The organism is Paraliobacillus salinarum, assembly GCF_014083865.1.
Classification (GTDB): domain Bacteria; phylum Bacillota; class Bacilli; order Bacillales; family Amphibacillaceae; genus Paraliobacillus; species Paraliobacillus salinarum.
The window spans coordinates 288,358-403,700 of record NZ_JACEFA010000001.1 but is presented as its reverse complement, the minus strand read 5'-3'; the positions used below and the strand labels follow the sequence as shown (position 1 = coordinate 403,700).

Annotated in this window: 118 protein-coding genes, 1 other RNA gene, 1 pseudogene and 1 riboswitch (2 of these 121 only partly in view); of the genes and pseudogenes, 94 read left to right on the top strand and 26 right to left on the bottom strand. The window is 34.4% G+C overall.

Translation table 11 applies throughout. The features are described from left to right. The 8 genes from hisC to HP569_RS02005 form a co-directional block, all read left to right on the top strand. On the top strand, nt 1-360 hold the 3' end of the coding sequence (hisC, locus tag HP569_RS02040; RefSeq protein WP_182199407.1) for a histidinol-phosphate transaminase. Its footprint begins 747 nt before the window's first position; the window shows 360 of its 1,107 coding nt (coding positions 748-1,107); its start codon lies beyond the left edge, outside the window; its stop codon occupies nt 358-360. Then, nucleotides 357-1,457: a prephenate dehydrogenase gene (locus tag HP569_RS02035; RefSeq protein ID WP_182199406.1), complete on the top strand. Its 1,101-nt coding sequence runs from the start codon at nt 357-359 to the stop codon at nt 1,455-1,457. Before hisC ends, HP569_RS02035 begins: the two co-directional genes overlap by 4 nt. Nucleotides 1,458-1,470: 13 nt before the next feature. Next, nucleotides 1,471-2,763, top strand: coding sequence for a 3-phosphoshikimate 1-carboxyvinyltransferase (gene aroA / locus HP569_RS02030; protein WP_246366870.1), 1,293 nt, complete (start codon nt 1,471-1,473; stop codon nt 2,761-2,763). A gap of 144 nt (nt 2,764-2,907) precedes the next feature. After that, nucleotides 2,908-4,170, top strand: a complete 1,263-nt coding sequence (locus HP569_RS02025; RefSeq protein ID WP_182199404.1) for a tetratricopeptide repeat protein — start codon at nt 2,908-2,910, stop codon at nt 4,168-4,170. Nucleotides 4,171-4,253: 83 nt separating this feature from the next. Beyond that, on the top strand, nt 4,254-4,808 hold the full coding sequence (locus HP569_RS02020) for a ReoY family proteolytic degradation factor (RefSeq protein WP_182199403.1): 555 nt from the start codon (nt 4,254-4,256) through the stop codon (nt 4,806-4,808). Between the two features lie 104 nt (nt 4,809-4,912). Beyond that, on the top strand, nt 4,913-5,512 hold the full coding sequence (gene lhaT, locus HP569_RS02015; RefSeq protein WP_182199402.1) for a lipoprotein heptaprenylglyceryl N-acetyltransferase LhaT: 600 nt from the start codon (nt 4,913-4,915) through the stop codon (nt 5,510-5,512). Between the two features lie 61 nt (nt 5,513-5,573). Further along, nucleotides 5,574-6,323, top strand: a complete 750-nt coding sequence (locus HP569_RS02010) for a sporulation protein YpjB (protein ID WP_182199401.1) — start codon at nt 5,574-5,576, stop codon at nt 6,321-6,323. A gap of 72 nt (nt 6,324-6,395) precedes the next feature. Continuing rightward, a complete protein-coding gene (locus tag HP569_RS02005; RefSeq protein ID WP_182199400.1) occupies nt 6,396-7,076 on the top strand; it encodes a zinc metallopeptidase in 681 nt (226 codons plus the stop codon). 304 nt (nt 7,077-7,380) lie between these two features. Here HP569_RS02005 and HP569_RS02000 read toward each other — a convergent pair whose 3' ends face one another. After that, nucleotides 7,381-8,256: a YitT family protein gene (locus HP569_RS02000; RefSeq protein ID WP_182199399.1), complete on the bottom strand. Its 876-nt coding sequence runs from the start codon at nt 8,254-8,256 to the stop codon at nt 7,381-7,383. 187 nt (nt 8,257-8,443) lie between these two features. On the opposite strand from HP569_RS02000, the gene HP569_RS01995 reads away from it, so the two are divergent. The 18 genes from HP569_RS01995 (at nt 8,444) to HP569_RS01910 (ending at nt 24,515) form a co-directional block, all read left to right on the top strand. Continuing rightward, nucleotides 8,444-8,809 carry a nucleotide pyrophosphohydrolase gene (locus tag HP569_RS01995; protein WP_246366868.1) on the top strand — a complete coding sequence of 122 codons (366 nt, stop codon included), beginning with the start codon at nt 8,444-8,446 and terminating at the stop codon, nt 8,807-8,809. Next, on the top strand, nt 8,802-9,602 hold the full coding sequence (gene dapB, locus HP569_RS01990; RefSeq protein WP_182199398.1) for a 4-hydroxy-tetrahydrodipicolinate reductase: 801 nt from the start codon (nt 8,802-8,804) through the stop codon (nt 9,600-9,602). Before HP569_RS01995 ends, dapB begins: the two co-directional genes overlap by 8 nt. Before the next feature lie 54 nt (nt 9,603-9,656). Next, the gene (gene mgsA, locus HP569_RS01985; protein ID WP_182199397.1) at nt 9,657-10,070 is read left to right on the top strand and encodes a methylglyoxal synthase; all 414 of its coding nucleotides are present in this window, start codon (nt 9,657-9,659) and stop codon (nt 10,068-10,070) included. A 7-nt stretch (nt 10,071-10,077) separates the two neighbouring features. Further along, nucleotides 10,078-11,196 (top strand): N-acetyl-alpha-D-glucosaminyl L-malate synthase BshA, encoded by a 1,119-nt coding sequence (gene bshA, locus HP569_RS01980; protein ID WP_182199625.1) that lies wholly within the window; start codon nt 10,078-10,080, stop codon nt 11,194-11,196. A gap of 9 nt (nt 11,197-11,205) precedes the next feature. Continuing rightward, on the top strand, nt 11,206-12,408 hold the full coding sequence (locus HP569_RS01975; protein ID WP_182199396.1) for a CCA tRNA nucleotidyltransferase: 1,203 nt from the start codon (nt 11,206-11,208) through the stop codon (nt 12,406-12,408). After that, the gene (locus HP569_RS01970) at nt 12,384-13,358 is read left to right on the top strand and encodes a biotin--[acetyl-CoA-carboxylase] ligase (protein WP_182199395.1); all 975 of its coding nucleotides are present in this window, start codon (nt 12,384-12,386) and stop codon (nt 13,356-13,358) included. Before HP569_RS01975 ends, HP569_RS01970 begins: the two co-directional genes overlap by 25 nt. A 15-nt stretch (nt 13,359-13,373) precedes the next feature. After that, nucleotides 13,374-14,213 carry a 3-methyl-2-oxobutanoate hydroxymethyltransferase gene (panB, locus tag HP569_RS01965; protein ID WP_182199394.1) on the top strand — a complete coding sequence of 280 codons (840 nt, stop codon included), beginning with the start codon at nt 13,374-13,376 and terminating at the stop codon, nt 14,211-14,213. Then, nucleotides 14,213-15,082 (top strand): pantoate--beta-alanine ligase, encoded by an 870-nt coding sequence (gene panC / locus HP569_RS01960; protein ID WP_182199393.1) that lies wholly within the window; start codon nt 14,213-14,215, stop codon nt 15,080-15,082. The genes panB and panC overlap by 1 nt, the downstream gene beginning before the upstream one ends. A 14-nt stretch (nt 15,083-15,096) precedes the next feature. Then, nucleotides 15,097-15,480, top strand: a complete 384-nt coding sequence (gene panD, locus HP569_RS01955; protein ID WP_182199392.1) for an aspartate 1-decarboxylase — start codon at nt 15,097-15,099, stop codon at nt 15,478-15,480. Nucleotides 15,481-15,602: 122 nt separating this feature from the next. Then, a complete protein-coding gene (gene dinG / locus HP569_RS01950; protein WP_182199391.1) occupies nt 15,603-18,392 on the top strand; it encodes an ATP-dependent DNA helicase DinG in 2,790 nt (929 codons plus the stop codon). A 59-nt stretch (nt 18,393-18,451) separates the two neighbouring features. Beyond that, on the top strand, nt 18,452-19,249 hold the full coding sequence (locus tag HP569_RS01945) for a ComEC/Rec2 family competence protein (RefSeq protein WP_182199390.1): 798 nt from the start codon (nt 18,452-18,454) through the stop codon (nt 19,247-19,249). Between the two features lie 229 nt (nt 19,250-19,478). Further along, nucleotides 19,479-19,649 (top strand): YpmA family protein, encoded by a 171-nt coding sequence (locus tag HP569_RS01940; RefSeq protein ID WP_182199389.1) that lies wholly within the window; start codon nt 19,479-19,481, stop codon nt 19,647-19,649. Continuing rightward, nucleotides 19,615-20,148, top strand: a complete 534-nt coding sequence (locus tag HP569_RS01935) for a cell wall elongation regulator TseB-like domain-containing protein (RefSeq protein ID WP_182199388.1) — start codon at nt 19,615-19,617, stop codon at nt 20,146-20,148. The genes HP569_RS01940 and HP569_RS01935 overlap by 35 nt, the downstream gene beginning before the upstream one ends. 12 nt (nt 20,149-20,160) lie before the next feature. After that, nucleotides 20,161-21,342, top strand: a complete 1,182-nt coding sequence (locus tag HP569_RS01930) for a pyridoxal phosphate-dependent aminotransferase (RefSeq protein WP_182199387.1) — start codon at nt 20,161-20,163, stop codon at nt 21,340-21,342. 27 nt (nt 21,343-21,369) lie between these two features. Continuing rightward, nucleotides 21,370-22,662 carry an asparagine--tRNA ligase gene (gene asnS / locus HP569_RS01925; RefSeq protein WP_182199386.1) on the top strand — a complete coding sequence of 431 codons (1,293 nt, stop codon included), beginning with the start codon at nt 21,370-21,372 and terminating at the stop codon, nt 22,660-22,662. A gap of 125 nt (nt 22,663-22,787) precedes the next feature. Then, a complete protein-coding gene (locus HP569_RS01920; protein ID WP_182199385.1) occupies nt 22,788-23,480 on the top strand; it encodes a DnaD domain-containing protein in 693 nt (230 codons plus the stop codon). 17 nt (nt 23,481-23,497) lie between these two features. Continuing rightward, nucleotides 23,498-24,169 carry an endonuclease III gene (gene nth / locus HP569_RS01915; protein ID WP_182199384.1) on the top strand — a complete coding sequence of 224 codons (672 nt, stop codon included), beginning with the start codon at nt 23,498-23,500 and terminating at the stop codon, nt 24,167-24,169. Then, nucleotides 24,147-24,515, top strand: a complete 369-nt coding sequence (locus HP569_RS01910) for a YpoC family protein (RefSeq protein WP_182199383.1) — start codon at nt 24,147-24,149, stop codon at nt 24,513-24,515. Before nth ends, HP569_RS01910 begins: the two co-directional genes overlap by 23 nt. Before the next feature lie 23 nt (nt 24,516-24,538). On the opposite strand, the gene HP569_RS01905 is transcribed toward HP569_RS01910, so the two are convergent. Together HP569_RS01905 and recU are read right to left on the bottom strand one after the other, a co-directional pair. Beyond that, entirely contained in the window at nt 24,539-27,079 is a 2,541-nt protein-coding gene (locus HP569_RS01905) for a penicillin-binding protein 1A (RefSeq protein WP_182199382.1), read from the bottom strand. A gap of 18 nt (nt 27,080-27,097) precedes the next feature. Beyond that, on the bottom strand, nt 27,098-27,688 hold the full coding sequence (gene recU, locus HP569_RS01900; protein ID WP_182199381.1) for a Holliday junction resolvase RecU: 591 nt from the start codon (nt 27,686-27,688) through the stop codon (nt 27,098-27,100). A gap of 342 nt (nt 27,689-28,030) precedes the next feature. Between recU and HP569_RS01895 the strand changes: the two genes are divergently transcribed. From HP569_RS01895 to HP569_RS01860, 8 genes are all read left to right on the top strand, one after another. Continuing rightward, nucleotides 28,031-28,321: a hypothetical protein gene (locus HP569_RS01895; RefSeq protein ID WP_182199380.1), complete on the top strand. Its 291-nt coding sequence runs from the start codon at nt 28,031-28,033 to the stop codon at nt 28,319-28,321. A 29-nt stretch (nt 28,322-28,350) separates the two neighbouring features. Further along, a complete protein-coding gene (locus HP569_RS01890; RefSeq protein ID WP_182199379.1) occupies nt 28,351-28,701 on the top strand; it encodes a DUF1798 family protein in 351 nt (116 codons plus the stop codon). 111 nt (nt 28,702-28,812) lie between these two features. Next, nucleotides 28,813-29,073, top strand: coding sequence for a CotD family spore coat protein (locus HP569_RS01885; protein ID WP_182199378.1), 261 nt, complete (start codon nt 28,813-28,815; stop codon nt 29,071-29,073). A gap of 72 nt (nt 29,074-29,145) precedes the next feature. Next, nucleotides 29,146-29,712 carry an SLOG family protein gene (locus HP569_RS01880; protein WP_182199377.1) on the top strand — a complete coding sequence of 189 codons (567 nt, stop codon included), beginning with the start codon at nt 29,146-29,148 and terminating at the stop codon, nt 29,710-29,712. A 58-nt stretch (nt 29,713-29,770) separates the two neighbouring features. Next, nucleotides 29,771-30,067 (top strand): cell division regulator GpsB, encoded by a 297-nt coding sequence (gene gpsB / locus HP569_RS01875; RefSeq protein ID WP_182199376.1) that lies wholly within the window; start codon nt 29,771-29,773, stop codon nt 30,065-30,067. 99 nt (nt 30,068-30,166) lie between these two features. Further along, nucleotides 30,167-30,549: RNase P RNA component class B (rnpB, locus tag HP569_RS01870), an RNA gene on the top strand. A 94-nt stretch (nt 30,550-30,643) separates the two neighbouring features. Beyond that, nucleotides 30,644-31,777: a THUMP domain-containing class I SAM-dependent RNA methyltransferase gene (locus HP569_RS01865; protein WP_182199375.1), complete on the top strand. Its 1,134-nt coding sequence runs from the start codon at nt 30,644-30,646 to the stop codon at nt 31,775-31,777. Between the two features lie 15 nt (nt 31,778-31,792). Continuing rightward, complete coding sequence (locus HP569_RS01860) at nt 31,793-33,292, top strand: carboxypeptidase M32 (protein ID WP_182199374.1); 1,500 nt, start codon at nt 31,793-31,795, stop codon at nt 33,290-33,292. Between the two features lie 586 nt (nt 33,293-33,878). Here the strand turns inward: HP569_RS01860 and HP569_RS01855 are convergent. After that, nucleotides 33,879-34,412: a hypothetical protein gene (locus HP569_RS01855; protein ID WP_182199373.1), complete on the bottom strand. Its 534-nt coding sequence runs from the start codon at nt 34,410-34,412 to the stop codon at nt 33,879-33,881. Between the two features lie 210 nt (nt 34,413-34,622). On the opposite strand from HP569_RS01855, the gene HP569_RS01850 reads away from it, so the two are divergent. Continuing rightward, nucleotides 34,623-34,895, top strand: a complete 273-nt coding sequence (locus HP569_RS01850; protein WP_182199372.1) for a DUF6123 family protein — start codon at nt 34,623-34,625, stop codon at nt 34,893-34,895. Here the strand turns inward: HP569_RS01850 and HP569_RS01845 are convergent. After that, nucleotides 34,892-35,296 (bottom strand): ribonuclease HI family protein, encoded by a 405-nt coding sequence (locus tag HP569_RS01845; RefSeq protein ID WP_182199371.1) that lies wholly within the window; start codon nt 35,294-35,296, stop codon nt 34,892-34,894. The genes HP569_RS01850 and HP569_RS01845 overlap by 4 nt on opposite strands. Before the next feature lie 132 nt (nt 35,297-35,428). Between HP569_RS01845 and HP569_RS01840 the strand changes: the two genes are divergently transcribed. Together HP569_RS01840 and HP569_RS01835 are read left to right on the top strand one after the other, a co-directional pair. Continuing rightward, the gene (locus tag HP569_RS01840) at nt 35,429-36,283 is read left to right on the top strand and encodes a DUF72 domain-containing protein (RefSeq protein ID WP_182199370.1); all 855 of its coding nucleotides are present in this window, start codon (nt 35,429-35,431) and stop codon (nt 36,281-36,283) included. Nucleotides 36,284-36,324: 41 nt separating this feature from the next. After that, nucleotides 36,325-36,939 (top strand): HD domain-containing protein, encoded by a 615-nt coding sequence (locus HP569_RS01835; RefSeq protein ID WP_246366866.1) that lies wholly within the window; start codon nt 36,325-36,327, stop codon nt 36,937-36,939. Between the two features lie 68 nt (nt 36,940-37,007). Here the strand turns inward: HP569_RS01835 and HP569_RS01830 are convergent, their stop codons facing one another. After that, the gene (locus tag HP569_RS01830) at nt 37,008-38,030 is read right to left on the bottom strand and encodes a C40 family peptidase (RefSeq protein ID WP_182199369.1); all 1,023 of its coding nucleotides are present in this window, start codon (nt 38,028-38,030) and stop codon (nt 37,008-37,010) included. Nucleotides 38,031-38,172: 142 nt separating this feature from the next. Between HP569_RS01830 and HP569_RS01825 the strand changes: the two genes are divergently transcribed. The 11 genes from HP569_RS01825 to HP569_RS01775 all read left to right on the top strand — a co-directional run bounded on the left by HP569_RS01825 (nt 38,173) and on the right by HP569_RS01775 (nt 48,308). After that, nucleotides 38,173-39,129 carry a thymidylate synthase gene (locus tag HP569_RS01825; protein WP_182199368.1) on the top strand — a complete coding sequence of 319 codons (957 nt, stop codon included), beginning with the start codon at nt 38,173-38,175 and terminating at the stop codon, nt 39,127-39,129. 18 nt (nt 39,130-39,147) lie between these two features. Continuing rightward, nucleotides 39,148-39,642 (top strand): dihydrofolate reductase, encoded by a 495-nt coding sequence (locus HP569_RS01820; RefSeq protein WP_182199367.1) that lies wholly within the window; start codon nt 39,148-39,150, stop codon nt 39,640-39,642. Nucleotides 39,643-39,660: 18 nt separating this feature from the next. Further along, a complete protein-coding gene (locus tag HP569_RS01815; protein WP_182199366.1) occupies nt 39,661-39,879 on the top strand; it encodes a YozE family protein in 219 nt (72 codons plus the stop codon). Nucleotides 39,880-39,967: 88 nt separating this feature from the next. Continuing rightward, on the top strand, nt 39,968-41,119 hold the full coding sequence (locus tag HP569_RS01810; protein ID WP_182199365.1) for an exonuclease SbcCD subunit D: 1,152 nt from the start codon (nt 39,968-39,970) through the stop codon (nt 41,117-41,119). 2 nt (nt 41,120-41,121) lie between these two features. Beyond that, nucleotides 41,122-44,229: an AAA family ATPase gene (locus HP569_RS01805; RefSeq protein WP_182199364.1), complete on the top strand. Its 3,108-nt coding sequence runs from the start codon at nt 41,122-41,124 to the stop codon at nt 44,227-44,229. 35 nt (nt 44,230-44,264) lie between these two features. Continuing rightward, nucleotides 44,265-44,513 (top strand): DUF2584 family protein, encoded by a 249-nt coding sequence (locus HP569_RS01800; protein ID WP_182199363.1) that lies wholly within the window; start codon nt 44,265-44,267, stop codon nt 44,511-44,513. A 640-nt stretch (nt 44,514-45,153) separates the two neighbouring features. Beyond that, on the top strand, nt 45,154-45,699 hold the full coding sequence (gene vrrA, locus HP569_RS01795) for a VrrA/YqfQ family protein (RefSeq protein ID WP_182199362.1): 546 nt from the start codon (nt 45,154-45,156) through the stop codon (nt 45,697-45,699). Between the two features lie 70 nt (nt 45,700-45,769). Further along, on the top strand, nt 45,770-46,729 hold the full coding sequence (msrA, locus tag HP569_RS01790; RefSeq protein ID WP_281366357.1) for a peptide-methionine (S)-S-oxide reductase MsrA: 960 nt from the start codon (nt 45,770-45,772) through the stop codon (nt 46,727-46,729). Between the two features lie 434 nt (nt 46,730-47,163). Continuing rightward, nucleotides 47,164-47,367 (top strand): DUF6501 family protein, encoded by a 204-nt coding sequence (locus HP569_RS01785; RefSeq protein ID WP_182199622.1) that lies wholly within the window; start codon nt 47,164-47,166, stop codon nt 47,365-47,367. Nucleotides 47,368-47,430: 63 nt separating this feature from the next. Next, nucleotides 47,431-47,976: a histidine phosphatase family protein gene (locus tag HP569_RS01780; RefSeq protein ID WP_182199361.1), complete on the top strand. Its 546-nt coding sequence runs from the start codon at nt 47,431-47,433 to the stop codon at nt 47,974-47,976. Nucleotides 47,977-48,068: 92 nt separating this feature from the next. Next, the gene (locus HP569_RS01775; protein ID WP_182199360.1) at nt 48,069-48,308 is read left to right on the top strand and encodes a ferredoxin family protein; all 240 of its coding nucleotides are present in this window, start codon (nt 48,069-48,071) and stop codon (nt 48,306-48,308) included. Between the two features lie 57 nt (nt 48,309-48,365). Here HP569_RS01775 and HP569_RS01770 read toward each other — a convergent pair. Both HP569_RS01770 and HP569_RS01765 read right to left on the bottom strand, forming a co-directional pair. Further along, nucleotides 48,366-48,524 (bottom strand): annotated as a pseudogene (locus tag HP569_RS01770) (transposase); the annotation flags it as partial. Beyond that, nucleotides 48,523-48,801: an acylphosphatase gene (locus HP569_RS01765; RefSeq protein WP_182199359.1), complete on the bottom strand. Its 279-nt coding sequence runs from the start codon at nt 48,799-48,801 to the stop codon at nt 48,523-48,525. The pseudogene HP569_RS01770 and the gene HP569_RS01765, both read right to left, overlap by 2 nt. A gap of 139 nt (nt 48,802-48,940) precedes the next feature. Between HP569_RS01765 and HP569_RS01760 the strand changes: the two genes are divergently transcribed. From HP569_RS01760 to uppS, 39 genes are all read left to right on the top strand, one after another. Then, on the top strand, nt 48,941-49,918 hold the full coding sequence (locus tag HP569_RS01760) for a P1 family peptidase (protein ID WP_182199358.1): 978 nt from the start codon (nt 48,941-48,943) through the stop codon (nt 49,916-49,918). Nucleotides 49,919-50,006: 88 nt separating this feature from the next. After that, the gene (locus HP569_RS01755; RefSeq protein WP_182199357.1) at nt 50,007-50,933 is read left to right on the top strand and encodes a peptidase U32 family protein; all 927 of its coding nucleotides are present in this window, start codon (nt 50,007-50,009) and stop codon (nt 50,931-50,933) included. Between the two features lie 16 nt (nt 50,934-50,949). Next, nucleotides 50,950-52,182: a peptidase U32 family protein gene (locus HP569_RS01750; RefSeq protein WP_182199356.1), complete on the top strand. Its 1,233-nt coding sequence runs from the start codon at nt 50,950-50,952 to the stop codon at nt 52,180-52,182. A gap of 105 nt (nt 52,183-52,287) precedes the next feature. Beyond that, a complete protein-coding gene (locus HP569_RS01745; protein WP_246366865.1) occupies nt 52,288-53,820 on the top strand; it encodes an FAD-dependent oxidoreductase in 1,533 nt (510 codons plus the stop codon). A 1-nt stretch (nt 53,821) separates the two neighbouring features. Next, on the top strand, nt 53,822-54,586 hold the full coding sequence (locus HP569_RS01740) for an alpha/beta fold hydrolase (RefSeq protein ID WP_182199354.1): 765 nt from the start codon (nt 53,822-53,824) through the stop codon (nt 54,584-54,586). Between the two features lie 72 nt (nt 54,587-54,658). After that, nucleotides 54,659-55,009 carry a DUF2200 domain-containing protein gene (locus HP569_RS01735; protein WP_182199353.1) on the top strand — a complete coding sequence of 117 codons (351 nt, stop codon included), beginning with the start codon at nt 54,659-54,661 and terminating at the stop codon, nt 55,007-55,009. Nucleotides 55,010-55,161: 152 nt separating this feature from the next. Further along, entirely contained in the window at nt 55,162-55,395 is a 234-nt protein-coding gene (locus HP569_RS01730) for a DUF2316 family protein (protein WP_182199352.1), read from the top strand. A 715-nt stretch (nt 55,396-56,110) separates the two neighbouring features. After that, the gene (locus HP569_RS01725) at nt 56,111-56,728 is read left to right on the top strand and encodes an HAD family hydrolase (RefSeq protein WP_182199351.1); all 618 of its coding nucleotides are present in this window, start codon (nt 56,111-56,113) and stop codon (nt 56,726-56,728) included. Between the two features lie 159 nt (nt 56,729-56,887). Further along, entirely contained in the window at nt 56,888-58,516 is a 1,629-nt protein-coding gene (locus tag HP569_RS01720; RefSeq protein WP_182199350.1) for a diguanylate cyclase, read from the top strand. A gap of 111 nt (nt 58,517-58,627) precedes the next feature. After that, the gene (locus HP569_RS01715) at nt 58,628-59,566 is read left to right on the top strand and encodes a HEAT repeat domain-containing protein (RefSeq protein WP_182199349.1); all 939 of its coding nucleotides are present in this window, start codon (nt 58,628-58,630) and stop codon (nt 59,564-59,566) included. Then, complete coding sequence (locus HP569_RS01710) at nt 59,566-60,969, top strand: glycosyltransferase family 2 protein (protein ID WP_182199348.1); 1,404 nt, start codon at nt 59,566-59,568, stop codon at nt 60,967-60,969. The genes HP569_RS01715 and HP569_RS01710 overlap by 1 nt, the downstream gene beginning before the upstream one ends. Continuing rightward, nucleotides 60,966-64,178 (top strand): hypothetical protein, encoded by a 3,213-nt coding sequence (locus HP569_RS01705; protein ID WP_182199347.1) that lies wholly within the window; start codon nt 60,966-60,968, stop codon nt 64,176-64,178. Before HP569_RS01710 ends, HP569_RS01705 begins: the two co-directional genes overlap by 4 nt. Nucleotides 64,179-64,180: 2 nt before the next feature. After that, entirely contained in the window at nt 64,181-64,549 is a 369-nt protein-coding gene (locus HP569_RS01700; protein ID WP_182199346.1) for a response regulator transcription factor, read from the top strand. After that, nucleotides 64,539-67,418, top strand: coding sequence for an ATP-binding protein (locus tag HP569_RS01695; RefSeq protein ID WP_182199345.1), 2,880 nt, complete (start codon nt 64,539-64,541; stop codon nt 67,416-67,418). The genes HP569_RS01700 and HP569_RS01695 overlap by 11 nt, the downstream gene beginning before the upstream one ends. A gap of 298 nt (nt 67,419-67,716) precedes the next feature. Then, nucleotides 67,717-69,768 carry a RecQ family ATP-dependent DNA helicase gene (locus tag HP569_RS01690; protein ID WP_182199344.1) on the top strand — a complete coding sequence of 684 codons (2,052 nt, stop codon included), beginning with the start codon at nt 67,717-67,719 and terminating at the stop codon, nt 69,766-69,768. Between the two features lie 15 nt (nt 69,769-69,783). Then, the gene (locus HP569_RS01685) at nt 69,784-70,929 is read left to right on the top strand and encodes a DNA-processing protein DprA (protein ID WP_182199343.1); all 1,146 of its coding nucleotides are present in this window, start codon (nt 69,784-69,786) and stop codon (nt 70,927-70,929) included. Between the two features lie 288 nt (nt 70,930-71,217). Beyond that, a complete protein-coding gene (locus HP569_RS01680) occupies nt 71,218-71,415 on the top strand; it encodes a helix-turn-helix domain-containing protein (RefSeq protein WP_182199342.1) in 198 nt (65 codons plus the stop codon). A gap of 2 nt (nt 71,416-71,417) precedes the next feature. Then, nucleotides 71,418-72,197, top strand: coding sequence for a DnaD domain-containing protein (locus HP569_RS01675; RefSeq protein ID WP_182199341.1), 780 nt, complete (start codon nt 71,418-71,420; stop codon nt 72,195-72,197). Next, entirely contained in the window at nt 72,194-72,517 is a 324-nt protein-coding gene (locus HP569_RS01670; protein WP_182199340.1) for a hypothetical protein, read from the top strand. Before HP569_RS01675 ends, HP569_RS01670 begins: the two co-directional genes overlap by 4 nt. After that, on the top strand, nt 72,514-73,809 hold the full coding sequence (dnaB, locus tag HP569_RS01665) for a replicative DNA helicase (RefSeq protein WP_182199339.1): 1,296 nt from the start codon (nt 72,514-72,516) through the stop codon (nt 73,807-73,809). Before HP569_RS01670 ends, dnaB begins: the two co-directional genes overlap by 4 nt. A gap of 49 nt (nt 73,810-73,858) precedes the next feature. Next, complete coding sequence (locus HP569_RS01660) at nt 73,859-74,092, top strand: thermonuclease family protein (RefSeq protein WP_182199338.1); 234 nt, start codon at nt 73,859-73,861, stop codon at nt 74,090-74,092. Beyond that, nucleotides 74,073-74,357, top strand: a complete 285-nt coding sequence (locus tag HP569_RS01655) for a thermonuclease family protein (RefSeq protein WP_246366887.1) — start codon at nt 74,073-74,075, stop codon at nt 74,355-74,357. Before HP569_RS01660 ends, HP569_RS01655 begins: the two co-directional genes overlap by 20 nt. An 88-nt stretch (nt 74,358-74,445) precedes the next feature. Next, nucleotides 74,446-74,733, top strand: a complete 288-nt coding sequence (locus HP569_RS01650) for a hypothetical protein (protein ID WP_182199336.1) — start codon at nt 74,446-74,448, stop codon at nt 74,731-74,733. 318 nt (nt 74,734-75,051) lie between these two features. Further along, on the top strand, nt 75,052-75,855 hold the full coding sequence (locus HP569_RS01645) for a hypothetical protein (protein ID WP_182199335.1): 804 nt from the start codon (nt 75,052-75,054) through the stop codon (nt 75,853-75,855). Nucleotides 75,856-76,221: 366 nt separating this feature from the next. Beyond that, entirely contained in the window at nt 76,222-77,913 is a 1,692-nt protein-coding gene (locus HP569_RS01640; protein WP_182199334.1) for a class I SAM-dependent DNA methyltransferase, read from the top strand. After that, nucleotides 77,906-79,093: a restriction endonuclease subunit S gene (locus HP569_RS01635; RefSeq protein ID WP_182199333.1), complete on the top strand. Its 1,188-nt coding sequence runs from the start codon at nt 77,906-77,908 to the stop codon at nt 79,091-79,093. The genes HP569_RS01640 and HP569_RS01635 overlap by 8 nt, the downstream gene beginning before the upstream one ends. Nucleotides 79,094-79,105: 12 nt before the next feature. Further along, nucleotides 79,106-82,324: a type I restriction endonuclease subunit R gene (locus tag HP569_RS01630; protein ID WP_182199332.1), complete on the top strand. Its 3,219-nt coding sequence runs from the start codon at nt 79,106-79,108 to the stop codon at nt 82,322-82,324. 111 nt (nt 82,325-82,435) lie between these two features. Further along, nucleotides 82,436-83,440, top strand: coding sequence for an SIR2 family protein (locus tag HP569_RS01625; RefSeq protein ID WP_182199331.1), 1,005 nt, complete (start codon nt 82,436-82,438; stop codon nt 83,438-83,440). After that, the gene (locus HP569_RS01620) at nt 83,427-85,283 is read left to right on the top strand and encodes an ATP-binding protein (RefSeq protein ID WP_182199330.1); all 1,857 of its coding nucleotides are present in this window, start codon (nt 83,427-83,429) and stop codon (nt 85,281-85,283) included. The genes HP569_RS01625 and HP569_RS01620 overlap by 14 nt, the downstream gene beginning before the upstream one ends. Nucleotides 85,284-85,470: 187 nt before the next feature. Then, entirely contained in the window at nt 85,471-86,073 is a 603-nt protein-coding gene (locus tag HP569_RS01615) for an HNH endonuclease domain-containing protein (RefSeq protein ID WP_182199329.1), read from the top strand. Between the two features lie 180 nt (nt 86,074-86,253). Next, a complete protein-coding gene (locus tag HP569_RS01610; protein WP_182199328.1) occupies nt 86,254-88,728 on the top strand; it encodes an AAA family ATPase in 2,475 nt (824 codons plus the stop codon). Further along, the gene (locus HP569_RS01605; protein WP_182199327.1) at nt 88,703-89,755 is read left to right on the top strand and encodes a 5-methylcytosine restriction system specificity protein McrC; all 1,053 of its coding nucleotides are present in this window, start codon (nt 88,703-88,705) and stop codon (nt 89,753-89,755) included. Before HP569_RS01610 ends, HP569_RS01605 begins: the two co-directional genes overlap by 26 nt. 100 nt (nt 89,756-89,855) lie before the next feature. Then, nucleotides 89,856-89,954: riboswitch (purine riboswitch) on the top strand. A 62-nt stretch (nt 89,955-90,016) separates the two neighbouring features. Further along, nucleotides 90,017-91,009, top strand: a complete 993-nt coding sequence (gene add, locus HP569_RS01600) for an adenosine deaminase (protein WP_182199326.1) — start codon at nt 90,017-90,019, stop codon at nt 91,007-91,009. Between the two features lie 144 nt (nt 91,010-91,153). Continuing rightward, nucleotides 91,154-92,761 (top strand): aspartate 4-decarboxylase, encoded by a 1,608-nt coding sequence (gene aspD / locus HP569_RS01595; protein WP_182199325.1) that lies wholly within the window; start codon nt 91,154-91,156, stop codon nt 92,759-92,761. Between the two features lie 177 nt (nt 92,762-92,938). Continuing rightward, on the top strand, nt 92,939-93,364 hold the full coding sequence (locus tag HP569_RS01590; protein WP_182199324.1) for a PH domain-containing protein: 426 nt from the start codon (nt 92,939-92,941) through the stop codon (nt 93,362-93,364). A gap of 125 nt (nt 93,365-93,489) precedes the next feature. Further along, nucleotides 93,490-94,485: a tetratricopeptide repeat protein gene (locus HP569_RS01585; protein WP_182199323.1), complete on the top strand. Its 996-nt coding sequence runs from the start codon at nt 93,490-93,492 to the stop codon at nt 94,483-94,485. Between the two features lie 300 nt (nt 94,486-94,785). Beyond that, on the top strand, nt 94,786-95,277 hold the full coding sequence (locus HP569_RS01580) for a DUF2975 domain-containing protein (RefSeq protein WP_182199322.1): 492 nt from the start codon (nt 94,786-94,788) through the stop codon (nt 95,275-95,277). Between the two features lie 34 nt (nt 95,278-95,311). Further along, nucleotides 95,312-95,500: a helix-turn-helix domain-containing protein gene (locus tag HP569_RS01575; RefSeq protein ID WP_182199621.1), complete on the top strand. Its 189-nt coding sequence runs from the start codon at nt 95,312-95,314 to the stop codon at nt 95,498-95,500. Between the two features lie 99 nt (nt 95,501-95,599). Continuing rightward, nucleotides 95,600-96,364, top strand: coding sequence for an undecaprenyl pyrophosphate synthase (gene uppS, locus HP569_RS01570; RefSeq protein ID WP_182199620.1), 765 nt, complete (start codon nt 95,600-95,602; stop codon nt 96,362-96,364). A gap of 184 nt (nt 96,365-96,548) precedes the next feature. Here the strand turns inward: uppS and HP569_RS01565 are convergent, their stop codons facing one another. Continuing rightward, nucleotides 96,549-97,055 carry a CotY/CotZ family spore coat protein gene (locus HP569_RS01565; protein WP_182199321.1) on the bottom strand — a complete coding sequence of 169 codons (507 nt, stop codon included), beginning with the start codon at nt 97,053-97,055 and terminating at the stop codon, nt 96,549-96,551. Nucleotides 97,056-97,237: 182 nt separating this feature from the next. Here HP569_RS01565 and HP569_RS01560 point away from each other — a divergent pair, with 182 nt between their 5' ends. Then, the gene (locus HP569_RS01560) at nt 97,238-97,990 is read left to right on the top strand and encodes a collagen-like protein (protein WP_182199320.1); all 753 of its coding nucleotides are present in this window, start codon (nt 97,238-97,240) and stop codon (nt 97,988-97,990) included. Between the two features lie 188 nt (nt 97,991-98,178). On the opposite strand, the gene HP569_RS01555 is transcribed toward HP569_RS01560, so the two are convergent. After that, nucleotides 98,179-99,462 carry a glycosyltransferase gene (locus HP569_RS01555; RefSeq protein WP_182199319.1) on the bottom strand — a complete coding sequence of 428 codons (1,284 nt, stop codon included), beginning with the start codon at nt 99,460-99,462 and terminating at the stop codon, nt 98,179-98,181. A 340-nt stretch (nt 99,463-99,802) separates the two neighbouring features. Between HP569_RS01555 and HP569_RS01550 the strand changes: the two genes are divergently transcribed. Together HP569_RS01550 and HP569_RS01545 are read left to right on the top strand one after the other, a co-directional pair. Then, nucleotides 99,803-100,648 (top strand): DUF7164 domain-containing protein, encoded by an 846-nt coding sequence (locus HP569_RS01550; RefSeq protein ID WP_182199318.1) that lies wholly within the window; start codon nt 99,803-99,805, stop codon nt 100,646-100,648. A gap of 86 nt (nt 100,649-100,734) precedes the next feature. Beyond that, on the top strand, nt 100,735-101,817 hold the full coding sequence (locus HP569_RS01545; protein ID WP_182199317.1) for a hypothetical protein: 1,083 nt from the start codon (nt 100,735-100,737) through the stop codon (nt 101,815-101,817). Nucleotides 101,818-101,912: 95 nt separating this feature from the next. Here the strand turns inward: HP569_RS01545 and HP569_RS01540 are convergent, their stop codons facing one another. Continuing rightward, on the bottom strand, nt 101,913-102,068 hold the full coding sequence (locus tag HP569_RS01540) for a hypothetical protein (protein ID WP_182199316.1): 156 nt from the start codon (nt 102,066-102,068) through the stop codon (nt 101,913-101,915). A 159-nt stretch (nt 102,069-102,227) separates the two neighbouring features. On the opposite strand from HP569_RS01540, the gene HP569_RS01535 reads away from it, so the two are divergent. After that, complete coding sequence (locus tag HP569_RS01535) at nt 102,228-103,364, top strand: glycosyltransferase family 4 protein (RefSeq protein WP_182199315.1); 1,137 nt, start codon at nt 102,228-102,230, stop codon at nt 103,362-103,364. Nucleotides 103,365-103,436: 72 nt separating this feature from the next. Further along, on the top strand, nt 103,437-103,946 hold the full coding sequence (locus HP569_RS01530) for a hypothetical protein (protein WP_182199314.1): 510 nt from the start codon (nt 103,437-103,439) through the stop codon (nt 103,944-103,946). A gap of 143 nt (nt 103,947-104,089) precedes the next feature. Here the strand turns inward: HP569_RS01530 and HP569_RS01525 are convergent, their stop codons facing one another. The 14 genes from HP569_RS01525 to HP569_RS01465 all read right to left on the bottom strand — a co-directional run bounded on the left by HP569_RS01525 (nt 104,090) and on the right by HP569_RS01465 (nt 112,890). After that, a complete protein-coding gene (locus tag HP569_RS01525) occupies nt 104,090-104,287 on the bottom strand; it encodes a hypothetical protein (protein ID WP_182199313.1) in 198 nt (65 codons plus the stop codon). Nucleotides 104,288-104,635: 348 nt separating this feature from the next. Beyond that, nucleotides 104,636-105,211 (bottom strand): biotin transporter BioY, encoded by a 576-nt coding sequence (locus HP569_RS01520; RefSeq protein ID WP_182199312.1) that lies wholly within the window; start codon nt 105,209-105,211, stop codon nt 104,636-104,638. Nucleotides 105,212-105,417: 206 nt separating this feature from the next. Further along, nucleotides 105,418-105,792, bottom strand: a complete 375-nt coding sequence (locus HP569_RS01515) for a YkvA family protein (RefSeq protein ID WP_246366886.1) — start codon at nt 105,790-105,792, stop codon at nt 105,418-105,420. A 269-nt stretch (nt 105,793-106,061) separates the two neighbouring features. Further along, nucleotides 106,062-106,418 carry a hypothetical protein gene (locus HP569_RS01510; protein WP_182199310.1) on the bottom strand — a complete coding sequence of 119 codons (357 nt, stop codon included), beginning with the start codon at nt 106,416-106,418 and terminating at the stop codon, nt 106,062-106,064. Between the two features lie 127 nt (nt 106,419-106,545). After that, nucleotides 106,546-107,139 (bottom strand): DUF5044 domain-containing protein, encoded by a 594-nt coding sequence (locus HP569_RS01505; protein ID WP_182199309.1) that lies wholly within the window; start codon nt 107,137-107,139, stop codon nt 106,546-106,548. Next, nucleotides 107,136-107,501 (bottom strand): hypothetical protein, encoded by a 366-nt coding sequence (locus HP569_RS01500; RefSeq protein ID WP_182199308.1) that lies wholly within the window; start codon nt 107,499-107,501, stop codon nt 107,136-107,138. The genes HP569_RS01505 and HP569_RS01500 overlap by 4 nt, the downstream gene beginning before the upstream one ends. Before the next feature lie 183 nt (nt 107,502-107,684). Continuing rightward, nucleotides 107,685-108,137, bottom strand: a complete 453-nt coding sequence (locus HP569_RS01495) for a GNAT family N-acetyltransferase (RefSeq protein WP_182199307.1) — start codon at nt 108,135-108,137, stop codon at nt 107,685-107,687. 20 nt (nt 108,138-108,157) lie between these two features. Beyond that, entirely contained in the window at nt 108,158-108,346 is a 189-nt protein-coding gene (locus tag HP569_RS01490) for a hypothetical protein (protein ID WP_182199306.1), read from the bottom strand. A 275-nt stretch (nt 108,347-108,621) separates the two neighbouring features. Then, complete coding sequence (locus HP569_RS01485) at nt 108,622-109,182, bottom strand: class I SAM-dependent methyltransferase (RefSeq protein WP_425501794.1); 561 nt, start codon at nt 109,180-109,182, stop codon at nt 108,622-108,624. A 37-nt stretch (nt 109,183-109,219) separates the two neighbouring features. Then, nucleotides 109,220-109,525 carry a hypothetical protein gene (locus HP569_RS01480; RefSeq protein WP_343051076.1) on the bottom strand — a complete coding sequence of 102 codons (306 nt, stop codon included), beginning with the start codon at nt 109,523-109,525 and terminating at the stop codon, nt 109,220-109,222. Nucleotides 109,526-109,598: 73 nt separating this feature from the next. Continuing rightward, nucleotides 109,599-110,051, bottom strand: coding sequence for an RDD family protein (locus tag HP569_RS01475; RefSeq protein WP_182199304.1), 453 nt, complete (start codon nt 110,049-110,051; stop codon nt 109,599-109,601). Beyond that, nucleotides 110,048-110,170: a hypothetical protein gene (locus HP569_RS14490; RefSeq protein WP_281366356.1), complete on the bottom strand. Its 123-nt coding sequence runs from the start codon at nt 110,168-110,170 to the stop codon at nt 110,048-110,050. The genes HP569_RS01475 and HP569_RS14490 overlap by 4 nt, the downstream gene beginning before the upstream one ends. Before the next feature lie 71 nt (nt 110,171-110,241). Beyond that, nucleotides 110,242-110,577 (bottom strand): hypothetical protein, encoded by a 336-nt coding sequence (locus HP569_RS01470; protein WP_182199303.1) that lies wholly within the window; start codon nt 110,575-110,577, stop codon nt 110,242-110,244. 237 nt (nt 110,578-110,814) lie between these two features. Next, complete coding sequence (locus tag HP569_RS01465) at nt 110,815-112,890, bottom strand: heavy metal translocating P-type ATPase (RefSeq protein ID WP_182199302.1); 2,076 nt, start codon at nt 112,888-112,890, stop codon at nt 110,815-110,817. Nucleotides 112,891-113,078: 188 nt separating this feature from the next. Here HP569_RS01465 and brnQ point away from each other — a divergent pair, with 188 nt between their 5' ends. Continuing rightward, nucleotides 113,079-114,431, top strand: coding sequence for a branched-chain amino acid transport system II carrier protein (gene brnQ, locus HP569_RS01460; protein ID WP_182199301.1), 1,353 nt, complete (start codon nt 113,079-113,081; stop codon nt 114,429-114,431). 61 nt (nt 114,432-114,492) lie between these two features. Here brnQ and HP569_RS01455 read toward each other — a convergent pair whose 3' ends face one another. Next, on the bottom strand, nt 114,493-114,825 hold the full coding sequence (locus tag HP569_RS01455) for a hypothetical protein (RefSeq protein ID WP_182199300.1): 333 nt from the start codon (nt 114,823-114,825) through the stop codon (nt 114,493-114,495). 193 nt (nt 114,826-115,018) lie between these two features. Between HP569_RS01455 and HP569_RS01450 the strand changes: the two genes are divergently transcribed. Further along, on the top strand, nt 115,019-115,343 hold the beginning of the coding sequence (locus tag HP569_RS01450) for a hydroxymethylglutaryl-CoA reductase, degradative (RefSeq protein ID WP_182199299.1). 965 nt of this gene lie beyond the right edge of the window; the window shows 325 of its 1,290 coding nt (coding positions 1-325); its start codon is at nt 115,019-115,021; its stop codon lies beyond the right edge, outside the window.

Here is a 115,343-nt window from a genome sequence, read left to right as displayed (position 1 = left end):
CCTTTTAATACAACAAGAGTTGCACAACAAGCGGCATTAATAGCTCTAGAGGATACTGAATTTTTACAAAATTCAGTTGATACAACTAATAAGAATAAACAACAATTTTTTAGCTATTTAGACGACTTGGGCTTGAAATATTATGATTCAGAAGCCAATTTTGTTTTTGTTAAATTACCTACTACCGGTGACGCTTTATTTGAGCATTTGCTGAAAAAAGGATTTATCGTGCGTTCAGGAGAAGCATTAGGACATCCAAAAGGCGTTCGTATTACAATTGGTGAGCAAGAAGATATGAATGAATTACGAGACCTATTGGCCGCGTATCTTTCTTCTTTATCTAAAGAGGAACAAATATGAGTAAAACAGTCGTTGTAGCTGGACTAGGTTTAATTGGTGGCTCTTTAGCTATTAATATTAAGAAACAAACAAACTATAAACTAATCGGTTATGATACGAATACAAAAACACTTGATTATGCTTTATTGCACGGAATAGTTGATGAGGTATCAACGAACTTTTCTGAAGCAGTATTTAACGCAGACTATTGCATTTTAGCAGCTCCTGTTTCTAAAACGGTTGAGCTTATTCATCACTTAAAGAATATTGATGTAGCTAAACCGTTATTAGTTACCGATGTTTCTTCTGTTAAACAACCAATTATGGATGCAGCTAAAGAAATAACACAATCAAATGTTACATTTATTGGTGGACATCCAATGGCTGGGTCACACAAAAAGGGAATCCATGCTGCGAAAGAGCATTTATTTGAGAACGCAATTTATATTCTTACTACGGATACACAGGTAAGCCAAGAAAAAGTGGAAGAATTAAAACGATTGTTGGCTGGAACCAAATGTTCTTTTTTAGAATTACATCCAACAGAACATGATGAAATGACAAGTGTAATCTCTCATTTTCCACATCTGATCGCATCTTCTTTGGTTCATCAAGCCAAAAAATGGCAGAGAAAACATGATCGAATACCAAACTTAGCAGCGGGTGGCTTTCGAGATATTACACGCATTGCATCTAGTAATCCATCGATGTGGCAGGATATATTCTTTCAAAATAAAACAATTATTAACCGCTTATTGAAAGATTGGATTAATGAAATGAAGGAATTGCAAAACCTTCTTCAAACTGATGATAAAGTATCCATGTATCATTATTTAGAGCAGGCAAGAGAATATCGTGATGGATTAGATGCAAAGAAAAAAGGGGCTATTCCATCTTTTTACGATGTATATGTTGATATTTTTGACCAAACAGGCGCTTTATTAAAAGTTGTCTCCTTATTAGCCGAAAACGATATAAGTATAAAAAATATTGAAATTCTAGAAATTCGTGAAGGAATCACCGGTGTTCTTCGATTAAGTTTAATGACGCAAGAACAACAATTAGAAGCGCATCGTCTATTAATTAAAAATGGTTATGAAACAATGCTTCAAGAGTAAGGGGGTTAATGTATTGACTAAAAAAACATTACATGCGATTCAATCACCAATAGAAGGTAATTTGACTGTACCAGGCGACAAATCAATTTCACACCGATCCATTATATTTGGTTCATTATCAAAAGGGAGAACAGTAGTGTCAAACTTTTTGGATGGTGAAGATTGCTTGCGAACGATTGATGCATTTAGAGCGATGGGTGTATCTATTCAAAAAAATGGCGCACATGTAATCATTGATAGTAAAGGTGTAAATGGTTTCGTGGAGCCGAAACAGCCAATCGATTTAGGGAATTCTGGTACAACTGCTCGATTATTATTGGGTGTATTAGCAGGTTTACCATTCCACGTCACCTTATTTGGTGATGATTCTCTCACAAATCGTCCAATGGATCGGGTCGTTCGACCATTAAGGCAAATGGGAGCAAAAATAGATGGTCGTGAAAACGGAAAGTATTTACCTATTTCTATTAGGGGAGGTGCACTTGAATCGATTAGTTTCATTCCACCTGTCAAAAGTGCGCAAGTAAAATCTGCCGTTCTTTTAGCTGGGCTTTTTGGAGATAGTAATACAACAGTTATTGAATCTACGAAAACTCGAGATCATACGGAAAACATGTTACAAGCATTTGGTGGAGAAATAAACGTAGATCAAACAACAATCACCATCCCTGCAAATCAATCATTAGAAGGAACAACGATTGATGTTCCTGGAGATATATCATCAGCTGCCTTTTTCTTAGTTGCAGCTGCGATCGTGCCGAACAGTAAACTGACCATAAATGACGTCGGTTTAAATCATACGCGGACTGGAATCATTGATGTGTTAAAGAAAATGGGTGCATCGATTGAAGTGAAAGAAGAACGTCATATAGGTGGGGAAATCATTGGTTCGATTACTATTGAATCGTCTAAGTTAAACGGTATAGAAATAGATGGTGACTTGATACCGCGAATGATTGATGAAATACCAATAGTAGCGCTATTAGCTACACAAGCGAATGGAAAAACAGTTATCCGTGATGCAGAGGAGTTACGATATAAAGAATCAGATCGTATTCAATCGGTTGTGGATACATTACAAGGCTTAGGAGCTACTATTCAAGCAACTGAAGATGGAATGATTATTGATGGTGATACTTCACTATCAGGTGGGGTTGGTAACTCATATGGTGATCATCGGATTGGAATGATGATTGCAATTGCTTCTTTAATTACTAAAGAGGACACGCAATTGATTGATCCGGAATGTATTAACATCTCTTATCCATCCTTCTTTTCAGATTTAGCGAATATACAACAAAAATAAACAAAAAACACTTTTCTATAAATTTTTTGCGAATGATTAGAAAGGTGTTTTTTGTTTGTTAAAATTGAACTATCAAAAAAAGTTAGATATGATAGAAACGATATATTAATTAATGGAACGTATCTTGAAAGGATGTTTGAGTAGATGGAAGAACTGTCTCGTGCTGTTGATCTTATGGAGCAACAGAAAACAGAAGAAGCTATGGAAGTGTTGGAAGAATATTTACCAGTTGCGAATGAAGAAGAAAGATATACCATTGCGCAATTATATCAACAATGGGGAATGTTAGAAGAAGCAAAAATGATACTTTTAGGTTTAATACAGCAGTATCCAGAGGAATCAGAATTGAAATTAATGCTTGCTGATATTCATATAGATTTAGAGGAAGACCAAGAAGCAATTGAGTTATTAAATCGTTTTAATCCCACAGATGAAGATTATTTGGCAGTTCTTATACAGCTGGCCGATTTATATCAAACACAAGGGTTGTTTGAAGTGTCTGAACAAAAATTATTAGAAGCAAAACAATTAGATCCATCTGAGATACTAATTGATTTTGCCCTAGGTGAACTATCGTTGTCTAATGGCGAATATCAAAAAGCGATCCCTTATTATGAAAAAGTTTACCAACAACAAGAGGTTTTTGCAGAAGTTGAAATCCCTGTTCGCTTAGGAGAGTGCTTAGCAGCAGTTGGTGAATTTGAAAAAGCATTAACATACTATGAAAAAGTGGAAACAGATAATGTGGAAGTATTGTTCCGTTATGGTTTTATTGCTAAAAAAGCGAATCGCTCTGATATTTCTATTCAATCATGGGAACAAGTAATTGAAATTGATCCTGATTATCAATCTGTTTATTTCTATTTAGCAGAAACATATGAGGAAGAAGGAAGATTGAAGGAAGCTTATGAAACAGCTAAAACTGGCTTAGCAGTTGATGAATTAAACAAAGAATTATATCTATTAGCTGGTTCCTTAGCCAGAAAGCTTGGACATATGGAAGAAGGCTATCAATTAGCGAAGGAAGCGGTTAGTATTGATCCAGGATTTAAAGAAGCCGTTTTATTCTTAATTGAAAATTATAAGCAAGATCAAAATTTTGAGTCAATAATTGATTTACTAACACATATTATAGAACTAGGTGAGGAAGATGGATATTATCTTTGGGAACTAGCTAAAGCATATGAAGAAGAAGAATCTTTTGCAAAAGCATTAGAATCTTACCAAGAAGCATATAATACATTTAAGGACGATTTAGACTTCTTAAAAGCATACGGTTATTTCCTTGTAGAAGAAGGGAGGCAACGAGAAGCAATTAATGTATTGGATCGATATTTAAAGATAGACCCAAGTGATATTGAAATAGAAGAATATGTTGGACGATTAAAAGAAACTATCGACTATTAAAGCATTTAATGGGATACTTAAAGTAAAGTTGAATGGTGCATCTTGTGTATTGCTTTCCTATCGTTCGTTTAGGAGGGATCAATTTGAATACGTCTATTTCAGTGCAAGATAAAAAAACGTTTATCAAATGGTTTTTGCAACATTATCAATTGAAAAAAAGAGAAAGTGTTTGGATTTTAAATTATTTAACGAATCATGAAGCATTACTTGCTCAGGTTCATTTTATTCGTGAAGCTAGATATTGCCCACGAGGGATTGTTATCTCTACCCATTGTTCTAACGATGTACCATTTCGATTCTATAAAAATCATATCGTTACAACAGATGCAGAAAAATCCTTTCATGATATACGATTAAACCGTACGGAGCCAATCTATATTCAGTTAAGTTTTGAAAATGCGCATCAAAATGCTAATTATGTAGCTGTTTTAGAAGATAATCCATATTTACCTGATGATTTTTTCATTACAAAGCATGAGAGAAAATTAGCGAAAGACGTGTTAGAATATACATTGTATGAAGCACAAAAGAAGTATCTAAATCAAAAAATAAATCAGGCTTTAGACCAGAAAGATGAAGACTTATTTAAGCAGTACGCGACTCAATTAGAGAAATTAACATATCCTACAGAAGATTAATTGTAATGGTTTATTTTGAAAACAAATGTACTTTTAAATACAGATGATAGAGGATCCCTGCGATGTCATGATCAGGGATCCTTGTTGTAAGTGGGGAGAATAAAATGATTGTAAATATCAAACAACTGCTGCAAGATAAAACTTTTTTAATCCTATTATTTATTGTAAATTTAGCTGGAACGATATATGGATACATATGGTATGAAGGGCAGTTATCTGTCACACCAACGAAATTTTTGCTGTTTGTTCCTGATAGTCCAACAGCTAGTCTGTTTTTCACTATCTTTTTAGCCTGCTTTATTATTGGTCGTCATATCCCTTATATTGAAGCGCTTGCCATAGTAACGTTATTTAAATATGGTACATGGGCAGTGGTAATGAACGTTTTATTGTTAATGGTTGAAGGAACGCTTTCTTGGCAAGGTTATATGTTAATTGCTTCACACGGTGCGATGGCAATCCAAGGCTTATTGTATGCACCTTTTTATCGAATTAAAATGCGACACTTAGTTGTTGCAGCAATTTGGACATTACATAATGATGTGATTGACTATGTATTTGACATGATGCCACATTATGGATCATTGAGCGTCTATATGGATCAAATTGGATATTTCACTTTTTGGCTTAGCATCTTTTCAATTGGTTTAACTTATTTTCTAACTGTACGAAAAAATACTTCCATAACATATTTGAATTATTAGTTATAAGCTTGTCCCCTTTCTCATACATTTAATAGAGAACTGATGAGAGAAGGGGAGCTCTATGAATAGAAATATAATTAGTAAGCTGTATATTATCACGATGATTGTTGTAATTGGATGGGGTTTTGTTTATCTTTCTGTATCAAATGCGATAGAGAGTTCTTCTGTTTCTTATTCCTACGAACGTTATGTATCTGAAAAAAGGTATGATCATGCAATGCGTTGGCTACAAGATCATGCTAATGAGATGGAAGAACTGGTACAAACACTAGACACTGAAAAACAGTCACCAATAAATGAATTAATTCGGCATAACTTAGAAATTGTTAACCGTGATGATATTACACATCAATATAAAGTAAATCATGCACGTTCATTAGTTATTACTGTTGATGCAATAGAGCAGAGTGAATCTCCTTTATGGATAAAAAGTAAACAAGCATTAGATAAAAAACTTGAAACGACTATACAATCAGATGATTTCTCACAACAAGCAATAGAAGATCTATTGATTCATTGGCAAATGCTTAGACCAGCACTACAAATTACTTTGGATGAGGATGATTTTGTAGAGTTGGATCGTTTGTTCTCGAATTTGGGGAAAGAATCCTTAAATATAAAAGAGGATACTGAAACTGTTTTTAAATATTCACAATTAATTGATATTCATTCACCTGCATCTGAAGCTGATCCGCTAACCTTTTATTGGATAATTTTAATGGTGGGTGGAATAATAATTATTACATTGTCATACGTTGCTTGGAAGAAATATAAAGCGGAAAAAAAGCGAAAACAAAAACAACCTTATTAGTTGACGAAGTTGTCTTTTTTGACTAAAATTGACCTTATATAAAGAAAGTAAGTTACGCATGGAGGTATGAAAATGGGATTAGGTTCTTACCTAATTTATATTGCGATATTAATGATTATTCCATTATGGGCGCAATCTAAAGTCAAAAGCACGTATAGCAAGTATTCAAAAAAACCAACATCATCATTTATGACTGGTGCACAAGTTGCCAGACAGATTTTAGATGATAATGGTCTGTATCATGTGTCGATAGAAGAAACGAGAGGGATGCTTTCTGATCACTATGATCCTCGTAAGAAAGTTGTTCGACTATCTCGTGACAATTATCATGGTCACTCCATGGCAGCTTCAGCTATTGCAGCACACGAAGTAGGACATGCCATTCAAGATGAACAAGCGTATGCATTTTTACGTTTCCGACACTCACTGTTTCCGCTAGCAAATTTAGGAGATAAAATGTCGTTTATTCTCATTTTTGCAGGTTTTATTCTTAGTATGCCTGGATTAGCTATGGCAGGTGTTATCTTTATGTCCTTTGCGGTGTTATTCCAATTAGTTACTTTACCTGTAGAATTTGATGCATCTAATCGTGCAATGACACAATTAGTATCATCTGGTGTGATTAACAATAATGAAGAACGCGATACGAAGAAAGTTCTAAATGCAGCAGCATTAACTTATGTTGCAGCAGCAATGGTAGCTTTAGCGGAATTAATTCGCTTTGCATTAATGTTTCTTGGAAATGATGATTAATTAAAAGGTGACAGAATGCGACAAAACTAAATAAAGAGTGGTAGAAAACGGATAATACCTTGTTTGAGGATCATTATCCGTTTTTTTTAGCAAATAAATTAGCTGTGGAAATATACGATACTCCTGCAGGAACAGCGCGAGCTGAAGATCCACTCATTAAAGCGTTTTTTGCTTTAATGAGTTAGCTGAAGCCGTGCCTGCGGAAAGAGAGTATATTTCCACAGCGGTGTTTGTTCTTCTTAATTAAAATAAAAGTTCTAATTTTCTACTAAAAAATGTAGTTTTATCACGTTTTCTTTCTATTTTAATCTGGATATGGTTTTTTATTTTCGTCTAATGTAAATCCTTCTCCTAGTACATCGTGAACTGTTGACACAGCAACAAATGCATGTGGATCAATCTGATGAATAATTGCCTTTAAGCGAACAATTTCGTTTCGACCTACCACACAATATAGTACTTCTTTATTTTCTCCAGAAAAGCGTCCTTTCCCTTGCAATACTGTTACTCCACGACCCATTTCTTTTAAAATCTTCTCTGATATCTCGTGGCTAGCATTTGATATAATCGTCGTACCTCTTGCTGAATAAGCGCCTTCTTGCATAAAGTCAATTACTCGAGCGGCTAAATAAACTGCAACTAATGTATACATTCCTTCCACTAACTCTAGATAGGTAAAAATAGATGTCGCTATAACAACGGCATCAAATAGAAACATTGTTTTTCCCATACTCCAGCCAGCATATTTGAATGCAAGTCGTGCGATGATATCAACACCACCAGTAGTGCCGCCATATCTAAATATTATTCCTAATCCAACACCAATAGTAGCACCTGCATATAACGCTACTAATGTCATGTCCTGCTCTAGATGTAATTGATATGGGTTAATTTGAAACAAATACAAAAATACAGATACAGCAACAGTTCCGATAATTGTATATACAAATGTATTTCGCCCTAGAAACTTCCATCCTAAAACAAATGTAGGGATATTTAAGATAATATTTAAGATTGCAGGATCCCATTCCCATAGAAAGTAAAATAGCAGTGTGATTCCGGTAAACCCACCTTCACCTAAATTGTGCTGCATATTAAAATGAACAATACCAAAAGAGAAAATGGCTGATCCAAATAAAATAAAAATAATATTTTTGATTTTAATATCAAATTTACGCATTAAACTACCCTCCAATAAAAAACTATCCATACTATTATAGTTAATTGAATACTTAGAAACAATACAATTTAAGCTTAAAAAGCTATTTTTGAAATAAATTAACTAAAAAATTTGTCAAAAGCAGTAGTTTTCGCTAACATAAAAGTACGTTAATTATTCATTACTGTTTGATAGAAGGTGTAAATATATGCTCAAAGATGATAAAAATATGTATAATGATGTACAAGCAATGCAACAAAGAGTAGATAATTATATTTCTCAATTTGAAGAGGGTTACTTTAGCCCGCTTAGTATGCTTGCTCGATTTACTGAAGAGATTGGCGAGCTTGCTAGAGAAATTAATCATACATACGGTGAAAAACCAAAGAAATCAAATGAAGAAGAAAATTCGATTGAAGCAGAGCTAGGAGATTTATTTTTTGTTATGCTTTCATTCGCAAATTCATTAAATATTGATTTAGCTGATGCATTTGACCAATCTATGACAAAGATCGAAACAAGAGATAAAGACAGGTGGACGAAAAAAGAACAGGAGTGTGAAAAGAATGACTAATATAAAAGTAATTGTGGCTGGACCACGAGGGAAAATGGGTAGTGAAGCACTAAGAATGATAAAAAAGCATGATGATCTTACATTAGTTGCGTGCTTAGATATGGAAAATGACGGATTAAAGGTAAACGAAGTCCCTGGATTGCCTGACTTTAATGCAACAATATACACAGATATTGACACATGCTTCCAAGCAGTTGAAGCTGATGTATTAATTGATTTAACAGCACCAGAAGTAGGATATCAGCATACTAAAGCTGCCATTGAATATGGGATTCGTCCAGTTGTTGGTACAACAGGTTTTACAAAAGAACAATTACAAGAATTAACTGATCTTGCTGAAGAAAAGCAGATTGGTGCAGTGATTGCACCAAACTTTGCAATTGGCGCAGTATTGATGATGGAATTTTCAAAGTGGGCAGCTAAGTATTTTCCAGATGTTGAAATTATTGAAAAACACCATGACCAAAAGTTAGATGCTCCATCAGGAACAGCTGTGAAAACAGCAGAGCTTATTCGACAAGAAAGAACAAGCAAAGTACAAGGACATCCAAATGAAAAAGAAACGATTGAAGGAGCAAGAGGCGCAGATTATGATGGCATGCGGATACATAGCCTTCGCTTACCTGGATTAGTTGCACATCAAGAAGTTATTTTTGGTGGGCCAGGCGAAAACCTAACCATCAAACATGATTCATTTCATAGAGAGTCATTTATGTCAGGAATTAAATTCTCCATTGATCACGTGATGAAGTTAGATGTTTTAGTATATGGACTTGAAAATCTATTAGAATAATTTATTCTCTTTTAAAACATTTTAAAAATTTATTAGTGAAGGAGAACAATTGTTATGAATATTGCACTTATTGCTCATGATAAAAAGAAAGAATCAATTATAGAATTTGCTATGTCATATAAACATATTTTGGATAAACATCAATTGTTTGCTACAGGAACAACTGGTGAGAAAATTAGTGATGCGACTGGATTAGATATTTTCCGCTTTCAATCCGGCCCATTAGGTGGGGACCAGCAAATCGGTGCGAGAATTGCTGAGAATAAAATGGATCTAGTTATATTCTTTAGGGATCCATTAACAGCTCAGCCACATGAACCAGATATCAGTGCGTTGATGCGGCTGTGTGATGTTTACAAAATCCCATTAGTAACAAACCTTGCGGGTGCGGAAATTGTGATTAGAGGACTGGAAGCAGGATTCTTTGAGTGGCGCACATTGATTAATCGTGATAACAATGAAAAATGAATTTAAAATGAAAAAAATTGGTATTACTTGCTACCCATCTGTTGGTGGTTCCGGTATTGTTGCTACTGAATTAGGTAAATTCTTAGCCAAACAAGGTCATAAAGTATATTTCATTACATCAAGCATGCCTTTTCGATTGGATAACATTTATCCGAACATTTATTTTCATGAAGTGGAAGTAAACCATTATCCTGTATTTCAGTATCCACCGTATGATTTAGCGTTAGCAAATAAAATGGCTGAAGTGATTGATACAGAAGAGTTAGATATATTACATGTACATTATGCAGTTCCTCATGCGATTTGTGCTATTCTAGCAAAAGAGATGGCTAATAGGGAAGTTAAGATTGTTACGACATTACACGGTACAGATATCACGGTATTAGGCATCGATAATAGTTTGAAAAAGATGATTAAATACGGTATTGAAAAGTCAGATGCAGTAACTGCGGTGTCAAACAGTCTGATTAACCAAACAAAAGAAATGTTAGCAGTTGAAAAGGAAATGAATGTTGTCTATAATTTTGTCGATACAGATGAATACTATCGTCGAGAGAACAGTAATTTGCGTAATCAGTATGCTATTCAGCCAGATGAGAAAGTAATCATACACATTTCTAACTTTAGAAAGGTAAAACGTATTCAAGACGTTATTTATTCATTTGAGCTTATCAATAAAGAAGTTCCTAGTAAGCTCTTATTAATTGGTGATGGACCGGAGTATTCTGAAATGCATCATCTTGTCAAAAAGCTTGGATTAGAAGATGATGTGTTGTTTTTAGGTAAACAAAATAATATTGCAGAATTAATGTCTATTTCTGATTTAAAATTACTTTTATCTGAAAAAGAAAGTTTTGGACTCGTCATGATTGAAGCAATGGCTTGTGGTGTACCTTGTATTGGTACGAATGTTGGTGGGATACCAGAAGTAATTGAAGATGGGGAAAATGGATACATTGTAGAACTTGGTGATATACAGACCCTTGCAAACAAAGCGATTCCATTATTAACTGATCAGAAAAAATGGGAACGTTTTTCAAGAAATGCTGTCGCACATGTAAACGAACGTTTTACTGCATCAGAAATTGTTAATCAATACGAGACGATTTACCAAGACTTATTGTAGGTGGAAAAAATGTTAGATTCTAAATTTGAAGCTGCTCTCCCAATATTAGAAAAAATCGAAACAGCTGGTTATCAAGCTTTTTTTGTTGGGGGCTCTGTTCGCAACCATATCTTAAATATACCAATTACCGATGTAGACATAGCTACTTCAGCGCAGCCATCCGCTATACAGGAAATTTTTCCTAAAGTAATTCCGGTTGGTATAGAACACGGAACAGTCATTGTTAGACACAATCACGAATCATTTGAAGTGACAACTTTTCGCTCAGAAGGTTCGTATTCAGATAACAGACATCCAGATCAGGTCATATTCATAACAGATTTAAACCTTGATTTGAGTAGACGAGACTTTACGATGAATGCAATAGCAATGGATCGATCGGGTGATCTGTTCGATCCTTTTAATGGAAAGAATGACATTCGCAATAAAAAAATTCGAACAGTTGGAAATCCTAATGATCGATTTATGGAGGATGCATTGCGCATTATTCGAGCGTTTCGTTTTGTAAGTCAATTAGGTTTTTCTATTGAGAGAGATACGTTAGCGGCAATGGGGACATCTATGGAATTGATTGAGACACTTGCCGTTGAGCGATTAGCGAATGAGATAGAGAAATTATTTAAAGGTGATTATTTAACAGATGCTATTTTTTTATGTTCGAAATTGAACTTGTGGAGCAACCTCCCTGTTTTTAGCAAAATTGATGATGTTTCTTCGTTATTATTAAACGTTCATACACCATTAAACGGTTTGCATGAAGTATTTGCCTACATAAATATAAAGATTCCAGCGATCGAAATAAAGGATATAGTTAAAGAGTGGAAACAGTCAAACCAAACGTTTCATGCAACAAAACATTTAGTTGAAAGCGTGGAATTGTTTACAACATACGGTTTAACACCATGGCTGATTTATCAATTACCGGATGAATTGTATGATTCTTTTATTCGTTTAGTAAAGATTGATTCTGGTGAAGAAATAAACAAAAATCAACTTCAAAAAATGGCAAAAGAATTGCCGATTCAAAATAAAAAAATGATCGCATTTTCTGGAAATGATTTGATAAAAATTTATCCTGATCGATTGAAAGGTCCTTGGCTAAAAGAATATTTAGATGAGATAGAGTATGCCATAGTAACTAAAAAATTAACTAATAATTATAACGATATAAAGGAGTGGGTTCAAACGTGTCATCCACCCGAGAACGCATAATGGCTCTGCTAGCTGCGAACAGTGATTCTTATATCTCAGGACAATCTATCTCAGATCAGTTAAAAATATCAAGAACCGCAGTTTGGAAACAAATGAAAGTGCTAAAAGAAGATGGGTATTTAATAGAAGCGATCCCTAATAAAGGGTATCGTATTATTTCTACACCAACTAAATTAAGTGAGAACACGCTGCAATGGGGTTTAAATACGAACTGGTTAGGTAAATCAATTGAATTTTTCGAGGAGATTGACTCAACACAGACGAAAGCCAATATATTAGCGCAACAAGGTTGTAATCACGGAACGGTTGTCATAGCGAATAAGCAAGAAGCAGGAAGAGGTCGAATGAACCGTACGTGGTACTCAAACAATGAGGACGGTATTTGGATGAGTATTGTTTTGCGTCCAAAGGTATTGCCTGCACATGCACCGCAGTTTACATTGTTAACAGGGACCGTATTAGCTGATGTTTTGTCCAAAAAAACAGAGTTAGATATAAGAATAAAATGGCCAAATGATCTATTTATTGGTGATAAAAAAGTAGCTGGCATTTTAACAGAGATGCAAGCGGAGCAAGATCAAATTCAACATCTTGTTATAGGAATTGGAATTAATGTGAATCAACTCACAAGTGAATTACCAGATGAAATAATAAATAAAGCGACCTCTTTAAGAGAAGAGACGAGTCATGTCTATTCGATAAGAGAATTAATTCAAGCCGTACTACACGCATTTGAAAAAGCATATGACCGATATCTAGATACAGGCTTTTCAGAAATAAAAACAAACTGGGAAAACCGCGGATATAAAATGAACGAAAATGTTACTTATCATAGTGGAAATGTGCAAAGTCAGGGCATAATAAAAGGAATAAATGAAGATGGTGCGTTATTAGTTCAGAATAGCCATAATCAAATAATTACTTTGTACTCTGCCGAAATCGATTGGTAGCTAGGAGGAAATAAAATGAAAAATAGAATAACGTTACAAGAAATGAAAGAAAATAATGATAAAATTACGATGATCACAGCCTATGATTATCCTTCAGCAAAAGCAGCTGAGCAAGCTGAAGTTGATATGATATTAGTAGGGGATTCATTAGGGATGGTCGTACTTGGTTATGATTCAACTGTGCAAGTTACAATGAATGATATGATTCATCATGGAAAAGCAGTTACTAGAGGAGCTTCAAATACTTTTGTAGTCGTTGACATGCCTTTTATGTCTTACCATATATCAATAGAAGAATCGATGAAAAATGCTAGAAGCCTATTTCAATCCACAAATGCTCAAGCATTAAAAGTAGAAGGCGCAACACCTGAAATATTAACATTAATTTCTAAATTGACTCAAGCTGGCATACCCGTAGTCGGACATATTGGTCTAACACCTCAATCTGTTAATGTATTAGGCGGATTTCGCGTACAAGGAAAAGATAAGGAAAGCGTAGCGCGTCTAATTAAAGATGCGAAAGCGTTAGAAGCTAGTGGAGCAATTAGTGTTGTATTAGAGTGCATACCAGAAGAAGTAGCAAGCCATATTACCAACCAATTAACTATTCCAACGATTGGTATTGGCGCTGGACCAAACTGTGATGGACAAGTACTAGTGTATCATGACATTTTACAATACGGTGTTCAACGCTTACCTAAATTCGTCAAGACGTATGAAGATTTAAATAGTTCTATTCCAAAAGCGATTTCTGAATATATTTCAGACGTAAAGCAAGTATCATTTCCTAATGAAAGCCAAAGTTACTTCCTTTCAGAAGATCTGAAACAGTCATTAAAAATGGGGGATCTTTAATGAAAGTCATTCGAGCGATTCAAGAAATGCAAAATGAAGTAAAAAAAATGAAACAAAGTCCTAAGACAATTGGATTTGTACCAACCATGGGTTATTTGCATGAAGGGCATACGACATTGGTGGATGAAGCGAGAAAGAATAATGATGTAGTTATTATGAGTATTTTTGTTAATCCGCTACAATTTGGTCCTACGGAAGATTTTGAGAAATATCCTAGAGATGAAGAACGCGATAAGCAAATCGCAGAAGATCATGGTGTTGATTATTTATTTCTACCTACAGTAGATGAGATGTATCCGGAGCAAATGGGAATAGAGGTGTCAGTAACAGATCGAGTAGATGTTCTTTGCGGTAAATCTAGACCTGGGCATTTTTCAGGTGTTGTTACTGTCTTAACGAAACTATTTCATATTACGCAAGCAGATCATGTATATTTTGGTAAAAAAGATGCACAACAAGTAGCTGTAGTAGACCAAATGATTAAGAATTTAAACTTCCCGATAACACTACATCCCGTTTCAACTGTACGTGAAAACGATGGATTAGCTAAAAGTAGTAGAAATGTTTATTTATCGAAAAAAGAGAGAGATGAAGCTGTTCATCTTTATCAAAGTTTATGTTTAGCACAAAAGAAAATATTTGACGGTGAAAAAAATCCTGCTATCATAGTGAATGAAGTAAAAAAATATATTCAATCAAATACAAGTGGTACAATAGATTATGTAGAAATCCTTGCTTTTCCAACATTACAGCCATTAAAAGTAATAAATCAACCATTTATTATTGCAGTTGCTGTGCAGTTTGATAAAGCAAGATTAATTGATAATTTTATTATGTCCGCTGATGGTAAGATTGATCATATAGCATGATAGGGGGTTTTATGATGTATCGTACTATGATGCATGCAAAGATACATCGTGCCAAGGTAACAGAAGCGAATCTTAATTATGTAGGTAGTATTACAATTGATCAAGACATTATTGATCAAGTAGGAATTCTACCACATGAAAAAGTGCAAATTGTTAATAACAATAATGGCGCAAGGTTGGAGACATATGTTATTCCAGGAGAACGAGGAAGTAAGGTAGTTTGTCTGAATGGTGCTGCCGCAAGACTTGTTCAGCCTGATGATATCATTATCATTGTTGCATATGCTTCACTAGCTGACGAAGAATTAGAAAATTTCAAACCAAAAGTTGCTATTATGAATGAAGATAATGAAGTCGTACAAGTGATAGAACAGGAAGCCCCATTATCAGTGATGTAATTGTAAAACTCTTATCAAGAATTTATTTGGTAGGAGTTTTATTTTTAGCGTCAGCATTTAAGTAATATATCTGTTAATTAAGTCTCACGCAACAAGAGAGCCAGATATTAAGGATGAGTAAATTGAACAAATATATCATTGTTGATTTAGAAACGACTGGACATAAACCTAGAAACGGTGACAGAATGATTGAAATTGGTATAGTTGTACTAGAAGAAGGTAGTATTGTAAATCAATATACAACATTAATTAATCCCAATGTCGAAATCACACCGTTTATTGAGAATTTAACAGGGATTAGTAATTCACATGTTCAACAGGCTCCTTCATTTGAAGAAGTAGCATTAGAGATAAGAGCTTATTTTCAAGAAGGTTATTTTGTTGCACACAATGTTCCTTTTGATTTAGGTTTTTTAAATGCTGAATTTGAACGTGTGGGAATTGAAACGATACAACTTCCAATCCTAGATACCGTTGAGCTATCACGAATTTTATTACCTCAAGCACCTAGTTACAAATTAGAACATCTAGGGAAACAATTATCTCTTACACATGACGCACCTCATCGTGCTCTATCTGATGCACTTGTTACTGCACATTTGCTGAATTTTTTATTGGAAAAATTAGCTCGGAAACCATACGAATTAATTAATCATTTAACAAAATTGGCGCCAAAACTTAAAAGTGATTTATCATCGATACTGGACCAGTTAACGCATCAATCTGTTTTAGAAACGTTTGATGAAGATGAAATTGAAATTTTTCGTGGATTTGCATTAAAAAAACAACCACAAACAAATATAGATTTACAACAACAGGTTCCATCATTTGGAGAACTGATTGATCACTTATTTGATGATGCATCAGGCTTTAAGCAGCAAATCAATCATTATGAAAAACGTGCAGGGCAATATGAAATGTCAACGTTCATCCATGACGCATTTCAATCAAGACAACATGCAGTAATTGAAGCTGGAACTGGAACCGGTAAAACATTGGCTTATTTAATCCCGGCAATTTATCAAGCAGTTAAGTATGATGAAAGAATTGTAATTAGCACACACTTAACCCAGCTACAAACACAATTAATAGAAAAAGAAATGCCATTATTAGAACAAATATTGCCTTTTCAATTTCGAGCTACTGTCATGAAGGGAAAACAACATTATGTAAGCTTAGTTAAATTTGAACAGTCCATGCAGTTTAATGAGATAGACAACTATGATATTACATTAACAAAAGCGATCATGTTAATTTGGCTTACCGAAACAACAACAGGCGACTTTGATGAACTTAGCTTACCTTCTAGTGGCGAACTTTTTGCGAAATCGGTCTCTGCTGAAGCTGAAGGGAAATTAGATGTAAATTCACCATGGTTTACGCGCTCGTTTTTAGAAAGAGCGAAGAATAAAGCGACACAAGCAAATTTAATTATTACAAACCATGCTTTCGTCTGTGCAAATCTTACAAGCGATATCGATTTATTACCTCATTTTAATAAATTAATTATTGATGAGGCACATCATTTTGAAACTACTGCTTCAAAACAATTTGGTTATCGATTAAACTATTTATCGATACAACAGCTATTAAAAACGGTGGGTTCTATGAATGATGGCGTGACATATGCATTAGCTAGTAAAGATGACAGGATCAAGAAACTGCTAATGGATTTACAGTGGGAAGATACATGGCGAGATGCTAAAGAAGAATTAGATCTATTATTCAGAAGTTTATTTCAATATGTACAAAGAAAGCATACAAATCAAATTGGAATAAGTGATATTGGAAGATATCAATATACACTAAAACATGATACAGATAAACAATGGGAAGCTATATTAAATATAACAGAACGTGTGCGATTTTATTTTATTGATCTAATTCATATCTTATCACAAGTGAAATTAATTACATCCCAACAAAATTTCCTAGTCGATTTAACGGATACTTTAGTACGTTATATGGAAGAAATGCAACATGTTATTGACCAATTAAATTCATATTTTTTGGTACCTTTGTCAGATTTAGAAGTAAGATGGGTAGAGATAGAAAGCAACGGAGCAAAAAATGCTGTCTATCTATATCAAGAGCCAACAGAAATTGGACACTTACTACAAGAACAACTATTTAACCGTTTAGAAAGTGTTGTTTTAACTAGTGCAACACTTACCATGAAAAATGATTTCGGTATTTTCAAGGAACGATTAGGCTTTAATTACAATGCTTTATTAGAAAAACAAATTAGTTCACCATATGATTATCAAGATCAGGTACAGTTATTCGTCCCAAATGACTTTCCGGCCATGCAATACAACCAAACAGATGATTTTATTTACGCAATGTGTGAAGCAATTCTATCTCTTGCACAAGTTACTAAGGGTAGAATGTTGGTATTATTTACATCCTACGACATGTTAAAGAAATCATATCAATTATTGTATGAATGGATGGATCAGGAAGAATATATTCTTATTGCACAAGGTATTTCTAGTGGAAGTCGTTCACGATTAAAGAAAAATTTTCAATCATTTAATCAAGCCATATTACTTGGTACAAACTCTTTTTGGGAAGGGATTGATATTCCAGGTAGCGACTTATCCTGTGTGGTTATCGCACGTTTACCATTCCAACCACCCAAACATCCGATCTATCAAGCGAAAGCATTACTTTCTGAAAGGGAAGGGAAGAATGCATTTAAGTCTGTTGCATTGCCAAATGCCGTCTTAAGATTTAAACAGGGATTTGGGCGATTAATTCGATCTAGTACCGACCGCGGCATTGTTTTTGTATGTGATGAACGATTAATGACTGCCTCATATGGTAAATATTTTATTGATTCGATTCCGCCAGTAGATATACATTATCGTGCCACAAAAGAATTATTGGAAACAGCAGAAAAATGGTTATGATTGATGCAATCTGACGTATCCTAACGTTATGTACTAATATAAAGTAGGTGACGTAAGTAATGGATATGATTAAAAAGTTGATTATTCGTATTGTTTGTGTTGCTTTCTTTATTCCGATATTGTTAGCACCTCAAGATAATTCACATGTTTCAACTCAGGAACAGTTGGTTATTTCATTTTTGAACATACCTGATGGTGAAGCCACATTAATTCAAACTAGTGAAGGTGAAAACTTTTTAATTAATACAGGGTCTGACTATAGTTTAAAAAGCTTGATGAAACAATTACAGCAATTACATGTAGAAGATATCGATCAGATCATTCTGACAAACCAATCTGCTGCTTATCAAGGAAATTTAAAACATATTGTTGAAGCTTTTCATGTGAAGAATGTAATCACGGCACAGAAAAATAAAGATTTAACACAATTAGTTGATCAAGCAAAAATAGTAAAATGGGACGCGAATAATAGCTATTCGCTATCAGAATATTTAACATTCTATGTACACGAATCGTCTAGAAGTGGAGAAATGACACTGTCTATTTCTTATGGAGAAAACAGTATTTTATATATGGGATATTCTGAGCAACCAACATTAAAAGAATTAAAGCAACAACTTCATCACAAACCGGATATTATTAAAATCCCTGACTTTGCTCAAGGAAACTCGCCGAGTGAAAAACTGTTGAAGGAAATAGATCCGCATATTAGCATTATATTTAATGTGAAATCAGGAAAATTAAATTACGCATTACTCCAAAGACTAAATGAATCATGGATTGAAGTGTATCAGTTAAAAAAGGTGGGTACAACGGTTATTCGGATGAATTTAAAGGATTATCAAATTATTTCATAGCGAATATTGCCATAATAAAAAGCTGTGTACAGTTCTGTACACAGCGAAAAAATGGGTAAGGATTAAATTTTGTTGAAAAAAATTCAAATGTCCATCAAAATTAATCGTGAAAACTGTTATAATGGATACATATTTGTTTTTCAACTCCTTAGTAGTATATATGTAAAGAACAAATTTATAAGTAGTAATAAATGCAAATAAGCAAAAACCAATAGTAGGGGTATAAAAAATGAACAATAAAATTGAAACACTTTCAACCGTTCGGCTGGCATACACAAGTGAATTATACAAAATTGTAGATAGCTTAAATCGCACATTAAAGGAAGATGATTTAATGTTTGGTTTAGCGCTAGATGAGGAAGATGATGAGACAGCAATCTTTACTATCTATCGTACCTAGTTGGTTAAAGTGGATGCTCGTCGTTGTATTTCTTTCCTTTATCGTAATAACTGTTTATTTTGTGAATATATACCAAGATGTTCAAGATAGTAAAAAGGAAGGATTTTCTGAATCAAGAGAACGTGTTTTAAGTGAAACAGATATAGAAGAAATCGACCGTGTCACTCGTTTTCATGGACAAATGTATTACCATGTTGTGAGCGGAACAACGGCTAGCAATGAACAAATGCTTGCTTATGTAAATCAATCGAAGCCAGAACAAGAAGTGCTTACTTTTTTAACAAGTGAATTAGTGCAAAAGAGCAATATAGAGAATCAATGGAAATCAGAATGCAGAAATTGTCAATTATTACAATCTAACTATGGGATTCGGTCAAATGTTCCGCTGTTAGAATTGTCTTATTTTGATACAAATGATCGATTAACCTATCGTTATTATCGATTAGACAATGGGGAATTAGAAAGTGGTGTTTCTTTTTCTAAAAAATATAAACAATAGAAAGGTGATTATATGGATTTAGCAGCTCGCGTACAAGCATTAACACCATCAACGACTTTAGCTATAACAGCAAAAGCAAAAGCTTTAAAGCAATCTGGTCATGATGTGATAGGTTTAGGAGCAGGAGAACCAGATTTCAATACACCTTCATACATATTAGATGCTGCTGCAAAAGCGATGCAAGAAGGTTTTACTAAATATACACCTTCTGGCGGTATTGTTGAGTTAAAAGATGCAATAATTAAGAAAATGAAAGTAGATCAAGAACTGGATTACACAAGAGAAGAAGTGATTGTTACAACGGGAGCTAAACACGCATTGTACACACTCTTTCAAGTGCTTCTTAATCCAGATGATGAAGTAATTATCCCTACACCATACTGGGTTAGTTATCCTGAACAAATAAAACTAGCTGAAGGAAAACCTGTTTATGTACAGGCTAGTGAATCTAATCAATTTAAATTAACACCCGAACAATTGGAAAGTTCTATCACAGCTAAAACGAAGGCAGTTATTATTAATTCTCCTAGTAATCCAACTGGAATGATGTATTCAAAGCAAGAACTACAAGCATTAGGCGAAGTATGTTTGAAGCACAATATATTTATTATTTCGGATGAAATATACGAGAAATTAATATATACAGGTGACAAACATGTTTCTATTGCAGAAATATCTCCTGAATTAAAGGAAAATACAATTATTATCAATGGCGTATCAAAATCACACGCTATGACAGGTTGGAGAATTGGCTACGCATTAGGAAAAAAAGAAATTATTAAAGCAATGACAAACCTAGCTTCACATTCTACATCAAACCCAACTTCTATTGCGCAAATAGCCGCTATGGAAGCTTATAATCAAACAGATCAAAAGCTAGAGGAAATGAAGCAAGCATTCTCAGAAAGATTAGAAAAATCATATCAATGGCTAATTGATATTCCAGGCATAACTTGTGTTAAACCTAATGGTGCATTTTATTTGTTTCCGAATGTAAAGGAAGCAGTTAGAATGAACGGATTCGATTCCGTAGAGTCATGGGTAGATGCAATTCTGGAAGAAGAGAAAGTAGCGCTTGTACCTGGGAGTGGCTTTGGAGCACCTGATAACGCAAGACTTTCTTATGCAATTAGTTTAGACCAGTTAGAAGAAGCGATGAAACGTATCCATCGTTTTGTGAAGAACCATCAATGACATTTATCGTTTTATGGAGGAATAAAATTGAAAACAACAATTAATCAAGTCAATCATTATGTAGGAAAAGAAGTAACAATCGGAACATGGTTAGCTAATAAACGCTCTAGTGGAAAAATCGCCTTCTTGCAGTTAAGAGATGGTACAGGTTTTATTCAAGGTGTCGTTGTGAAAGCAGACGTTAGTGAAGAAATATTTCAATTAGCAAAAAATTTAACACAAGAAACGTCACTATATGTAACTGGAACGGTAGTAGAAGATACACGTTCTCCTTTTGGTTATGAATTACAAGTTTCATCCCTAGAAGTTATTCATGAATCAGCAGATTATCCAATCACACCTAAAGAGCACGGCACTGAGTTTTTAATGGATCATCGTCATTTATGGCTACGTTCTAAGAAACAGCATGCAATTATGAAGATAAGAAATGAAATTATTCGAGCGACATATACGTTCTTTAATGATAATGGATATATTAAGGTAGATCCTCCGATCTTAACTGGATCAGCTGCAGAAGGAACAACAGAATTATTTCACACACAATATTTTGATCAAGAGGCATATTTATCACAAAGTGGCCAACTTTATATGGAAGCAGCAGCAATGGCGTTAGGAAAAGTATTCTCTTTTGGACCAACATTCCGTGCTGAAAAGTCTAAAACACGTAGACACTTAATAGAGTTTTGGATGATTGAACCTGAAATGGCCTTTATGGATCATGAAGACAGCTTAGAAGTGCAAGAGCAATATGTATCTTATTTAGCTCAATCCGTACTAACAAATTGCGCGCTAGAACTGCAAACACTTGATCGTGATGTAGAAAAGTTGAAACAAATTCAAGCACCGTTCCCACGCATTACTTATGATGATGCAATAACATTATTAAAAGAAAAAGGATTTGACGATATAGAGTGGGGAGAAGACTTTGGATCACCTCACGAAACAGCAATAGCAGAGAGCTTTGAGAAGCCTGTTTTTATTACACATTATCCGACAGAAATCAAAGCATTTTACATGAAGCCTGATCCAAATCGTCCAGAGGTCGTTCTTTGTGCAGACTTAATTGCACCTGAAGGATACGGAGAAATTATTGGTGGTTCACAACGAATTGATGATTTAGACTTAATGAAACAACGTTATGAAGAGCATCAATTATCTGGAGATGCATATCAATGGTATCTGGAATTACGTCAATACGGTAGTGTACCACATGCTGGCTTTGGTCTTGGCTTAGAACGGACTGTTGCATGGCTTTCAGGTGTTGAGCATGTAAGAGAGACTATTCCATTTCCACGTTTATTAAATCGTCTATATCCATAATAGAAGAAACCTTTGACAAAACTGTCAAGGGTTTTTCTTACACAGAAAAGACTACAAATGACTCAATGGAACGAATGCAATTTTTGCACAAAAATTACAATGTAAATTATTACTGAGGTGTACGAATGAAAAACAATAACAAGATTCAAGAAATTTTGCAGGACCAATTAAGTATACCGTCGAAACTTTTAACTAATTATCAACGGTTAGGTCTTGATGAAAAAGAGTTAGTTATTATTTTGAAGATTTTTCATTATCAATCTATGGGTGTATCATTTCCTACACCAGAAGAGCTTGCTTTAGAAACTACATTTGATCAACAAGCATGTGCTGGTTTATTAAGGCAGCTACTTCAAAAAGGCTTTTTAACGATTGAAGAATCTGATGTAGAGAATTCACCAATAAATGAATATTATTCTCTTGAATCGTTATGGGACAAGCTATATTATCCAAGGGTCCAGGCGAATGATCAGACTCTAGATCAAAATCAAATGAATATTTTTGTATTGTTTGAACAAGAATTTGGAAGAGCGTTGTCTCCAATCGAAATAGAAACAATGAATATTTGGATTGATGACGATGACCAGCAACCTGCGCTTATTAAAGCAGCATTAAGAGAAGCGGTCTTAATGAGCAAACTGAATTTTAAATATATTGATCGAATTTTAAGAGAATGGAAACGTAAGGGAATTCAAACAGTCGATCAAGCAAGAGAGCACAGTAAGGCATTTCATACAGATCAAACAAAGTTAGAGAGAAATACACAGGTTAATAAACGAGATACATCGTTATATTATAATTGGCTTGAAGAGGAATAAAAAAGAGGAGCTTACTTATGCTTACTAAAAAAGAGATTCGTTTTATTCTAGATACAATGGCATCAATGTATCCAAACGCCGCTTGTGAGTTAAGACATAAAAATCCTTTTGAATTACTCATAGCTGTAGTCTTGTCTGCTCAATGTACAGATGCACTAGTTAATAAAGTAACAGTAGACTTATTTGAAAAATATAAAACACCTGCTGATTTTTTAGCTGTTTCTATTGAAGAACTACAGAATGATATTCGTTCGATTGGATTATATCGTAATAAATCTAAAAACATTCAGAAATTATCTCAATCATTATTAGATAACTATGATGGGGAAGTTCCTCAAACACAAGCAGAATTAGAAACGTTAGCTGGAGTGGGAAGAAAAACAGCAAATGTTGTTGCATCTGTAGCTTTTTCAGAACCTGCCATTGCTGTGGACACACATGTAGAGAGAGTATCAAAGCGTTTAGGGATATGCCGTTGGAAGGATTCTGTAATAGAAGTAGAGAAAACATTAATGCGAAAAATTCCAAGAGAAGAGTGGAGTGACACGCACCATAGAATGATCTTCTTTGGTCGCTACCATTGTAAAGCTAGGAATCCTCAATGTGATTCTTGCCCGTTATTGTCCATCTGTCGTGAAGGGAAGAAACGAATGAGGAAGAGGGAGCGTGAATCAAGTGAAGCAGAATGATGTGTCTAAATTAATTAGTGATTGGAAAGAAAATCAACAAGTGATCGCAGCGTTTTTTCGTGAGCGACGTTTTCAAGAGGCAAAAAAGCCAATGATTCATTTTTCAAAACAACTAGTTAAAGCATTATATGAATTAAATAATAAAAGTTATCAGGATGATGAAGATTTAAATACGGTACTGGCTTCATTTACTTATGCACCATTTAACAGTCAAGAACGAATTCCTTTTATTCTTGAACAACCACATCAATATCATAGCTATATTCAATTAAATGAATTGTATAAAGAGACAGAGAAGATATATGCAAAGGCAGTTATACTGCAAAAAAAACAAGAAGTCGATTAAAAGACTTCTTGTTTTTATATTTATTATTCACTAGTTTGTGGTTCTTCAGGTTTTGGTTTAGGCTTATCAGGTTTAGGTTTTTCGGGATCTGTAGTAGTTTCATCATCTCCACCTTCAGAACTACCATCTTCACTATTGCCATTACCTGAGTTTCCTTCTGTTTGTCCATTATCATCAGTTCCATCCCCATTTTCGTTAGGGTTTTCAGGATCAGATTCTTCTTCTTCCGGTTCTTCTTCTTTTTCTTCTTCTGGCACTTTCACTTGCACCGATTTAGCTTCACTAATATTTCCTTCGTTACTAGAATCAACTGCTGTAACACTTATGGTGTAAGTTTTACCTTTTTCTACGTTAGAGATATCAATTTTTGTGTCATCTGTAGTGGTATTATTATCGCCACCTGCATTTACGATAAAGCTAACATCTTGATCACCATCGTAATCCCAGGAAACAGATATAATATTTTCTTCCTCGTCATATTCAGCTTTCAGTCCACTTACTGGATCTAGCTGATCATATTTTTCAGATGTTTTACTTGGCTCATGGCCTTTCTTAAATAATTCTGTGACAATCTGACTCTCTGGTGTATATTCACTTGGAAGTTTAGCGGGATTCGATCCTTTTTCAACTGCAACTTCCACCACAGAGCTTGGCTTCTTAAAGTTTGGTGTATCTTTTCCTTCAGAAATATGACTCATCAGTTCTTTAAAAATTTGTTGTGATATATTTGTATTTGGTAGTGCTTTTTGATTTGTGCCACCATATCCAGACCATACAGCAATGGAATAATTGCGAGTATATCCAGCAAACCATGCATCTGGACTACCAGGCCCATCTTCTAAGTTTGTTGTTCCAGTTTTACCTGCCATTGGTAAACCAGATACTTTTGCTCTTGTACCTGTTCCGCTATTAACAACATCTTTAAGCATGTCGGTAATCATATACGCTGTCGCATCAGACATCGCTGCTTTAGGTTCTGACTTGAACTTTTCACTTTGTCCATCACTATAAACAATTTCTGTTACTGAATAAGGCTCATTATAAACACCTTCATTTCCAAATGCGCTATATGCTCCAGCCATTTGAAGTGGGGTAGCGCTAGAATCGCCACCACCAATACCTTCTGTAATTGTAGGATTGTCCTTTAATTTAATTCCAATCCCTTCAGCAAATTCGGCAGCTTTTGATATTCCTACTTCCTCAAGTGTCTTTAAAGCAGGGACGTTTAGTGACCATTGTAAGGCATAGCGTGCACTCATCCAGCCTTGATACTTATTGTTCCAGTTTTTAACTGACTTTCCACCAGTTCCTTTCAGTTCATACGGTGCATCATCATTAATTTGATGATAGGTAGACCAGTTAAGGTATTCAATTGCTGGACCATAATCTAATATTGGCTTAATCACAGAACCTGCTTGTCTACCATCACCTTGGAAAGCATAGTTCCAACCGTTGTTATTTTCTCTATTTCGTCCGCCACCAATGGCACGGATTGCACCTGATGTAGTATCTAAAACAGCAACTCCAGATTGTATCTCTTCATCACTATATTTAATCGGATTCTCTTCAGCGTCGGACAATAAAAATTCAACTTGTTTTTGAGCTTTTGGATCAAGCGTAGTGTATACTTCTAATCCATCTGTATAAATATTTGCTCCAGTTTCTCTTTCTACTTCTTCAGCGACCTTTTGTATAAAAGCTTGGTACTTAACATCTTGTTTCGATGTAGGATTCAACATATCTTCTATTTCGACTTGTTTAGCTTCTTCCGCTTCCGCTTCTGTGATCTTTCCGTGTCGTACCATTAAGCTAAGTACTGTGTTCATTCTTTCTTTAGCTAAATCAGGATTGACTGTTGGATCGTATGCAGATGGTCGTTGTGGAAGACCAGCTAACAATGCCGCTTCTGGAAGAGTTAATTCACTTAAATCTGTTTTACCGAAATAAGTTTCCGATGCTGTAGCAACACCATATGCTCCAGAGCCGTAATAAATCTTATTTAAGTACATTTCTAAAATTTCTTCTTTTGAATATTTTCGGTCTAATTGAATGGCTAACCATTGTTCTTGAACTTTACGTTTAATTGTCTTATCTGTAGATAAGAAAGAATCCTTAACTACTTGTTGTGTAATGGTACTTGCTCCTTCAGAACCAAAACCATCTGTAAAGTTAGCAATGATCGCACCACCAATACGGCGAAGATCAATACCAGAATGATCAAAAAAACGAACATCTTCTGTTGCTAAAACAGCGTTTCTTAAAACTTCTGGTATATCATTGTATGAGATCTTTGTCCTTTTTTCTGCTCCTAAATCTGCGTACAGATCTTTATTCATATCATAGACTTTCGTTGATGCTGGATCTGACAGAAGAGAACTGTCCAAATCTGGTGCCGTAGCAACATAATATCCGAATAGCCCACCAACGCTAATTGTAGCAATTAAAAAGATAACCCCAATTGTAAGGAGAATCTTTTTCCAAATAGACCTATTTTTCTTTTTTGATTGTTTACTTTGTTGTTGTTGTTTTCTTCTAGCAGTTCGAGATTGGCTTTCGTTTGCCATAACTCATCTTCCTCCGTTCTAAAAATATAACTGATCAATTACTTTTAAGTAATCTACTTGTGCAGGATAATTCATTGGAACCTCTACACTAATTTTTTTTATCTCCTGATAGGGGATAGATTTTTTTCCTCCATTAAATTGACTGTCCCAATATGAGAAAAGTTTCATCGCTGGAAGGAAATATGTTTCGTTGTGCATAGTAAAACGAATTAACAGAAAACAAATTCCATTATGTTCAATGATAGAACGCATATGTTCAATCTGATGTTCGTGAACATTATTTAATGGAAAAGAAGTTTTGTTTTTCGTTTCTTTCGCTTCGAAATCTACATAAGAGCCACGGTAAACACCATTATAATCCGTTGTAGATGCTTGTTTAAAATAACCTTCAGTAATTACAGCAGCACTTCGTTTAGGGTAATTTACATTCACAATTTGTATAGGTGTAGGTTTTTTGTGTATAATCGCTAAATTTGCAGTTCGGTAATAAATATTTGTATTGTTTATATCCTCTTCTAGTGTCATCCCTCTATTACTAAATGTAGTTGTCGGTTTGCCTTTACGGCGTTGCACAGGTGCAAGTGCTTTTTTTCCATTAGGGTAATTCATTGTTTTACCTCCCACTTGATACTATCATATCAAAAAACGGGTTAACTTGAGAACTTCTATCGTTTATTTTATAAGATATAACAGTCAATGGGTATGCTATTAGTAAACTAATAGAAAACTTATGTCATAGTATACGATGATTAATGGATTATTACAAAAATAAAGCTCTTATAATTAGTCAGTACAACACTATTCGCAAATCATTTTTATTTTAGGTGTGTTTGTAAGAAAATTGTCCATTTCCACTTTTATTGTTGGATTACTTCTAGTTTTGTCAGACGTGAAGGGATTTAACCATTATTACAGAATAAACAGGTAATACTTAATTAAGGAGTGATTTTTATGACTAACAATCAATCAATATCTATGGATCAAATGAATGCAAAAATCAACCAATTATATAGAAAGCTTTATACAATTGAACAAAAAATCGAAACAAAAGCAGATGATATCGTATTAACAATGTTATTGAATCAACGAAACGATTTAGAACAATTACAAAGCGACATTGTACAAATAAAAAAAGAGATTAGTCGATCGCCAGAAACAGATTCTCATCATATTATTCATGCAAAAGCTAATAATAACACAAAAAAAAGAATAAAAGTGATGCCATTCCCTCAAAAAACATGATACAGTTAGTAGTGCAGGAGGTATGAATCATGACAGTACAAGACATAACTCTAGAATTAAAAGAAACATTAAAACGATTAAAAAATAACTTCTATGAGCAGGACAAACCTAAGAATTTAAGAGACACTACTTTTTTTTCTTATGTAAAAGAAGAAACTAACCCTGTGTTTCAATTAGTTGAGCAATGGGAGACTGAGGCTGCTGAAGCGGTTAAGCGGCGTGAATTAAGTATACACCCACAGCAAGTTGTTTCTACGAGAGAAAATGTAGAACTGATACTTTTACATAGCTATTATATTGATGTAAAAGAAGAACGCTATATGAACTTATATAATTCTGTTTTGTATGTATTGGATATTATATTAGATGAAACAAAATAAAAATGATTAAAATATTATATATATGGGACGAATGCCAAAGCAACTTATTCTTTCTAAACATAGGTTATAGTGTAGCAAACCAAAATGTTGATAAAGAAAGGAGAATGTACGATGCGGCCTCGTCGTCATTGTTGTAAGCAAGGACCTACAAATACAGTTATTTGTCCAACGAAATGTAATGAAATGCACACATGTAGTCAATCTAACGTAAATTATATCCATCCATCACATACCAATGTGGTCAATCATCATCTTGTGAAAAACACGCATTTCTACCCACATACAACATCGTATCAAAATACAGTGGATACGGTGAATGTATATGGGGGTTCATCCCAAGTCCCAAATCAGCAAGCACCTTTTTTCCGTTAAGCACACTTAATAAATTAGTCGTGTAAAAAGCTGGTTCACTCCAGCTTTTTTTACATATAAAGGATGGCAGGTATGAAAGTATTAGCAGTAACAGGATATAAACCACATGAAATGAATATTAGTTCAATCAATGACCAAAGAATTCAATTTATAAAAGCGACAATAAAGAAAAAACTTCTTCATTTGATTGATGATGGCATTGAATGGATATTAGTATCTGGACAAATCGGTGTCGAGCTATGGACGTGTGAGGTGGTCTTAGAATTAAAAAAAGATTATCCGATAAAGTTAGCTATTATTCCACCTTTCCAAGAACAAGAGAGTAGATGGCCTGAAGCTCTACAAGCTCAATACCAAAGCATATTAATGGAGGCTGATTTTGTTCAATTATTGTATGAATCAACCTATCAAGGTGTTTATCAGTTTCAGGCAAAAAATAAATTTATAGTCAATAAGAGTGACGCATGTTTATTGTTAATTGATGAAGAATTTCATGGTTCCAACCAATACTTTCTCGAAGAAGCAACAATAAAGCATAATTCCAGTAATTATCCAATATATTATATTACACCATTTGATTTAGACGATACGATGCAAGAAATATTAGAAGAGGAAAGAAATAATTCTATCAATGATTGACAATTCCTCATAAGTTTGAAAAAATAAGTACAAGTATGTGAAACTTGAGGTGAAAGTAATGAATGAAGAATTAAGCCAATTAAGCGCAAAAGAGATTCTTGACAAAAATTTCAAAACAGCAATGCGAGGCTACAATCAAGAAGAAGTAGATGCTTATTTAGACATTATTATTCAAGATTATGAAAGATTTATAAACAAAATTGAACAGTTAGAACAAGAGAATAATCGTTTGAGGAAGCAATCAGAAACAACAAGAACACGACCGACAACTTCGAATCATCAAGTCAATTATGATATACTAAAACGTTTATCTAATTTAGAGAAGGCTGTGTTTGGAAAAAAATATACTGATTAATCGTTTATTCTGTTGTTAAATATCGCCATTGTTAAGTGTCTAGTTAGTGTGATACAATAACAAAGCAATCATTTAATTAACAAAATAAATGAGAAATGAATGTTTGAGTAATCGCTACATATGGTTTCATATGTAGAGGAAAGTCCATGCTCACACAAACTGAGATGTTTGTAGTGTTCGTGCTTGATGAATTCATAAATCAAGGTAGTCTCATTGACTAACGGCAGAGTACACACCTACGTCGTCAGATATGGTGTAATGCTCTTGAAAGTGCCACAGTGACGTAGTCAAATTGGAAACAATTTGAGTGGAACGCGGTAAACCCCACGAGTGAGCAACCCAAATTTAGGTAGGGGCATCTTGGATTAGGGAATTCAACCGAAACAAGGACAGGCTTTTTGCTTGTAGATAGATGATTACAACTTACGTACAAGGCTGACCACCGTTTGTAGTGCAACAGTAACAGAACATGGCTTACTAAACATTCATTGGTCCATTACATTAGTAAAACAACACCCTTCTAATAACATTGTGTTATCAGAAGGGTGTATTTTTTATAAGAGAGGATTAGCAAAAATGACCAAAAAAATAACATTGTTGGCAACTGCGGCAATGGGGCTAGAATCAGTTGTAGCAAATGAAATAAAAGCACTAGGCTATACAGATGTGCAAGTGGAGAATGGAAAGGTTATATTTGAAGAAGATGTACAAGCTATACCTCGTTGTAACTTATGGCTTCGTACGGCAGATCGTGTAAAAGTAATTGTTGGAGAATTTAATGCAACTACTTTTGATGAATTGTTTGAACAAACAAAAGCACTACCGTGGGAGCAGTTCATTACAGAAGATGGCGTTTTTCCGGTTAACGGAAAATCGGTTAAGTCTAAGTTATTTAGTGTATCTGATTGTCAAGCAATTGTGAAAAAAGCAATAGTAGAACGTTTGAAGAAAAAGTATGGCATCGCAAGTCGAATGCCTGAGTCTGGAGCATTATATCGTGTGGAAGTTTCTTTGCTCAAAGATAAAGCTACCTTAACAATTGATACATCAGGTTCCGGCTTACATAAACGTGGTTACCGTACTGCACAAGGAGAGGCACCACTTAAAGAAACCCTTGCTGCTGCACTCGTCCAGCTTACAAATTGGAAGCCAGACTACCCATTAGTCGATTTATTTTGTGGATCGGGTACGATATTAATCGAAGCAGCATTAATCGGTCAAAATATTGCTCCTGGTTTCAATCGTTCTTTCGCATCAGAAGAGTGGGATTGGATTAGTCAAGATAAATGGACAGAAGCTTTTGACGAGGCAGAAGGTTTAGCTAATTACGATCAGCCGCTATCTATTACAGGTTCTGATCTTGATCCTAAAATGATTGAAATAGCTAAAAACAATGCAATGGAAGCAGGATTAGCAGATTTGATTGAATGGAAGCAAATGCAAGCAACAGACTTTTATCCAAGAGAAACGAATGGTTATTTAATTAGTAATCCACCGTATGGCGAGCGATTAGGAGATAAAAAAGAAGTAGAAGCAATTTATCAAGCAATCGGAAAGATAATGAAAAACCATCCTTCTTGGAGTTCATATATATTAACTTCTAATGAGAAATTTGAAGCACTGTATGGGGAGAAAGCTACAAAAAGACGTAAACTATTCAATGGTTTTATTAAAGTAGATTATTATCAATACTTTGGAAAGCGTGTATAGAAGGAGGGCGTTTCATTGACAACTTTAACAAAGATTGAACAACAATTTAAAGACCTACTTAAAGAGCAGGCAAGTTATCATGAGGCTTTAGCGCTTTTGCAGTGGGATTTACGCACTAAAGCACCAAAAAAAGGTGCGGAACAACGTGCGGAAGTGATCGGTTTATTGTCACAAAAGTTACATCAACTAACGACTTCTACTGAAATGAAAAACTATATTGATACTTTGAAAAATAAAACAGACGATCCGATTATACAACGTGCAGTTGAAGAGTGTGAAGAGGAGTATTTACGTAGTAGTAAAATTCCAGATGATGAATACAAAGCATTTATCACTATTCGATCTAAGTCTGAATCTGTATGGGAACAAGCAAGAGAAGAAGATAACTTTGAATTGCTGCAACCTTACCTAGAGGAACTAGTTGCATATAATAAAAAGTTTGCAACGTATTGGGGAGCAACAACAAATAAATATGATGCATTATTAAATTTGTATGAGCCTGGAATTACCACAAAAGAGTTAGATCAAGTGTTTGGGCAAGTGAGAGAACATTTAACTTGTCTCGTAAAGCAAATTAACGCATCAACTATACGTCCGGACGCTAATGCATTAGCACATCATTTTCCAAAAAAAGACCAAGAATCCTTTAGTTTAGAAATTTTGAAACGAATGGGGTATGACTTTGATGCTGGACGTTTAGATGAAACAGTGCACCCATTTGCAATCGGAATTAATTCAAATGATGTTCGTGTAACGACACGCTACGATGAAGAGGATTTTCAAATGGCTGTCTTTGGCACAATTCATGAAGGTGGTCATGCATTGTATGAACAAAATATTTCATCTAATTTAACTCAAACACCATTAGCAACAGGGACATCGATGGGGATTCATGAATCACAATCATTGTTCTGGGAAAATTTTATCGGTAGAAGTGAAGCTTTCTGGGAAACACATGTTGACCTATTTAAAGAATTTGCTCCAGCTTCATTGCATGATGTTAAATTCAATGATTTTTATCAAGCAATTAATGAAGTCAAACCTTCCTATATTCGCATTGAAGCAGATGAGTTAACCTATTGTTTACATATTATGGTTCGATATGAGTTGGAAAAGGCTTTAATTGATGGTGATCTGCAAGTTAAAGATTTACCTGAGGCGTGGAACGATAAGATGGAAGCATATTTAGGTATTCGTCCGAAGTCAAATAAAGAAGGTGTGCTACAGGACATCCATTGGTCTGCAGGTGATTTTGGGTACTTTCCATCCTATGCATTAGGATATATGTATGCTGCACAATTACATGATCAGTTAAGTAAAGATATCAACATCAATGAAGTGATTGCCACTGGAGATTTCACTCCGATTAAAGCGTGGTTAACAAAACATATTCATCAGCATGGAAAAATGAAAAAACCATTAGAATTAATTACAGATGTTACTGGGAAATCGCTAGACGCATCGTATTTAGTAAACTATTTAACCGATAAGTATACACATATTTATGAGCTGTAGTTATTTCAATAAAGATATTCATGCATAAAAAAGAGGTAGTGACAAAACAACACTTCACAATAAAAAATGCTAGCTTTTATTTTAGTTAAGAAGAACAAACACCGCTGTGGAAATATACTCTCTTTCCGCAGGCACGGCTTCAGCTAGCGCTGTTCAAAGCTGCTGAAAAACTGACCCCAGACTGTATATTTTTAAGTATTAATTATAATGAAGGATGATAATAAAGTTATGTGTATAATGTGCGCATTCACTCCAGTTACAGACGATCGCTTTCCGCGGGCACGGCCGAAGCTAACTTGGTAAAGAAAAACACTTTACCAAGTGGATCTTCGGACACGTGCTGTTCCCGCAGGAGTCGTCGTCTTTCACTTCCGTTTTTTCATCAATTCACGCGCTGTTCCTGCAGGACAAGGAACGCTTCGGCAGCGATACATCGCACGAAGAAAATTGCTTTTTATTTTCGAGGAGTATCGTATATTTCCACAGCTAATTTATTTGCTCGAAAAAAACGGATAATGATCCTTAAACAAGGTATTATTATCCGTTATCTGCTTATCTTTATTTAGTTATGTCCCAGCCTCTTATATTAGCTTAATGCGCCTGCCATATCAGGAACCATCAAATCTGCTGCTTCATAAATCTCAGCAATTTGCTCTTGGAATTTATCCCAAGTTGCTGTTGCTTCAGAAAAATCAACTTCTTCTGCATCTAAAGCTGTTGCTGCTTGCTCATAATAACTATTTAGAGTAGAGATTGCTGCCTGATATTGTTCTTTCGTTTCTTCAGGTAATTCAACTTCAATTTCATAGTTGCTTAGCAAATCATTTGCTTCTGTGGCTGCAGTTTTCGCTTCTTCTTTAGCCGTTTGAATCGCTTCTTCTGTTGCTTCTTCATCTTGAGATGTAGAGAGGTAAGTGTTGATCTTTTGTTGGTATGAAGAAACAGCTTTAGTTAAGTTAAGTTGCACATCCAGTAGAGCTACCTGTGTCTCTTTAGCATCTGCTGTTTGTTCTGTATCCTTTGCGTTGTCTTTCGTGTCTTCAGTACTTTCTTCGTCTTGTGAGCACCCAGTAATAACTAGCGCCACAATTAAGCCTAATGCAAGCAATAATCGCTTCATTCGTTGTCTCCCCTTTTATGTATATATAATATTAAGTAGTTTACTTCTTGTATTGTGAAAAGTAAAGATATGTCCCAAATGTTTAAATTTTAGTAATATTCAAATAAATATATTAATCCATTTTTGAAAATGCGACCTCTCTAGCATAATTATCAAAACTATATTATACTAGCAATAACTATGCTTGAAAGAATTCAAAGAGGTGTTTAAATGCCAAAAACTTCTTCCTTAGCGGATTTTTTAGAGATATTATGGGGAAAAGGTTTCAAATTAACGGATGAAGAGGTTCAATTCATTTACTTTGGTAAACGATATACAGAAACTAGTGACAAAATGATTATTCTAGCTTTGAAATATACGCTACAGATCCAATTTCATTTTGATCGAAGTTTTTATATTAGTTTATTAGAATTATTAATGGAACATAAGATTACAAGTGAAAAGCAAGCTGTATCTCTGTTTAAGAAGAAAGCATTGCTTTAACTGTTACTTCGTTTATCTCCTTGAATAGCGTGCCTTGCTAACCGGTCTGCCTGCTTGTTTTGACTATCGGGAATCCATTTAATGAAACAGTGAGGGAATGAAGAAATTAATTGTAAGATTTCTTCTAGCAATGGTGCGAAAGTTTTATTTTTCGTATAAGCTTTTTCAATCATATCTACTGTTAATTTAGAATCAGAACGAATAGAAATAATTTCATCTGGAAAAAGCTCTTTACATAGATGTAGTCCTTTAATTACTGCAATTAATTCTGCTTCATGATTCGTATAAGCACCAATGTGATAACTTTGTTCTATAAATACATTTTTCTTCTTTAATACAACCCCAACTCCGCTCGGACCAGGATTGCCAATCGTAGCGCCATCAACATATACTTCTAACATAATATCTATACTCCTTTTTTAATACGGGTACAATATAGCTTAATTAAAAAATGCAGTCAAGCATTTATGTGCTGCGCAAATAACTAGTTATGTTAAAATAATGAAGAAAAATATCTTTGGAGTGGATGGCAATTGTCTATTTTTATAGGATTAACCGGGTGGGGAGATCATCATTCTCTATACCATCATCAAATAAAGTCTAGTGAAAAATTAGCTACTTATAGTGCACATTTTCCAATTGTTGAAGTTGATACATCCTTTTACGCGATCCAACCTACAGAACGATATGAGAAGTGGTGTCGTGAAACAGCTGATGGTTTTAAATTCATTATTAAAGCACACCAAACGATGACAGGTCATGATCGTAAAACGATTACAAACATGCAAGCAAAAGAACTGTTTGAATCTTTTTTACATTCTATCGAGCCTGTTATTCGACATGATAAACTGTTTTATGTGTTATTTCAGTTTCCACCTTGGTTTGATGTACGCGAAGCTCATATAAAAAAATTACGGAAGATCAAACAATTACTGCCTAACCTTCCGATTGGAATAGAATTTCGTCATCAATCATGGTTTTATCCGAAAAACAAACAGCAAACGATTGCATTATTAAACGAACATGACTGGATCAATACTATTTGTGATGAGCCACAAGCGGGAGAGACATCAATACCTACTGTGTTAGAAACAACAAACAAATCACATGCCTTTATTAGAATGCACGGACGAAATTTGCACGGTTGGAATAGGAATGGTCGTGGGGAAGAATGGAGAAAAGTACGATTTCTGTATCGCTATAACGAAAAAGAATTGATAGAATGGCGCAACCATATTCAACTGTTACATAAGAAGGTAGAGCATGTCAGTATTGTTTTTAATAATAATTCAGGTGGAGATGCTGCAGATAACGCTAAACAGTTGATTGAACTTTTAGGCATTTCTTACGACAATCTCAATCCAAAGCAGCTAGATTTATTTGAATGAATCATAAGGCAGCTTACTTTTTAGAAATGGAGTGATGTTCATTGAAAAAAGATGTCATCCAACAGACAAAAGCATTTGTTTATCAACGATTTCAACATGATTCAACCGGACATGACTATGCACATATGGAACGTGTCGCTAAAATGTCTCACTATATAGCAAAGAAAGAAGATGCAGATCCTTTCTTAGCTGAAATTGCAGGTTGGTTACACGATGTGGCAGATTCTAAACTGACAGATGACCCAAAACAAGCTGAAGTAGAATTACGATCATTTTTAGAAAGTTTGTATTTAACTGAGGAGCAAATCACTGTAATTATGTCGGCAATAGAGACAGTTTCCTTTCGAAAGGGCAAGCAGCCTAACTCGGTTATAGGACAAGTTGTTCAAGACGCTGATCGACTAGATGCAATTGGTGCAATTGGCATTGCGCGGGCATTTAGCTTTGGGGGAAACAGAGAAAATACTATCTATAGCGAATCTTCTGAACAAAAAAATCAAAGTACGATACAACATTTTTATGACAAATTGTTGCGATTAAAAGACCAGCTTCACACAAACACAGCTAAACAAATAGCTAAGGAGAGACATTTGTATATGGAAGGCTTTCTGAATCAATTTTTTCAAGAGTGGGATTTTTTAAAAAAAGATGAGTAATCATTAAGCGGCATCTTAATTAAACGTAAAGAACTCCTCAAGCCATTGCATGAGGAGCTCATAATATTTTATTCAACGCTAATTCGTCTTGAACCTAAGTATCTTTGTTTCCAGTAGTTGTTGTCGATGGATGATATTTGAACACCTCTAGATGCTCCTGCATGGATAAATTGTCTGTTGCCTAAATATATACCCATATGAGATGGTCCTTTTTTATATGTTTCATAAAAAACAAAATCACCAATGGATAGGTTATTTGTTGGTTGTGCCATGTTCCAAATGTCGGATACAGTTCGAGGGATGGTAACATTCATTTGTTTAAATACATAATTAATGAACCCGCTACAATCAAAGCCAGAGGGAGATGTTCCTCCCCATACATATGGTACACCAACGTATTGCTTTGCTGTTTGTATTAATCCAGATGGTTGTGCAGCTTGGTTAGAAGTTTCTTTTGCAACCTTAACTGTTGATTTAGTAGATTTTTTCTTTGTATTGATTTGTACTGGTTGTTCATCGTTTTCTATTAAAGTAGTAATTACTTGTGGATTGATTTCTTGTTTTACTTCTAATCCATTATCTACTTGGAAATAGTATAAGGCTTGATTTGTTTTCGGGCCGAAAATACCGTCCAGTTTATCCTTGTAATAACCGAAATAATATAATGCCTTTTGAATCACTTTGACGTTATCTCCAGTCTCGCCTATAGTAAACGTCCGATCAATCTTTTTTAACGGTGCTATATATTTTTCGCGTTCGGATCGAATAATGGAAGCTATCGTTTCATTGTTTGCTTCACCAGTAATAGTTAATTGATGTTCTGCCTGATATCTTTTCAATGCATATTCTGTAAAGATCCCAAACTCTCCATTTATTTCTTTATCGTAATAGGACAAAACGTTTAATTTTTGTTGCAACACGCGTATAGCCTCATTGTGTTGTCCATAGGATAATTCCTGCTCAGTCTGTTGAAAAATTTCATTTTGCAAAGATGGATAGGCATCAATGTAAAATGAGAATGGTTGACTAAGGATATAGCCATAAGCCATTGAATGCTTGATGATCTGTTGGGCTTGTAATGATGCAAGCATATTTTATGCCTCCTTCCGATGTCAGTCTGTATTTAAGTGTATGATGCACTAAAAAGAAAGATGTTCTATTGAATGAAACGAAATATTTTTGTAATATGGAACAATAAGCAATTTTAGAAAATGAAAACTGAGGTGGATATAGATGCAAGGTGAAAAAGGTTATTTGGAATTATGTGAACATATTTTAACGAATGGAAATATAAAATCAGATCGGACAAACACTGGTACATATTCTGTATTTGGTCAACAAATGCGCTTTTCATTACAAGAAGGTTTTCCTTTATTAACAACAAAGCGTGTCCCGTTTCGTCTAATCGCAAGCGAATTAATCTGGTTTATTAAAGGAGATACAAATATTCGTTACTTGCTACAAAACAACAATAATATCTGGAACGAATGGGCTTTTAAGAAATGGGTAGAAAGCGATGAATATCAAGGACCCGATATGACTGATTTTGGTAATCGATCTCAAACGGATCAAGCATTTAAAGAACAATATCAACAAGAAATGGAGAAATTCAAACAACGTATCATAGAAGAGGATGCATTTGCTGAGCAGTATGGTGACCTTGGCTCTGTTTATGGTAAGCAATGGCGTAATTGGCAAACATCTCGTGGGGACACGATTGATCAATTAAAACAAGTTGTTGAATCGATCAAAACAAATCCGGATTCTAGAAGACATATTGTTACAGCATGGAATCCTGAAGATGTTCCAAGTAATATGGCTTTACCACCTTGCCACACGATGTTTCAATTTTATGTAGCAGATGGAAAACTTTCTTGTCAATTATACCAACGTAGTGGAGATGTTTTCCTTGGTGTGCCTTTTAATATCGCTAGCTATGCGCTACTTACTCATTTAATTGCGCATGAATGTAATCTTGAAGTTGGAGATTTTGTTCATACACTAGGAGATGCACATATTTATTCAAATCACATCACACAAGTGAAGACACAATTAGAGCGCGAAATTTACGAATTTCCTACGTTAACGATTAGTAACTCACTTACTTCCATTTTTGATATTGAAATGGATGATATTTCAATTGATAACTATAAGTCTCATCCTGCAATCAAAGCACCAGTAGCTGTTTAATACAAGGGGGAAGTAAAAGTGATATCATTTATGTTCGCAATGGATAAAAATCAAGTGATTGGTCATGAGCAATGGATGCCATGGAATTTACCACGTGATTTGCAACATTTTAAAAAGAAAACATTGAATCACACTATCGTTATGGGGAGAAAAACGTTTGAATCGTTTAATAAACCTTTACCTAAAAGGGAAAATGTGATCATAACAAGAGATGAATCATATGAACGAGAAGGTTGTACAGTCATCCATTCCATTGAGACTTTATTAGATTGGAATAAAACACACCCAGATAAAGAATATTTCGTTATTGGTGGTGGGGAAATTTTCAAACAATTATTGCCATATGCTGATCGAATGTATATGACATATATCAATGAAACGTTTGAAGGGGACACATTCTTTCCAAGTTATGACGAAACAGAGTGGACATTGATGGATAAAGAGCAGGGTATTCAAGATGAAAACAATCCACATGAATATTATTTCTTGCAATATGATCGTGTAAATAAATAGATAGCAGGGAGCGAGTAAATGCATTCTTTTTATCAATATATGATGCGTTATCGTGGTGCAAAACATATCACTAATGAAAGTAAGCTTGCAGAATGGATGTTTCGTGATCATGATTTTCCTAAACATAGTACATCTTATGATGAAATTAGTAGTTACCTAGAATGGAATATTCCATTTACTGAAGCATTACAAGTTTTTGATCAACTATGGGAACAATACCGGAACGATACAACTTAGACTCTAGTACAAGCTGGAGTCTTTTTTTCGCAACTATTTGTTTGATTATAATGGGTAAAAATATTTTTTAAAATAAGGGAGGATAAACATGCGAATACTTCATACAGCTGATTGGCATTTAGGAAAGATCGTACATGGTGTTCATATGACCAATGATCAAGCCCATGTTCTGGACCAACTGTTAAAGATAATAAAGGATGAAAAGCCAGATTGCCTTATAATTGCAGGTGACATTTATGACCGTTCGATTCCACCAAAAGAAGCGGTGCAATTACTTGATCATGTATTGACAGAAATCATCGTAGATTTTCAAATCCCAATCCTAATTATTTCTGGTAATCATGATAGTCCAGATCGTTTACAATTTGGTAATCGTCTATTTAGAGAAAATCAGCTAATTATTCAGACAAATATTAGCCAATCTGCTGAAACGATTACGTTACATGATGAAGACGGACCTGTTCATTTTCACCTTATTCCTTATATTGAGCCAGCTGATGCGCGGGCATATTTTGGAGATGAAACAATTAACTCCCATGAACAAGCAATGGAGAAAATTGTGGAGGAGATAAAGCAACATGCTGACATGAAAGAACGCAATGTTATCGTAGGACATGCCTTTTTAGCGGGTGGGATGGAATCTGAATCAGAAGAACGTTTGTCGATGATAGGTGGCAGTCCGTATATTGATAGTCAGCTCTTTAAGGACTTTTCTTACGTAGCATTAGGGCATCTCCATCAACGACAGAAAGTAAATTTTGATCATATTCAGTATAGTGGTTCGATTTTAAAATATTCTTTTTCTGAAGAGAAGCATATAAAATCGGTTCAGATGGTGGAGTTAACAAAAGATGAGTTGCAAATAAAACGAATTCCTTTAGACCCGAAATATGATATGCGTATTATTGAAGGTTATTTTCAAGAAATCTTAACTTCAGAAACGTATCCAGCATCTGATGATTATTTACATATTCGTTTATTAGACGACGGGCAATTAATTGATCCTATTGGCAAATTGAGAAAAAAATTCCCGAACACGTTGCGACTAGAACGAGCAGTTTTGCAAGGGACAAAAAAATTAGATGATTTGCAGCGGATGAAGGAAAGGCAACAGATGAATCACGAACAATTATTTTCATCCTTCTATGAAGAGCTTAAGGGAGAAACTTTACCACCAAGCAGAGCTGCTTATATTAATCAAATCATTGATCAACTTACTAGGAAAGAGAGAGGGAAATAACGATGCGAGCAATGACATTAGAATTAGCTGCATTTGGCCCATATAAAGAGAAGCAGACAATTGACTTTCGTTCGTTAGGCAATGAAACAATATTTTTAGTTACCGGACCAACAGGAGCTGGTAAAACTTCTATATTTGATGCGATTTGTTTTGCGTTATACGGTAGAGCTAGCGGCAGTGACCGTGATCAAGACACGTTTCGAAGCCAATTTGCCACGTCTGATGAAATCACTTATGTATCCTTTACTTTTGAGCTAAGAGGAAAACAATATCTTGTTCACCGCAAGCCAAAACAACCTCGTAAAAAAGAAAGAGGCGAAGGATTTCGTGAAGATCCGACCCAAGCTGAGCTATATCAATTGATCAATGACGAAAAACAGCTCATGTATTCAAAGGTGAAGGATGTGGATGGGACAGTTGAGGCATTACTAGGACTGGATTATGATCAGTTTAGAAAGATGATTATGATTCCACAAGGAGAATTCCGTAAGCTCATCGCTGAAAATAGTAAGGCTCGTGAAGAAATTTTACAAAAGATCTTTCAGACATACTTTTACCAAGAGATAACCGAAGAATTAAAAAACCAATCGAAAGAAAAAGAAAAAGTAATCGAGCAACTAGAATGGAAGATTGACCAAGAATTACAAACAATCGATTGGCTCAGTTTCGAAGATGAAGTGGATAGCAAACAAATTATTGATAAGCTAGAAAGTCAGCTATCATTAAATAAACAAAAAGAAGAGGCATTAACGACACAACAAAAAGAAACAGAAGCTAGACTTCAAGCCAAGCAACAGGAATATTGGCAAGGTGTCGAATTGGCAAACAAATTTAAACAACAACAAGAGCTGATGCAGGAACAACATGATTTAGAACAACAAAAGGACGCGATAGCACAAAAGCAAGAACAGGTGAAGTGGGCGAAGAAAGCCAAACAGATTGAATTAGCAGAGAACCAATACAATGAACGAGCAGAAGAAGCAGCTGTTCAAAAAGAAAAAGTTAACAATCAAAAGAACAGCGTGTTGAATGAACAACAACAGCTAGAACATATAATAGAAAAAGAAAAAGCCTATCGTGAAAGCTTAGAACAAAAAGAAAAAGAACGACAGCTGGTTACTGAAAAGAAACAAAAGTTAATTAAATTACAAAACTATCAAGCAATTAAACAAAAGTTAGCTACTGTTAACAAAGAACGCTCACAAAAGGATCAATCCTTACAAACGAAGAAGCAAGCAAAAATAGATAACCAACAACGATTAAATGAGATAGAGCAAATGTCTGGTGATGAAAGTAACCTGACTAAACAGTATTACGAAGTCCAACAAACGAATGAAAATGCTGCAAACATGCATCAAAAATCACTTCAGTTTTCAAATGAATTTGCTGAATTAAAGAAATTACGTCAGCATTTTTTGAAAATTAATGAACAATACAAGCAATACGAAAACCAGGTAATTGAATTGCGTGCACATTTAAAGGAAATTGAAGAAAACCAGAAACAAGCCCATGCTGTCATGCTTGCCGAACAATTAGTAAACGGTGATCCTTGTCCCGTGTGTGGTTCAGAACATCACCCTAATATAGCAACCCAGGATAAACCGGCATATTCCTCAAAGGTTTATGAAGAACAGAAGGAAACACTTGCTAAAGTTGAAGAGGAACAGAAGAAATTTACTAATAAATATGTTCAAGCTAAAGCAGATGGAGAGGCAAAACGTCAAGTTGTAGATAATCTTGCCGAAGATCTTGTAATCACAATAAATGATGCAGATGAACAAATGATTCAAGATCTAATCACAAAATGGAAAGATAAAATGGAAACATCCGATCAAGAATTACAACAAATACGTAAACAACTAAACAAGATCTCCAAGTTAAAAGAAGAACGAAAACAATTACAAGAAAGCATTAGTGTATTAGATCAAGACATCGAAAAAATAGAAAAACAAGTGCAAGATCAATATAAAACAATCTGGACGTATGAATCACAGCTTCAACAATTAAAAGAAGAGCTACCAGAAGAAGCATTTACGGTAGATAACTGGGAAGAAAGCTTATTAAGAGAAGAACAAGCGTTGGCTCAATGGTTTTATGAATGGGATAAGATTGAACAGAAGAAGAATGAGCAAATAACAAAAGTAGATCAAGCCAAAACAACACTAACTTCTCATGAATCATTTTTAAAAGAATTAGAAGTTAAAAAAGATAAAGCATTAAAGACATTTCAAGAGCATTTGATAGCTAATGGTTTTAAAGATCTATTGGATTATCAGAAAGCCAAGTTAACAGAGACTCAATTGGACAAGTTATCTGCTGAAATTGAACGTTTTAATCAATCAGAAACTAAAGTAAAAGAACAGCTTGCTTTCTTAACGAATCAATTGCAAGGCAAACATTCTCCAAATATAGAAGCACTAAATGAAAATGTAAAAGTAGAAGAAGAGCAATTAGAAAAGCATCGTATGGAATTACAGCAATTAAAAACAAAAATGACTAAACTAACGGAAGTGATCACATCTGTTAACCATTTGCGTGACCAGAAACAAGAAGAAGAATCCGCATTTGTAGATATTTCTGCATTAGCAAGTCTTGCACAAGGTCAGAATCATTTACGATTGTCATTTGAAAGATATGTACTAGCATCGTTTTTAGATGAAATTTTGTTACAAGCAAATATTCGCTTAGATCAACTAACCGAACATCGCTATCAATTGCTAAGAAGTAATCAAGTAGCGAAAAAAGGTGCACAAAGTGGTCTTGATTTGGAAGTGTTGGATCAATATACTGGCCAACAACGATCTGTTAAAACATTATCTGGTGGAGAAGGATTTAAAACATCGCTTAGTTTAGCATTGGGAATGGCTGATGTAGTTCAGGCACATGCTGGAGGCGTGCAATTGGAGACCTTATTCATTGATGAAGGATTTGGAACATTAGATGACCTTTCATTAGCACAAGCGATTGAATGTTTGAAAGGATTACAACAGTCTAATCGAATGTTAGGTATTATTTCACACGTACCGCAGTTAAAAGAGGAGATCTATGCCCAACTGCAGATTATACCATCACCAAATGGTTCACATGCTAGCTTTACATTTAAAAAATGATATACTGAAACTATAAATAAGTTGGAGGGAAAATAATGACCGTACCTTTTTCCATCGAATGGAAGCTTGTAACTGGAGGAAACGAACAACGTGTAGAAGATAGAGAGAATTTTTTCTCGATTGTGTTAGACGGCTATCAATTATTTCCTATGGAAGAGCAGATTGAAATTCAAAGAAATCAATCCTCTGATCTAATTGGATTCGGAAAAGTTGTCGAATTAACATGGAAAAATAACCAAACAATTTGCACGTACCAACTTGTTTCGTTACATAGTGTCAATTAATAACAAAGAAAAGTGCGAACAATGGATTTTTCTGCGCTTGCCCGGGAAATAATTACACTATATCAATAAGATTTTTATTAATTTTTATTTGGATTGAGGCTGGGATAAAGCAACATTTCTAAATAAAAAATACGTGCTTTTAGTTTAATTAAGAAGAACAAACACCGCTGTGGAAATATACTCCCTTTCCGCAGGCACGGCTTCAGCTAACTCCTTAAAGCAAAAGAACGCTTTAAGGAGTGGATCTTCAGCTCGCGCTGTTCCTGCAGGAGTATCGTATATTCCCACAGCTAATGTGTCTGCTCGAAAAAATACGGATAATGATCCTTAAACAAGGTATTATTATCCGTTTTCTCATGATTTTTATTTAGTTATGTCCCGTCCTTATTCCATTTTTTTGAGAATGAAAAATAATATAAAAATCGAACCATACTCGGGCTACGGAAATACACTGCGCGTTCTTAGTGTTTGCGCTATTCCTCAAGGAGTCTCTTTGTATTTCCTTCACATAAATTCACAGTTCCCTATAGTCGTTTCAAGTATTTCAATAGATATTTAGTGAATAATCATATAGCCTACACTTTTTTTTTGGTCTTACGTACACTAACATAGAAGTATTTTAATGAAATGAGGGAGCGATATGTTTCCACCGTTACAAGGAAGACCACCAATACAACCAAATATGTCACCAATGAATATGCAAGGCTTTCAGCAGTGGGGAGGAATGCCCGCGGCCTATCAACCAACTACCGTAGCGCCAAGGGGTGGGTTACAAGGTATCATTCAAAAATTATTGCCTTCTCAAGTAGGAAGTCAATTACCTACAGCAGCAGCTACTACAGGTGGCGGAGGAATAACGAACACATTATCAAACATTCAACAAATTTTAAAAATGTCTCAATCCGTTACGCCGATTATTCAGCAATATGGTCCGATGGTGAAAAATCTTCCGACAATGTTATCTCTATTAAAAGCTTTTCAAGAAGCGGATGGCGAGGAAGAAGCGGAAGAAGAAGCTACTACAAGTGAAACAGATGAAAGTAATGAGCAAATGAATGAAAATGAAGATGAATTGATCGAAAATAAATCTCCCGTTACAACAAATAATGAAAATATCTATTTAATTGAGACAGATAAGTCCGATACAAATCAATTAAACGGATCAAAACCAAAGCTCTTTATTTGATATTGCTACTTAACCTAACTTACAATAGACGTAATAGTTAAAGACTATAATCTGTTAGGAGGAATCTATTTTGGATCAAGAATTTGCTTTAGCAACATTCGCCGGGGGATGTTTTTGGTGTATGGTTGAACCATTTGATGAACAGCCTGGAATTGAAAAAGTTGTATCAGGTTATACTGGAGGACATACAGAAAATCCAACCTACGAGGAAGTATGTTCGAATACAACTGGGCACCTCGAGGCTGTTCAAATTACTTATCAACCCGATATTTTTCCATATGAAAAATTGCTAGAACTGTTTTGGCAGCAAATTGATCCAACTGATTCAGGTGGACAATTTAATGATCGTGGTGAATCTTATCAAACTGCGATTTTTTATCATAATGATACACAAAAACAGTTGGCTATGGCTTCTAAGGAATCATTAAGTCAATCTGGTAAATTTAATAAACCAATTGCTACAAGCATTCTACCAGCAAAAACATTTTATCCAGCTGAAGAAAAGCACCAAGATTATTATAAGAAAAATGCGTTTCATTATCGATTATATAAAAAGGGATCAGGAAGAGAAGACTTTATTCAACAGCATTGGAAACAGAAACATACGAAAGCGGAGCTAAAAAAGATTCTTTCTCCAATTCAATACCATGTAACCCAGGAAAACGGTACAGAGCGCCCTTATCAAAACGAGTTTTATGATTTAGAGGAAGATGGTATTTACGTTGACATTGTTAGCGGTGAACCATTGTTTTCATCTAAAGACAAATATGATGCGGGCTGTGGTTGGCCAAGCTTTACTAAACCACTTAACCGCATGCAATTAAAAGAGAATTTAGATACAACACATGGCATGAGGCGAATTGAAATTCGTAGTAAAGATGCTGATTCTCACCTTGGCCATGTATTTGATGATGGACCAATTGATCAAGGTGGCATGAGATATTGTATGAACTCAGCGGCAATGCGTTTCATTCCAAAGGAGAAACTAAAAGAAGAAGGATATGAACAATTTCTATCACTATTTGAATAATACAATAGGAGCTACCTAAAGAATGGTGCTGTTAGTGATGAATGAGTTTTTTGAAATTGGCATAGTCTAAATGCTTTAGGCTATGCCTTTTATGTTGCTTTCTAACTCCGTTGACTTCTACTTCAGGTGGATGCTTTTTCCCAGCAGGGTCGCCACCTCACGTTCCAATCAACTAGACTACATCTACTCACTCGTTTTTTATCTCCACTTAAATCCTCTCATTCCGCTAGTTTATTTTCATCACTTCTAGCAATCCTTAAATCGGTGGCTTTTTGTATAGTTGAAAATCCCATGCAATTAAACTAGATTTTTAGAATAAATATTTAATTAACGTAAAAATCACACGAATAATTACAGTTTGACTTATTTTTTTGTAATATTCGTGCTAAAATAGAAATGTGTTAGTATGAGAGAGAGAAAGAGGGTGCATAATGGTGATACACCATACTTGGGACAAGTCTAATACGATTAAAAAAATAAAGTGTGTCCATGCGGATGCGAAAAAGTTTGTCGTTCATCATGTCCTGACTCCAGGAAAAGTATATGATGTAAAAAATGAAACAGATGAATTCTATTTTATTATAGACAATTCAAATCGTATTGGTGGATTTAAAAAAGAATATTTTGTAGAACAATAGATAATAAGAAATGTTCAGGAACATTTTCGATAACGATATCCTCTTTACATAGGAGCTGATTTAGTGAAGCAACTAATTTTGATTCGACATTGCCAAGCAGAAGGACAACATATGGATTCTCCATTAACACAGCATGGAGTGAATCAAGCGCATCGTTTAGCATTATTTTTGGAAGACAACGATTGTAAAGTCAACCGAATAATCTCTAGTCCATTTATGCGTGCCATCGAAACGATTAAACCTTATGCTGCAGCACAGCATATTCCTATTGAGCAAGATGTTCGTCTGGAAGAAAGGGTCTTGAGTAATGAACCAATAGACGATTGGTTAGATATTTTGGAGTTATCATTTCAAGATTTAGATTTTTCTTTATCAGGTGGAGAATCATCCAATGATGCATTAAAAAGAGGGTTATCAGTAATAGATGAATGCTTGCAAGATCAAACAAATGACTGTGTAGCTATCGTTACACATGGAAATCTATTAAGTATTATATTAGCTCATTATTTAAAAGATTTTGGTTTTGAGGATTGGAAAACATTGACCACTCCAGATGTGTATGCACTCGAATTTAAAGATGAGACCTGTCAGGTTCGTCATATTTGGTAGTATCAAAAATGATAATTACCAATTTTATTTGGGTACAATAGCATTATTGTGGTAAGATATAGAATAGTAATTTTTTTAAGGAGGTATTTTTCTTGGCTTTTGTAATTACATCACCTTGTATTGAAGAAAAAGCAGGCGAATGTGTAGAAGTTTGCCCTGTAGATTGTATAGAAGAAGGAAAAGATATGTTTTATATTGATCCGGATATTTGTATTGATTGTGGAGCTTGTGAAGCTGTTTGTCCGGTAGAGGCAATCTTTATGGAAGATGAAGTTCCAGATGAGGAACATGACTATATTGCACTTAATCGTAAATTCTTTGAAGAAAAATAAACTGATTTTTTTTACACGTCCTGAAGCGGCTAAGCTCCTATAGGACGTGTATTATTTTTATGTTTTTATTTGTTCTACTGGTATGAATTTAAAGTGCAACAGTATTCGTTTCTTGTAATTTGTAAAATTTCGACAGCCATAGGCAACTCGATTTGATACTTTAACTTTACTAATCATTCCTTCGATACGACAGTTATTGTACAAACTTTTCATACTACCGAACTTCAAACGACGTATATCCTTTTAAGTCATCATAAGTATTTACATCTACATGATCAACATGAATAAATCGTCTTGGCCCTTTTTTTATTAGTTCAACAAATTGATTAACAACCTTTGATTCACCTTCTGCTTCTATTTCAACTGTTCCATCGGATAGGTTTCTGACCCAACCAGTTAGCCCCATTTCGTTTGCTTTCATTTGTGTCGTATACCGAAAGCCAACACCTTGAACCATGCCACTAACAATCATATGTGTTCGTATCATACTCATTTAATCACCTCAAAAATATTGTTATTATTCTATTTACCATATAAGATGAAATCAAACTAGTAATTTAATTTTTTTCTATTTTAATTATATTAAAGATAAAAGTAAATGACTATAAAAATAGGAAGGAGTTGTAAAAAAGATGCTACAAGAGATTTCAATCAATAAAATTAAAGGGTTTTCTATTGGGCATGCGCAATATCAAGAAGCCGCAACAGGATGCACAGTAATCATTAACAAAAATGGTGCAGTAACTGGTGTTGATGTACGAGGTGGGTCTCCAGGTACACGAGAGACAGATTTATTAAAATCAGAAAATCTTGTTCAAGAAACACACGCCGTTTTTTTAAGTGGTGGTAGTGCATTTGGTTTAAGTGTAGCAGATGGGATTATGCAATATTTAGAAGAGCGAAAAATAGGCTTTGATGTAGGTGTTGCACGTGTTCCAATTGTACCTGGTGCTATTTTGTTTGATCTAACAGTTGGTGATGCTTCGATTCGACCAGACGCCAGTTTAGGTTATCAAGCGTGTCTTGATGCGGAAACAACCAAGGAAGCAACGAATGGTTCTATTGGAGCCGGAACTGGTGCAACCGTAGGAAAATGTTTAGGTACTTCTTTTTCCATGAAAGGTGGCTTAGGTACTTTTGCAATACAAATTGGTGAACTCCAAGTCGGTGCGGTAGTTGCAGTTAATAGCTTTGGCGATATATTCGATCCGGGCGAAAATCAAATTATTGCTGGTGCTTATGATCGCGAAAATAATCAATTACTACACACAGAAGAACAATTATTGTCACAATTAGATAAACAGACAAATCGTTTCTCTACAAATACTTCGATTGGTACGATTATTACTAATGCAAAAGCAACAAAAGCTGAAATGAACAAGCTTGCGAGTATAGCACATGATGGATTCGCTAGAACGATGCGTCCTTCTCATACACTTATTGATGGTGACACTATTTTTGCGATGACATCAAACGAAGTCTCTGTTGATCTTAATATTGTAGGAATGCTTGCAGTACAAGCAATAGAACAAGCAGTTATTAATGGAATCAAACATGCACAAACAGTAGATGGACAGCCAAGCTATACAGATATTATTAAAAACAAATAAAAAAGTATGTTTAATTGTGATATTTGTCACAGAAAATATTGAAATTTAATTCATAATAAATAGTAGACTGCAATTTTGAGGTGAAGTTATGGGAAGTCCTTATCAACCAGAGTTAATCGCTACTGCTAGAGATATGAATGAAGTACAAAAGTTAATTGATGTTGGTGTAGATGCGATTACGATTGGTCATCAAAACTACGGATTACGTGTTACTGGTGACTTTTCAATTGAAGAAATAAAAGCAGCAACCACATACTGTCATCAACATGGTGTGAAGGTATACATTTTAACTAATGCTATTTTTCACAATGATATATTAGAAACCATACCAACGTATTTAAAGGAACTAGAATCTGTTAAAGTTGACGGGATTATTTGTGGAGATCCATCTATTTTTATGATTGTCTCATCATATGACATTCATATACCTATTATATGGAATCCTGAAACATTAGCAACAAATTATGAAACACTAAATTATTGGCATCAAAAAGGCATTAGCCGCGCTATTCTATCAAACGAATTAGCAATCGATGCAATCAAAGAAATTAATGAACAAGTTTCGTTTCCTGTTGATATTCAAGTACACGGTATGACTTGTATTTTTCAATCGAAGCGAAAATTAGTTGAAAATTATTACCGTCATATAGATAAATCATATGATCGACAACAGGTGATGCATATTACACAAGGTAAAGAAGAGGATACACATTACCCGATATTCGAGGATGTAAATGGCACACATATTATGAGTGACGCAGATTTGTGTATGATTGATCATTTACCTTTATTATTAGATGCAAAAATTCACGGTCTTCGGATTAATGGGATATTAAAATCTACTGACTATCATGTAGAAATTACACAATTATACAAAGAAGCAATAGATACGTATTTAGAGGATCCAACTCAATTTGAGTTGAAAAAAGCAGGGTTCAAACAACGTATTTATAATATACAACCTGAAGATCGAAAATTAGGAACTGGATTCTATTTTAAGGAACAGATCTATTAGTTAGAGGAGTATTATCATGACTGACATACAAACACAAACAAAGCCAGAGCTACTTGCTCCAGCTGGTAATTTAGAAAAACTAAAATTTGCAATTCATTATGGTGCTGATGCTGTATATATTGGCGGCAAGCAATTTGGTCTTCGTTCAAAAGCTGGGAATTTTTCGTATGAGGATATGAAAGAAGGCATTGCTTTTGCAAGAAAATATGGAGCGAAAGTGTATGTAGCGGCTAATATTATCGCACACAACGAAAATTTAGCGGGAGCAAAAGATTATTTTAAAAAACTTTACGAAGTTGGGATAGATGCAGTAATTGTTGCTGATCCAGCCTTAATTGCCGCTTGTAAAGAAGCTGCACCTGATCTTGAGATTCATATTAGTACCCAAGCATCGATTGCCAACTGGCGCACGGTAGAATTTTGGAAAAATGAAGGTATTCCTCGTGTCGTATTAGCTAGAGAAGTTTCTTTAGAAGAAATAAAAGAAATGAAAGAGAAAGTTGATATTGAATTAGAAGCCTTTATTCATGGAGCGATGTGTATATCCTATTCCGGTCGTTGTGTATTATCGAATCATATGACGGCACGTGATGCGAACAGAGGTGGCTGTGCCCAATCTTGCCGTTGGAAATATGATTTATTTGAAGATGGAACAGATGGATCAGAAAACATTTCAGAACAATCAGATGAGTCCTATACGATGAGCTCACAAGACTTAAGCATGGTTGAACATATGCCAGATTTATTAGCTGCTGGCGTAGATAGTCTGAAAATTGAAGGTAGAATGAAGAGTATTCACTATGTAGCTACAGTTGTAAATGTGTATCGTAAAATTATCGACACATACTTTGAAGATCCAGATCATTTTGAAATAGATCCGGAATGGGTAGATGAAATCTGGAAAGCTGCACAACGCTCCTTAACGACTGCCTTTTACTATAATGAGCCTACTGAGAAAGATCAATTATTCGGTAAACCAGCACGTATCCCGAAATATGACTTTGCAGGTCTTGTACTCGACTATGATGAGGCAACACAAATAGCAACCATTCAACAACGAAATAGTTTTGGCGTTGGTGATGAAGTTGAATTTTTCGGACCGAATTTTTATCATTTCAAACAAACGATTGAAGAAATTTGGGATGAAAACGGAGAGCCGATTGATCGAGCAAAACATGCCATGATGATTACGAAAGTGAAAGTAGATCAACCATTAAAATATTATGATATGATGCGAAAACGCAAATAATATATAAACGAAAACTCTTTTTATACTTCTGTGTAAGAAGAGTTTTTTGTATGCCTGCATGTTCCTTCGTTCATACTAATAAAAAGGATGGAGGTTAGTAGGAACATGACAGTAAATAAAGAGTCTTATTGGTACAATACAAACGTAGCATCTTTTCCATCTATATCAAAGGATATGGAAGCTGATGTAACCATAGTTGGAGGCGGGATAACTGGTATAACAACGGCCTACATGTTAGCAAAAGAAAATATAAATGTGGTGCTAATCGAGGCAGATCAATTAATTAGTGGGACTACAGGACATACTACAGCAAAGATTACTGCACAACATGGCCTAGTTTATGATGAACTAATCCAGCACTTTGGAAAAGAAAAAGCAAAGCAATATTACACCGCGCAACATAGTGCATTAGAATATATCAAAGAAATCATTGATAGACATCAAATTTCCTGTGATTTTTCTGAAGAAGATGCTTATATTTATACGAATGATCCAAACGAAGTAGATAAAATTAATAATGAAAGCTTTGCCTATCAACTACTAGGTATATCTGGTTCAATCGTTAATGAATTGCCAATAGATATTCCAATGAAGCTTGCATTAAAAATGGATAAGCAAGCACAATTTCACCCTGTAAAATATCTTGCATCACTTATAAACGAGATATCAAAAAAAGATAACATACGTATTTTTGAACAAAGTCCTGCTGTCGATATACAGAAAAGCGATTCAGGCGAGCCAACCGTCGTGACAAAACAAGGGCATGTCATCCAATCGAAACACATTGTTATTGCAACACATTTTCCTTTTTACAATATGAAGGGATTGTATTTCGCTAGAATGTATGCGGAACGTTCACATCTTATTGCTGTAAAAGCAAAACAAAAATATCCAGGCGGTATGTATATTAATGCGGAACAACCTACTCGATCTGTAAGAGTTACTAAAACGGATGAAGAAGAGATTTGGCTCATCGGTGGAGAGAGATATCGTACTGGCAATGTAGATAAAACGAAAGAAGCTTTTCAGCAATTAGAATCATTTGCTAATCAACACGTTGAGGTAGATGCTGTAATTAATCAATGGGCGGCACAAGACCTTACCACAACAGATAAAATCCCATTAATCGGCCAACTATCTAAATCAACACCAAATATATATGTTGCTACAGGTTATCGAAAATGGGGGATGACAAACGGAACTGTCGCAGCACAAATAATCACTGATACTATTTTAAATAAAGAAAACTCAACGGCTGAACTTTTTTCACCGCAACGTTTTCATGGTGATCCAGATATAAAGAAACTGATTTCAATGAATGCTACTACAGCAAAACATTTAATTGGTGGAAAACTTGCTATACCAACGAACGATGTATCGTCTTTAGCTGAAGAACAAGCTACGATCATTGAAGCTGGATTAAATAAAGTCGGTGTTTATCGTGATGAAAGCCAACAATTACATGCGGTTGATACGACATGTACCCATTTAGGATGTGAAGTGAAATGGAACACCAATGAACAGACATGGGATTGCCCTTGCCATGGATCTAGATTTTCTATCGACGGTGAAGTACTCGAAGGACCTGCTAGTAAGGCCTTGAAACTTTACGATACATCGGAATTAGAGGAACGCTAATATGCCGACTGTTCAATTAAAACACGCAAAACTATTTTATGAAAAAATAGGTAGTGGGGAATCTATATTGTTTATCCACCCACCTGGTTTAGGCAGACTAGTTTTTCAATATCAAACAGAGTTAGCAAAACATTTTCAATTAATCATGCCAGATCTTAGTGGACATGGTGAATCAATATCTAAGCTTAATGGTGAATCTTCTATTGTTGTTCAGTATGTGGAAGAAATTAAGCATATCATCGAAGCTGAACATTTAGAAACAATCATTCTTTGTGCTTATTCAGCAGGTGGAGTGATCGCACAAGCTTTCACGTTAAAATATCCGAATTTGGTAAAAGCATTAATAATTTCTGGAGCTTATCCTAAGATTGATACGTTAGGTTTAGAGTGGATGTATCGGATTGGTGAAGGAGTAGTTATAAAAGATCCAAAAAAATTAGCAGAAATTCTTGCGTATAGCAATGCAAATAATGAATCAGATGAAGAGAAATTATATAAACATATTTTAAAGACTGATCCCGCCATATGGCTTAGATTTTATTTAGACACGCAACATTATAATCAAGTGGATCAAATTTCTTCCATCCAATGTCCGACATTGTTAGTATACGGTGAACGTGCGTATTGGATTCATCACCATAAGTTGTTTTACCAACAGAAAGCTAATATGCAAATTGCATTTGTCGATGATGCATTCCATCAAGTTCCTAGCAAAAACTTTCTCGCATTTAATCATTTAGTAAAGCAATTCGTTAAGAGCATTTAATTTACTGGGTTTGAGTAATGCATTAACAATTATGTGTGATAAAATGAAGTAAAACAACTGAGGATGTGTATCATGGCAAAACACAAAATTTATACGATGAGTTTCGCTAATGTGTATCCGCACTATATTAAAAAGGCCGAGAGAAAAGGACGAACAAAAGCTGAAGTTGATGAAATCATTCGTTGGTTGACAGGGTATAGTCAAGAAGAGTTCGAAACACAATTGGATAAGCAGACAGACTTTGAGACCTTCTTTGCAGAGGCTCCTTATTTGAATCCATCTCGAACGTTGATCAAAGGTGTGATCTGTGGCGTCCGCGTGGAAGAAATCGAAGAGCAAACGATGAAGGAAATTCGCTATTTAGATAAACTAATTGATGAATTAGCAAAAGGTAAGACAATGGAGAAAATTTTAAGAAAATAATTATTTAAAATAATAGATCAAACCATGTTATTAGACAAATGTTCATTAACAAGGTTTGATTTATTTATTTTGTTTTAACGACGTACAAACAATCACTAGTAAAAATTAAATAGTTGGGAAAAATACATATAACAGAATTCGGAGGTGAAAGAATGAGTTTAGATTCTGAACAAAAAAAGCATGTTGCTAAAGAACTAAGAGAAAACTTCAAGCACGCTGGATTGAGACCAGAAGTTATTCAAGCTGATTTAGCCTTCAGTCATGAGCAGTATGAAGAAACTATAAAGCTTGGTCCAACTAGTGATGAAGCAGCGGTTGAGCGTTTACGTAGCTATCTTGAGGAAAAAATAATAGAGCAAGGAAAAAAACCGTATAATAGTAATTGATATTAAAAATAGATTTACCTGAATGGTAATTTTCACTTGCCTAGGAACCGGGACATAAACAAAACACGTACAATAAGAGACGAACTAATTCCAATATACTGGATTTATAGTTCGTTTCTTATTTTAAGAGAGAAAATTAGCTGTGGAAATATACGATACTCCTCGAAAATAAAAAGCCATTTTCTTCGTGCGATGCATCGCTTCCTAAGCGTTCCTTGTCCTGCGGGAAAAGCGCGTAAATTGATGAAAAAACGGAAGTGAAAGACGACGACTCCTGCGGGAACAGCACGTGTCCGAAGATCCACTTGGTAAAGTGTTTTTCTTTACCAAGTTAGCTTCGGCCGTGCCCGCGGAAAGCGATCGTCTGTAACTGGAGTGAATGCGCACATAATACACATAACTTAATTATCATCCTTCATTATGATTAATACTTATAAATATACAGTCAGGGATTAGTTTTTCAGCAACTTCGAACAGCGCTAGCTGAAGCCGTGCCTGCGGAAAGAGAGTATATTTCCACAGCGGTGTTTGTTCTTCGTCATTAAGATAAATGTTCGTTTATATATTGAGAAATATTGTTTTGTCTCAAGCTCTAGTTTTTTTATTATATTCGCCTTGTATAGTTTATGTATAGTAAAATAAACTAAACTAGTGATTTGTCATAATTTATAGTATTTAAGATAAGTAGTTTTCTTATTAATAAAGGAGTATGAAAATGAAAAATATTATTTTTGATTTGGATGGTACGATATGGGATGCAAGAGAGTCTATCGTTATTGCTTGGAATAACGTTCTTGAGAGACATAATATAAATAAAAAAATTACAAAAGATGATCTGAAGGCTGTATTAGGTCTGCCTTTTGACGAGTTCAGTAAAAGGTTATTGTCAGATGTAGATAAAGAGAAAGCACTTAAAATTTTAAATGAAAGTTACGAAGCGGAAAATATCTATTTAACTAGTAATGGCGGTTTACTTTATCACAACGTGGAAGAAGTTTTAAAAAAGTTAGCAGAAAAATATAACCTTTTTATTGTGAGTAACTGTCAAGATGGGTATATTGAAGCATTCTATCACTATCATGGTTTAGATAAATACTTCCAAGACTATGAAAATCCAGGCAGAACCGGATTGTCTAAGGGAGAAAATATTAAGCTCATTATGGAAAGAAATCAGTTAATGGACGCTGTGTATGTTGGCGATACAACAGGAGACCAAGAAGCAGCAGCATATGCCGGTATTCCATTTGTTTTTGCAAGATATGGATTTGGTGAAGTAAGTAAATATAATTATGCCATTGATACGTTTGAGCAGCTATTAGATTTACCGATTTAATCAACACACTTTTTAAACAATAAATTTAGAAAAATATGTTTTTAGTGTCGAAATATGTTGAAATACTAGTATAATAGAATTAAATTAAGGCGAAACCGCGTGTGCAATTAATTATAGATTTCTCCATAATAGATACTTCACAGATCGGGAGGTAGCAAGATGGACTTTAATAAATATAAACAACTATTATTTAATAATATAAAAAAACAAGCAAAAGACTGGTTTGAAACCGGAACGAAAAAAAATATTCTAAATGAAGATGTGTATCGTTTTGTTCATTCCATTAAAGGAACAGCAGGTACTTTACAATTAAATGAATTATATGAGATCGCAGCTAATTTACTTGATGAACTTAACCAAGGCGATAAGGTGTGGAAAATTTACGAAGTGAGAGATTTCCTTTATCCCATTTTACAATATAGCTATGAGTATGAAAATTTTGAAGATACTGAGGTTGTAAATAACGAGGAAGAGGGAAATGTTGAAACACAAGAAAAGCCTGTTATCCATTTAATCGATGATGACACATCGATGCTTATTTTGTTAAAAGATGTGTTAGAAAAACAGGGCTGGACGGTGATAGCCAACAAAGACCCTATAGAAGCAACCAACCAATATTTTGACACTTCACCAGATTGCTTAATCATCGATCTTGAAATGCCTGAGAAAAACGGTTTTGAAATACTGAAAGACATACATGAACATAACGAAAAGAAATTTATCCCAAAAATTATTATTAGTGCAAACCATGGTAGAGAACAAAGAATTGCTGCTTTCAAGATTGGAGCAGATGACTTTATTGCTAAGCCAATTGATATTGAAGAGTTCATCGTCAGAGTTACACGACATATTCAAAGGAAACAGCTTTTTGATAAATCAGTGTTAATTGATGAACTAACCCAAGTATATAATAGAAAATTTCTACATGATATTTATCAACGACAATTAGAGATAACCATGGATAGAAATAGTGCATTTACAGTTGCTATGTTGGACATTGATTATTTTAAAAAGGTTAATGATACTTATGGACATGCAGCTGGTGATAGAGTATTGTATCATTTTGCACAATTCTTAATTAGAAATATTAGCCCTGCTGATACCGTTTTTCGTTATGGTGGGGAAGAGTTTGTGATTCTATTCCCTAACAGCACGATTGAAGAAGTAAAGATAAAACTAGAAGGCATACTTGCAAAGTACCAAAAAATAGAATTCAACGAAAGAGAGCAAACTTTCACAATGGCTTTTTCAGCTGGGATCTATACGATTATGGAAGATGAACCTCACCTAGAAACGGTTCTGGAAAAAGCAGATCAAGCTTTATACAAAGCGAAAAACAATGGAAGAGCAAGAATTGAAATAGGAAATGAATTGCCTAAAATTAAATCTAATAATAAGCTATACGTCTCAATTATCGATGATGAAATAATTATTCGAACGATCCTGACAAAAATATTTAATACAGTGACATCAGGTTTTGAACAATTAGATATTGCTGTATTTGAAGATGGATCGAAATTTTTTGAAAGCAAACGACATGAAATTGATGGCTCTCACTTTATCGTTTTAGATGGTGTGATGCCTGTTATGGATGGTATTGAAGTATTACAAAAATTAAAAGCCTTAAAGTTACAAGAAAAGTTTTTAATTTTAATGCTTACCAGTCGAAAAAACAAAAATGATATAGAACGTGCATTATCATTGGGTGCTAATGATTATTTAACCAAACCTTTTAATATCACTGAACTTCATACAAGAATACAACATTTATTACAAGGGATTGAGTAGTATATGATAATCACAGAATTGTCTATCTTATATGTACTATTACTATTCATTATTACGTTTCTCAGTATTCTTTTAGTATATTTATTAATAAGAAAAGCACGGGAGAATAGTGTGCGTAAACGTATAAACATGCATAAAGACAAGTATAGGGTTCCGATCTTTGAATATTTATCATCAGGAGAGACAACACGGTTGATTCAACCAATAGGCAAAGAAAGAAAGGTTGCAATAGAAGAATTATTAAAAGAATATGTTAGCGTATTAGATAGTTTAGAAACACGTTTAAATCTTTCACGCTATGCAGAAACACATTTAATGGATTTATATCTTAATAATTTAAAAAGTATTTATTGGGGCAAACGAATGAATACATTATTCAACATTGAAAATTTTCATATGACATCTTTGGAAGAAGAAGTAATAGAACACATTCTAAATAAACAAAGTGCTCAAAAAGAAGAAAAGATCCAAGGCTTATGTATCTTAGCTCATTTCCAAAGTAATTCATTTGAATCGTTCCTAGAACAAAACTATAAGGATTTATCAGAATTTGACCTGAGAAATATTTTGCGTAGATTAAACGACATTCAATTAGAAGATTTAATAGTAGACTTTGATAACTATGAGCAACATTTACAATGTGCTATATTGGATCGAATTAGTCTATTAGCTCAAGTGGAATTTGTACCATTTTTAGAATCAGTTTTCTTTAACAAAGAAGATGAAATAAGAATAAGAGCATTAAAAGCACTAAGTAATATTGGTCATGTTCAAGATATTCGCCAGTATTTTTCGTTATGCCAATCTACAATATGGCAAGAAAGAATGCTCCTAGCAAAATTATTAAAAATAATTCAAGACGAACAAGCGATCCCTTGCTTAAAAAAACTACTTCATGATCAATCCTGGTGGGTTCGATCACAAGCAGGGCAAACGATTGCTAGTTATCCTAGTGGAAATGTGATTCTCAATGATATACTTATAGAAAGTAATGATAACTTTGCAAAAGATATGGCTAGAGAATGTCTAGATAAAGGGGTCTTAATCTAATGGATTGGAACACAATTCTACAATTATACGCATGGGTTATAGCCATTTATATGATCGTGGTTATATTTTTTTACACAATTATTCTCTTTTTCTCAACACTTCAAATTAGAAAAGAATATCGGCTTAGTAAAACAGAACCATTTAAAGATTATATGGATGAGAACTTTACACGGCCGGTTTCCATTATTGTCCCAGCATATAATGAAGAAATGGGCGTTGTCCAAAGTGTACGCTCACTTCTCACGATTAATTATCCTCAATTTGAAATTATCGTAGTGAATGATGGTTCTAAAGACCGTACATTAGAAATTATGTTAGAGAAGTATGACATGGTACGGGTGAATAAGGTTGTGCGAAAACAACTGGAAACAGAAGAAACAAAAGGAATATATCAGTCTAGAGTTTTACCCAATCTGTATTTAATAGATAAGAATAATGGGGGAAAAGCAGACGCGTTAAATGCTGGGTTAAACTTTGCACATTACCCTTATTTTTGCTCGTTGGATGGCGACTCTATTTTAGAAAGAGATGCTTTTCTAAAAGTTATGAAACCGATTATCGACTCTGATGAGGAAGTGATTGCCTCCGGAGGTAGTGTTAGAATTGCAAATGGTTGTGATATCCAAAATGGTAACTTAATCAATATTGGTCTATCTAAATCACCTATTGTAGTGATGCAAGTAATTGAGTATTTGCGTGCATTTTTAATGGGGAGAATAGGTTTAAGTCGTCATAACCTTTTATTAATTGTTTCTGGAGCGTTTGGCGTATTTTCAAAACACTGGGTAATTGAAGCGGGAGGATACAAGAGAAATACCGTTGGTGAAGATATGGAATTAGTTGTACGATTGCATCGTATTACAAAAGAAAAAAAATTAAAGAAAAAAATAATCTATGTTCCAGATCCTGTTTGTTGGACAGAAGTTCCTGAAAGCTTAGGTGTTTTAAGAACGCAAAGAAGACGCTGGCATAAAGGACTATTCGAAAGCTTGTGGGCTCATCGTAAACTACTTCTCAATCCTAAGTATGGAACTATTGGATTTGTTTCCATACCTTACTTTTGGATTATTGAATTTTTAGGTCCTGTTATTGAGCTATCTGGTTATATATTTATCATTTTCTCCTTGTTTTCTGGCGGAATTTATATAGAATTTGCTATTCTTTTATTTCTACTGTCTACGCTGTATGGGTCTATATTTTCTATGACTTCAGTTCTTTTGGAAGAGTGGAGTTTAAGGAAATATCCAAAGGTTACGGACATTCTTAAATTATTTCTATATGCAGCTACTGAAACGCTATGGTATCGCCCGCTCACTGTGTTATGGAGATGTGAAGGTATTATACAGATTATTCGAAGAGATCACAGCTGGGGAGAAATGAAGAGAAAAGGTGTGTCTAAATGAAGAATCTATTTAAAGGAAATTATTTTTTTATTTATATTTTCTTATTTTTAATACTTGTTACTAGTCCTTTTTGGCTTTGGCAGCTGAAACCATCAGAGACACTAGATATTTTGATATTCGATAAAACAGTACCCAATCAAAGTTATCAAGAACATAACGGATTAACTTGGGTTTTAAACAATAACAAATATATGAAGTCAGATGGTACAGATTACAACAAAGAAGAGGATTATGTTGGTTTCAAACCTATGGATAACGAAACATATAAGATAGATAGTTATCCAGAAGATAGTGGTAAATACGATATGATTTATTTAGCCGATTCATACGGTGTTTATGAAGAAGAGTTTTTTGATGATAATGATAGTGGTATGAGATCAGATTTGATTCACGGAGGTTTAGAGCTTTCGGAAGTCGACCTAATTGAGCAAGCATTATATGAGCATGGTACAACATTAATTGCAGAATTTAATACGTTTGCTAGCCCAACAGAACCTGAAGTGCGTGAAAGAATGTTTAATCTTTTAAACTTAGAGTGGAGTGGCTGGATTGGCAGATTCTTTACTGATTTATCTAATTCAGAAGTCCCCCATTGGGTAAAAGATAATCTTGTTTCACAAGGCGAAGAATGGAATTATAAAGGCCCTGGTTTTGTTTTTGTTAATGATAATGATTTTGTTCATGTGGTGTCAGAGGAAGGGATTACAGATGAAGGTGTTCTTTTCGAAACAACCGATAATGGTGAAGCTGTATTTGGAGATCAAATCAATTCTACTTATGGATATTGGTTTGATATAAATTCGGCGAATGATTCAAAGGAAGTATTGGCTACATATTCCTTACCTTTAGTAGATAAAGAAATTACAAAGCTTGAATCTCTTGGTATTCCAAGTCAATTCCCAGCAATCATTCATCAGCAAAATGCACAATTCAACACTTACTATTTTGCTGGAGATTATGCGGACCAAAAAGAAGTTCCAGGAATCTATCAATCTGTCGGTCTTAACTTTATTAGACAGCTCCAAAGTGGCGAAGATTTTTATTGGGATGCTTATGTACCGATCATGGAATCCATTCTAGCTAATTCTAAGAAAAACACGATTGAAAAACAGCATGTGGAAATAGTAGAAAAAGACGGCATTCAAACCAATATGCAAACGAGCGATTCTTATCTTCAAGTTTTGAAAAATGGTGAGTGGCAAGACCTATTAATTAAAGGAGTGAACATGGGAATCGCAAAACCAGGTTCATTTCCGGGAGAAACAGCGATATCGAAAGAAGAATATTTTAGATGGTTTCAGCAAATTGGCGATATGAACGCGAACACGATCAGAGTCTATACACTTCATCCGCCAGCCTTTTATGAAGCACTGTATGATTATAATCAAATCGCATCAGAACCCTTGTATATCTTTCATGGTGTATGGGTGAATGAAGAAGATATGTTAGACACGCAGAATGTATATTCAGAAATCGTTGTCGATGAAGTAAAAGCAGAGATTAAACGGATGATTGATATCATTCATGGAAATGCGGACTTACCCGAACGTCCAGGTCATGCATCTGGCACTTATACAAAAGACGTTTCTCCTTATGTAGCAGGTTATATCTTTGGTACAGAGTGGGATCCGTATGTAGTGGAAAACACGAACGAAAAAAACGAGGATGTAGATCAATTTAGTGCAACATATATACAAACTGATGATGCAACACCATTTGAAATATGGCTAGCTCAAATGCTAGAGTATACTGCTAAATATGAGGCAGAGCAATACAATTGGCAGCATGCATTAAGTTTTACTAATTGGGTAACAACAGATTTACTAGAGCACCCATATGAACCTTTAGAAAACGAGGATCTTGTATCTGTAAATCCAAATCATATTAAAACAACGAATAGCTTTACTAGTGGTATGTTTGCTTCTTATCATGTTTATCCATATTATCCGGACTTCTTAAATTTAAATCCGGATTATCAAAATTACGTTGATCATACTGGTGAGAAGAATAACTACGCAGGCTATTTAAATGATTTAAGAAAAGAACACGATATGCCTGTACTTGTTGCAGAGTTCGGTGTACCAGCTTCTCGAGGATTGACACATAGAAATGTCCATGGCTTAGATCAAGGACATCACTCTGAAGTAGAGCAAGGTGAGAGCAATGCTCAGCTGTTTGAATCAATCGTTCAAGAAGATTATGCTGGTGGTCTTGTTTTTGCATGGCAAGATGAATGGTTTAAACGGACATGGAATACGATGGACTATGATAATCCAGATCGCAGGCCATATTGGAGCGATTACCAGACAAACGAACAACATTTTGGTTTATTGAGTTTTGATCCAGGAGCTAAAGATACGACTATTTATGTAGATGGAAATAAAGATGATTGGACAAAAATAAACCAAGAACCAATAGTTGAAGCTGAAGATTCTAACAGTAATGTAGAAAGCATGTATACACACGCTAATCAAGGTTACTTATATATGCGTCTTGACTTGAGAAAATCAGTTAATTGGGAAGAAGAAGATATTTATATAGCCCTAGATACAATAGAAAATCAAGGTCAGAAAAGCTTAAATATTGCTGAGAAAGACGAAGAAATGTTTGATTTTGGAACAGACTTTAAACTAGACTTAAAAAGTGAAAAAGACGCTAATTTACTAGTAGATAGTTACTATGATGTATTTCATTATCAATATGGCCATAGTTTAGAAATGGTGCCTAATCAAGCCTATGCAAGTAAAAAAGACAATGGCGTTTTTCATCCGATACGACTTGCGTTAAATAAAGAATTAAACATTCCTGAAAAAGACATTACACTACCATTTGAATCCTATGAAACAGGAGAACTAATGATAGGAAATGGTAATCCAAATCATTCAAATTACAATTCTCTTACCGATATAAGTATTAGCAAAGGTCAAAGAATGATAGAAATACGAATTCCTTGGTTATTGCTAAATGTTAAAGACCCTAGTCTGAAAGAAGTGATGGGTGATCTTTGGGATGGCGGATTAAATAGTAGCCAAACTATTGATGGAATTAATATCGGAGTGGTTACAACGAATAGTGATGTTGCGAATCAACAATTCAGTACTTTTTATAGTTGGGACAATTGGAACCAACCAGCCTATCACGAACGCTTAAAGAAATCGTACTACATCATGCAAGAGCTATATAAAAACGCAAGACTTGTGGAGGAATGATTATGAAGAAAATCCTTTTAGCAGAAGACGAAGAAGTGTTGCGAATGCTAATCGTTGATACATTAGAGGACGAAGGCTATCAAATAGATGAGGCTACCGATGGGAAAGAAGCATTAGAGAAAATAGATGTAACAGACTACGATCTTCTTATTCTAGATTATATGATGCCACAAGTTACCGGGATTGAAGTAATCGAGAAGGTTAGAAAGAATCCAAATAAAAAAGATGTGAAGATATTAATGTTATCTGCGAAAAACCAACAGTCAGATCAAACGACAATATTATCTGTAGGAGCAGATCACTTTATGTCTAAACCGTTTAGTCCAATGGCATTATTGGACAAGGTAGAGGAAATCATCCATGAAAATTAAAAAACATCTCCAGAAAAGTTTATCGATGCAATTTTTTGGTCTAATGTTGCGAGTCGTATTATTTATTATAATAGGTGCACTTGTTATTATCTTCAGTTATCGTCAATTAAATGAGTATCACAGCAACCAAAATGAATTATTAGAACAAAAAGAAGCGATTATTAAACAAATTGATAATCGCTTCAATCAAGCATTTTTTGACTTCAGAGGATATTTTGCATTTAATAATGAATCCTTAAAAGAGGATGCATTTAAGCAGGAAGAAAAAATACGTAAATTATTGGATGAATTTAAACGCGTAGAAAATAATACAGAGGATCATATTTTTTACGAAAATGTAGAATCCTATTTAAATACTTATTATCGTGATTTAATACCTGAAGCAATAACTTTTTTTGAACAGAGGGACCGTGACAACTTTGAAGCACTTGCAAATGATGGCGGTACAAAAGCCGTAAATGCCTTTAAAAATGATGTACAAGCATATCGAAATAAAATTGATGATAAGATAGAGGCCAACTATGAATTACTTGTTCAAAGAAATAGTTATATTCTAATTTTTGTTGGATTATATTTGATTGGTATCATGTTCATTTTGTTTCAGTTGACAAGAACAATGTTCAAAAATGTTGGTAAACCATTAAGTGATTTTGCTGAAGTAGCAAATGAAGTCGCGTCAGGAAAAGATGCGGACGTAGCTATCATCACTAATCGAGAAGATGAACTCGGAAAATTATCTGTAGCGTTTAAGAAAATGTTGACATCACTCCAAGAGAAAGAACAAGATCTCCTTGGACAAAACGAAGAGTTAATCGCACAACAAGATGAACTAGAAGCACAACGTTTTGAACTCGAACAAGCCTTGTCAAACTTAAAAAGAAGTGAAAATAATTTACGAGATCGAAATGAATTTGTCAAAGGTATTTCCAATTCTTTAGACAAAAAGAACGTGCTAGATGAAATTGTTGTTAATATGTGCAAGATAACACAAGCTGATCAAGGAATCATTTGTTTCTTAGATGACCAAAGCTATGCAGCATACGGAATCTCTCAAACTGGTAAGCAACAATTTTTGAATAACCTAGATAATGGCCTAAACGATAAATTAATCAAATATAAAGAGAGTTTTACCGTAAAAAGAGAACTAATTGATATGGAAAAAGGCTTTCATGAAGCAAAAAGTTACGGTTATGATCTGTATCTTCCAATCTTAGATATAGAAAACGAAGTGATTGCCGTACTTGTACTTAGTCGATTCGGATCTGCTTTTCCTGAAGATCAAATGGATGAATACAACGGGTTTGCTAAACAAATCTCTATTTCTCTTGAAAACATACAAATGTATGAGCAATCAGAAGAGGATCGAAACAGGAACCAAGACATTTTAAATACTGTATTAGAAGGAATTCAACTAGTAGATGTCGATGGAAATGCAGTACAAGTCAATCATATGCTCTGTCAAATATTCGGCTGCACCGAGGCAAGTAATCGAATCGTAGGAATGAGCTTAGATAATTGGTCAAAAGAAATGGCACAATTCATTGAAGATGAGGATGACTTCCTTGCGTTCTTTAAGCGAGTCATTCACTCTGCAGATTCAGAAGCAACACACACATACACCTTATCTAACAAAAATAAAATATATAAAGTGTATGCGAATAGCTTGTATCATGATAATGAAAAAATCGGCACTGTTTTTGTTCATAGAGATATTACAAAAGAAACTGAAGTAGACCAAATGAAATCAGAGTTTGTTAGTACGGTAAGTCACGAATTGCGAACGCCGCTTGCTAGTATTTATGGCTATACAGAATTAATGTTAAATCGTGAGTTAAAACCAGAAAAACAGAAGAAGTATTTAACGACAATATACCAAGAAACGAAACGACTAACTAATTTAATTAATGATTTCCTTGATGTCCAACGCATGGAATCTGGCAGACAAACATATGAACAAAAATATATCGATTTATTAGATATAGTTAAGGATGTGGTGAAAACACAAAAATTAGCTACGAGTATACATGAATTTCAGATTGATGTTGAAACACAAGACACAACAGTTCTTGGTGACAAGGATAAATTGAAGCAAATATTCACTAATTTAATTAATAATGCGATCAAGTACAGTCCTGATGGTGGTAATATTTCCATTCGACTTTATCGAGAAGATGATCACATGAAAACAAGCGTTACGGATGAAGGGTTAGGTATACCAGAGGATGCTTTGGATAAATTGTTTTCAAAATTTTATCGAGTGGATAATTCCGACCGTAGAACAATTGGTGGTACTGGTTTAGGACTATCCATCGTTAAAGAAATTGCTCTAGCACATAACGGCGATGTTCAAGTAGCCTCCGAATATGGTCAGGGAAGTTCCTTTACAGTTACGCTTCCAGTAGTAGAAACAATCGTTAATAGTGAATCCTTGTCACCCCAATCTGATTCGAAACATGCTTATAACGTCTACATCATAGAGGATGATCAACATCTGACCGGATTATTAGAACAAGAATTACGCGAAAACAACTTTTACGTTCAAAGCTTTACGAAAGCAGCAATCGCATTAAAACAAATAAAAAGTGTTGTTCCGCACGCTATTGTACTTGACTTGAATCTTGAAGCTGGCGAGATGGACGGCTGGGAGTTTATGCGTGAATTGAAACGTCTGGATGTGCCATATAGTAATATTCCAATTATTATTTCTTCTGCATTAGAAGAACAGGACAAAGGCTTTCAATTAGGTGTCACCAATTACTTCGTTAAACCTTATCGATCTAGTGATTTGTCACGGACACTCTTGCAGACACTGCTAGAAAAAGAAAAGCGAGGACAGATTTTAATTCCTGATACTAAAAAGGATAGTTGAATGTTAGGTATTTATATATGAACTCAATTACAGAAAAGTTGTGCCAGCAAATAATAGATGTTAGTGAGAAAAAACCTCATTAACATCTTTTTTTACTTATCTTGTATTATTGATCGCCATTTTCTATGATTTTTCAGGTCATAATAAAGAAGTTTTTAACGGATAGTGAAACACTGTTATTATTAGTAATAACTCTAGACGGGAATATTTGTTCGTGCTATAATTATTTTAATAGGGATTTATTTACATCTAAGATGCTACTTATCTTTAATTCTATTAAACGAAAGTGGGGAATTATATGTATATACAATCTTTGCAAGAAGTATTTGGTCCAGAGGCAACATTCCGTGAGGGACAGAATGAGGCTATTAAGCGACTGTTACACAAAAAACGTGTCCTAGTTGTGCAAAAAACAGGGTGGGGAAAGAGTTTAGTTTATTTCCTAACAACGAAGATTCTAAGAGATAAGGGAGAAGGTGTAACTCTTATCATTAGTCCGTTATTGGCACTCACAAGAAATCAGATTGATAGTACACGGAAATATGGTCTTGTGGCAGATTGTATTAATAGTCAGATAAATAAAACGTTACCCGAAAAAAAAGAAGTGATAGAACGTTGCAATCATGGTGAGTGTGATGTTCTTTTTGTTACTCCAGAGCAGCTACAAAATGATAATTTTAAAGACCTTTTATCACAACTAAGGGTAGGTTTGTTCGTAGTAGATGAGGCGCACTGTATATCAGACTGGGGTCATGATTTTCGCCCCGATTATAGACGAATACATCAATTGCTTAAAATCTTGCCTAAAAATATTGCTGTATTAGCAACTACAGCAACTGCTAATGAACGTGTAATTGAGGACGTTACCAAACAACTTGGTGATTGTGAAGTTATTCGGGGAGATCTTCAGCGTGAATCACTTTATTTACATAATCTTTATTTACCAAACGCAGAGCAGAAGTATGCTTGGATTGCTAAAAATATCAATAGACTTCAGGGATCAGGAATTATATATGCTACAACCATTAGAGAGTGCGAACGTCTAGCGATATGGCTACGCCAAAATGCAATTGATGCCCGTGCTTATCATGGTAGGATTAATGAGGAAGACAAAATAGAGCTTGAAAATCAGTTAACAAATAATCAAATTAAGGTTTTGGTCTCCACAATTGCTCTTGGTATGGGTTATGATAAAGAAGATATTAGCTTTGTTATTCATTACTATACACCCAAATCGGTAGTTGAACATTATCAACAAATAGGCCGTGCCGGTCGAGGTATAGATCAAGCAGTTTGTGTACTTCTCTATGGCGGTGAGGATGAGAACAGAATTAATAAGCATTTTATTTATGATTCATTTCCAAAGCAAGTACAAATCGATCAAGTTTTAAACTACCTTAGCCAAAATGATGAGGTAAAAATAGCAACACTTGAACAAGTTATGAATATTAAATCCAAAACATTAAAACAGATTCTTAAGTTACTTTTAATAGATGGGTTTGTTGGAAAAAACGGATCTAGTTATTTCCGAACATTAAAACACTATTATTCTCAGCAAAAATATTATGATTCTATAATTAATTTAAAAGTACAAGAATATAATGAACTACTTGAATTCCAGCGAACGAAAGACTGCCAAATGGCTTATCTCACAAAGGCGCTAGATGATCCAAATACCAGACCTTGTATGAAATGTAGTACATGTCTTGGAGAGGCGTGGGATTTAACAGATGATTATGTAAGTCACGATGAAATTAATCGAGTTGCTAAATTCTTTGCGGAAAATTATATTATAATTGAACCAAGAAAAAAATCGATGATGACCAATAAAAATTTAAATTTTATATATGAAGAAGGACTTGCGCTTAGCTTTTATCATGAACAGCTTGGACAAGAGGCGCGTCGTTGTAAATATGAAATGAATCAATTCTCTGATTTAGTCGTTAGTGCATCAGCAGATAAGCTAAGACGTTTCATTAGAGATAAAGGATTAAAAATTTCTGAGATGATAATTATACCAATTCCATCTAATAGAAGACCAGAGCTTGTTCCACAGTTTGCAAAACGATTAGCAAACAGATTACAATGTAATTATGTAAATAACTTAGCTAAAAAACCAAATGAGCCAGAACAAAAGTCACTACAAAATAATAGTTTTCAAGAGCAAAGCATTCGGAAGCATCTGTATATAAAAGATCGGGTAAATTTGGATAACCAAAATATTCTTCTAGTCGATGATTTTGTAGATTCAAAATGGACTTTTACAGTGGCTGCTGAGCTGCTTGGTGAAATGTATAACGATATTACTATTACGCCGTTTGCTCTTTCAGATACGAGCGGTAGTGACTAAAATGAGGTGTGCTTCATGCAGTTTACAAATAATGAAATTGCCACTTATTTATATTGTGCGCAACTTACACAGACAAGAACAACTCCGTTAACAATATTAGAGTGGAATGTGATTGTAAAATCATTAAGTCAGCAAAAGCTTGAACCAGAAGTTTTGTTAACCATAAATTCAACAGAACTATCTAATACTTTAATACACGCAACAAATGCACAGAAAACAAGAATAGTAGAAAAAATAAAAGCAAGACAAAAGCTTGGTCTATCTATGTTAGAGCTAGAGGAGATAGTTCATCAAGGGTTTGGCATTATGTTCCGTTCAAAGATGCCGCCTCGACTTAAGAAATTAACACATAAACATATTCCAGCTTTCTTTTATTATGCGGGTGATCCATCTATTCTCTCCCATCGGGCTATGGGTGTAGTAGGTGCAAGATCCGCAACTGAAACTGAACTAATCCAAACAACTGACATTGCAAATGAAGCAGCTTCCCATGGTGTAGTTATTATATCGGGTGGTGCTAAAGGGGTAGATACCACAGCTGTTGAAGCAACATTACAAAATGGTGGAAAAGCAATAGTTTTCCCAGCTGATGGCCTAATGAAGTGGGTGAAAAAGAGCAATATTCGGTTCTACATTTCAAATGGACAATTGCTTTTAATGTCGGCGCAAAGGTTGGATGCCCCCTTTTCGGGCTATTATGCGATGCAACGAAATAAGTTTATCCATGCACCATCTGATGCCGTATTAGTTGCTTCATCAAAAATTTCGACAAAGAAAAAGAGTGGGACATGGGAAGGGGTAGCAGAGAATATAAAATATCAATGGTCACCTTTATATGTTATTGGCAATAGTGAAGGTGTAGAGCAACTTAAGGCTCATGGTAATGCAGAACAGTTCTCTTCATTTGATAAGATTTTTACCCACACCGAACCAAAACGAAAAAGAGAGAGAAAAGAGATTGATGAAAGAATTGTCTCACTTATTAAATTAGCTATCGCAAAGGGATTGGATAGAGAAACCTTAGAAGAGAAGTTTGTAGATGTATCAAGCAAGTACTTTGAGAATCAAAAACAAAATGAACAAGAAACATCTCAGAATCTTTTAGTTCATGAGCAGTTAAGTATGGAGGAATACATGGGAGGAAAAGTGGAAGAAAGTTAGTGCGAACGGTGCCTGGAACTGTTTGTATTGTAGTTAGAACCACTGGGTTAGACTCCTACTTAATAAATACCCTTTTTTTTCAGTGTCAGGTACTGCGTTCGGACATATGTCCACACGTAGCACCTGGCACTTTTCTTTTTTGATCTATCCCTCCATTTACTAGACTTAATCAAAAAGAATAATTCCCTCCTTTCTCAATTTCCCATCCTATGTAATCGGACATAGACACCAAACATCTACTTTCAAACGATTATATTTTTGAAAGAAAAATAAAAGGAGGATGAAACAATGGAGACTTGTACGATTACTGTAAAAGATGTAGCGAAATATTTAGGGGTGCATACGGATACGATTTATGATTTGGTTCGTGAGGGGAGCTTGCCACATATTCGGTTTGGACGGAAAATTCTTTTTTCAAAAGAAGCAATTGATGAATGGGTTCGTGAAAAAGCAAGTACGTCTTTAGTAAGAAAAGGTGGTGAATGAAGTTGAACTACATTAAGGAACTAAATGCGTTTAAAGAGTGGATGTTCTTTCATGAAATTTCACCTAATGCGGTGCTATTATGGCACACACTAATGGTGCTGAACAATACGGCTAGATGGATGGAAAAATTTAATGTCTCCAATTCAATTATCGGAAATATATCAGGGTTATCGAGTCAAAGAATAGCTGAAGCGAGAAAAGTACTGGTGGAAAACGAATTGATCCATTACGAACCAGGTGTGAAAGGCAAAGCAGCATCGTATCGAATGAAATCATTGGTTTCCTATTTTGATAACTTATCGCAAGCTTCAGACAGACAAGGGGATCTACGAAAATCGGAATCAAAACCGGTAACAACCTCGGCACCAAAACCGGAATCAAAACCGGATCTATTCCGTAACGAAACCCGGGACATATATAAAGAAAAAGAAAGAACTAAACAAAAAAGAGGAGGAGAGGAACCGAATGCGTATACCGTTTATGAACACAACTTTGGCGTGATCAAACCAATTGTACGAGAATCGTTTCTTGCCTGGTGTGACGATCTAGGTGATGCAATGGTGATTGAGGCTATCCAACTTGCTGTTAAAAAAGGTGGCAGAACATACAGTTACCTTGAAGCTATTTTAAAAGAATGGACACAAGCAGGCATAACCACCTTAGAACAAGCGAGAAACTATCAACGACAGAAGAAGCGATCTAGATCGACACCGTTCCTTGTGAAAGATAAAAGCAAGAATCGAGAAGTGTTAGATAAAATACGCAAGGAGATGCAGTCATGAATGCGAATCAAGCATTTGACGTGCTAGATACGATTGCGGAGCTGTATCCAAAGTATGTGATCACGAAAAGAAAAGTAGACATTCTTCTGCCACAGTTAAAGCAGATGGACTACACCAACGTGCTAAAAAAGTTGTCTGCCTATGCAGCAGCGCATCCGTATCCACCGACTCTTGCAGAAATCGCTGCCTATCCACCAGCAACGAACATCTATCTAGAGCAGATGCGGCAATGGAAGAAGGAATCAGCCCTGGTCCCTGAAGAAACGAAGCGTCAGTTTAAACAGCAACTCGACACACTGTTAAAGGCGATGAGCCAATGAATCTTGTAAACTATGAAGCCGAAGCATCGATATTAGGATCTGTCTTGTTGGAAGGAACACTGTTTGACCATTTGAAGGTAACCGAAGAACAGTTTGCATCTCAAAATCACAAGCTTATTTTTAGGGCGATGCAACAAGCAGCACGAAAGCAGCAAACGATTGATTTAGTTACAGTGACAACGAATCTAGAGGATAACATTGAGCAAATTGGTGGTACCACGTATCTGTTAAAACTTGCCGAGTCCGTCCCTAGCACAGAAAGTCTGGCACATTACGAGCGACTACTTTTTGAAGCATATCGTCACCGTAAATCTCGTGAACTAGCAGTCAATTATGCCACCAAACCAAGTGACGAAGGATTAACAAAACTGATGGCATCCTTGCAGACGTATCAGGAACTAGGTATGGAGAAGCAAGAGACAGATAACACGGATTGTCTCAAAGAAATCGCAAATATAATCTTTACAGGAGAAGGCGCTGCTGCAGGCTTTTCAACGTCTTATACCGATTTTGATAATATGACTGGTGGCCTGCAGCCAGGTGAATTAATTGTCTTTGCGGCTCGCCCATCCGTTGGAAAAACAGCATTTGCCTTAAATATCGCAGCAGGACATTGCCGCAACCAAGGAATGAGTTCATTTTTTAGTTTAGAAATGGGAAAAAAACAACTGCTCCAGCGACTAATATCAGCGGAGGGCACGATCTATAATCAAAAGTGGCGTAGCTTGATGTTCAGTGAAAAGGACTATGCTACTGCAATCCAAGCAGTCGGTGAGATTTCCAACTGGAAGCTCTCCATTCAGGAACAGAACCGAACGATCAGTGATATTCGCGCATCTCTTAAAAAAACAGCTTATGATTACCCAGATGAAAAGCATCTAGCCATTATTGATTATTTACAACTAATCACACCGAGTAGTAAAAGGCAACGTCGTGATTTAGAAATAGGAGAAATAACGAGGGAATTAAAACTACTAGCGATGGAGTTGAATATTCCAATCGTACTACTATCGCAGTTATCTAGAAATGTCGAACAGCGTCCAGATAAAAGACCAATCATGTCTGACCTAAGAGAATCTGGCAATATTGAGCAAGATGCCGATGTTATTGCCTTTCTTTATCGCGATGATTATTACGATAGGGAGGCAGAAAATAAAAATAGCTTGGAAATTATTCTGGCAAAACAACGAAATGGTCCAACCGGAATCGTGAAATTAGCCTTTTTTAAGGAATTCGGTAAATTTCAAAATTTAAAACATAGAGGAATGCGTGAAAAATATGAAGAGGGATAGAAGGTTTGATGACAGTTGCTGGTGAGTAAACGAGGAAGGGGTATGATAGATGGGGAAGAAGGAGAAGGAATTAAGCAAACAGCTAGCGATTGAACCGAAACCTACGATACAAAGCACATCTGCATTAGATACAGCATTGGTAAAACGAATCATTGATGCGGACACGATCGAAGTGTTTTTAAACGGAAACATTGTTGATGTGCGATTACTGTTAATTAATGCACCTGAAACAGTCCATCCTGATATTCCAGACCAGCGACTTGGTGCAGAAGCGGGTTGCTAGGTCGAGACAGACACTGATCGGTAAACAGGTGCATTTAGAATATGATGGCCCACGATATGATCATTATGGTAGATTGCTAGCTTATTTATGGGTAGATGGTGTCATGCTAAATGAGTTGTTGTTGGAAGAAGGATTTGCCCATGTAGCCTATGCCTATCATCCGCCATATAAACATTATCAACGGTATGTGCATGCACAGATGAGAGCAAAGATTAGCAGGAAGGGGATATGGGCAGAGGAGTTTTTTAATGGCCTACTATTCTAGTAGCGTTCATATACTTTAAAAAGCGCTGAAGCAAGTGATATGTTCATCATTGTTTTTAGCCGTATTAGCGGCAGAAAGGAAGGCTCAAATGAAAAGAGATGAAGTATTAACGGCCCTTAAGGCAGGAGAATTTGATGGAATAAGTCATACGTACCAACCTTACAGTGGGTATGGAAATAATAGTCATCAGACAGAAATGAGTGTATCTTGGGGGAGTATTGAGGTAACGAAAATTACGACAGGTAAATTCTTTGATGGCAAGGAAAACGAACGATTTGAAGACAGGACAATGGAAGTGTTAAGTGATTCGGAAGCGTTAGATTTTATAGAAACACATCCGTATTACTTTTCACAAAGAAGACCCGATTTGTTTTAGAATGAGGGTTGGGGTTTTTTGGTAAAATAAACAAAATGGTCTGGCATAGTAATTGAGAAAGAAGGTATCTGTACTTCAATGGACAAATGTCTTTTGGAGTAATAGGTACGTTTTTATATTGTCAAATGACTAAGTGTTACTTTAGAATTGTTGTGTTATTTTTAAATGTTGTAATCAGTACTTTATACATAAACGAATTAAAAAATTTAAAGATTTAAAAGGATTTAGTAGAAATTTGTAGAAATGTAAGAGATGTAGGGTATGCATAAATATCAGAGGAAAAAGAGCAATGAAAATTGGAAAGGATTGTGTTAATGATTGTTAGATTTAAAAAATAGTTATGCAAGTTTACAATTTATTTTTGAACAAAATCTAAAAATCGATTTGTTAGCTGAAGAGATTAAAACATGTGATGTAACGGATGATGCTGTAGTTGTAAAGCAACAAATGGAGAAGTTGGATTTTGATTACTTTGGTGTAACAGAAGATGAGAAAGTAATTGGCCATGTTAATTGCAAGAATTTACAAGAAGGAATAATACAGAACTATTATAAGCCCTTTTTAGCAGGAGATATCATTTCAGATTCAACTTCATTAACAGAAGTACTGAATATATTCCAAGAAAAAGACTGTGTATATGTTCTAGAAAAAGATAGAGTTACTAAGTTAGTAACAGTTGCGGATTTACATAAGCAACCAATAAGGATGCTGGCATTTAGCCTTATTTCCGTGCTTGAAATGAGTTTATTAGCATCTATTAAAGATACATTTCCAGATAATACTTGGCAATCTCTATTAGGTCAAAATCGATTAGATAAGGTAAATGCTGAGTTTAAAAATAGATTCCACAAAAATGAAGCATTGTCTCTATTAGATAATCTTCAATTGTGCGATAAAGGTACTATTGTCAAAGGGTCAGAAAGTTTATTAGATAGACTAGGATTTGAATCAAAAACTAAATGTGGTGAATTTTTCAGAAAAATAGAGAAGCTCCGTAATAACATAGCGCATTCTCAAGAAGAGATATATCTGAACCCTAAGGAACTAATTGAGGTATTGCTTGAACTTAAAGAAGTACTTAAAAAAACTGTAATTGACAAAAAAGATGATTTATACTTTTAAATTTAGGTATCCATTATCTATAGCACCAATTGAATTTTAGAGTATTAGCTACATTTAAATCCCCATCTCATTTTAGATGGAGATTTTTTCTGTGTCTTTTATTGTAGAATAATGTCGGGTATAATTTGATTTCATCAAAAAACTTTTGTATATAATTTAAAAATAGGTGATAAAAATAAGGATATATTTAAAAGGGAGGAGCTACCTTTTTCTTCAAGCATCTACATATAACAGGGATTGAATGAAAAGTAAGAGCTAATTTATGGTATAATTTAATTAAAAGTATAAGGTATGCAAATTAAGACTTTAAGAGATTAAAATATTAAATCAAGTGACATATCAGTATAGACTTCAGGAGGAATTACATTGAATCGAGATAGACTAAATAACTTAAAGAAAAACTTATGGAATACCGCGGATGAATTACGGGCAAATTCAGGTTTAAAAGCTTCATCTTACTCAATTCCCGTACTTGGATTAATTTTTTTAAAGTTCGCAGATGCAAAATATGACCAATATGAAGATGAAATTATGAAAGAGTATGAATCATTAAAAGGTGGAAGACGTGAAAAAACAATTGAAGAAATTGCAATTGAAAAATGTGGATTTTACTTACCTGAACAATCACGTTTTTCATATTTACTTAATTTAAATGAAGAAGAAGATATTTCCAATAAAATCAAGGATGCAATGGAAGGTATAGAAGAATATTCTCCAGAATTTGTAGGCGTATTACCAAAAGATAACTATCATAATTTAAATGCTGAGGATAACAACAAAATTTTAAACAGACTACTGAGAAACTTTAATGACATTCCAACAGATTCCCAAAATGATATCTTTGGCGAAGTCTATGAATACTTTTTAGGTAACTTTGCATTAGCTGAAGGCCAAGGTGGAGGGGAGTTCTATACACCAAGAACTGTCGTTCGTTATATGGTTGAGGTTTTACAACCAATGGAGGGCAAGGTGTTAGACCCTGCTTGTGGTTCTGGTGGTATGTTTGTTCAAACAGCTCATTATGCTCAAGAACATAAAGTAAAGAATGGTGGAACACCTTTAAATCTAAGAGCGTATGGAGTAGAACGCACTGGTGAAACGGTTAAACTAGCAAAAATGAACTTATTTTTAAATAATATCCGTGGAGAAGTAACTGAGGCAAACTCATATTATGCTGATCCATATGATTCATTTGAAAATTTTGATTATGTGTTAGCAAATCCACCATTTAATGTTGACAATGTTGAATTAGATTTAGTAAAGGATCAAAAAAGATTTAATACATATGGTGTACCTCAAACTAAAGGTAAAAAGCCAAAAGTACCAAATGGAAATTACTTATGGATTAATCAATTTGCCACTGCATTAAATGAAACAGGAAAAGCATCACTCGTTATGGCAAACTCTGCTTCAGATGCAGCACATAGCGAAAAGGAAATCCGTAAAGCATTAATAGAAGATGGCATTGTTTCTCAAATGGTTGCACTTCCATCTAATATGTTTAGTACAGTTACTTTACCAGCTACATTATGGTTCTTTGATAAACAAAAGAAAAAGAAAGATGAAATATTATTTATTGATGCACGCAATATATTTACTCAAGTTGATCGTGCATTAAGAGAGTTTTCTGATGAGCAAATAAAGAATTTAGCAATTATTAACCGTTTATATGAAGAAGATAGTGAAAGTTTTTATTCACTTATTAAAGAATATGAAACTAGTAGAGATAATGCAGACTCAAAAGAAGATAAGAAATATTTTCAAAAACAAGTTGATTGGTTACTAGAACGTTTTCCCGATGGCATATATCAAGATGTCATCGGTTTATGTAAAGTGGCTAAGCTTGATAGTGAAGATGGAATTATCGATCAAGACTATTCATTAAATCCTGGTAGATATGTCGGTGTTGTCATTGAAGATGATGGTATGACAGCGGATGAGTATAAGGAAAAACTATCAGGTTTAAATGATGAATTCAAACAATTAAATGAAGAAGCAAAATACGTGGAAGAACAGATTGAAAAGAATTTGGCTAGTTTGGTGATTGAGTATGAGTGAGTGGAAAACAATCAAATTAAAAGACTTTGTTACTTTAAAAAGGGGATACGACTTACCCCATGATAAAAGCAGGGAAGGAAATTACCCAGTTATTGCTTCTACTAATATTCGTAGCTATCATAACGAATATAAAGTTGATCCCCCCGTAGTAACGGTGGGACGTTCGGGTTCCATAGGCAAGGTGCAAATTGTGAACAAAAAGGCTTGGCCATTGAACACAACTTTATATGTAAAAGATTCTAAAGGAAATAATACTAATTTTATATATTACTTTTTGCAGACAATGGGTTTAGAGCAGTTTAATTCTGGAGCAGGAGTTCCAACATTAAACAGAAATCATATCGGCTTGTTAAAAATAAAAATCCCTGATATAAAGAAACAGCAAAAAATAGCAAATGTCCTTTCTACATACGATAAACTAATCGAAAATAACAACCGTAGAATTGAAGTTTTAGAACAAACAGCGGAAGAGATTTATAAAGAATGGTTTGTGCGAATGAGATTTCCAGGGTATGAAAACACAGAATTTGTTAAAGGAATCCCTGAAGGATGGGAAGTGAAGAAAGTTGATGACATAATATCATTTGATATTGGTGGCGGCTGGGGTAAAGATTCCCCAGAAGATGATTTTACAGAAGAGGCCCATGTTATCAGAGGTACTGATATACCTATCATGAAGTATGGTGAAATTAATTATGATCTATTAAGATTCCATAAAGAAAGCCAATTAAGAAATAGGAGATTACAATCTTCAGATATAATATTCGAAGCTTCAGGTGGAAGTAAAGATCAGAGATTAGGAAGAACATATTATACTACTGATGAAACATTGGCGATGTATGATGAAGATGTAATTTGTGCAAGCTTTTGTAAATTAATAAGAATAGATGGAAAATATCTATCATGGTATTTTAATAATTATTTAAATTATGCATACAAAACTGAAACCTTGTCAATTTTCGAAGTACAGTCAACTGGAATATCTAATTTTGGTTTCACTAAGTTTAAAAGACATCATCAGATTTTATTGCCATCGGTAGACTTAATGAAACGATTTTTTGAAATAACATATAACATATATATTGAGAAACAAAGATTGGGAAGAAAAAACCAAATTCTAAAAAAACAGCGCGATCTTCTTTTACCACGTTTAATGAACGGTACAATTGAGGTGAAATAGAGGAGGGGTAATATGAGGAAGGTAATTACTGAAGATATGATTGAGCAGGCATGTATTCAGATGTTATCGAAAAATGAATATTATAGTTTTATTAATGCAAACATCAATGCGAATAAAGTGTTCTCTTCATTAAATGTATTAGAAAGTGAATATGATGGAACAGGGCGCTCGAATATACAGGAAGCAATACTCCCAAAGGTACTTTTTGAGAGTTTGCAGAATCTAAATCCACATATACCAACGCATTTATTGGAAGATATTGTACAAGACTTTAGACGTCCTTTTACGGATAAAGAACTTGGGGTCGTTAACTATGAACGTTATAGACAGCTGAAAAATGGGATCCATGTAGAATTCGAAAAAAATGGTAAAAAACAATATGAAACAGTTCGTATCATTGATTTTAATACTGCATCTAATAATACGTTTACACTTGTATCTCAAATGTGGATTAAAGGAGAAACGCAACATCGCAGACCAGACTTACTTTTATTTGTGAATGGATTGCCTATTGTTTTTATTGAGCTTAAAAATTCAGATGTTAAATTAAAAACGGCATATGATAAAAATTTACATGACTATATTCGTGATATCCCTCAATTATTTCATTTTAATCAATTATGCGTTCTATCAAACGCATCTGAAACAAGAATAGGCGGTTTTACAGCGAATTACAATCACTTTTTCGAATGGTTACGTTCAACAGAAGACGACACAGTAAATCGTCAACAAATACGTTCTGACGGAACAAGTATTCAGTATTTGTTAGAGAATCTATTGAAGCATGAAACTTTACTCGACTATGTTGAGAATTTTATTCTGTTTGAAAATAAAAGAATTAAAATATTGGCTAAAAACCATCAATACTTAGGTGTAAATAATGGGGTCGAGTCATTTAAAAAACGTAAAGAATTAAACGGTAAACTAGGTGTGTTTTGGCATACTCAAGGAAGTGGAAAATCTTATTCAATGGCTATGTTTATTAATAAGATTAATAGAAAAACCACTGGGAATTTCACATTTTTAATGGTTACTGATCGACAAGATTTAGATGATCAACTGTATAAGAACTTTCTAAGAACAGAGACGGTTACAGAAGAAGAATCTGCTAACCCTAAAAATGGCGCAGCATTAAGAGATGACTTACAAACGAATAAACCATTTTTATTTACGCTAATCCAAAAGTTTCGCTATGACAAAGGAAAAACATATCCATTATTATCAGACCGTGATGATATCGTTGTTATTGTAGATGAAGCCCATCGCACACAGTACAAGTCATTAGCTGAAAACATGAGGTCAGGTTTACCCAATGCTCAATATATTGCATTTACAGGAACGCCATTGTTAGGTTCAAAGCGTCTTACAAATCAATGGTTTGGGGATTATGTGAGTGAATATAACTTTGCTCAGTCAATTGAAGATGGATCAACAGTACCTCTATATTATTCGAGAAGAGTTCCTGAAGTATGGTTAACGAATGACTTTTTGGAAGATGATTATTTAGAAATTATTGAAGATGAAAATCTTACTCCTGAAGAGGAGGAAAAACTATCTAATCATTATTCAAAAACGAATGAGGTATTAAAACGTGATGATCGTTTAAATATTGTTGCAAAAGATATTGTTGAACATTTTCCTAACAGGGGATATTTAGGTAAAGCAATGGTTATATCTGTAGACAAATTCACTACTGTACGCATGTATGACAAAGTAAATTATTACTGGAATGAGAAGCTGAAAGAATTATATAAAAAACGTTCCAACGCCACTTCAAGAGAAGAACGAGAGCGAACTAATGATCAAATTAAATATATGAAACAAGTAGAAATGGCTGTAGTCGTTAGTGAAGATGGCAATGAGGATGAAAAGTTTGAAAATGAGGGACTAGATTTTAAGAAGCACCGTGAACGTATGAAACACATTGATGAAAATGGGCATGACATTGAAGATAACTTTAAAGATCCCAACAATCCACTATCACTTGTTTTTGTTTGCGCGATGTGGTTAACGGGATTTGACGCACCAAATACGTCAACTATTTATTTAGATAAACCGATGAAAAGCCATACATTAATGCAAACAATTGCACGGATTAATAGGGTGTTTCCAGGAAAAAACTCTGGATTAATTGTGGATTACCTTAACTTATTTAAATATATGAAGCAAGCTCTTGGGGATTATGCAAATCCTGATAGTGATGAGAATATGCCTGTAAAAAACATTGAGGAACAAATAAAATTATTAGAAGATGTTATTCAAGAAACAAAAGGATTTTGTAATCAACTAAACATAAACTTAGATGCAATACTTCGAAGAAATGAAACGTTTGATCAGATTGACCTCTTTCAACAGTATACTAATATCTTATTAGATAAAGATGAGTATCATGAGGAATTCAAGATTTATGTGAATTTGTGTAAGAACATATATGAAGCTTGCAAACCAGAAATATTTGAATTTCATTGGAAAAATAATTATCTATCTATTATTTTTTATCTAGGTGATATGATTAAAGCCTCTGTTAGAGAAGAGAATATTGACAATGCAAAAATAGCACTTAGTAGAACCCTAGATTTAAGCGTACAATCTAAATATGTTAAAGAAGATGCAGGAGAAAATAAGTACGAAGTTACAACAATGAAAACATTAAATTTATCAGAAATAAATACAGATGATATTCGTAAAACGATCAACGAGTCTCCTTATAAAAACATAGAAATTCAAGAACTGAGATCATTTATTGAAGATAAATTGAACAAACTTCTAGAAGATAATAAGACGCGTATTAATTTTGTAGAGCGATATAAAGAGTTAATTAATCGTTATAATTCCGGTAACTCGACAAATGAAGACTATTACGAAGATCTGGTTGATTTTGTAGATAATTTGAAAAAAGAAGATGAACGTCACGTCAAAGAAGGTTTGACAGAAGAAGAGCTTGAAATATATGACTTGTTGAAAAAGGATAGGTTAACGAAAAAAGAAGAAGAGAAAGTGAAGTTATCTGCGAAAAAATTATACGAGTCTATTAAAAATGATCAAAGTAAAACGAATGTCATTGATTGGTATAAAGACGAGCAACCTAGACAAGCTGTTAAATTTGAGATAGAAGCATTATTAGATGAGACATTACCAGATAGCTATGATAAAGAAACGTTTAATGTAAAGACAGAAGTTATTATGACACATCTAATGGAAGAAGCGATGATGGAAAGTGCTGTTTCTTAGTGAGTAATAAAAGTGACAAATTCACAAAAAATTAACGAATTTCAAGCATCAGCAGAAATGTTGATGCCTTTTTTATAGTATAGATAATATAGTTGAGGTGGGAATATACGGATGAGTGTAGAGATTGTAAAGCAATTGAGAAAAATAGCGATAACAAAACAAGTTAATTTCCTTCTAGGATCTGGGACATCAGTACCCGCTATTCCATTAATGGGTGCATTTCGTGATGTAAATGACAAGTCGGCTAATGAGCAGTTATTTGAACGTGTTCAGGAAGTTAGTAAAAAATTATTAATTAATAATAAGTGTGACCTGGCAGAAAAAGATGTTTATACAGTTTTGGGAAACTATCAAAAATTTATAGAGAGCATTGTTTCTATACTTAATTTGTCTAATTCTCGACAAACACCAAAAAACGTGAATGTTTTTACAACCAATTATGATTTATATATTGAAAGAGCAACGGATCAGATTTTAAAGAAGTATAAGTTGGTATTTAATGATGGAGCTACAGGATATTTTGATCGTTACTTAGACAGTTCCAATTTTAATAGAACAGTTTCATATAAAGGCTTAAATGATAATTACATCAATGAAATTCCGTCAATAACGTTGATAAAGCCACACGGATCAATAAATTGGGAAAAACAAGATCAAAATATTGTTATTAAAAATGAGGTGATTAAAGAGTCAGTTATAGTTAAACCAGACGGATATGAGGCATCAACTACTTTTGAAAACAATCATTTTCATGAAATGTTGCGTATTTTTCAAATGGAGTTAGATAAGCCACAATCAGTTTTATTTGTTATTGGTTTCTCTTTTCAAGATAAACACATTGCAAAAATGGTTAAACGAGCAGTACAAAACCCCGAATTAATAGTATACGTATTTGGATTTACTGATAGTGATAGGCAAACATTCTTAGATAATTTAAATTTTGAAAACGAAAGACCGAACTTTAGAATATTGACACCTATAGATTTTGATGAAGCTTATATTAATAAGCATACTGAAGGTGCAAATGATGAAAAGTGGTTTAGTTTTACTCTACCAAACCTGACAAATATATTAAATGGTATTAAATTGGAGGAATCCAAAGATGATAATGCATAGTAAAAAGTTAGGTGTGATTGTAGGGGTTGAGGGAGATGTATCACAGGTTGGTATGTACCATATGTCTAATGAGGCTGAATTTATATGGTATGGGGACATATTGACTGGTCCTAAAATAGGTGCATTTCTGACTATTAATCAAAATGAAGTTAAAATTATTGCAACAGTTTCGACGGAGAAAATTATAGATCAACAAAATTCGATTAAAAGTGCCGAATTCGATAATCGATATGCAAAAAATTCTATTAATCGTATTATCACTTTAAAAGTAAAAGGAGTAATTAATGAAGAAATTTTTGAAGTCACTAGTCAATACGTACCAATGATTGGGAATGAAGTAACTCTAACAACTCAAGAAGAGTTAAAAATTATTTATGGCGTTGATAATATAGAGGAGACAATCTTGATTGGTGAATCAATTTTAGAAAGTCAACCAATTCGGTTATCTATTAATAGGTTTTTTGCATCGCATATAGGGATTTTTGGTAATACTGGAAGCGGAAAATCCAATACACTACATAAATTGTATCTTGAATTACTGAGTACTAAATATCGGAAAAGTATCATAAAGAAATCCCAGTTTTATATAATGGATTTTAATGGTGAATATACTGGAAAAAATATGTTCGGAATAGACGAAGACAGTAAAAAATGTTTTAAAGTGAATACAAGAAACCCAACCGAGGGAAATAAAATTCCAGTAACGAAGGAGTATTTATTCGATGCTGACATATTGTCTGTTCTATTTGACGCAAAGCCAGGGACACAAGTTCCATTTTTAAGAGAGGCGATGAATACGTATAACAAATGCATTTCAAATCCGCACTTTCATTTTGGCGAGTTTGTAACAGGTTTATTAAAAAGAATATTAACAACAGGCGGAACTGTAAATCAAAACAGTTTACAGGAATGGATTCAAGTGTCCCAAAATTATTATACAGATACATCACAGTATGTTGTTCTTGAACAGCTAGAGTATTTTTCAAGTACACAATCTTATAGAACAAAAGAAAATAATTATATTAACAGTGGAGCAATGAGTAATATCGAGGATGAAACTTGGCGAAAAATAAACTTACATATAATTTCAAATGGTTTGAATGAAGTGTTCCAGCAACTAGAAAATAATCCAACAAAACAGCTAAAGATGTTTTTGGATTTTCAAAAAGTTTATAAGACAGCTTGGGGAAAAGTTAACAGTGAGCATTTAAATCCTTTGTTTAATAGAATTAACACTTCATTTGATAGCCTTGAAAAAGTAGTATTAGTAGTTGAGAATATTAACGATGAATTCAGTGCCTTTAATATAATTTCTTTAGTGAAAGCTAATCAGGAAATAACAAGATTAATTCCTATGCTCCTATCTAAAATGATTTATGATGAGCAAAAGAACCTTTTAATAGATAAGGCAATCACACATACAAAGCATTTGATTATAGATGAAGCTCATAATATATTGAGTGATCAAAAACGTAATATAAGTGATGATTGGCAAGATTACAGACTGTCTATCTTTGAAGAAATTATAAAAGAAGGTAGAAAGTTTGGATTTTATTTAACACTTTCTAGCCAAAGGCCAGCTGACATCTCTCCAACAATACTTTCGCAAACACATAATTATTTGATCCACCGTTTAGTAAACGAAAATGATTTAAGGATGTTAGAAAATACTATGCCAACTCTTGATAAAAACTCATTTCAAATGATTCCTAGCCTTGGAAAAGGAGAGGTCATAATAACAGGGAATGCAATACAGGTTCCTGTTTTTGTGAAAATTCCTAAAGAAAAGTCAGTTCGTCCTAACAGTGATGATGTTTTGCTTACAGAATTGTGGATTGATTAATTTAATCATTTAATTATCTGGAGTTTAACGAATATAAAGACATCATAAGAGAAATTGTTTATTCAACTAGCATCCCTTGGTTCAAACGGGTTCAAGTCTTATCGATTAAAGTCAATTTTAATCAATCTTTATCCATTTATAAAATAGCGAAACCTTGATATAAATAGTTTCTGACGTAAAGACTACGATGAAACAAAATGTTTTTGGTGCTCTTTATGGGGATACAAATAAGAAATTTTTCGCGTTTGACCATAAGCATGATTACTTCAAATTAAATCCATGTGTACATCGTTTTATGTTGAACTATCAGCGACTAATTGTAAATCTTACTAACTACCACATGGCAAAAATGATTGAGGAATTAAATGAAGTACCAAGTATCAATTATCTGCTTGCAAAGGTTGAAACGATCGCCAAGCGTTCAACTTTACAACCTTTTGAGAAGGTGTTGTTGAACCATTTTAATTATACTTGTTTCTATTGTGGTAAGACTTTATCTAAAGGGAAAAGGCAAACGCATGTTGATCATTTCATCCCGTGGTCATTTGTTCAGTCAGATCATCTATGGAATCTGGTTCTATCCTGCAGTACGTGTAATGGCTCTAAAAGTGACAAGCTTCCGAAAAGGTTTTTCCTTGATTCTATCATTGATAGGAATAACGAATTGATCGATAAGAACCAGGATGCTAATGTGATGCATGACATGACAAATTACAAAGATAAGAAAATCATTTTACTTTATGACTATTCAATTAAGAACGGGTTTGATGAAATATGGAGTCCGTCATAATTTAGATTTAGTGGTATTTCAAAAACAAAGGTATGAAATGATAAGTACAGAAATAGATGAAGAGCTAGAAAAACATACAATTAAAGGCTATTTTCGTACCATATATTTACTAAATCCCTAAGATCCAACAGCCTAATTATGTTAAAATAAATCTATTGATAAAAGCAGGAGGATATACATATGACAAGTTGGCTTTTTCAAGGAAACCCAAAAAGATTTACCATTAATAATGACAAATATCCAGACATTCATGATATCGATAATTATGTAAAAAAAGGTAAAGTTATTGACTGGAGTATTAGACAAAAACATTTTGTCGATGATATTAAAGTTGGTGATGAAGTAATGATTTGGAGATCAGATGGTGACAAGAAAGATAGTGGTGGGGTAATAGCTGTAACGGAAATGATTCATGGTCCGTATGAGACTGATGAAGACAATATAGCTGTTGAACTTAAGGTTAAGGAATGTAGGTTAACTGAATCAGAAGGCATGTTATTAAGAAGTAAATTAAAAGAAATGCCAGAAACAAAGAACTTACTTATTCTTAAGGCACCTCAGAGTACCAACTATAAATTAAAAGAAGAAGAATACGAGTCTCTGATATATTACTGGAATAATCCTGATGCTTTAAATAATAGTGTTGAACTTCCGATGATAGAGAAGTATCTTCATTTCTATAAAAAAGAAGTTGATGTATTTCTAACTGAATTAAATTACATAAAAGAAAGTTATGCATTTTTTCAACAGTTCCGGGATCCAAACTTTATTAGAAATATGACTTGGGAAGATTTTCAGAAGATTGGTGACCATGTAAATGCTTATAGGATGGCGATTGCTCGAAGTCGTGCTTTTGGAAATATGAATGCATCATTAGAAAAGTATCAAAATAGTTTTCATTATTTAGTTCACGGAGAAGATTCGCTTGAATATCGAATGGATCAATTTTTAAATAATCCAGATTATAAATTATTTGGGATTGGTACAAGCGCTGTAAGTGAAATGATTGGTAATATCTTTCCGGAAGACTATTGCTTTTATAATCAAAGAGACCGAGCTGCTGTGGAGAATGCGTTAGGGTTAGATCCAGGCTATAGTCGCGGTGACACTTTTTCAATTAAATTCACAAAGTTCCAACGTGTATTAAAAGATCATGCCATTACGAGGAAATATGAAACAATTATTGGTCGACAAACAGATCTACCTATTTATTATGAGATCGATCAGTTCTTTAGTTTTGTCTTTGAAAAAAGTAAGTTGGATTTTCAAGAGGAAGAAGTTGCTATAGTTGAACCAAAATATTGGTTACTGGCAGCTGGAGAGAACGGGAAACTTTGGGAACATTTTAAAAAAAAGAATCAAATTTCTATTGGTTGGTCTGAACTTGGCGATTTAAGAAAATATACCGATAAAAGAGAAATTACTGAAAAACTAAAAGAAATTCATAACATAGACTATTCGCCAACAAATGATGCACTTGCAAATGAACAATTCCTGAGAGATATGAATGTAGGCGACTATATTTTTATAAAACGTGGTAAAGAAGAACTCATTGCATATGGACAAGTCATTTCTGAGTATAAGTACGATGTAGAAAACGGAGACCACCATTCGTTTAGAGATGTGGAATGGTTAAAAACGGGGAGATGGAAGGTTTCCGATTTACCTATTAATACGAAGACACTAACAAATGTTAGTCCATATGAAGAATTTGTTGAGCAGTTATTTAACCGATTACAAATTAATGAAACGAAATTACCTTATACCTCAGAAGGGAATACAGTTATTCCTTATAAGATTGATGACATTAAGGTTGACTTGTTTATTGATCTAGAGAAAGTAGAAGATGCTATTGAGTCATTGTGTTATAAGAAAAACATTATATTACAAGGACCACCTGGTGTTGGTAAAACATTTGTTGCAAAGCGATTAGCTTATCTTCATATGGGTAAGAAAGGTCAGCAACACATTGAAACTGTACAATTCCATCAATCTTATTCATACGAAGAATTTATTCGTGGCTTCAAACCAAATGAGCATGGTAATTTTCAACTTCAAGATGGTTTATTCTACTCTTTTTGTAAAAAAGCACAGAAGGAGCCAAATGAAAATTTCTATTTCATTATCGATGAAATTAATCGTGGTAATTTATCTAAAATTTTTGGAGAAGTCATGATGTTAATGGAAGCAGATAAACGTGGGAAAGAACATGAAATTAAACTTGCTTATGGTTCAGAGGAAGAGAAATTTTATATACCAGAAAATGTTTATATCATTGCTACCATGAATACTGCTGATCGATCACTTGCTATGGTTGACTATGCATTACGTAGGCGGTTTGCTTTTATTAATTTGGTTCCTGGTTTTCATACAGAGTCATTTGCAACATTTTTAAAAGGAAAAGGTATCAGCAATGGTTTTATAGAAAAAATAATTACTTTTATGAAAGAAGTTAACAACGAAATTATCAATGATAATGTGAATCTTGGTAAAGGATTTGAAATAGGACATAGCTACTTTTGTCCAAAGGGTGAAATAAATGATGAACAAGAGTGGTTTGATAGAGTTGTCCGGTTGGAAGTTGAACCATTATTAAGAGAATATTGGTTTGATCAGGAGGAGAAAGTTGATGCTCTCATCCAACGACATCAATAGAATTCCCGTCAAAAACTTGTATTACATGTTAGTGTATGCTTGGGATCACCCTTACGAGAAAGATATTATTAGTGTGTATGATGAAGATGAGAAAGATTTATTAAACCTCTTAAGTAAAATACTTCTAATAAAGGTAAAGTCATTAATTAAAAGAGGCCTTTATAAAGAGTATACGGAGAACAAAGAAGAGTCTAGTATTATTCGCGGGAAAATCCTTTTCAAAGAATCAATTCAGACTTTTTCACATAAAAGAGGTAAGATGCACATTCTTGAAGAAGATATGTCCCATGATATTCCCCATAATCAATTAATAAAAGCAACGTTGTATTATTTATCTAGAAATGAAGAAGTAGAAAAGCAATATCGAGACGAAATAAAAAAGGTACTTCCTTATTTTAATAGTGTGTCGTTAATACAAATTAATCATCGTTTTTTCAACATGATTAAATTACATCGAAACAACCAACATTATCAGTTCATACTAGATGTGTGTCAATTTATTTTGCAAAACAGCTTGTTACATGAAGGAGATAGTAACAAGCTGTTTCAGAATTTCTCCCGAGATCACCAGAAAGTGGCGCGCCTATTTGAGAATTTCGTAAAAAACTTTTACCGAAAAGAAATTCAAGGTGCTACTGCTAAAAGTGAAATGATGCAATGGCCTGCAGAAGGAGACAGTACTGATTTACTTCCAATAATGAAGACAGATATATCACTTAGATTAGGTGGTAGAAAAATAATAATAGATACAAAGTTTTATAAAGACGGTTTAGCTTCACATTGGAATAAAGAAACAGTACATAGTGCACACCTCTATCAACTTTTTGCTTATCTAAATAATGATGTTTATTATTCTAATAATAAAGCTACAGGCATACTTCTTTATCCAGAGGTACACAAATCGATTAATTTATACTATCAAATTCATGGATTTGATGTAAAGATATGTACTGTTGATTTAGCTCAAAATTGGCGAGGGATACATGAGCGACTTTTGGAGATTGTGAAAGGACATTTAGAATTTTAAATGAGGGAGCTTTAAACCCTCGTTATAATTTAAATATACCTTTATAGTGTTTGAGACAATATTGACAATCCAAACTTTTGTGTATTATTATATAGATGTTTTAATAAACTAAATAAAATTCCGTATAACTCCAATAATATGGTTTGGAGGTCTCTACCAGGAACCCAAATTCCTGATTACGAAGAAAGTACAAGATTTGTATTTTCTTTGTAGTCAGGAATTTTTTTATATAATTTTAAAAATAAAACTTGGAGGTATAAAATGAGTTTATTAACTATGCCGAAAATCGAACTTCACTGTCATTTGGATGGTAGTGTTAGGGTAGAAACAATTATTGATATTGCTGAGAAAGAAGGAATACCGTTACCGTCAGTTGATAAGGATGTGTTGGCGAAAGAACTGATTGCTCCTAGTGAATGTCAATCTCTTGACGAATATTTGAAAAGGTTTTCACTACCTAACAGGGTCATGCAGACTAAAGAGAGCTTAAAACGTATAACTTTTGAGCTATTTGAGGATGCAGCAAAGGAAAATGTGAAATATCTTGAGGTCAGATTCGGTCCGTTACTACACACAGTAAAAGGACTAGATATTGAAGAGGTTATACAAAGCGTTATTGAAGGTATGAGAGAGGCGGAAAATCGTTACGAAATAAAAGGAAATATTATCTTGTCTTGTTTGCGATCGATGCCTGTTGAAGGTGCGTTTGATGTGGTGGAGAAGGGTAGAAAGTTCCTAGGTAAAGGCGTCGTAGCAATCGATCTATGTGCAAATGAAGATGAAGGATTTAGTGAACGCTTTATAGAGCCAATCACATTAGCAAAGGAATATGGCTACAGAGTAACGATTCATGCAGGTGAAACTGGTATAGGAAAAAACGTTCTAGAAGCTATTGAATTATTAGGTGCTGAAAGAATAGGACACGGAATTTTTATTAAAAATCATGCTGCAGCTTATAAAAAAGTAAAAGAAAAACAAATCGTGCTAGAAGTTTGTCCAACAAGCAATGTTCAAACAAAAGCTGTTAATCAATTTTCTGAACATCCGATATATAAGTTTCATGAAGATGGAATTAAAGTGACGATAAATACGGATAACAGAACAGTATCTAATACGACCATGTCTAAAGAAATTCATATAGTTGATAATGAATTCAATCTAAGCACAGAAGATTATCGACAAATTTATATTAATAGTGTTGAAGCATCTTTTGCCGATCAAGAAACGAAAGAATGGTGCTTAGCCCAATACTAATATTCATATAGAATGGTGCTGTTTATATAATGTGAGGCTATCCTAAACATACTAATATCAAAAAACACAAGCATTCAATTATATTACATTTCATTTGTGGAATACTCTTGATATCAAGCTAGCAGTTTGTTTAGGGGGCATTTTATGGATGAACTTAAAAAGCAAAGTCACGCGTTAGAAAAAATAAGTCCGTTTGAATTAAAAGATAAGCTTATTGATCTGGCAAAAGGAAAGAAGAGAATGACTAGATCGATGTTAGATGCAGGTCGAGGCAATCCGAATTGGACGTGTGCTACTCCTAGGGAAGCCTTTTTTGCACTCGGACATTTTGCGGTAACAGAAGCAAGAAGCGTTTGGGATGAAGGTGATTTGGCTGGCATGCCTAGTCGTGTTGGAATTGCTGCGCGTTTTAATAAATATGTAAAGGAAAATCCGCAAGTTCCAGGCATTCCATTGCTGAAAGAGGTTGTTGATTATGGAGTCATTAACAAACAGTTTGAAGCCGATGCATGGGTTTATGAATTAGTGGATGGCGTTATCGGTGATAATTATCCTAATCCCGATCGAATGCTTGTTAGAACGGAACAGGTGGTTCATGATTTTTTGATGAAAGAAATGTGTGGTGACGATGCGTCGTGTGGTTCATTCGATTTATTTGCTGTTGAAGGAGCAACGGCAGCGATGTGTTATATATTTGATACATTATATAAAAATTACTTATTACCTAAAGGGTCAAAGATAGCGGTAATGGTGCCAATCTTTCCACCGTACATCGAGATCCCAGAACTCCCATACAATGATTATGAACTAGTAAAGATAGTGGCAGCAGAGGTAGATGAACAAGGAAATCATACCTGGCAATATCCCAAGGAAGAGTTAGAAAAGCTAAGAGATAAGGACATCAAAGCACTGTTTCTTGTTAATCCAAGCAATCCGCCATCAGTTGCAATAAAAAGGGAATCCATCGAACAGATTGTACAAATTGTAAAAAAAGATAATCCCAACCTGATGATTATTTCCGATGATGTGTACGGCACATTTGTTGATGGGTTTCGATCTCTAATGGCTGACTTGCCATTTAATACGATTGGAGTTTATTCTTTTTCAAAATATTATGGTGTGACTGGGTGGCGGTTAGGAACGGTCGCCATTAATCGAACCAATGTGTTTGATCAATTAATCAACGCGTTGTCGGAAGAAGAACAGGCTGTCTTGAATAAAAGATATGCTTCGCTTACATCGGAACCGGAAAAGCTTACATTTATCGATCGAATGGTAGCAGATAGTAGGGATGTTGCGATGAACCACACTGCTGGATTATCGACACCACAACAAGTACAAATGGCGCTCTTTGCTATTTTTTCTATGCTTGATACCAATAATGCATACAAGCAAAAAACCAATGCTATTTTGCATCGCAGAATGAAGTTATTATATGAAGGGCTTGGTTTATCAAAGAAACACTTACCGAACGAAGCTGATTACTATACAAAGATTGATTTGGAATTGTGGTGCGATCACCATTATGAAGAAGGATTTACAACATACCTTATAGAGAATTATAACCCAGAAGACATATTATACCGTTTAGCAGAAAAGTCTTCCATTGTATTATTAAGTGGGGAAGGGTTTTTAGCACCCGCATGGTCGATTCGAGTTTCTCTTGCCAATTTAAACGATGAAGCCTACTTACGAATTGGCGAAGAATTAAAAAACGTACTAGAGGATTACGTGAAAGAATGGAAAGGATAGCGGTGCCTTTCAATTCCCGGTTTTTGACGAATAATTTTGAAGGGAATCGGAGAATAAACCTTGAACTAAGTAAGTTTCTACATATTTTACTTTTTTCTATTATTAATGACAGGGAATTGTTTATTTATCGAGAACTATATACTATGAAGAAATATTGATTCTAAGGGAGTGAAGTGTATGGGTTTGATGGACGGTTTATTAGGTAATTATTCTGAGGTGTCAAAAGACGAATTGCATAATCAATATGGCCAGTATTTAATGCCCGATGAAAAAATTGAAATGGGATTCAAGTTAGTTCGAGATACATTTATATTCACGGAGAAACGGTTAATCTTACTTGATCATCAGGGTGTAACGGGAAAGAAAACACGAATACATTCTATTAGCATGGATTCTATTTTTGATGTTACTATAGAAACTGCGGGAACAGGTTTTGATGATAGTGAACTTACGATACACTATATTGTTTCACCTTATTATAGAGCGAACAATGTGCAGACAACCACCTATACGTTTGAATTTGGCAAGAAGTTTAACGTGCAACCAATTTATGTTGCGCTAACAACACTTGCGCATGAAAACAGAACTAAGATTAATCAATAAGGACAAGAACATTATATTTAAATTATAATCTATAAAAACGTTGTGAGCGCCTGTCACCACCCGTAAATTGTCTGTTTCTACATATTACGGATGGTGACAGTGATCGTTAGAAGGGTGTCTTTAAAGTGGATTTGCAACAAGAATTAACTAAAAAGGGGAATACGATAGCTGCTGAACTACTAGCAAATCTAACCTCAAGTGATCATTTTCTTGAAGATCTTTCTTTGATTTTAAAAGAATGTGTTTCTTCAAAAAGCAATCTTCCTGATGATATTCTTATTTTGTACACGCAGTTAGTGCGCGTAACTACCTTTCAGGAGGAATACCAATCTATTTTATTACGTGATTTGGAAATTATATTATCTGAAATGATAAAACCAACAAATGATCAAGCAGAAATCTATATCGATGAACAGGAAGAAGAGGAAGTTAATTCCCTGTATCAAAAAGCTTTAGTAGGTAACGCAGATGCCCAGCTAGAACTGGGTCATTTTTATAAATCGATCGAGCGTGATGAATGGGCCTTTGACTGGTTCAAAGCAGCAGCTGATATCGGGAGTGCGGATGCTCTTTATTGGCTAGGTAATGATTATTTTGTTGGAAAAATTGTCGAACATGATTTGGAAAAAGCTTATTTTTATTATAAAGAAGCTTCGAAAAAAGGACATGGGGATGCCCTAAACAATTATGCAGATATGTATTTGCGTGGGGAGTATGTGGAGAAGGATGAAAAAAGAGCTTTAGAACTTTTTAAGGCAGCCGCCGATAAAGGCGTACCAGAAGCAATGTACACTCTTGGCTATATGTATGAGAATGGTGTTGGGGCAGAAGCGGACATGGCAGAATCCAAACGATGGTTTACGGAATCCGCTCTTTTTGGTGATGTGTTTGCAGCAAATCGCCTAGGACATGAGGCGGTGGAAAATGGTCTAGGGGATGAAGCGATATCTTGGTATCAAATGGCTGCTGATCGGGGTGACTCTTATGGAGAGTTTAATCTTGGTCTTTGTTATGAGAATGGGATTGGAACCCAAGTTAATATAAAAAAAGCAAAATATTGGTATCAAAAAGCAGCTTTAAAAGGTGATGATCAAGCAAAGCAGAGGTTGAAAGAGTTTTAAAGTTTACCTGCAGCGCCTGTCACTTCCCGGTTTTTTATCGATTGTGTACAGAGTAGGATTGTGATGTATGCATTGTGTTTGGAAGTGCCATTCACTAAATTATTTTTGCATATATTAAGACGTTCGTTAAGAAAGAAGCTTGAGAGTCTCAAGCTTCTTTCTTTTTCGTTATGTGTTCACTTTACTATATCGAGAATACTAATACAACAAAAACATCATGCTATTTAATAATATTTTATTGCAAAACGATAAATGAATTGTTAAAATACAATTAGAAAATAATTAGGTGAGGTGTATGTGATGAAACGAGGTTCAACAGTTTTTTTAAAGATAGCTATTTTTCTGATTGGAATTCCAGTGCTTGCTTTATGTGTCCTTTTACTACCGAATATAGCAATGGAAGCAATTGAACAAGCGCAAAATGGGGCAATGTTAGCTTACGTCGTATTTGGCATTTTAATTATTATGTATGGATCGGCAATACCGTTTTATATTGCATTGTATCAAGGGTTATTGCTTTTAAGTTATATTGACAAGAATCAGGCTTTCTCAGAATTATCCGTGAACGCGCTGAGGAAAATAAAAAACAGTGCCAAACTAATCTTTGGTTTATACGTAGCGGCTTTACCATTAATTTTTATTATAGCTGAATGGGATGATGCACCAGGACTCGCATTGCTCGGGATGGTTATCGCTGGTTCTTCCTTGATTGTCGCGGTATACGTTGCTGTTCTTCAAAGACTGCTGCAGCAAGCTATCAATATAAAGTCTGAAAATGATCTAACAGTCTGAGGTGAAAAAGTTGATTATAATCAATATTGATGTGATGCTGGCAAAAAGGAAGATGAGCGTAACAGAGCTTTCTGAGAGAGTTGGGATAACGATGGCTAACCTTTCTATTTTGAAAAATGGAAAGGCAAAGGCGATTCGGTTATCAACTTTAGAGGCGATTTGTAAGGCGCTAGATTGCCAACCAGGTGATATTTTAGAATACAGAAGTGACGATGAGACGTAACCGTAAAGTCTGATGTTATGCTGCGATTGATTTTTGTTACCTCGGTTCATAACTGAGTGTAGAGGGATTTGCGAAAAACAACATTTGAGGGGGTTGACAATGAATATGAAAGTTCCTTTTTTAACTAAAAAAGATGAGAATGCAAACTTTTATTATATGCAAGTTCCTACACCGGATCATATAGCCATTATTATGGACGGGAATGGACGCTGGGCCCAGAAGCGAGGACTGCCAAGATTTGCTGGCCATAAAGAAGGATTGTCTGTCGTTGTAAAGGTAGTAAAAGCCGCAGTCAAATACAACGTGAAGGTGTTGACCATGTACACCTTTTCCACGGAAAACTGGAAGCGTCCGAAGCCTGAAGTCGAATTTATACTGAAGCTACCAAAAGAGTTTATGCATGTTTATTTGCCAGATATTCAATCTAATAATGTACGTGTTGAGGTGATCGGTAATATGGAAGAACTTCCAGCATCTACACGTGAATCTTTGCAGTATGCGATTGACGCTACCAAAGATAACGACGGCCTTCAGCTGAATCTTGCCCTCAATTATGGAAGTAAAGATGAAATGCTGCATGCGATGAAGGGTATGTTTACTGATCTAATCGATGAGAAATTGTCTCTTGATGAGGTAGATGAACAGCGGTTTTCAAAGTACCTAGATACAGCTGATATGCCGAATCCAGACTTGTTGATTCGAACTGGTGGAGAAAAACGTCTAAGCAACTTCCTATTATGGCAGATGGCTTACACGGAGTTCTGTTTCAGTGATGTGCTATGGCCGGATTTTTCTGAGAAAGAATTTAGACTTGCCCTAGAAGAATACCAGTTACGAAAAAGGAGATTTGGTGGATTAGGATAGTGGCAGTGCCTGTCACTTCATGTTTTTTGTCGAATGAAAGGGGCAGATTAGTATATATAAGCAAAAAATGGGAGAGTGCTGAGCTCTTCCATTTTTTCTTACATTTATAACTTTCGAAATAAATCAATGACGTTTTTTAAGACCAAAAAAAGCAACTATAAATACAACTACTTCAAATTTACCCTTAATCTTTCATAACAAATTCTGGAGAAATGCATTTAATCGATGTATAACAACTTAAATCTACTAGCACACATTCTTTTGTAAGGGTTACAAAGTCAACGTCGCATAAGCTATCCGCCTCAACACAATTTGTTTCCGGATCCACAATAGATACATTAGGGCGTAATAGTTGTAAAACTGCACAATTTTGATCACAATCTACTTTTATAACTCTAAAGAAAGTAGTAATGAAACAATCATCTGTCCCAACATGACCCCAGGTGAAAAATGGATGTCCATAAGGGGTTTGCAAAATAAACGGAACTGTTGCGTGCAAGGTCAATCGATCGGAATTTAGTAATGAACATGGATTAACTTTACTTTTTTGATATGCCTCCTGCTTCTCCAAAATATCTAAAAGCATTTCACAAATACAATCCTTACAATCTTTGCAATCCTTGTAATCATTCGTCTTCTTATCATCATCTTGCGTTTGTTCTATACTTCCATCTTTCTCTTCATACAGCAAACCGTTTCACTCCTCTCACACAAAAGACCTCTTATCTACAATATATTAATTGTTATAACGGTATGTGTTAGACGAATGTCCCTTGTCCACTAAAATGATATATTAGCGGATTTTTAGAAAAAGACTTTCGATGACGGTTTTAATTTCATAGTATATAGAAACGTATTTAGTGAGGTGAAATAATGTGCAATAAATGTGGTCACAAGAAATGCTGCTGTATTGCTCCTCCAGGAAAGAGAGGTAAAAGGGGTGCTATTGGGCCCCAAGGACCACCTGGGCCTAAAGGTGATCAAGGACCTACAGGACCACCTGGACGAAAAGGAGAACCGGGAAGAAAAGGACCTAAAGGCGATCAAGGACCTGCGGGACCACCCGGACCAAAGGGAGAACCGGGAAGAAAAGGTCCAAAAGGTGATCAAGGACCTGCGGGACCACCCGGACCAAAGGGAGAACCGGGTAGAAAAGGTCCAAAAGGTGATCAAGGTCCACCCGGTCCACCTGGCCCACCAGGACCTCCAGCACCACCAAAACCTTTATGTTGTCATTTTATATTAGAGCATGCCACACAATTGGTACCTTCAGCTATAGTAGGATCTACAATTGCAGAGAAAAACTTGTCAGCAGATATTGTTAAAGTATGTGATGGTGTAGTTGTTATTTGTGGTATATTAAAGAAAAAATTGAAGTATCAGATGCTCTCTAACGGTAATAGAGTTGATAATGAATTGATTGACGAAGTACCTTTTAATTGTTTAATTGATAGAGATGATATAAAAGCAGGAGACGATTTTAGAATAAGTATGTTGGACATCATTTGTGAGGTTTCAGGCTCAGAGGCTAATTTTGCCTCTGATAAGGAGACGAAAGATACAGTGGCGTTTCGTTATGTAGAAAAAGATGTTATTAAAGTTTGTATCGAAAAAGTTGAAGCTTAGAATTTATTATCCATATTCAGATTTTTGTCCAATAATCTTTAAATTAAGGTACCAGACAATATAGGAAAACTCCCTATTGTATACAAAAGTAATAGGGAGTTTTTATATTTTCAACTAAGGAACGATTTGTTTAAAAGCTTTTTTATCCATTGGGTGATTAGATCAGGATTCACTTAATGGAAGGCTCATTAAGATAACATTGGTTTAAGTTGATTCATCCATATCCATTGAGGACTATAACGAATCCTTGCTTTCGTTTTAGCATGGATTACCGGATTTTCTCGCAATAAATTTATAATAATTTCTGCATGCTCCTTTAGATAGGCTGCTTCAGAAGGATGATATTTTTCATGTGTATCATATCCAAAATTTCTTGCATCCCATTTCATAAAGTAAGCATTTAACTGCTTTCCTAGCTCTTCTAAAGCAGGTACTCTTTCATTTAAAATGAGAAAATTACCCTTACTGGCAGCTTCTAATACAGTTAAACCAAATGATTCAGAGAATGAAGGACATATAAAAAGATTTGAAAGCGAGAATAGCTCTAAAACACTTTGTCTGGGGAAGCCATTTTTATATGCCTCTATGTCAGAGGTGAAAAACATATCCTCTTCATCTAATCCAAAAGCAGTACCAGTTGATTTGATAAATTTTTTGTACTTATCTGAAGAAATGTCACCACTAGGAAAATCACAAAAGATCACTTGTACTGTTTTCTCGCAATTTTTCTTTATTGCCCCACACAAAGCGGCAACTTTCTCGAATTTTTTTCCTTGTGTCAGTCTACCTGGATATACTACTAAAATCTCTGGTGAAAATAGATTTACTTTCTCGGCTAGTATTTTGACAGCATCACTCTTATAACTTAGTAGATCAAGACTATTATTAACTACCCTGCAAAGTCCTTCAGGCACGTCATACTGTTTAGATAATGCTGTAACACCAGATTGGGTAGGATAAACATATAGTGTGTTTGGCATTGGAGAAAACCTTGCTGTAAAAGGCCATTTTGCATTTTGAGGGCGGTTTACTGGAGCAGAATGTGTGAACGCGATAAATTTTAAATCCGGAAGCTTTTCTTGAGCTTTTCTAACAGCAATATTATGAATGAAATGCCATCCTTGATAATGAATGTCATGCATAAAGCAGGCATCCACATCAGCTAGTTTTTTAATTAAATCAGAAGCAATTACATCGACTTCTTGGTAGAAAGTATCATGGACCTTTCCATTCGCTTGGGTATAGTCTCGCCAATGTATTTGTTCACCATTTAACCTGTTCACTACTTTTCTCCATTCAATTCTATTGTCCAGGAAGATACCATGACGTGAATCAAGCGAACAATCTTCACTTACAAGCATTACAGGTGTAATATCATCATGCAACATCATTCTCAGCTGTTCTGCAACTACGTTTACTAAGGAATACGTGCTATCTAAACCGTTAAACATCGTTAATAGTGCTACTTTCATTTCATAACCTCTCTTTTTAATCATTTTATTTAAAATCAGATTCTAACGTTCTTAATCCCTTTCCAGTAGACTCTTGTACAATCTGGCTCTAATCACTCTGTTGCAAAGTCGCCTCCACTTATAACGTTTCCGGCCCTAGCAGAAGCCAATGCTACTCAGTGAATAGTATATGATTTCGGATTAAAAAAGGAACTGCGATAGGATGCAGTTATTAAGTATGTGCTGTTATATGACTTTTTGTTTAAATACATTTTTATTCCATCTTATTCGACCAATCAAAGTTGCTCTCGTTTTCATAAAAATATATATAAGTCATTTCTATAAAAAGGGTGTATGTAAAATGAGAAGAGCGGTTGTAGTTTTTGTCGAGGAAAATAAGGATTTATTGCTTCAGCTAGGTTGCTTATATACTTCACTAAAATATATTGATTCGAATGATACAGACTTGATTGTTTTTGGAACGCCCACTGCCTTAAAGCAACTACCAGAAGATGTGATTAAGGTTGAGTGTGCAGTTGCTAGTGAGCCTCCTGAATTTCTTCATTATCGCTATATAAATTCAATTAGTTGTTTGGTTGGTGAGCAAGCTGATTTTTTGGATGAGTATGATTATATTTTACGTACCGATGCTGATACATTTTTGACCCCAGCTTGGCATTCCTTTTATCCATCTCTATACACAGTCGGTCAGGGCGGTTATGTAAACGACGATGAAACAAGGGGACATTTAAGAAGAATCGCATCCCAATTTCACTTAAGACATCAAGGACTCCATAATTTAGGTTCAACCCATTATGGGGATGCAAGACTAGTTAGAGAAGTTTGTAAGCTTGCGACAACCCTTACAGCTCACATCATTACAGAAGAATTTAAAAATGGGGAAGAGGGGAAATGGCCAGGTTGGTACAGAGGTGTTGCATCTATGTATGCCTGTGAAATTGCAGCTAATCATTTTGTTGATGATATTTTGAAAGATGGAAAACAAATTGATTTTGGGAGTGCTTCATCTGAACCAATTAAAAATCATCCTCATATTCATTGTTGGCATACGGATGAAATGTTTTCAAAATTTCAATTCACTGCTGGTCATTACGACAGCCTTAGTCTAGAGAATTTAAATCTAGATACGAATATCATTAAGGATTATTGTTTATTCATAGCATTAAAGTCAAAACAATACTTTTAAAAAGGCTATTGCACATGAATTTTGTCCAATCAAATATGTGGCGCATTAATAATATGATATTAAGTTCATATAAAGGAGTGAAAAAAATGGTATGTGATTCAAATACAACAACTCTATTTTTTCCATCTACTCAAACGGTCGATGGATGGCAAATCACTTATAACGAAGTAGCATCAGAACCTTCAAGTAACACTTTTTGCTATGACGTTGCGCCAGTTGGTAACCCACAAGGGCTGAGCAACTTCACCATAGGAATTGACGAAACAAATTGTCCTAACCTGTTAAACGAATTAGAAGATGAGGATCTATTTTGCTCACGTTCAGATAGCTTAGAGCCTGTAGTCTGTGAGGTTGTAAGAGTACCTGAGACAAATGAAGTGCGAGGTTTTAAGTTCGATCAAATAGAATTAGAATCAGATGATCCAGATTTACCTGTAACATTTTGCGTGACAATTATTACAGAACAACCTTTATTCTTGGGTTGTGTTTTGGTCAGTGGAAAATCTGCTCAAAACTCTGATACTGGAAATGAGACTATTCCTGGCCCATCTTGCACATCACCAACAACTACTACAACTTCTACTTCTACCAGCACAAGTACCTCTACAACGACAAGCACATCGACTTCAACTACGAGCACAAGTACCTCTACAACGACAAGTACTACTACATCAACAACGTCAACATCAACAACTACTACAGTATGTCCAATAGCAAACCCACAAAGCTGTTGTCAACACGTCGTTGAATTTAAAACACAAATCGTACCACCAGCACTAGCAATTAATGATGTAAGCACTGAAGTATTTTTTGATGCACCACCTGTAATAGAGGAAGTTTGCCCTGAAAAGGTGATTATTTGTGGGAAATTAACAAAAGTTATTCAGTATACTGCAGTACTTGAAAATGGAGACCAAACCCCTAATACTCTAGTTGACGAAGAAGCATTCCAATGTGTTATTGATCGAGAAGATGCAAATGAAGGGGACACATTTGAGGTTGTTGGATATGCTGTATTATGTAAAGGTAAACCTAGATTGCAAAACAGAGGCAGCCGTCCATCGTTATCAACGTCACAATCTGAAGATGTTTATTGGAGACTCGTTGAAAAAGATATCATAAAGGTGTGCATTAGAAAATTTGATTCAACGAACGGTAATAACGGTTAATGCGGCATTGCTCATATATATTTTAAAACAGTGATTGTTATGAAGCCTAATCATAAAGGGGGGGGAGTATTGAACTGCACCCCTTTATGAAATTTTCATAAATTATCCGTATTTATTCTTGGATAATCCTGTTCAAGCATTGATGTAGCTCTTGCGTTTTTAGTGTGTCTATCGTTCTCTATTTCCTTATATACGATCTCTTCATCTTCATTGTTCGAACGCTTTGTTCTGTTTACATACATGTTATTCATGTTCACACCTCCTATGAATAATATGTACAAGTTGGAGTAAAAAAATGAATACTAACAAAGATACAACAATAGGAGGCAGCCTTTCATTGTATTTTTGTTTTTGATTACTTTATAATGGTATCGAATAATAAAGTAGGATGAAAAAGGGGAAATTGCACTTTGAAAATACTTATTATAACTGAAACATTTTTACCGTCTATTGATGGTGTTGTTACACGTCTAACAGCAGCCATTAAACATTTGCGAAAATTAAATAATGAAATTGTTGTTGTCGCACCTGATTTAGGAGAAGTTTCTTTGGATGGTGTGACAGTGGAGAAGGTTAAGGCAAAGAAATTGATTTTCTATCGCTATCGTCCGTTTGCTTTACCACAAAGAAAAGTAAAAGATCTAATTTTAAAACATAAACCAGATCTAGTACATGTCGTTAATCCAGCACTTCTTGGAGCTACAGGCGTATATTATGCAAAAAAACTAGGGTATCCTTTAATCGCTTCTTATCATACACATGCACCCAAATACTTGGATTATTATCCGTGGTATAAGCCCTTCAAACCACTTCTTTGGAGTTATTTTAGGAAACTACATAATATGGCATCGATTAACTTATGTACATCCAAAGCAGTTCAAGAAGAATTGATTGAAAAGGATTTTAATAATGTACACTTATGGAAACGCGGAGTTGATGTTGATAAATTTTATCCGGATCATGCAACAGAAGAAATGAGATATACCTTATCAAACGGAAATCCAAACAAGAAATTGTTGTTGTTTGTAGGGAGATTGGCATCTGAAAAAGAAATACATAAACTTAAACCCTTATTAGAAAAAAGAAATGATGTACAGTTAGCAATTGTTGGGGATGGGCCAGCGCGAGAACACTTGGAAGAGGTTTTTCAAGGAACAAACACTGTTTTCACGGGATTTCTACAAGGTGAAGAACTAGCAAAAGCATTTGCGTCAAGTGATGCGCTGATTTTCCCATCCGTTACAGAGACACTAGGATTAGTCATTCTAGAAGCAATGGCAGCAGGTTTGCCAGTAATTGCAGCAAAAAGCGGTCCAACAATGGAACAAGTAACGGATGAACAGACAGGATTGTTATTTGAAAATGAAAACACAAATAGTTTAATCCAAGCATTAGAAAAATTAAATGACCACGAGCTATATGAAAAGTTATCACAAAATGCGCGCTTAGAAGCAGAAAAATTCAGCTGGACAGAGCCATCACAGCAGTTAGTAGAATTTTATAACGATCTAATGCAATTATACGATGATCATCAAGTTGCCCAATAGACTAATTTCAATTGGTATCAAGATAAAAATTACTAATGATTCGCATAATCTATAACAATGAGGAGGAATAAATTGATTAAACACAAGTTGTTTGTCTTTGTATTGTTTTTATTTCTGGTGGGTTGCTCGAATCAAGATGAAGTTTCATCCAATGGAGAATTTTCGGTGCCAGATGTGTCTGTTGATCAACTAAAACCTAGTAGTGAATTAGATCAGGGACTCAGATATTTTATTGTGATGCCTTTTGAATGGTCAGGGAGTGAACCTGTAGAGATTCAATCAATTGATATTGTGGAAAATAGTGAGCCCGTCACAGAAAATTCAGGTATAGCTTACACATTTTATGGTAACGATTCCGAGAAGAAAACAGGAGTTTATAAACGAGAGGATATTGGAGAAAAACAAAATATTAAAGGATTTACAGTCGATGACGAGAACACACTTATTTTAGAATTATCTTTATTAGATGTTGAGTCAAATGACAATCGAGCTATGCGCATCGAATATATTCAAAACGGAGAACAGAAAGAACAAATTTTAAAATCTAGTTTACTTGAAAATTTAAATACTAGTAACGATTAAGTTAGATAAATTTAAATCTCATCTCACTATCAAGAGTAAACTCATATTTGAGATAAGATTTAAATTTTTATAAATGACTTCCTATAATATATATTATGTAAACTAGATAAAATTTTAATAAAACACAGTTTATGTCTAACCTTCTATCCTTTCTTCTTTTCTTTAAAATACATGATTAAATTAACAAACATTGTTACTAATATGACCAGTAATGAAATAGACACTACAACGTCTACCTTGTTATTGAATAACCATAATACAATAAGTGCAACAAGTTGAATCGGTATTGTGATCTTTAAATATGTTGGAATTGGTTTAGAAACAAAAAGATTATTTTTCATTTAGTTCACTTTTCTCCTTTTTTATTCATTTCTTAGTTTATTATCAATAGGCAAAATAAAGTTACCTAACGCTCAGACAATGGTTGCTTTAATTTTTCATTGGTACTTAACGTCTAAATCGTGTACTACAGTTAAAAATTAAAAAAAGTAACCCCTCGTGTGCTTGACAGGCTTTTGAGGGATTACTTCTCTTGATTGCACCTAGCCCCTCTTGTCGGAGTTCGGTCTATTGTACCTTCAACGGTTTTAATATTGTGTTTCTTTCTATTTATAGTATACCATGTCTCAAACTACACAGTCCACAGTATAAACATTATCCTTCCAACTGAAATGAGAATGTTTTAGATTCTATGAAGCAACTTTATTTGAGAATCTAGGATCAATTAAATCAGCTTGAATTAACCTTTTTCTTACAGTAATTCCAATCCAACTAGCTAGATATGCCTTGATCAATCCAACTACGATAAACGGATAAATTCCTGATATTATCGCCTGGTTCCAGGTTAAATCTAATAGTATTTTTAATTGAATAGTCCCGAATATAAGTGTAATAATCATTCCGACAATGTTTGCTACCATTGCCATCTTCATATTAAATTTTGTTTTTTCTAAGATATAGCCAGTTACAAACGCTGCAACGATAAAACCAAATATGTATCCTCCGGTTGGACCAACTAATATTTGTACGCCACCTGTAAATCCTGCAAAAACCGGTAACCCAACAGCCCCTAATAGAACATAGCAAACCATTGCAATGGCACTGTACTTGCTACCAATAATCGTTGCTGCTAATCCTACCGCTAATGTTTGCCCGCTAATAGGAATAAGTGGTAGTGGAATTTCAACTTGTGCCAATACCGCTGTTATAGCCGCAAATATACCACATATAATAATTGCTCTAAGTTTTGATTTACTCGTATTCATAAGATATTCCCCCTAAATTCTCTGTATCGTTAACCAATATAATATATGGTTAACGATAGAAGTTTAACATATTTGTTTTTGCAAAGATAGTATTTTCTAAAAAATATATAAAGCTTTTTTATGCATATGCCATACGGCTTATCAGAAACATTAAATAGAGCCTATTTCTAGTAAGTTAGAAATAGGCTCGTAATATAATTTACACTTTATTTATTTAGTTTATTGTCAATTTCAGTTGTATCTACATGTTTGCCAAATAAATCTTGCAGCTTATTTTTTGCTTTCATTTTAATTTCATCGTCTATATATAGCGCAACTTGAGCTAATGCAAGTATAACAACACTTAAGTCATCAGCATATCCTGCGCCAATTGCGAAATCAGGTATAACATCCAGAGGTAAAATAAAGTAACCTAACGCACCAACAATGGTTGCTTTAACTTTCTTTGGAACTTCTGGCTTTTGAAGCGTGTAATACAGCAATAGAACTGCGTAAACTACAGATGTACCAGCTTTTTTAGAGAACTTTTGAATCTTTGTCCAAAACTTTTCATCTGAGAATTGTTCCTCGTGTTTTTTTATATCTTCAACATATAATTTATCTACGTCACTTTTTAAATCATCAACTAGACCTTCATCCAGTTTAACTTCATTTGGCTCATCTATATTAAACGTAGATAATTCATCTAGCTCTTTGTTCTTCTTAAATGGATTTTTGAACATGAAATCACTCCAAGTATTAATAGATTATGATTTCATTTTACATGATGATGCATTAATTATCATCTTTTGAATAGATTTAACACTTTCACCCTATTCAGTTATTCCTTATTTTTTCGGTAAGAATATGTTTAATTTTTTATATTGAAGTCTCCCATTAAGAAATCTGATACAATCACTATCATCATTCCAATGATAATCAAAGAAAGTGATATACTCCCTAACCCTATTGTTTCAACAACTATCATTCCAGCGATAAAAAGGATCGTGCCTATACAAAATAAAATGATCGTTTTTTTACTTCTTATGGGACGAGACGGGTTTGCAAAGAAAATAAGTCCTATAGCTATAAAAAAAATAATATTAAAAATAAATCCTTGAAATCCACTGTAAAAAAAGGAAAGGTCTTCTTTGCCTAATAAGTGAATAATGCCTAGTATCATAATTAAAATCCAACCTGTAAGTTTTAGAACAATTCTTATTTTCAATTCATCCCTCCTCGTTCCTTCTCATAAGCTTGCGTAACCTGCTTGTCTTCCTTAGTTCTTCCTTGATGATATACCTTGTCATCATTTTTAAAGCATCCATAGATTTTCTTATAATTACATTATTAATTTAGTTCAGATCTTCTTCATAAATAACTTCACCATCACTATTCAGTCCTCGTAAAGCCATGCTAAGATAATCATTTTCTACTTCATTCCAGTGGAATAAAAACATGCGATGATCTTTTAATTTATAATCTAATGTAACAATATCTTCTTTAGGTACATGTTCTCCGCCATCATATCCTTTAGCCACATCTAATTCTACTTTGTTTATTTCTGGATTAGTAACAATGCCATAATAACGCATTAGCATGAGTTCTTCATTAAAAGTCATGCCGCCCCAAGAGTACGTAATATCTTGTTTGTTTTTTATTTCCATTACACCTAAGCTACCAGGTCCCCAAAAAAAGCCAGCATGTTTTTTGATTATCGGAGCTGAAAACCAGTTCTTATATTTTGATAGAAAAATTTGAACATTATCTAAATCGACTTTCTCAACTACTTCTGATGGTCCATAATAATAGGTTCGTTCAGACTTTTCAAATGCAGCTTTAGGTGACAACTCATAATAACTATAGTAAGGGGATTCTTTAATAACAATAAAGAGTAATAGAAATGCAAGGCTCCATTCTATTATTCCTTTAAGTTTCTTTCTATTCATTTTATCTCCCCCTGGTTTAATGGAATCTCTTTTTGAAACGATCGGTCAAACCATTCGAAATCTAGTGTTATTGCTTCTACACCATCTTCTAAGGGAGGATAATCACTGACAATATATTGTCCCCATGTATAACCTGAAGCGTAACTAGCTTTATTTTTATAAGTATTTCCTTGCTTATCTTTTAGTGTAAGTGCACCTTCTGGGAAAGTCCATCCATTTTCATCAGGGTGAACCTCAAAGATTAATGTGGTTGCATCTGCTGCTATAACAAGGTGACGTAACAAAATTTTATCATTATCAAGGTCTATCTTCTTGTCTAAGCCAATAAGTATTGCATCCCCATCATTCACTTTAGCTTGCAAATCCTCTGGTAAATCATTAGTAAAACGTGAAAAAAAAAGAATAAATATTAGGTATAAGTGCAATTATACATACAATGATAATTAGTCGACGCACCCATGCCCACATCAAACCAACTCCTATTTCTTAAAATATATAACTAAGTATTTAAATGATGATTTTGCAACTAAATATCTGATTTTATTTTATAAATCTTGAGCTAATCGAATCATATCTTTACATTGAATTCCATTTTCAAAAATTTCTTCTGAATAATGTCTAGTGAAAAAGTCTATATCAATACCAACAATACGAAATCCGCACTTTTGATAAAGAGCCAATTGGCCAAGACTTGAATTGCCAGTACCAACCTCTATTGTTTTATAACCCTTTGTTTTTGCCTTTTTTAATGCTTCTATGACTAATTTCTTTCCTATTCCTTTACCATGTTTTTCTTCAGTAACTGCAATATTAACTAATTCCAATGTTTCAGGTCTTGTAGGAAGAAGTACAAATACGCCAACAATTTCATCTTTTTCTTCCGCTATATAACACATTCCTCTGTCCATATAGTCATTTACAATATCTTCAGATGGATCAGCTAATAACAGTAATTCTTTGGGTGTGTTTTCGGTTGATTTAATTTTTCTGATATTCATAATGATCTCCTGTTGTAAAATTAATTTTCTTTTTCGTTTAACAACTTATCTAATTTCTTTTCTACTCGTTCTAATCGTTTATTTTTTTTCATGGAACTAATAAAAAATGATACAATTCCTACAACTATGGCTACTAAAAATAATAGCGTAAACAATGCAAAGATAATATTTTCTATATATATTCCGTCAATAGATACCGCTAAAATCATATTAACTCCCCTTTTAAATGTAAAATTAGATTGTTACCCTTCTTCTACTAATCTGCTTCCTTATCATAGCAAGCACTACATTGTTAATGTGCGTAATTATTGATTTATATACATTATAGATTAATATCGGTAGTGAAAAGATATTCAGTACTTTTATCATTTACTTTCTTCCATAGAATAGTGAGGTTCTTAGTTTGAAATAAGTGTTTCATTTTATCGAGCAAAAACTGTTCCATCAAATTTAGCGATCACAATATAATTATATTAGTTGAATTTTAACATTTATAAGCATCAACAATGAGTGAAGGAAAAACTAGTTTGTCTCCTTGATTTCGGGGATCGTATTTTTTGGAACGAAAAATAACACCTTGTAAAGGATCCCAATTATTTTGATGAAACTCCCCTTCTTCGTCACAATACTCTAGTAATTCAACCTCATAACCAGCAGTTTTAAACATTTTCGTCAATGTCTTATAATTGTGAACTATTTTATGACTTGCTGCTGGATGATCTTTAGGTCCTGGTCCGCCAACTTTAACAACATTTTGGTACGTGTCATCTGGAAAATAACCATCTGGAACAGCACAACGTATATAACCAGTAGGCTTTAAAAATTTATGGCATCGTTTTGCAGCTTCAATGCCTTCTTCATATGTAAGATGTTCCCAAACGTGTTCCGCTAAAATTGCTGTAATGGATTCACGTTCAAACCTTTTATTCCAACTATCTTGATCTAGTAAATTAAGTTCGTCTTCTTGAGTATGTATCCAACCAGGATTATTGTTATGCTCACCTGCTCCGATTACTAGTTTAATGTCAGATTGACTTCCAACCAATATCTATCACCTCAAATAAATAGATTTATAAAAAAATTCACTTTATCGCTTTGTTACGAAACAACATCAAGTTAACCACGTTTAATAAAATAGTAACAACTACAAGAACTGATGAGACTAACGCAACGACACCTATAGTATCCATAAGCGCAGCCCAATCTTCAATCTTAACCAAATGATAATTATAAATAATTTGGAAGGTCACTGCTACAGTGCATGCACTGAAACTAAAAATAGAAAGACTAAACCACGTATTATTTTTTTGCTTCCTTCTACGAACTAGACTTATAACCGGCAAGGACCAAGCAATTAGTCCAAGTACTAGACTGCCAATGTTAAGCAAACCATAATCAATCATACGAAACTCTCCCTTTTGTTGTTTTTAAAAACTCAATATAAAGAAGCAATAGAGCATGTTACGGTGAATCAGTGGTGACATATGTTTGTGCGATAAAATCATGGATTGCTCGTTTATCTTCTCTTAAGCCAATCATAAATGCACTAACTATTAAACCAATTCCTAATGTCAGTATGTAGAATGCGCCAGCTACCCAATTTCTTAATAGCATTGTTCCTATACCGACTTTTTTGCCATCCACTCTAACAATTCTGTTACCGACCATTTTTCTACCTAATGTATAGCCATACCACAAGACAGGAAGTAGTAAATAATAAATTAACGATATCGTATCAGTTAAATAAACTTCCTTATAATTCAAAAATTCACCGTATATAAGTGTTGAAAGTATACCTAGTGAAACAAAAACAATGATAAAATCTAAGACACTTGCTAACAATCTGTTTTGAAAACCCGCTGGATTAGAAATTATATCAAATCCCCTTTCAAAAATTTTAGTCTCTGTTATCATTCTTTTGTTTTTCCTTCAAGTAGTTCTATAATTGTTTCATTAGTTCGATTTAATTTTTTCAATTGACCATCTATTGAAATAAGCGTGACTATCACTATAACTGCAATAATAAGCCACATTTATAATCTCCCCCCTTAAATTAATAATTTCAGAAAATCTATAATACATCCTAATTACGGGACAATATCATTTAATTATCTATACTACCGTCCTGCATTTTTAAATTGAATGCATCATAATCCTCTTTTTTAAAGCTTACAGTTATTCTTTCTACTCTGTTCGAGTTCGGGTATAAGTATAATTGCTGATTGTATTTTATCCCCAGAGGACCAGTAATTTGATGAATGAAATTTAAGATATGAAAGCAATCCATGTCTATTCCATCTTTTAAATGGTTTTTCAAACTAATAACCACTATATTGTCTATAGTTTCAAATCTCGGTTTTCTATGAGAAATATCGTTAACCTTGCACATTTTCTGAATAATTTGTTTGAATGCATCTAAAACTAGTCTATACTCCGCCATAATACTCACCCTTTAAATATATTTGTTCATGTCTCCATTTATCTCAATCCCAATAATTAAATTTACTTTTTTATTTTTTTAGTATTTTATATTTTGAATTATTAAACTCCTTTAATTATAACAAAAATTTACCATCTAATCACTGTCATTTTACATATTTTTAACAAAAACATACGCGTACCATTGCATATAACAATGACACGCGTATGAACATTACTGTCTTTACTTCTTCCAATGCTACCCCTTAAACATTCGGGCATTAATCGCTACAATCACGGTACTTAGTGACATCAATACCGCACCTACAGCTGGGCTTAATACGATGCCAATTGGTGAGAGTATACCTGCTGCAAGTGGAATGGTAACTATATTATAGCCTGCAGCCCACCATAAGTTTTGAATCATTTTTTTATAAGTTGACCTAGATAAATCAACAATAGAAACGACATCTTCTGGGTTACTTCTAACTAAAACAACATCGGCTGTTTCCATTGCAACGTCGGTACCTGCGCCAATTGCTATACCTAAATCTGCATTTGCAAGTGCAGGTGCGTCATTGACACCATCTCCGGTCATAGCAATTTTTTTACCGTCCTTCTTAATCTCTTTTATCTTATCTGCTTTTTCATGTGGTAATACTTCAGCTACGACTTGATCAACATTTAATTGCTTTGCTACCCATTGCGCAACCTTATAGTTATCACCAGTTAGCATTTGTGACTCAATATTTAATTCCTTCAATCGAGAAATAGCTTGAGCAGCACTTTCTCTAACTTTATCAGCTAATGCGATCATACCCGCTAATTTATCGTTGATTATCACAAAGACAACTGTTTTTCCTTGTTCTGACCATTCATTAAAGTTTTCTTCGTTATAATTTAACTCTTGCTCCTGTACATATCCAGGACTGACTACTAATACTTCATTGTTATCAATGGTTCCTTTTAACCCTTTACCAGTCATGGACTCGAATGCTTCTGGTTCAATAAAAGATATGTTTTGTTCTTTTGCTTTTTCTACTATCCCTCTTGCAATAGGGTGCTCGGATTGTACTTCAAGCGATGCTGCCATTTGTAAGACTTTATCTTGATCATAATTGTCTTCTGTGAAAATATTAGTGACACCGAACTCCCCCTCAGTTAATGTTCCAGTTTTATCAAACACAACCGCTTCTATATTTCTTGCTTCTTCAAAATTCGTTCGATTTCTAATTAATAATCCTTGCTTCGCAGCTAGTGCTGTCGATCGCGCGACCACTAATGGAGCTGCTAAACCAAGCGCATGCGGACAGGCAATTACCATGACAGTTACCATTCGTTCTAATGCATAAGAAAAGGAATAGCCTAACCCTAGCCAAACAGCAAGAGTAATCGCACCTGCACCCAATGCAACATAGAATAACCATTTGGCTGCACGGTTGGATAAATCCTGTGTCTTTGATCTAGATTCTTGTGCTTCTTTGACCATTGTAACTACTTGAGAAAGGTAACTATCTTCCCCTGTTTTTTCTACTTGAATCGTTAATGAGCCCTCACCATTAATCGAGCCACCAATGACATCATCATCTTTTTCTTTATCTATTGGAACAGATTCCCCTGTTAGTAACGATTCATTCACAGCGGATTGTCCTTTAAGAATATTACCGTCTACCGGTATTTTCTCACCTGGCTTTACTAATACTTTATCACCATGCTGCAAACTAGAAACACTTACATCTTTTATTTCATTATTTTCGTCAATAATATGTGCTTCAGATGGCACCATTTTTACAAGCTCTTCTAAGGCGTTTGATGCGCCCATTACAGATCGCATTTCAATCCAGTGACCTAACAACATGATATCGATTAATGTTGCAAGCTCCCAGAAAAAGTTATTTCCAGATAGTCCAAATACGGTCAATGAACTATATCCATATGCAACAACAATCGCTAAAGCAATTAATGTCATCATACCTGGATTCTTTTGTTTTAATTCATCAATAGATCCTGTTAAAAACGGTTTACCACCGTAAAAGAAAATAAATGTAGCTAATGCAAATAAAATATATTTAGCTCCTGGAAAACTAAACTCAAAATTAAAGAATTCCTGAATCATAGGTGATAAAAGCAATATTGGAATAGTTACTATTATAGAAATGTAAAACCGCTTCTTGAAATCTGCAATCATATGACCGTGATCATCTCCATGATGATCGTGTCCTTCATGACTATGCCCTTCATGCTCATGAGAAGTGTGGTTATGGTGTTCATCTGAGTGATCATCGTGGTCATTTCTATGATGCTCTTCATGATTTTCATGTTCATGTTTGTTCATACAATAGTCCTCCTTTAAAACATTTTTCATTAAACTATACCCTAGTATGGTATAAATAAACGTAATAATAACTTTCTCATATGAATGCGTTTTAATATAAAAATCTATTGTGCCTTCTCTTAAATCCTGTTATTATTTCTATTGTCTGTGACAGAATATATGGTAGCCAACTAGAGGGAGTAATAAAGATGCAGCAACAACGAATACCTTTTTCAACTTATGCCGTTATTGGTACAATGCTTTTTGGACTTTATTTCGGTGCTGGTAATTTGATTTTCCCAATTCAACTTGGACAATTAGCTGGTTCCAACTTTTGGCCAGCTTTAATAGGATTTTTAGTAACTACGATTGGCTTTCCCTTTTTAGGTATATTAGCAATTGGATTGTCAAAAAGTAATGGGGTGCTTGATTTAGCAAGTCGTGTTCACCCGGCTTTTGGACTAGCTTTTAGCATGGCTCTTTATTTAACAATTGGCCCATTTTTTTCTATTCCACGAACAGCTACTGTACCGTTTGTTGTTGGATTTGAACCATTCGTTAATCCAAACCAAATCAGTTTATGGCTAGCCGTTTTTAGTTTTATATTTTTTGCAATTGTCTTCTACTTTTCATTAAACCCTGCAAAAGTTATTGATTATGTAGGTAAATATTTAACACCCGCTTTTCTATTATTCTTATTCGTTTTAATTATCGTTACAATCGTCAAGCCGATGGGTAGCTTTGGGTTACCTATAGGTCAATACACCAACAATGCATTTATGACCGGATTCAAAGAAGGTTATAATACAATGGATGCGATTGGTTCGTTGGCATTCGGTATTCTTGTTATTAACGCAATTAAAAGAAGAGGAATAACAGATACAAAGATGATCACAAGTGCAACTTGGAAATCCGGACTATTTGGGATGGGATTAATGACACTCATTTATGGTCTGATCACGTACATGGGTGCATCTAGTGTGGATGCGATTGGAACTCTTGACAATGGTGGCATTATTTTTGCAGAAGTAGCTCAATACTATTTTGGTCCCTTTGGCGCTATTTTATTAGCTATCATTATTGTTCTAGCTTGTTTAAAGACAAGCATTGGATTGATTACAGCTTGTAGTGAGTTTTTTCATGATGTCTTTCCGAAGATTAGCTATAAAAAGTTTGTGTTTATCTTATCTTTTGTATCCTTTGCCATTGCAAATCTTGGATTAAATAATATTATTAAATTTGCAGTACCAGTTTTAATGTTTTTATACCCGCTAGCTATTGTTTTAATATTATTAGGAATTAGTTCTACACTTTTTCATCACAAGAGAGCTGTCTATGTCTCTGCCATGACACTAACCTTTTTCATTAGTATCATGGATGGATATAATGCGTTAGTAGATACCCTTCCACAGGTTACAAACTCTTTTCTTGAATTATTAAATGAATACTATTTATCTTATATACCATTTTTCAATATTGGACTTGGTTGGATATTACCGGCATTAATTGGAGCAACAATAGGTTACTTCTGGCCAACACGAGAATCTAATCTGGCTCATTAAGATATACAAATAGCCTTTCTTCTTATTTTTTAGAAGAAGGCTTTTTTGTTTCAATAGTAAACTATTTTCTAAATATCATACGGTCAATCAGGATGGATAAGATGACGATTGCTACAATAATAGCCGTGTTACGCAACATCTTCGTATATGTTCGCTCTTGTCCCAAAATATACAGTCTTATTTCTGACCATGTGTATGTATTGTTCTTGATAAATGATAACTCACTCTCTTTCAGGTTGGGGTCATTACTAACAAATATATCATTGTTTTCTAAATTGTAATTCGTAAAGAAAGGAATATTACCATAAGCGATACTAATAGTTAGTGGTATAACGACAAATAGTAAAAAGATTAATATGAAAATAAATAATATTGGTTTGTTGTTTCGTCGCATCATCTACCACTCCCTTCCTCTATCTTATTCTTATCAATACATAAAATATGAATAAGCGTATCTGAGATCATTAATAATGCTACTTTCTGAATTATCTTTGCTCTGCCATCTTTCTATGGTAAAATTACGTTGCATTTATACAATTTTTTAAACATCAATAATCTAGGCTGTCTAAAGTAACAGGAGGAAAAAAATGAAGCTATCTTATTTAAGTAAATTTTATCAAAAATCACTCATAGAACGATGGGAAGCCCTTGTTTCAGCTGGAGTTATTGCTGAAGATGATGCCTCAGATATGAATAATCATTTACAATTACCTAATGAAATTGCTAACCATATGATCGAGAACCAAATTGGTACATATGACGTCCCTTTAGGCTTGGGATTAAATTTTTTAATCAATAATAAGGAATTTGTTATTCCAATGGCAACAGAAGAGCCATCTGTTATTGCAGCAGCAAGTTACGCTGCGAAAACAATTAGTCATGCTGGTGGTTTCACAACAACGGTGCATAATC

What these genes read in the sequence shown, in the direction of transcription:
- gpsB (WP_182199376.1), top strand. Translation starts at nt 29,771, where the DNA reads ATGAATGAAGAATTAAGCCAATTAAGCGCAAAAGAGATTCTTGACAAA.
- HP569_RS02035 (WP_182199406.1), top strand. Translation starts at nt 357, where the DNA reads ATGAGTAAAACAGTCGTTGTAGCTGGACTAGGTTTAATTGGTGGCTCT.
- recU (WP_182199381.1), bottom strand. Translation starts at nt 27,688, where the DNA reads ATGAATTACCCTAATGGAAAAAAAGCACTTGCACCTGTGCAACGCCGT.
- HP569_RS14490 (WP_281366356.1), bottom strand. Translation starts at nt 110,170, where the DNA reads ATGTGGCTTATTATTGCAGTTATAGTGATAGTCACGCTTATTTCAATA.
- HP569_RS01590 (WP_182199324.1), top strand. Translation starts at nt 92,939, where the DNA reads ATGGGTTTGATGGACGGTTTATTAGGTAATTATTCTGAGGTGTCAAAA.
- HP569_RS01890 (WP_182199379.1), top strand. Translation starts at nt 28,351, where the DNA reads ATGACAGTACAAGACATAACTCTAGAATTAAAAGAAACATTAAAACGA.
- HP569_RS01745 (WP_246366865.1), top strand. Translation starts at nt 52,288, where the DNA reads ATGACAGTAAATAAAGAGTCTTATTGGTACAATACAAACGTAGCATCT.
- HP569_RS01605 (WP_182199327.1), top strand. Translation starts at nt 88,703, where the DNA reads ATGCTCTCATCCAACGACATCAATAGAATTCCCGTCAAAAACTTGTAT.
- HP569_RS01725 (WP_182199351.1), top strand. Translation starts at nt 56,111, where the DNA reads ATGAAAAATATTATTTTTGATTTGGATGGTACGATATGGGATGCAAGA.
- brnQ (WP_182199301.1), top strand. Translation starts at nt 113,079, where the DNA reads ATGCAGCAACAACGAATACCTTTTTCAACTTATGCCGTTATTGGTACA.
- HP569_RS01610 (WP_182199328.1), top strand. Translation starts at nt 86,254, where the DNA reads ATGACAAGTTGGCTTTTTCAAGGAAACCCAAAAAGATTTACCATTAAT.
- HP569_RS01495 (WP_182199307.1), bottom strand. Translation starts at nt 108,137, where the DNA reads ATGAATATCAGAAAAATTAAATCAACCGAAAACACACCCAAAGAATTA.
- lhaT (WP_182199402.1), top strand. Translation starts at nt 4,913, where the DNA reads ATGATTGTAAATATCAAACAACTGCTGCAAGATAAAACTTTTTTAATC.
- HP569_RS01540 (WP_182199316.1), bottom strand. Translation starts at nt 102,068, where the DNA reads ATGAATAACATGTATGTAAACAGAACAAAGCGTTCGAACAATGAAGAT.
- HP569_RS01945 (WP_182199390.1), top strand. Translation starts at nt 18,452, where the DNA reads ATGGATATGATTAAAAAGTTGATTATTCGTATTGTTTGTGTTGCTTTC.
- HP569_RS01580 (WP_182199322.1), top strand. Translation starts at nt 94,786, where the DNA reads ATGAAACGAGGTTCAACAGTTTTTTTAAAGATAGCTATTTTTCTGATT.
- HP569_RS01730 (WP_182199352.1), top strand. Translation starts at nt 55,162, where the DNA reads ATGAGTTTAGATTCTGAACAAAAAAAGCATGTTGCTAAAGAACTAAGA.
- HP569_RS01975 (WP_182199396.1), top strand. Translation starts at nt 11,206, where the DNA reads ATGTTAGATTCTAAATTTGAAGCTGCTCTCCCAATATTAGAAAAAATC.
- HP569_RS01830 (WP_182199369.1), bottom strand. Translation starts at nt 38,030, where the DNA reads ATGCTTGCATCATTACAAGCCCAACAGATCATCAAGCATTCAATGGCT.
- HP569_RS01805 (WP_182199364.1), top strand. Translation starts at nt 41,122, where the DNA reads ATGCGAGCAATGACATTAGAATTAGCTGCATTTGGCCCATATAAAGAG.
- HP569_RS01695 (WP_182199345.1), top strand. Translation starts at nt 64,539, where the DNA reads ATGAAAATTAAAAAACATCTCCAGAAAAGTTTATCGATGCAATTTTTT.
- dnaB (WP_182199339.1), top strand. Translation starts at nt 72,514, where the DNA reads ATGAATCTTGTAAACTATGAAGCCGAAGCATCGATATTAGGATCTGTC.
- panB (WP_182199394.1), top strand. Translation starts at nt 13,374, where the DNA reads ATGAAAAATAGAATAACGTTACAAGAAATGAAAGAAAATAATGATAAA.
- uppS (WP_182199620.1), top strand. Translation starts at nt 95,600, where the DNA reads ATGAATATGAAAGTTCCTTTTTTAACTAAAAAAGATGAGAATGCAAAC.
- HP569_RS01845 (WP_182199371.1), bottom strand. Translation starts at nt 35,296, where the DNA reads ATGTTAGAAGTATATGTTGATGGCGCTACGATTGGCAATCCTGGTCCG.
- HP569_RS01855 (WP_182199373.1), bottom strand. Translation starts at nt 34,412, where the DNA reads ATGAAGCGATTATTGCTTGCATTAGGCTTAATTGTGGCGCTAGTTATT.
- HP569_RS01555 (WP_182199319.1), bottom strand. Translation starts at nt 99,462, where the DNA reads ATGAAAGTAGCACTATTAACGATGTTTAACGGTTTAGATAGCACGTAT.
- HP569_RS01575 (WP_182199621.1), top strand. Translation starts at nt 95,312, where the DNA reads ATGCTGGCAAAAAGGAAGATGAGCGTAACAGAGCTTTCTGAGAGAGTT.
- HP569_RS01660 (WP_182199338.1), top strand. Translation starts at nt 73,859, where the DNA reads ATGGGGAAGAAGGAGAAGGAATTAAGCAAACAGCTAGCGATTGAACCG.
- HP569_RS01995 (WP_246366868.1), top strand. Translation starts at nt 8,444, where the DNA reads ATGCTCAAAGATGATAAAAATATGTATAATGATGTACAAGCAATGCAA.
- panD (WP_182199392.1), top strand. Translation starts at nt 15,097, where the DNA reads ATGTATCGTACTATGATGCATGCAAAGATACATCGTGCCAAGGTAACA.
- HP569_RS01670 (WP_182199340.1), top strand. Translation starts at nt 72,194, where the DNA reads ATGAATGCGAATCAAGCATTTGACGTGCTAGATACGATTGCGGAGCTG.
- aspD (WP_182199325.1), top strand. Translation starts at nt 91,154, where the DNA reads ATGGATGAACTTAAAAAGCAAAGTCACGCGTTAGAAAAAATAAGTCCG.
- vrrA (WP_182199362.1), top strand. Translation starts at nt 45,154, where the DNA reads ATGTTTCCACCGTTACAAGGAAGACCACCAATACAACCAAATATGTCA.
- HP569_RS01825 (WP_182199368.1), top strand. Translation starts at nt 38,173, where the DNA reads ATGCAAGGTGAAAAAGGTTATTTGGAATTATGTGAACATATTTTAACG.
- HP569_RS01690 (WP_182199344.1), top strand. Translation starts at nt 67,717, where the DNA reads ATGTATATACAATCTTTGCAAGAAGTATTTGGTCCAGAGGCAACATTC.
- dapB (WP_182199398.1), top strand. Translation starts at nt 8,802, where the DNA reads ATGACTAATATAAAAGTAATTGTGGCTGGACCACGAGGGAAAATGGGT.
- HP569_RS01465 (WP_182199302.1), bottom strand. Translation starts at nt 112,890, where the DNA reads ATGAACAAACATGAACATGAAAATCATGAAGAGCATCATAGAAATGAC.
- HP569_RS01455 (WP_182199300.1), bottom strand. Translation starts at nt 114,825, where the DNA reads ATGCGACGAAACAACAAACCAATATTATTTATTTTCATATTAATCTTT.
- HP569_RS01880 (WP_182199377.1), top strand. Translation starts at nt 29,146, where the DNA reads ATGAAAGTATTAGCAGTAACAGGATATAAACCACATGAAATGAATATT.
- HP569_RS01760 (WP_182199358.1), top strand. Translation starts at nt 48,941, where the DNA reads ATGCTACAAGAGATTTCAATCAATAAAATTAAAGGGTTTTCTATTGGG.
- HP569_RS01625 (WP_182199331.1), top strand. Translation starts at nt 82,436, where the DNA reads ATGAGTGTAGAGATTGTAAAGCAATTGAGAAAAATAGCGATAACAAAA.
- HP569_RS01505 (WP_182199309.1), bottom strand. Translation starts at nt 107,139, where the DNA reads ATGAATAGAAAGAAACTTAAAGGAATAATAGAATGGAGCCTTGCATTT.
- HP569_RS01560 (WP_182199320.1), top strand. Translation starts at nt 97,238, where the DNA reads ATGTGCAATAAATGTGGTCACAAGAAATGCTGCTGTATTGCTCCTCCA.
- HP569_RS01550 (WP_182199318.1), top strand. Translation starts at nt 99,803, where the DNA reads ATGAGAAGAGCGGTTGTAGTTTTTGTCGAGGAAAATAAGGATTTATTG.
- HP569_RS01750 (WP_182199356.1), top strand. Translation starts at nt 50,950, where the DNA reads ATGACTGACATACAAACACAAACAAAGCCAGAGCTACTTGCTCCAGCT.
- HP569_RS01470 (WP_182199303.1), bottom strand. Translation starts at nt 110,577, where the DNA reads ATGGCGGAGTATAGACTAGTTTTAGATGCATTCAAACAAATTATTCAG.
- HP569_RS01940 (WP_182199389.1), top strand. Translation starts at nt 19,479, where the DNA reads ATGAACAATAAAATTGAAACACTTTCAACCGTTCGGCTGGCATACACA.
- HP569_RS01800 (WP_182199363.1), top strand. Translation starts at nt 44,265, where the DNA reads ATGACCGTACCTTTTTCCATCGAATGGAAGCTTGTAACTGGAGGAAAC.
- HP569_RS01490 (WP_182199306.1), bottom strand. Translation starts at nt 108,346, where the DNA reads ATGATTTTAGCGGTATCTATTGACGGAATATATATAGAAAATATTATC.
- HP569_RS01905 (WP_182199382.1), bottom strand. Translation starts at nt 27,079, where the DNA reads ATGGCAAACGAAAGCCAATCTCGAACTGCTAGAAGAAAACAACAACAA.
- HP569_RS01700 (WP_182199346.1), top strand. Translation starts at nt 64,181, where the DNA reads ATGAAGAAAATCCTTTTAGCAGAAGACGAAGAAGTGTTGCGAATGCTA.
- add (WP_182199326.1), top strand. Translation starts at nt 90,017, where the DNA reads ATGAGTTTATTAACTATGCCGAAAATCGAACTTCACTGTCATTTGGAT.
- HP569_RS02005 (WP_182199400.1), top strand. Translation starts at nt 6,396, where the DNA reads ATGGGATTAGGTTCTTACCTAATTTATATTGCGATATTAATGATTATT.
- HP569_RS01615 (WP_182199329.1), top strand. Translation starts at nt 85,471, where the DNA reads ATGAAACAAAATGTTTTTGGTGCTCTTTATGGGGATACAAATAAGAAA.
- HP569_RS01885 (WP_182199378.1), top strand. Translation starts at nt 28,813, where the DNA reads ATGCGGCCTCGTCGTCATTGTTGTAAGCAAGGACCTACAAATACAGTT.
- HP569_RS01895 (WP_182199380.1), top strand. Translation starts at nt 28,031, where the DNA reads ATGACTAACAATCAATCAATATCTATGGATCAAATGAATGCAAAAATC.
- HP569_RS01930 (WP_182199387.1), top strand. Translation starts at nt 20,161, where the DNA reads ATGGATTTAGCAGCTCGCGTACAAGCATTAACACCATCAACGACTTTA.
- HP569_RS01735 (WP_182199353.1), top strand. Translation starts at nt 54,659, where the DNA reads ATGGCAAAACACAAAATTTATACGATGAGTTTCGCTAATGTGTATCCG.
- nth (WP_182199384.1), top strand. Translation starts at nt 23,498, where the DNA reads ATGCTTACTAAAAAAGAGATTCGTTTTATTCTAGATACAATGGCATCA.
- HP569_RS01630 (WP_182199332.1), top strand. Translation starts at nt 79,106, where the DNA reads ATGAGGAAGGTAATTACTGAAGATATGATTGAGCAGGCATGTATTCAG.
- HP569_RS01850 (WP_182199372.1), top strand. Translation starts at nt 34,623, where the DNA reads ATGCCAAAAACTTCTTCCTTAGCGGATTTTTTAGAGATATTATGGGGA.
- HP569_RS01935 (WP_182199388.1), top strand. Translation starts at nt 19,615, where the DNA reads ATGAGACAGCAATCTTTACTATCTATCGTACCTAGTTGGTTAAAGTGG.
- panC (WP_182199393.1), top strand. Translation starts at nt 14,213, where the DNA reads ATGAAAGTCATTCGAGCGATTCAAGAAATGCAAAATGAAGTAAAAAAA.
- HP569_RS01815 (WP_182199366.1), top strand. Translation starts at nt 39,661, where the DNA reads ATGCATTCTTTTTATCAATATATGATGCGTTATCGTGGTGCAAAACAT.
- HP569_RS02025 (WP_182199404.1), top strand. Translation starts at nt 2,908, where the DNA reads ATGGAAGAACTGTCTCGTGCTGTTGATCTTATGGAGCAACAGAAAACA.
- HP569_RS01755 (WP_182199357.1), top strand. Translation starts at nt 50,007, where the DNA reads ATGGGAAGTCCTTATCAACCAGAGTTAATCGCTACTGCTAGAGATATG.
- HP569_RS01680 (WP_182199342.1), top strand. Translation starts at nt 71,218, where the DNA reads ATGGAGACTTGTACGATTACTGTAAAAGATGTAGCGAAATATTTAGGG.
- HP569_RS01865 (WP_182199375.1), top strand. Translation starts at nt 30,644, where the DNA reads ATGACCAAAAAAATAACATTGTTGGCAACTGCGGCAATGGGGCTAGAA.
- HP569_RS01525 (WP_182199313.1), bottom strand. Translation starts at nt 104,287, where the DNA reads ATGAAAAATAATCTTTTTGTTTCTAAACCAATTCCAACATATTTAAAG.
- HP569_RS01720 (WP_182199350.1), top strand. Translation starts at nt 56,888, where the DNA reads ATGGACTTTAATAAATATAAACAACTATTATTTAATAATATAAAAAAA.
- bshA (WP_182199625.1), top strand. Translation starts at nt 10,078, where the DNA reads ATGAAAAAAATTGGTATTACTTGCTACCCATCTGTTGGTGGTTCCGGT.
- HP569_RS02010 (WP_182199401.1), top strand. Translation starts at nt 5,574, where the DNA reads ATGAATAGAAATATAATTAGTAAGCTGTATATTATCACGATGATTGTT.
- HP569_RS01740 (WP_182199354.1), top strand. Translation starts at nt 53,822, where the DNA reads ATGCCGACTGTTCAATTAAAACACGCAAAACTATTTTATGAAAAAATA.
- HP569_RS01810 (WP_182199365.1), top strand. Translation starts at nt 39,968, where the DNA reads ATGCGAATACTTCATACAGCTGATTGGCATTTAGGAAAGATCGTACAT.
- HP569_RS01475 (WP_182199304.1), bottom strand. Translation starts at nt 110,051, where the DNA reads ATGATAACAGAGACTAAAATTTTTGAAAGGGGATTTGATATAATTTCT.
- HP569_RS01650 (WP_182199336.1), top strand. Translation starts at nt 74,446, where the DNA reads ATGAAAAGAGATGAAGTATTAACGGCCCTTAAGGCAGGAGAATTTGAT.
- HP569_RS01710 (WP_182199348.1), top strand. Translation starts at nt 59,566, where the DNA reads ATGGATTGGAACACAATTCTACAATTATACGCATGGGTTATAGCCATT.
- HP569_RS01765 (WP_182199359.1), bottom strand. Translation starts at nt 48,801, where the DNA reads ATGAGTATGATACGAACACATATGATTGTTAGTGGCATGGTTCAAGGT.
- HP569_RS01545 (WP_182199317.1), top strand. Translation starts at nt 100,735, where the DNA reads ATGGTATGTGATTCAAATACAACAACTCTATTTTTTCCATCTACTCAA.
- mgsA (WP_182199397.1), top strand. Translation starts at nt 9,657, where the DNA reads ATGAATATTGCACTTATTGCTCATGATAAAAAGAAAGAATCAATTATA.
- HP569_RS02000 (WP_182199399.1), bottom strand. Translation starts at nt 8,256, where the DNA reads ATGCGTAAATTTGATATTAAAATCAAAAATATTATTTTTATTTTATTT.
- HP569_RS01635 (WP_182199333.1), top strand. Translation starts at nt 77,906, where the DNA reads ATGAGTGAGTGGAAAACAATCAAATTAAAAGACTTTGTTACTTTAAAA.
- HP569_RS01685 (WP_182199343.1), top strand. Translation starts at nt 69,784, where the DNA reads ATGCAGTTTACAAATAATGAAATTGCCACTTATTTATATTGTGCGCAA.
- HP569_RS01520 (WP_182199312.1), bottom strand. Translation starts at nt 105,211, where the DNA reads ATGAATACGAGTAAATCAAAACTTAGAGCAATTATTATATGTGGTATA.
- HP569_RS01920 (WP_182199385.1), top strand. Translation starts at nt 22,788, where the DNA reads ATGAAAAACAATAACAAGATTCAAGAAATTTTGCAGGACCAATTAAGT.
- HP569_RS01620 (WP_182199330.1), top strand. Translation starts at nt 83,427, where the DNA reads ATGATAATGCATAGTAAAAAGTTAGGTGTGATTGTAGGGGTTGAGGGA.
- HP569_RS01705 (WP_182199347.1), top strand. Translation starts at nt 60,966, where the DNA reads ATGAAGAATCTATTTAAAGGAAATTATTTTTTTATTTATATTTTCTTA.